Genomic DNA, 110,957 nt, shown 5'->3' on the forward strand with positions numbered 1-110,957 from the left:
CTTTCTGCGGCAACGCCAATCAACCCGGCTACCTGCGCGCTGATCTTCTGGCTCTCGCCCTGTTCGAAACGCTGGCGCACGTAGACCGAGTTGCTGCGGTTGATCAGTTCGATGTTGCGCTGATATTCCTCGACCACCGTGCGCGACATACGGCCGAAGTAACCGTTTTCCAGGTTGATCGGGCCGGGTTGCACAGCGTAGCGGTCGGCAAAGGTTTTCCAGAATGCTTCATCACGGGCGCGGCGGGTGTTATCGGGCATGGGGTTACTCGGTTCAATGACGGGGTGCGGGTTTGCCATGTTTGGCGCGCAAGGGTTCGAGCAACTCGGACAGGCCGTTGTGATCGATTTCCTGCATCAGGGCCAGCAGCCCGCCCAATTCGCCGTTGGGAAAACCTTCCCGGGCGAACCAGTTGAGGTAGGGGCCTGGCAGGTCGGCGATGATGCGGCCCTTGTATTTGCCGAAGGGCATTTGCCGGGTAATCAATAGTTCGAGCTTTTCAGGGTTCATCAATCGGCCGTCTTGAATCAATCAGTCTGGAAAATACAGGCATTCTGCATGCAGGCCAAATGACAGATCATGCAAATAAAACGGATACAGATTTTCGGATAAATTATAAGTTATTGAAAAATAACGAATTACCAATCAATTCCGGGCTGGCATGACCAGTGCAATAGCTATTGCATCTTTCATCAACCCGCGAGGAATTGAAAATGACCGACATGAATAAAGAAGCGATTTCTGTACTCAACGACCTGATCGAAACCTGCAAGGACGGTCAGGAAGGGTTCAAGACTTGCGCTGAAGACATCAAACAACCTGAACTCAAAACCCTGTTCGTGCAACGTTCTGCCGATTGCGCACAAGCTGCCGCTGAACTGCAGAGCCTCGTACGCTCGATGGGTGGCGATCCGGAAACTTCCACCAGTGTCAGCGGTGATCTGCACCGTCGCTGGGTCGACGTGAAGTCGATGTTCACCGGCAAGGACGAAGAGGCTGTATTGAATGAAGCCGAGCGTGGTGAAGACCATGCGAAGAAGGCTTACAAGGAAGCCATCGAAAAAATCAACAAGGACAACCTGGTCAGCATTCGTGATGTGGTTGAGCGTCAGTACCATGGCGTACAGCGCAATCACGATCAGGTGAAAGCCCTGCGTAACCAGGCTCGCGCGCGCTCGTAAGCGTTCGTTAGCTGTCAAAAACGCCAGCCAGCCTGGCGTTTTTTTGTGCCCTGTGAATAACACCGCAAAAACCCTTGTAGGAGCTGCCGAAGGCTGCGATCTTTTGGCGGCTTTGAACCCGCTGAAGAGCAAGATCAAAAGATCGCAGCCTTCGGCAGCTCCTACAGAATCCGCGTTTTATGAGAGGTCGTGGGAGAAGCCGTCTATCGTTAAATCGTCCTCTCGAGAGTCCATTTAGTGCCTATCACCCTGCAGGCTTTGTTCGCGCCTGACCTGCGCGCCGTGCAATTCGCGATCAAGACCCTGATCGGCGGGGGCGTGGCGCTGTGGCTCGCGTTGCGCTGGGGCCTGGAGCAACCGGCCTGGGCGTTGATGACGGCCTTCATCGTGGCCCAGCCGTTGTCCGGGATGGTCCTGCAAAAAGGCCTGGCGCGACTGTTGGGGACATTGGTCGGGACGATCATGTCGGTGGTGTTCATGGGCGTCTTTGCCCAGACTCCCTGGCTGTTCCTGCTGGCCCTGGCGTTGTGGCTCGGGCTGTGTACCGCCAGTTCAACACTGCTGCGCAGCGCCTGGTCCTATTCATTCGTGCTGGCCGGTTACACGGTGGCGATCATTGCCTTGCCGGCCATCAACCATCCGTTGACGGTGTTCGATCAGGCCGTGGCGCGTTGCACGGAAATCAGCCTGGGGATTATCTGCGCCACGGTCAGCAGTGCCTTGATCTGGCCGCTGCGGGTGGAACGCCAATTGGCCGAGCAGGCCCGGGTCGCCTGGCAAAGCGGGATCAATGCCGCGCGGGCGACCCTGGCTGGCGATGGCCAGGCGCGCAAGGGCCTGCTGGAAATCCTCGGAAGAATCGTCGCGGTGGACGCCCAGCGCGAACACGCCTGGTTCGAAGGCGGCCAGGGGCGCCAACGTGCGCGGGCCATCAGCGGTTTGAGCCAGAAGCTGTTGATGCTGTTGCGCATTGCCCGTTCGGTGCGCCGGCAGTGGAAGCAGTTGGAACCGCAGGAGTCCGAGCAGTTGTTGCCGTGGATGAACGAGGTCCAGGAGGCGCTGGGCAGTGCCGATGCCGCGATCCTGCAAGCCTTGCGCCCGCGTTTGCTCGATGCTTCCCATGATCCGCACATCAGTTCCGCGCAGAGCTACTGCCTGGTCCGTTTCACCTTGTTGATGGACACCGCCATGGCGGCGAACGCGGCGTTGAAAGCGGTGGAGGAGGGCCGTGACGCAGTGGTTCCGCCGAGAACCCTGACACCGCACCGCGACCTGTCGTTAGCCCTGGTCTTCGGCGCCCGCAGCGCCCTGGCCTTCCTGGTGGTGTCGTGCTTCTGGCTGGCAACCGCCTGGCCCGCCGCGGCTGGTGCACTGGTGTTGACCTGTGTGGTCTGCAGCCTGTTCGCCAGCCGCGAGAACGGCGCGCAGATCGGCATGAGTTTCATGCGCGGTATTTTCCTGGCCATTCCAGCGGCGTTTGTCGTCGGGCAGATCTTGCTGCCGCAATGGAGCAGTTTCGCCATGCTCTGCCTGGGCATGGGCGTGCCGCTGTTTTTCGGCGCGCTGGGCATGGCCAAGCCGCAGATCGGCGCCACGGCCACTTCGTTCTGCCTGCATTTCATTGTGCTGGTGGCCCCGCTGAACCAGATGCAGTTCGGCGTCGCGACCTTCTTCAACAGTGCCCAGGCCATGGTGATCGGCGTCGGTGCGGCGGTGCTGGCGTTCCATTTGCTGATCCTGCGCAACCCGACCTGGCATGGCCGACGTTTGCTGGTGGCAACCCTGGACGACCTGGTGCGCCTGACCCGGCGCAACCTGGCCGGTGCCGAAAGCTGGTTCGGCGGGCGCATGGCCGACCGTTTGCTGCAACTGGCGCGGCACTATCCGGAACTGCCGGAACCGGCGCGCAGTCGCTGGGACGACGGCTTGCTCGGCTTGGACATCGGCGACGAATTGCTGCACCTGCGCTTGAGCCTGGCGGTGGCGCAGGTACCGGTCACGGCGCCGCAGCGGCGTTATCTCGACGACCTGGAAAATGTCCTGCGCCAGGGCCCTGCCGGCAGTCGCGCCGAGGCCTTGGCCGAACCCAGTGAAGCGTTGCTGCAAACCCTGTACGCCTTGCCTCCCAGCGATGCGCTGAAGCTGGCCCAGGGCGCGGTGCTGCAATTGCAAAACAGCTGGCGCGCCTGGTGCCGCCAGCAGGAGGAAATTCATGGGCTTGCGTGAGTGGTCGGTGGGCGGCGTACTGCTCAGTCCATTCCTGATTTACCTGGTGCTGGCACTGCTGGTCACCGGCGCCTTGCGCCTGTTATTGCGCCTGACCCCGGTGAGCCGCTGGATCTGGCATGAAGCATTATTCGATTGCGCCTTGTACGTCTGTGTATTGACCGTGATCACCGTCGTCCTCGGACCTTTATAAGGAGTTGAACATGCGTACCCCCGTACGTGTAGCCGTCACCCTGTGCCTGGTGGCCGTGGCGATTTTTGCCGGCGTCCATCTGTGGCAGTACTACATGCTGACCCCCTGGACCCGCGACGCGCGCGTCCGTGCCGATGTGGTGGTGATTTCCCCGGATGTGTCGGGCTGGGTGCGCGAGCTCAAGGTCCACGACAACCAGGAAGTGAAGGCCGGCGACCTGTTGCTGAGCATCGACCGCGATCGTTTCGAGGCAGCGCTGGAGAAGGCCCAGGCGGTGGTGCAGACCCGCCAGCAGCAACTCAATCTGCGCGAGCGCGAAGCCAGCCGACGCGCCAGTCTCGGGCCGCAGGCGATCAGTGCCGAGCTGCGGGAAAATGCGCAGATCAACGCCGGCATCGCCCGGGGCGAATTGCGCGAGGCCCAGGCCGAAGCCAAGGCCGCACAAATCAATCTCGACCGCAGCCAGATCCACGCCCCGCGCAACGGGCACATCACCAACCTGCGCCTGGCCCAGGGCAACTATGTGAACGCCGGGCAGTCAGTCATGGCCTTGATCGACGACTCGACCTTTTATGTGCAGGCGTACTTCGAAGAAACCAAGCTGCCGCGGATTCGCGTCGGCGACCCGGTGAAAGTCTGGTTGATGAGCGCCGGGGATGCCTTGCAGGGGACGGTGGAAAGCATCAGCCGGGGGATTACCGACCGCAATACGACGCCGGATGGGCAGTTGCTGGCGGAAGTCGAGCCGACGTTCAACTGGGTTCGGCTGGCGCAACGGATTCCGGTGCGGATCAAGCTGGACAAGTTGCCGGAAGGGCTCAACCTGAGTGCGGGGATGACGGCGAGCGTGCAGGTGCAGGAGCCTTGAAAAATCAAAAGATCGCAGCCTTGTAGGAGCTGTCGAGTGAAACGAGGCTGCGATCTTTTAACGTAATCAACCGATACTGATCGCCGGCAACTCGGTCAAAGTCACGGACTGTTGCTTGCGCGGCGCCAGGATCTCCGCTTCGCCATCCACCACCAGCTCGTCGCGCTGGTTGAACACGCGAGTGGCAATGCGCACACGAAATTTCGGCAGTTTCTCGAGGATTTCCAGGCGCACGGTCAGGGTGTCGCCAATCTTCACCGGCTTCTGGAAGCTCATCTGCTGGCCGATGTAGATGGTGCCCGGCCCAGGCAGCTCGCAGGCGACCGCGGCACTGATCAGCGCACCGCTGAACATGCCGTGGGCGATACGTTCCTTGAACATGGTGGTCGCGGCGTATTCGGCGTCCAGGTGCACCGGGTTGTGGTCGCCGGACATGGCGGCGAACAGCTGGATGTCGCGCTCTTCAACGGTTTTGCTGAAGCTGGCGGTCTGGCCGATTTCGAGGGCTTCGTAAGGGGTGTTGGTAACCTGGGTCATGTGTCTGGATTCCTGTGACGAATTAAAAAATTCACAAAAAACTATTCGGTTCGGTGTGGTCGCGGATTGCTCAACGCCTGGTTGATCCAGGCCAACACGTCGGTCGTCACTTCATCGCGGTTGATGTCGTTGAACAGTTCGTGCCGTGCCTGCGGGTAAACGGTCAGTTGCAGGCTCTGGCTGCCAGCCTCGCGCAGCGCGTTGGCCAGATCATTCAGACGCTTGCCCTCACTCACCGGATCACATTCGCCGCCGATCACCAGCAGCGGCAGGCCCGGATCGATCTGGGCGAGATTGGACGCTTTGCTGATTTGCTGCAAGCCGCCGAGTAAATCGATCCACAGCTGGTTGGTGCAGCGAAAGCCGCACAGCGGATCGCTGGCGTACAGGTCGACCTCGACCGGGTCACGGCTGAGCCAGTCGAAGCGGGTGCGCGCCGGTTTGAATTTCTTGTTGAACGAGCCGAACGACAGCCATTCGATCAGGGCGCTGCGGCCCTTGGGGCCCTGGCGCAGACGTTCGATACGCGCGATCTGGCGGGCCGCCCGATAAAGGGCCACGGGCTGGAAGTTCGAGCCGCTGAGAATGGCCCCGTGCAGGCTGGCGCTGTGATGCAGCAGATAGGCCTGGGCGATGTAGCTGCCCATGCTGTGCCCCAGCAACACAATCGGGGTCCCGGGGTGCTGCTGGCCGAGGTGCTGGTTGAGGCACGCCAGGTCGCCCACTACCTTGGCCCAGCCATCGCTGTCGGCGAAATGGCCGAGCGTCCCGTTTTCGGCAGTTTTGCCATGTCCACGCAGGTCCGGCGCGTAGACGCCGTAGCCCTGTTCGCAGAGTTTTTCCGCCAGGCGCCCGTAGCGACCGCTGTGTTCTGCCATGCCGTGGGCCAGCAGGATCACGGCCCTGGGGCTGCCAGCAGGTAGCCACTGGTTGACGAAGAGGCGGCTGCGGTCACTGGCGGTCAGCCAGAACGTGTCGTGGATCATGGCGATTCCTTTCCATGCATGGGCGCGGGGTGGTTGCATTGTATAGCGCATAACGGCGCTGGCATCAGCCCACGCCACGGCGGGAAGATTCACACGGTCTATGACGCCCTTGCCCATATTTGCCTGATTCGCCATAGCTGCTAGTGTCCGTGAAGCTCCGCGTTCTGTATTTGAGAAATGACAGATCAGCGGCCCCGGATCGGTTCAGGTAAAGAGGACAAGAACAATGCAACCTGATTTCTGGAATGACAAACGCCCGGCCGGCGTCCCCCTGGACATTGATGTCGCTGAATACAAGTCGGTCATCGAGGTGTTCGAGCGTTCCTGCAAGAAGTTCGCAGATCGCCCGGCCTTCACCAACATGGGCGTCACCCTGACCTACGCCGAACTGGAACGCTACAGCGCCGCGTTCGCCGGTTACCTGCAAGCCCATACCGACCTGGTGCCGGGGGATCGCATCGCGGTGCAGATGCCCAACGTCCTGCAATACCCCATCGCCGTGTTCGGCGCCTTGCGCGCCGGGCTGATCGTGGTCAACACCAACCCGCTGTACACCGCGCGGGAGATGCGTCACCAGTTCAAGGATTCCGGCGCCCGGGCACTGGTGTACCTGAACATGTTCGGGCAGAAAGTTCAGGAAGTGCTGCCCGACACCGACATCCAGTACCTGATCGAAGCGAAGATGGGCGACCTGATGCCGGCCGCCAAGGGCTGGCTGGTCAACACGCTGGTGAGCAAGGTGAAGAAAATGGTCCCGGCCTATTCCTTGCCCCAGGCGATTTCCTTCAAGAGTGCGTTGCGCATGGGCCGCGGCCTGGGCATCAAGGGGTTGAAGGCAGGCCTCAACGACATCGCCGTGCTGCAATACACCGGCGGCACCACCGGCCTGGCCAAGGGCGCGATGCTGACCCACGGCAACCTGGTGGCCAACATGCAGCAGGCCCGGGCCTGTCTCGGCCAGTTCGCGGCCGACGGCCGGCCGCTGCTGCGCGAAGGCCAGGAGGTGATGATCGCGCCGCTGCCGCTGTACCACATCTATGCGTTCACGGCCAATTGCATGTGCATGATGGTGACCGGCAATCACAACGTGCTGATCACCAATCCCCGGGACATCGGCGCTTTCATCAAGGAGCTGAAGAACTGGCGGTTCTCGGCATTACTGGGGCTCAACACGCTGTTCGTCGCGCTGATGGACCACCCGGACTTCAAGACCCTGGACTTCTCCAGTCTCAAGCTCACCAACTCCGGCGGCACCGCGCTGGTCAAGGCCACGGCCGAGCGCTGGGAGCAACTGACCGGTTGCCGCATCACCGAAGGCTACGGCCTGACCGAAACTTCGCCGGTGGCCTGCACCAACCCCTATGGCGACCAGTCGCGCATCGGCACGGTCGGCCTGCCGGTGCCGGGCACCACGCTGAAGGTGATCAACGACGAAGGCGTCGAGCAACCATTGGGCGAGCGTGGCGAGCTGTGCATCAAGGGCCCGCAGATCATGAAGGGCTACTGGCAGAAACCCGAGGCGACCAACGAAGTGCTGGATAGCGAGGGCTGGTTCAAATCCGGCGACATCGCGGTGATCGACCCGGACGGCTTCGTGCGCATCGTCGATCGCAAGAAGGACATGATCATCGTCTCGGGTTTCAACGTGTACCCGAACGAAATCGAAGACGTGGTCATGGCTCACCCGAAAGTCGCCAACTGCGCGGTGATCGGTGTGCCGGACGAGCGTTCGGGCGAGGCGGTGAAGTTGTTCGTGGTGGCGCGTGAGGCGGGGGTCAGCCTTGAAGAGCTGAAGGCCTACTGCAAGGAAAACTTCACGGCGTACAAGGTGCCCAAGCACATCGTCCTGCGTGAGTCGTTGCCGATGACGCCGGTGGGCAAGATTCTGCGGCGGGAGTTGCGGGATATCGCGTAACAGGTTGTAGAGCGGGGCGCTCTCCAAAGATCGCAGCCTTCGGCAGCTCCTACAGGAATCACATTCCCCTGTAGGCTGCCGAAGGCTGCGATCTTTTGTTTTGAGCCCCCGATTTTCGGGGGTTTCAAGGCAATATAGGTTTTTTGCTCTAAAATGACCGCTTGTCATTCTTGAGTCACAATTGTGACTGTAGAGGCCGCTTTTGGCTCTAGGCGACCCTTGGCAAAGCTGCTACTCTCGGCGCGTTTTGTGCTTCTCGGCCTGTATGAAAGCCCAGATTCACCAATAACCAAACACCAATAATAATCGCATCAAATGCGGTGCTGAATTCGCGTTGCTGAGGAGTGGGCTTCCATGATCGAAGACTTTTGGAAGGATAAGTACCCAGCTGGAATTGCTGCCGACATCAATCCAGACGAGTACCCGAATATTCAGGCAGTGTTGAAGCAATCCTGCCAACGCTTCGCCAACAAACCGGCATTCAGCAACCTGGGCAGGACTATCACCTACGGTGAGCTGTACGAATTGTCCGGTGCCTTTGCCGCGTACCTGCAACAGCATACCGATTTGCAGCCGGGCGATCGAATCGCCGTGCAGCTGCCGAACGTGCTGCAGTACCCGGTTGCCGTCTTCGGTGCCATCCGCGCCGGGCTGATCGTGGTCAATACCAACCCGCTGTACACCGCGCGGGAAATGGAACACCAGTTCAATGACTCCGGTGCCAAAGCCCTGGTTTGCCTGGCCAACATGGCGCACCTGGCTGAAACCGTGGTGCCGAAAACCGGGGTCAAGCACGTCATCGTCACGGAAGTGGCGGACCTGTTGCCACCGCTCAAGCGTCTGCTGATCAACAGCGTGATCAAGTACGTGAAGAAGATGGTGCCGGCCTATCACTTGCCAAAAGCGGTGAAGTTCAACGACGTGTTGAGCAAGGGCCATGGCCAACCCGTGACTGAAGCCAACCCGGCCAGCAGCGATGTCGCAGTGCTGCAATACACCGGCGGCACCACTGGCGTGGCCAAGGGCGCTATGCTGACCCACCGCAACCTGGTGGCGAACATGCTGCAGTGCAAGGCACTGATGGGCTCCAACCTCAATGAAGGTTGTGAGATCCTGATCACGCCGCTGCCGCTGTACCACATCTATGCGTTCACCTTTCATTGCATGGCGATGATGCTGATCGGCAACCACAACATCCTGATCAGCAACCCGCGCGACCTGCCGGCGATGGTCAAGGAACTGTCGAAGTGGAAGTTCAGCGGTTTCGTCGGCCTCAACACCCTGTTCGTGGCCCTGTGCAACAACGAAGGCTTCCGCAAGCTGGATTTCTCGGCGTTGAAAGTCACCCTGTCCGGCGGCATGGCCCTGCAACTGGCGGCGGCGGAGCGCTGGAAAGCGGTCACCGGTTGCGCCATCTGCGAAGGTTACGGCATGACCGAAACCAGCCCGGTGGCCACGGTCAACCCGATCCAGAAGATCCAGATCGGCACCATTGGCATTCCGGTGCCGTCGACCCTGTGCAAAATCGTCGACGATGCTGGTGTCGAACAGCCAATGGGCGAAATCGGTGAACTCTGTGTGAAAGGGCCGCAGGTGATGAAGGGCTACTGGCAGCGCCAGGAAGCCACCGATGAAATCCTCGATAGCGAAGGCTGGTTGAAGACCGGTGATATCGCGCTGATCCAGCCGGACGGCTACATGCGCATTGTCGATCGCAAGAAAGACATGATCCTGGTCTCCGGATTCAACGTGTACCCGAACGAACTGGAAGACGTGCTGGCCACCCTGCCGGGCGTTCTGCAATGCGCGGCCATTGGCGTGCCGGACGAGAAGTCGGGGGAGGCGATCAAGATTTTCATCGTCGCCAAACCGGGCGTGACCCTGACCAAGGAACAGGTGATGGAGCACATGCGCGCCAATGTCACCGGCTACAAGGTTCCGCGCTCCGTGGAGTTCCGCGATGCGCTGCCAACCACCAACGTCGGCAAGATCCTGCGTCGTGAGTTGCGCGATGAAGAGTTGAAGAAGATCAAGGCGAAGAACGCCGCGTAAAACAAAAAGCCCCGCAGATGCGGGGCTTTTTGTTGAATATCAAAAGATCGCAGCCTTCGGCAGCTCCTACAGGGCTGCGGTCTTTTCGATTATTGGCGGAACGGCGCGAAATTGACGTTGGTGCCCGCCGGGCGCATGTCCTGCAGGAAGGAATCCTTGTCGGCGCTCAGTTCCAGGCTCAACGCCGCCTTGCGCTTGCCTTCGTTGCGCACCACCAGGCCTTCGAGCTTCTCGCGCAGGAACACGGTCGGCACTTTCAGGTGCAACAGTTGGTCGGTGTCCGGGGTGTGCATCAGCAGGTGAATCCACTCGTACTGACCAACGGCCAGGCGCGTCACCGGGATATCGAACCACCAGATGTTGCGGTTGCGGTTCAGTTCGGTGAAATGGCAGTTGTTGACGCCAAGCACAGCACCGCCCAGTTCCAGGTTTCTGCGGGCAATGGCCTGCTTTTTATCGATTTTCATAACATTCCTACAAAATTGGATCTTCAGCGCCAGGGCCTGAATACGTTGCGCATTCTCGGGGGTTGGCCGGTAAACATAAAGCCCAACCTGCGCGGATCGATGAAATGTCGCAGTAAAAATAAATGAAACTCCGTGCAAACGCCTCCGGTCAACCTTCTGTAACCACTTTATTCATCAATATTGTTCGGGAGAAACACCATGAGCAGCACAGGCGATAAAGTAAAAGGCATGGCCAACGAAGCAGCCGGCAACGTCAAGCAAGGCGTTGGCAAGGCCACCGGTAATGACAAGATGCGCGCCGAAGGCGTGGTGCAGGAAAAGAAAGGCGAAGCTCAACAAGCGGTGGGCAAAGCCAAGGACGCTGTTAAAAAAGGCGTCGACAAGGCCTGATTCGGCCTTGATTGGTGACAGCGGCGGCCATCCACGGATGGCCGTTTTTATGTCAGCCTGAACTTGAGCAGGGAAATTGTTTCAAAGTCGCCAGGTAATCTACTTTTGATGTAGAAAACAGCCCCTGAGTCGCCATGACTTCAACCCATCCTGATTGCGGCGAATGGAGACGCTAATGATTTTTCCGGACATGAAAGGTCTGCCCATGCACCGTGTGATGATGCGCACGGTCACTGAATTCGTCGACGACGAAATGTCGACCTATGCCTCGGCGCTGGCGTATCAGATGCTGTTTTCGCTGTTCCCCTTCATTCTGTTCCTGATCGCCCTGATCGGTTTCCTGCACCTGCCTGACTTCTTTTCCTGGCTGCGCCTGCAGTCGGAACTGGTGTTGCCGCCCCAGGCGCTGGAGCAGGTCAACCCGGTGATCGACCAGCTCCAGCAATCCAAGGGTGGCCTGCTGTCGGTGGGTATCGTGATTGCCCTGTGGACCGCGTCGGCCGGCGTGCGGCTGATGATGAGCGCGATGAACGCCGCCTACGATGTGGTCGAAGGCCGTCCGGCGTGGAAGCGTTTTCCCTTGTCGATCATCTACACCGTCGGCATCGCCGGGATGTTGCTGATCGCCGCCGCGCTGATGGTGCTCGGCCCGCAGGTGATGGGCTGGATCGCGGCGCAAGTCGGTCTCGAGTACTTCATCGTTACCCTCTGGACCATTGCACGCTGGCCGGTGATCGTGATCCTGCTGATGGTCGCCGTGGCGCTGATCTATTACGTCATGCCTGACGTCAAGCAGGAGTTTCGTTTCATCACGCCCGGCTCGGTCCTGGCGGTGGTGGTGTGGATCATCGCGTCGCTGGGCTTCGGTCTGTACGTCAAGGAGTTCGCCAACTACAACGCCATGTATGGCAGTATCGGCGCGATCATTGTGCTGTTGCTGTACTTCTACATCTCCGCCGCGGTGTTGCTGCTGGGTGCGGAGATGAATGCGGTGATCGAGCACATGTCGCGAGAGGGCAAGGACCCTGGCGAAAAGGTCCCCGGCGAGCATGGCCCCGTGCATGAGGAAAAACAGCACGTATCGGGACTGGGCCGCGATCACTCACAACCGAAACCGACCATAGACGAAACCTGACCATGATTCGTGAAATTCTGAAAATGGGCGATGAACGCCTGTTGCGCATTGCCCCGCCAGTGCCGGCCGAGATGTTCGACAGCCCCGAGTTGTGGCAACTGATCGACGACATGTTCCAGACCATGGAAAGCGTTGGCGGGGTCGGCCTGGCCGCGCCTCAGATCGGCGTCGACCTGCAACTGGTGATCTTCGGCTTCGAGCACAGCGAACGGTACCCGGACGCCGAAGCGGTTCCGCAGACCATCCTGATCAATCCGCTGATCACGCCGCTGATCCCGACTTTGGAAGAAGGTTTCGAAGGTTGCCTGTCGGTGCCTGGGCTGCGCGGTGCGGTGGATCGCTATCAACATATCCGCTACGAAGGCTTCGACCCCAAGGGTGAGCCGATCGTGCGCATCGCTTCGGGCTTTCATGCGCGGGTGGTGCAGCATGAGTGCGATCACCTGATCGGTCGATTGTACCCGTCGCGCATCAGCGATTTCAGCAAGTTCGGGTTTACCGAGGTGATGTTCCCGGATCTGGATCCCAACGCAGACGACTGATCCGTTACCGCGCAAGGCCCATGGCAATCATCGGCTTGCTGCGCGCGTATCGACTCAGGCGCTCGACCAGGGCGTAAGGCATCGGCGGATCGAAGACGAAGCCACGACGCTGATAGAACTCCCGCAAGTCCGGATGACAGAACAGCCATACCGGGCTTTCAACCTGGTTGATCGCTGCAGCGATCAATGCGCCCGCGACACCCTGTTCGCGACAGGCCGGGTCGACAAACAGTCCGGTCAGCCAAAACCCGCCGGACACCGGCCGCAAACACAGCGCACCGACGATCCCGTCGCGCCGCGCCACCCACAATTGTGCGTCGCGAACCGCCTTCATCGACGATTGGTGGGCGCGATAAAACTTGTTCATCAATGGCCATAACGGCTCGTCGAGCCGGGTGTACAGGGTATCGGGCATGGTCTGGGACTGTCGGTGTGCAAAGCCTGCGATTATAAAAGAACACGCCGGCGGCGATAGGTGTATACCTGATCTCACATCCCCAGTCAGTGGAGTACGCATCATGTCCAAAGGTATGGATTCAAAGAAGGCAGCGAAGAAAAAACCGCTGAAATCGGCGATCGAAAAGCGCACGGAAAAGAAAGCCAAGAAGGTGGGCGTGTTCGGTCATTGATCTGGTGCTGATGACCGCTCCCATGCAAGATGGGGGCGGTACAGCCAATGACCCGAGGGAGAAAGGCCGGCATGGAGCTCAAGACAAACGCGGCGCTGATCATCATCGACCAACAGAAAGGCATCCTGCAGCCGAAACTCGGTCGCCGGAACAATCCCCACGCCGAAGAACGCATGCTGGAACTGCTGGCCCACTGGCGCCACAGTGCCAGGCCGGTGATCCACGTGCAGCATTTGTCCAGGTCAGAGGATTCAGTGTTCTGGCCCGAGCAATCCGGGGTGGAATTTCAGTCGCGGTTTCAGCCAGCGGCCGGCGAACGACACATTCAAAAACAGGTGCCGGATGCGTTTTGTTCGACGGGGCTGGAGGCGTTTTTGCGTGAGGCGGGGATCGAGCAGTTGGTCATCGTTGGCGTAGCGACGCACAACTCGGTGGAGTCCACGGCGCGCACCGCAGGCAATCTGGGGTTTGACACCTGGGTCGCGGAGGATGCCTGCTTTACCTTCGACAAGGCCGACTTTTTCGGCAATGCCCACAGCGCTGAAGAGGTCCATGCGATGTCGCTGGGCAACTTGCATGGCGAGTACGCCACGGTCGTCAGCACCGCACACATTCTGGATAAAGCTCTGTAGGAGCCGCATCGCAGCTCCTACCGATCAGTCAATCAGGCGCCGTGGCACTTCTTGAACTTCTTGCCGTTGCCGCATGGGCAAGGATCGTTGCGGCCAACGTCTTTCAAGGCGTTGCGCACCGGTTCCTGGTGGGCGTGGCCGCAGTTCGGGCCGTGGACATGGCCATGGTCGTGATCATGCTGGTGGTGGTCATGATCGTGGTTGCAGTCTGGGCCATGGACATGGGGTTGCTGGGTCATCGGGGTTACTCCGGAATTAGATCGGCGGGGATTATCACGCCATTACGCGTCAGGTGCACGTAGTGGGCGATGAATAAACCGGTTTCCATCTCACCTTCCAGACGATAGGGAACGGCCTGCTCGGGGTTTTTCAGCTGTTTGACCAGGTCCTTGACCTTGGGCCACAGGTTGGTGCGGATCGGCACCTTGTAGAAACGGCTGCTCCTGGGGTTCACGGTGACCCAGTGCTCATGCTCGCCTTCGGCCAGCAGGATGTCGCCCAAGTGGATGCGATACTCCAGGCCACGCACGGTCAGCTCGCTGTCATTGCGGTTGTCGATGCGAAAATGCAGGACGAACCGTTGCTCCATCAGCTTGGCCCGCACGACTTCGACCCTGACCAGATGGACCTCGGGGTCCGGCTCGTCGGAGCTGAACCAGGATGCACAACCGCTGAGCCCCAGACAAAGAGCCAGCGTGAGCAGAAAGCGTTCGAGTCTCTGGGTGATCATGGTCGTTTCTCCCTTGAACCCTGTAGGAGCTGGCTTGCCAGCGAAGGCGGAGTGGCTGGCACACCGTGTCGTATGCATCGCCAGCAAGCCGGCTCCTACAGACCGCGTCGCCTGCATCGCCAGCAAGCCGGCTCCTGCAGATCGGGTCGATCTCCTGACCTTGTATCAGCTACCGAAATACCCCGAACAGCACTTCTTGAACTTGTGCCCGCTGGCGCAAGGGCAGGCGTCGTTGCGTCCGATGTCCAGTTGCACGGTCGGGTCGATGAAGTACCAGCGCCCCGCATTCTGTACGAAGGACGAGCGTTCACGGTGGCTGTGTTCGCCGCTGCCGTCGTGCCAGCGCGCGGTGAACGTGACGAAGGCATGCTCCGGCTGGCCGCCGAGCACTTCGGAGCTTTCGACTTCAAGGCCCAGCCAGGTGCTCTGGGCGCTCCAGTCGGTGATCGATTGACGGTCGAGTCCGGCCTGCTGGGCGGGCAGGGTGGTCGCCACCAGATAATCGATCAGGCCCAGCACGTAGGCGCTATAACGCGAGCGCATCAGGGCTTCGGCGCAGGGTGCCGGATGTCCGGCATGGTAATGGCCACAGCAGGCGTCGAGCAGGGTGCCGCTGCCGCAGGGGCAAATGGATGTACTCATTGCGTTACCACCAATATTTCCCGAAGTTTTCCGGATTGGCCCAGAACCGCGAGTTGAGCCAGTCGGGTACTTGTTTGTATTCAAGCAGATCATAGGTGAACAGGGTCAGTACCTGCTCGTCACGCTGGAAACGTTCGCTGGCTTGCAGTGCCAGTGAGAAAAAATCCGTTTCCTGCCAGCCGCTCGCCGGCAAGTCGGCCAGTACCGCGATGCGGCTGGCGTTGAGGTTGCGGATGCCGCCAAGCAGGTTCAGGCCATCACGCTTGGGCAAATGTTCGAGGCAATCGACCACCAGCGCCAGGTCAAAGCGCAGCGCCGCCAACTCTGCGGGCAATGGCCCGGGCGCTGCGTGCGCCACGCTGCTGTCCGGATGCGCCAGCTTGAAAGCCTCAAGCGCGGGGAACTCGCTGGCGCCAATCAACAACAGGCGCGCGGGGGCGTAACGGTCGAGCAAAGCGGCCAGCGCCTGCTGCGGCGTGCGCGAAGAAATACCTGCAATCATCGAAGATCCTCAATCAGATTTACCAAGACTAGCCTGCCCGCCAGTTCGATCCTAGAGCGGGTTTGCGGCAAAAGTCACAATCCCCCGCGAACACCAGACAAAACTGCTATGGCCTATTGCTGGCGGAGATTAAAACTCCGGTCTTTACTCCCTGAATCGGTTCTAAGCCGATCCTTCAGGAGAAAACTAGATGAGCATAGTTCGGACAGCATTACCCCTGGTTCTGCTAACCAGTGTGTTGACTGGTTGCGCAGGTTTGCAAAAAACCGACTGGCCGATCTGTGCGGCGGTCGGTGGTGTCGTCGGCGCAGGTCTCGGGGCAATCGAGAGCTCGTCATGGGCCGGCTACGGCGCGCTGATTGCCGGCGGTACGGCGGCAGCCTATTGCTGGGTCCATGGTGATGGTGACGAAGACGGTGATGGTGTACTCGACAGCCGCGACAAGTGCCCGGGCACGCCAAAAGGCGTACGGGTCGATGCCGATGGCTGCCCACCACCAGCACCTGCTCCAGTGGTTGAAGAGGCCGTGGTGGTCAAGGAAGAAACCATCGTCATTCGCGATGTCAACTTCCAGTTCGACTCGGCCAAGCTGACAGCCGCCGATAAAGACAAACTCAACACCATTGCCACTCGCCTGAAACAGGAAGCAGCCAGCGCCCAACTGACCGTGACCGGTCACACCGACAGCGTGGGCAGCGATGCCTACAACCAGAAACTGTCGGACAAACGCGCCCACTCGGTGGTGGAATATCTGATCGAAAGTGGTGTGCCTCGCAGCAGCTTCGTGTCGGTCACCGGGGCCGGTGAAAGCCAGCCGGTTGCCGATAACAAAACCGCTGACGGCCGCGCGATGAACCGTCGCACGGAAATCAAGATCAACCGCTAAACCCCTCGCATCCACGGCTTGTGCAGTCGTGGATGCGGGTCTTTACTCCTGTGTAACCGGCATTGGCCGGTGACACAGGAGCTTTCAAAAATGAGCAATCTCACACGGACCGTCTTGCCGGTTCTGCTGCTGGGCAGCCTGTTGACCGGTTGCGCTACTCACAGCGATGGCACTGCCCCCCTCAATCAACGTACCTGGCCGATCTGCAGCCTCCTTGGCGGACTCGTCGGCGGAGGTCTGGGCGCTATCGGAAGTAGCGGTTGGGCGGCCGGTGGAGCGGCGCTGGGTGTCTTGACCGGTGGTTTGATCTGTTATGCCCAGGACGGCGACGAAGACGACGATGGCGTATTCGACCGTCGCGATCGCTGCCCCGACACGCCCGCCAATACCCCTGTGGAGCATCATGGTTGCCCGCTGCCGCAATACCCGGCCAGCGTGAAACCTGAACCTGTGCAAGCCGAAGTCATCACCCTGAGCGATGCCGACGATGTGCTGTTTGCCTTCAATAGCGCTGACCTGACCCCCTCCATGCAAAGCAAACTCGATTCGATCATGGGCAAACTGCAGGACGCCAGCGTCGCGAGCATCAAGGTGATTGGTCATACCGACAGCGTCGGATCGGATGAGTACAACCTGCAACTGTCGCAGCAACGTGCAAGCAGCGTCGCCGGCTATCTGCTGAGCCAGGGCGTTGCACCGAACAAGGTCACCAGCGAAGGCAAGGGCGAAAGTGAGCCTGTTGCCGATAACGAAACCGAAGAAGGGCGCGCGAAGAATCGTCGCGTGGAATTGCACGTCAATCGCTGAGCCGCGCAATAGAGCCGTCGGGCGATGATTTTCGTCGTTCCGTCGGCCATTTGCCATCTTCCTCGAGAATTTCCGTTTGCCCTCTGGCTTATCCTGCATGGAAGCCGTTACTGTGCGAGCAAATAATAATTCTCATCGGGGGCGCGTATGAAGGTGATATGGGGGCTGGGGAAGCTGTTGACCCTGGTGTTCTGGCTGGTGGTGCTGGTCAATCAGCTCACGCCGTTCGTCTATCCACTGCACCTGCTGGTCGACCTGGCCGGCTGCCTGCTGGCGGGGCTTCATCTGCTGGAGGCGGTGTTCTGCTTTCGCACGCTCAGGGGCCGCGCCCATCCTTGGCTCGATCGCCTGAAGATCCTCTTTTTCGGCGTTTTCCACCTGCAAACCATCCCGGCTCCCACCGTATCTAAGGCTTCCCATGCGTAAACTCTGTCTGCTCGCTGCCCTCATCAGTCCATTGGCTTGCGCCCAGGTGGTGAGCGTTGAAACCAACTCGTTGATGCGCCTGCCCAACACCGCCAGCACCTTGCGACTGGAACGCCTGGAAGTGGCCGACTACGGCACCTTGCTGATTCCCTCGAACGTGACCGAAGTCACCGTCGGCGAACTGCACCTGGGTCGCGATGCGCGAATCACCATCGTCCCCGGCGAACAGGCGCTGGAGCTCAAGGTCAATCGCGCCGAGTTGTCCGAAGGCAGCCAGATCACCGCGCGGGGTGCACCGGGGACTTACCAGAAGGCCGCCCGTTCCGGGCGCAATCTGGACTTGCAGATCAAGGCCCTGAATGCCCCGCAGTTACGGGTGGATGCTCGCGGTGGCGCGGGTGCGCCAGGGTTCGTCGGCCTCGACGGGGCCAACGGTCAGGCACCGGGTTGCGCCTGGGGCCAGGCGGGTCGCGGTGCCGATGGCAGCGATGGCAGTGATGGCCAGGCCGGTGCGCCTGGCGCGGCGGTCAAGCTGGCCGTGCCGCGCGATTACCCGGCAGACAAGATCAAGGTTCAAGTGGCCGGCGGTGCCGGTGGCGTGGCCGGGCCTGGTGGCAAGCCGGGTGCCGGCGGCAAGGCCAAAGGCTGTCTTGTCTACAAGGCCGATGGCGGCAAGAGCGGCAAGCCTGGTGTTGACGGACAGCCAGGAATGGAGGGGGCTGCAGGGTCTGTGACGGTGCAGCGGTTGTAAACCATTTTTTGAATGGTGATTTTCCTGTAGGAGCTGCCGCAGGCTGCGATCTTTTGATCTTGTTTTTAAAAGCAACATCAAAAGATCGCTGCCTGCGGCAGCTCCTACAGGGGGAATTATCTAGAACATCGGTCGTGCCGCCGCAATCGCCACCAACACCAACCCGACAATCAGATTGATCCCCACCAACCGACGAATCCTTCCCAGTACCGCAGCCCCCGCCGGCCAATCCTGGGCCGTCACCGCCGTGCGCAACTCCGGCAACATCAACGCCTGGATCCGGATGAACAGCGCCGTCATCACCACATACAGCCCCATCATCACCTGCACGTAACGCGGTGCGCTTTCAAAACCTGTGTATTGCAGATGAATCATGCCGACGCCGCTGATCGGCAATAGCACCACCGCGACCCAGACCCAGCGAAAGAAACCTTGAAACACTTCCACCCACAGCTTCAGCCGGGCAGGGCCCTCCAGTGCCTTCAAGGCCGCGGGGCGCAAGACCATCCAGGCGAAAAACATGCCGCCGACCCACACCAGTGCGGCGAGGACATGCAGGCTATAAATGAGGCTAAAAGGTGTCATCGGGTTACTCCGTTCTGCGCGGGATTCATTAGCGGGGTATGATAGCGACCGAACCGAACTACTGAAAATTTATCCAGCGTTTTTTGCGCCCGACAATCCATGATCAGCACCGAACTCAAAACCACGATCCAGGGCGCCTATTCGCGTTTTCTCGAAGCCAAGAGCCTCAAGCCGCGCTACGGCCAACGCCTGATGATCGCCGAAATCGCCAAGGTCCTCGGTGACATCGACACCGACGACGAAGGCAGGCGCAGTGGCGACCCCGCGATTGTCGCGGTGGAAGCCGGCACCGGTACCGGCAAGACCGTAGCCTACAGCCTGGCGGCCATCCCCACTGCCAAGGCGGCGGGCAAGCGCCTGGTGATCGCCACGGCCACCGTCGCCCTGCAGGAGCAGATCGTCTACAAGGATCTGCCCGACCTCATGCGCAACAGCGGGCTGAATTTCAGTTTTGCGCTGGCCAAGGGGCGTGGACGCTACATGTGTCTGTCCAAGCTCGACATGTTGCTCCAGGAAGGTCACGCACAAACCGCCACGGCCCAGCTGTTCGAAGAAGAAGGCTTCAAGATCGAGGTCGATGAGGCCAGCCAGAAGCTGTTCACCAGCATGATCGAGAAACTTGCCGGCAATAAGTGGGACGGTGACCGCGACAGCTGGTCCACCGCCCTGGAGGACGCCGACTGGGCGCGCCTGACCACCGATCACAGCCAGTGCACCAACCGCCATTGCCCGAACTTCGGCCAGTGCGCCTTCTACAAGGCCCGCGAAGGCATGGGCAAGGTCGATGTGATCGTCACCAACCACGACATGGTCCTGGCCGACCTGGCGCTGGGCGGCGGTGCCGTGTTGCCCGATCCGCGCGACACCATCTACGTGTTCGACGAAGGCCATCACCTGCCGGACAAGGCCATCGGCCACTTTGCCCATTACACGCGCCTGCGCTCCACCGCCGACTGGCTGGAAACCACCGCGAAGAACCTCACCAAGCTGCTGGCCCAACACCCGTTGCCCGGTGATCTGGGCAAGCTGATCGAGCAGGTGCCGGAGCTGGCGCGGGAGATCAAGACCCAGCAACAGTTCATGTTCACCGCCTGTGAGCAGATCGCCGATTTCAAGCCCGGCGAAGATGTCGAGGGCCGCGAACGCCCACGCCACCGTTTCGTGGGCGGGGTGATTCCCGAGCACATGCGCGAAATGGGCGTCGAGCTGAAGAAGGGCTACGCGCGCCTGACCGACCTGTTTACCCGCCTCACTGAATTGCTCAAGGAAGGTATGGACGGCGAGGTCAATATCGGCATCGCCAGCAACCAGGCCGAGGAGTGGTATCCGTTGTTCGGCAGCCTGTTGTCGCGCTCATCCGGCAACTGGGAATTGTGGGTCGCGTTCACGGCTGAAGACCCGGAAGACAACCCGCCCATGGCCCGCTGGCTGACCCTGGCGGAAAGCGGCTCGCTTTTCGATATCGAAGTCAACGCAAGCCCGATCCTGGCGGCGGAAATGCTCCGGCGAAACCTGTGGAACGTGGCCTATGGCGCGCTGGTGACGTCGGCCACCTTGACCGCCCTGGGCACCTTCGACCGCTTCCGCATGCGCGCCGGCCTGCCGAAAAAGGCCGTGACCGCCGTGGTGCCGAGCCCGTTCCATCACGCCGACGCCGGTGTATTGCGGGTGCCGAACCTGAACGCCGATCCGCGGGATGCGGCGGCCCATACCGCCGCGATCATCCGTGACCTGCCAGACCTGGTCGAAGGGTCTCGGGGCACGCTGGTGCTGTTTTCCTCGCGCAAGCAGATGCAGGACGTGTTCGACGGCCTGGACCGCGACTGGCGCAAGCAGGTGTTCATTCAAGGCAACCTCTCGAAACAGGAAACCCTGAACAAGCACAAGGCGCGGGTCGATGGCGGTGATTCCAGCGTTCTGTTCGGCCTGGCGAGTTTTGCCGAAGGGGTCGACTTGCCCGGTGCCTACTGCGAGCACGTAGTGATCGCCAAGATTCCGTTCTCGGTGCCGGATGATCCGGTCGAAGCGGCGCTGGCTGAATGGATCGAGGCCCGTGGCGGCAATCCGTTCATGGAGATTTCCGTGCCGGACGCCTCGCTGAAACTGGTCCAGGCCTGCGGGCGCCTGCTGCGCACCGAAGAAGACCGCGGCACCATCACCTTGCTCGATCGGCGCCTGGTCACCCAGCGTTATGGCAAGGCGATCCTCAATGCGTTGCCTCCCTTCCGCCGTGAAATTTCCTGATAAACCGGTGGGCAGTTTTGCCCGCCGCGTTGTCTATCTCTCTACCATCGCTTTTCCATTGGCCCGCCCGGGTCGCTAGGGAGAATTCCGTTCTCATGATTCGCTGTTCGCTACCTGCCGTTCTTGCCCTGATGTTCGCCACGCCCTTGCTGGCGGCGCCCGCCGGGCAGCAGACGCTGTTCAATTTTGTGCGCCCCGCCGACGTGGTCCAGGTGGCGACCCAGGACGCCAGCCTGCCGCAGTCCAACGCCGAACAGACGCCCGAAGGCGAAGTGCTGCGCCGGGTCACCTTCAACCCTGTTGCGCGGCCAACGCTGCGCCTGTCGCCGCAGACCGGTGCCTGGGACTGGTCGCAGTCGGGCGTCATGAGCTTGCGGATCCAGAGCGCCATGAATTGGGCCGTGACCCTGTACGTGACCATTCAGAGCAACGACGGCAAGACGTTGGTCAGTCGCGTCGATCTTCCAGCCGGCCCGGCGCAGTCCCTGTTGGTGCCATTGCAGCCGACTTCGCCGCTGAGCCAGGGCCTGAAGGCGGGTCCGCCGATGCCGATGACGGTCGACGGCCAGCGCATTTTGCTGGCCAGCAGTGCCGGTGAACTGGACCGCAGCCAGGTGGTGTCGGTCAGCTTGTCCATGGATCAGCCGAAAGTCGCCCAGAGCATCCTGCTGGAGCGCTTTGGCGTGCAGGATGGCGAAGGTGTGACCCAAGCGGTCTATGGCGGGCTGGTGGACGCTTATGGCCAATCGACCCGGGCCAAATGGCCAGAAAAGGTCAGTAGCGACGAACAACTGAAAAGCGCCGCCGCCAAGGAACAACAGCAGCTGAAAACCTGGCTGGGTGAGCGCGAAAAGTCCTCCCTGGACACGTTCGGCGGCTGGACCAACGGGCCGACGTTCAAGGCCAGCGGTTTTTTCCGCACCGAGAAACGCGATGGACGCTGGTACCTGGTGACGCCGCAGGGGCATCCGTTCTATTCGCTGGGGGTCAACACCGTTGCGGCGGACGTCAACCAGACGTATGTCGCCGGTCGGGAATGGATGTTCGAATCCCTGCCCAAGGCGGATGAACCGCTGGCCAATCACTTCGGGGAAGGCGACAACCGCGGTGGTAATGGTGTCGATAAGGGGCGGGGTTTCAGTTCTGGAAAATGGTATGACTTCTATGGCGCCAATCTGCAGCGTCTGTACGGCGACCCTTGTGCACTGGGCAGCAATACCAAGGCCGGCGTTGCTGAAGCGGCCAAGGCCGATGCGGTAGAAGCAACGGCCGAGAAGGCTGCCGAGCCTGCCGTCGCACCCTCAACGGCCGAATCCGGAGTCGCCGAAGCGGCCAAGGCCGGCGCCGCCGATGCGACGGTGGCAAAAGCGGCTGAGCCACCACCTGCCGAACCCTGCAAAACGACCTTTGATGAGCAGCGCTGGACCGGCCACACCCTGGAGCGCCTGCAAGCCTGGGGGTTCAATACCCTCGGCAACTGGAGCGCACCGGCACTGGGTGACGCGCAGCGCATGCCGTATACCTTGCCATTGTCGATCGTCGGCGATTACGCGAGTATCAGCACTGGCAACGACTGGTGGGGCGGGATGCCCGACCCATTCGACCCGCGTTTCGCCATGGCGACCGAGCGCGCGGTGGCCATTGCTGCCCGCGACCACCGCGACGATCCATGGCTGATCGGTTACTTCGCCGACAACGAACTGGCCTGGGCCGGTCCCGGCGATGACCCGAAAGCCCGTTATGCGCTGGCCTATGGCACCTTGAAAATGACCACCGACGTGCCGGCCAAGCGCGCGTTCCTCAAGCAGTTGCGTGACAAATACCGCAACCAGGCGGGCTTGTCGAAAGCCTGGGGTATCGATCTGCCAGCCTGGGAACTGATGGAGGACCCGGGCTTCGTGCCGCCGCTGCCAAGCGCCGAGCACCCGGAAATCGAGGCCGACTTCAAATACTTCCAGAAGGTCTTCGCCGACACCTACTTCAAGACCATTTCCGATTCGCTGGAGTGGCACGCGCCGAACCAGCTCCTGCTTGGTGGCCGGTTTGCCATCAGCACCCCGGAAGCCGTTGAGGCCTGTGCGCAGTACTGCGACGTATTGAGTTTCAACATGTACACCTTGCAACCCCAGGACGGTTACGACTTCGCCAGGCTGCGCAGTCTGGACAAACCGGTATTGGTCACCGAGTTCAACTTCGGCTCGACCGACCGCGGCCCGTTCTGGGGCGGCGTGACGCAACTGGCGAAGGAAGAAGACCGTGGCCCGGCCTACGCGAATTTCCTGAAACAGGCGCTGGGCGAGCCGTCGATTGTCGGCGTGCACTGGTTCCAGTACCTCGACCAACCCGTGACCGGGCGCCTGCTGGATGGCGAAAATGGTCACTTTGGCCTGGTGGGGATAACCGATCTGCCGTTCCAGGGCTTTGTCGACAGCGTGCGCAAGAGCAATCTGGCGACGGTCGATCAATTGGCTAAAGAGGCCCAGAAGGCCGCCGCCGAGGTCGACAAGGCGAACCACGACGCCGAGGGCGGGCGCAAGGCCGAAGCCGGCAAAGGCCCGGGGAAGGGCGCTGGTGGGCATTCCGGCCAAGGTCATTGAACGCCAGGATCGCAACCCTGTAGGAGCTGCCGAAGGCTGCGATCTTTTGATTTTAACCTGGGGGTTGAATTGACCGCCCAGCCCGCCCCTGTTCCCAAAACCCTCAAGGGCTGGAACAATGCGGCCCACTTTATAGAACGTTTCCGGGGAGTTGCGGGTGCAGATTCAGGGTCATTACGAGCTTAAGTTCGAGGCAGTGCGTGAAGCGTTCGCGGCGCTGTTCGACGATCCTCAGGAACGTGGCGCCGCGTTGTGCATCCGGGTCGGCGGCGAAACCGTCGTCGACTTGTGGTGCGGCACCTCCGACAAGGACGGGGCCGAAGCCTGGCACAGCGACACCATCGCCAACCTGTTCTCCTGCACCAAGACCTTCACCGCCGTCACCGCCCTGCAACTGGTGGCTGAAGGCAAGCTGCAACTGGACGCCCCGGTGGCCCGCTACTGGCCTGAATTCGCCGCCGCCGGCAAAGAATCGGTGACCCTGCGCCAACTGCTTTGCCATCAGGCCGGTCTGCCGGCGTTGCGCGAGTTACTGGCCCCTGAAGCGCTTTACGACTGGCAAACCATGGTCGACGCCCTGGCCGCCGAAGCGCCATGGTGGACGCCGGGTGAGGGCCACGGTTATGCGGCCATCACCTATGGCTGGCTGGTCGGCGAGCTGCTGCGCCGTGCTGACGGTCGTGGCCCCGGTGAATCCATCGTGGCGCGGGTTGCCAAGCCTTTGGGCCTGGATTTTCACGTCGGCCTGGCCGATGAAGAGTTTCATCGCGTGGCGCACATTGCCCGTGGCAAGGGCAATGTCGGCGATGCCGCGGCCCAGCGCCTGCTGCAAGTGACCCTGCGCGAGCCAACGGCCATGACCACCCGTGCTTTTACCAATCCACCTTCGGTGCTGACCAGTACCAACAAACCTGAGTGGCGGCGCATGCAGCAGCCGGCGGCCAATGGCCACGGCAATGCCCGCAGCCTGGCCGGGTTTTACGCCGGTTTGCTCGATGGCAGCCTGCTGGAAGGCGAATTGCTCGACGAGCTGACCCGCGAGCACAGCCTCGGCGAAGACAAGACACTGTTGACCCGAACCCGTTTCGGCCTGGGCTGCATGCTCGACCAACCGGATGTGCCCAATGCGACCTTCGGCCTGGGCGCGCGAGCCTTCGGGCATCCGGGTGCGGGTGGCTCTGTTGGTTTCGCTGACCCGGAACATGATGTGGCATTCGGTTTTGTGACAAATACCCTGGGGCCGTACGTCTTGATGGATCCGCGCGCACAAAAGCTTGTGCGGGTACTGGCCACTTGTCTGTAAATCACGCTCAAGGGTTCCGGAGCTGGAACCCGACGGCCTTTTCAGTTTCCAAGCGTCTGTTTATGCGGGCTGACCCGGCCTGATTTTATTACTTCATTTTTGTGGATATCCAATGTCAACCAAACCCACCCTCGCCTTGGCACTGTGCTTCGCTATTACCGGTTGCGCGCAGACTCCTAAGAATGATGCAGACGGCGGCAGTTGGTGGCCGTTCGGGTCTTCCGACAAAGTCGCGGCCAAAGAGCCGGCCAAAGAACCGGCCCCAGCTCCCTTGAAGCCCACCGCAGCCGCTGCGGTGACCAAGACTGACAGTTCCAGCCCTTGGTACTGGCCGTTCGGCTCCGAGGAAGTGCTCGATAAGAAACCAGAGGTAAAACCTGAGGCCAAGCCGGTCGAAGTCGCCAAGGCCGAGGCCGAGGCGGGCGGCAAGTGGTGGTGGCCGTTCGGCGGCAAGGATCAAAGCACTGCCAAAGCCGTGCCGATGCCTGATCCGAAAGTCACCCAAGCCTGGCTTGACGACTACGAGCCGCGTCTGCGTACAGCGATCAAGGACAGCAACCTGCAACTCGAACGCCGTGAAAACGTCCTGGTGGTCACCGCGCCGGTAGAAGGCTCGTTCAACCCGGACCGCCCGGCCATGCTGCTGCCGGTAACTCTCGGCCCGTTCACTCGCGTTGCGAAAATCCTTGAAGCCGATCCGAAGACTGCGGTGCTGGTACTCGGCCACAGTGACACCTCGGGCGCAGCGCCGGCTAACGTGAAGCTGAGCCAGGAACGTGCGCAGTCGGTGGCTGCGATCTTCCGCCTCAGCGGTCTGCAGCGCGATCGCCTGATGCTGCGTGGCATGGGTGGTGAAGCCCCGCGTGCCGCCAACGACAGCAATGAAGGCCGTGCCTTGAATCGCCGCGTGGAACTGTTGGTAACGCCGCAAAACACCATGGTCGCCTTGCTGAGCAAGTACAACATGCCGGCCCCGGCGCCTGTGCGCATGGTCGCGGCCCAGGACATCAAGCCGGTTGCCAAGCCTGTGACGCCAGCACCTGCCGATGCGAAGAAAGCGGCTGCACCGGTGGCGAAGAAAGCGCCGGCCAAGAAAGCCGCCGCGAAGAAGACCCCGGCTAAAACGGCAACGCCCGCGAAGAAGACGGCACCGGCCAAAGCCGCAGCCGACACTAAAAAAGTCGCCGCCGCCGATACTACAAAGAAGTAATTCGTCAACCATAAGGAATGCGTCATGACCAAGGCCCTGGCTGATATGCGCCGCGACTACACCCGTGATGGCCTGACCGAGGCGCAAGCCCCGGCCGAGCCGTTCGCGCTGTTCCACCAATGGTTTGCCGACGCGGTGAAAACCGAGCAGGCACCGGTGGAGGCCAATGCCATGACCTTGGCCACTGTCGACCAGGAGGGGCGGCCGCATTGCCGCATCCTTCTGCTCAAGGGCCTGGACGCCCAGGGCTTCACCTTCTTCACCAACTACGACAGCGCCAAAGGCCAGCAACTGGTGGCGAATCCATTCGCGGCCATGACGTTTTTCTGGCCGACCCTGGAGCGTCAGGTGCGGATTGAAGGTCGGGTGGTGAAAGTCACGCCAGAAGAATCCGATGCGTACTATCAGGTGCGCCCGCTGGGCAGTCGCCTCGGTGCCTGGGCTTCGCCGCAGAGCCGGGTGATTGCCGATCGGGGTGAGCTGGAGTCGCTGCTCAAGGATACCGAGCAACGTTTCAGCGATAGCCAACCCCACTGCCCTGAACACTGGGGCGGTTATCGCCTGCTGCCAGAACGCATCGAGTTCTGGCAGGGCCGTCCGAGCCGTCTCCACGACCGGCTCAACTATCGCCTGCAGGGTGCCAGCTGGATTCTTGAACGCCTGGCGCCTTAAGCAGTCTACCGTTCGGGATAAGCTGCCGCTGCGGCCTCAAGCCACTGCGGCAGGTCTCGACGCCTGATTTTCTGAGCCCGGGCGCTCGCCAACCGTTCGAGCATGAACGCTTTTTTCTGCTCGTCCTTGCCGGCCAGCGCCAACGCCAGGTCCCGGTCCATCCAGCGTCTGATGCGCACGTACAGCCACCCATGGAAGTACAGCCCGGCGACGGTAGTGACGACAATGATAAAGTAATCCATCTGGATCCCTGCTCAGTGGCGCTGTTCTGCGATCAGGCCGCGACTGTGTGGTGAGTGCGTGGACAGGCCTGTACGAAGCCTGAATCGAAACATTTTTATCCGGGCAAGGCCGTGACAGGCGTCTGGCTGCGGAGTTTAATGGTTACTTGTCCTTTGGAGTTGATGCTATGCGTAAGTCTGTTCTGCTGGTTGCTTCCTTTTCCACCATGGCGATGTTGCTCACTGGCTGCCAATCGAGCTTGACCGGTGACTCCTATTCCCGTGACGAAGCGCGTCGCGTGCAGACGATTCGCATGGGTACCATCGAAGCCCTGCGACCGGTGAAAATCGAAGGTACCAAGACGCCAATCGGCGGCGCGGCGGGTGCAGTGGTGGGCGGTGTCGGTGGTAGCGCCATCGGTGGTGGCCGTGGCAGCATTGTCGCAGCGGTCATCGGTGCCGTCGCAGGCGGCCTGGTAGGCTCGGCAGCCGAAGAAGGCCTGACCCGCACCCAGGGCGTGGAAATCACCGTGCGCGAAGACGACGGCAGCATGCGCGCCTACGTGCAACAGGTTCAGGAAAACGAAGTGTTCCGCGTTGGCGAGCGCGTGCGCATTGCCACGGTTGATGGCACCAGCCGCGTTTCCCACTAAGCGGGAATACGGGTAAAAGAAAACCCCGACCAGGTGACTGGATCGGGGTTTTTCTTTAGCACATGAATAGTTCCCTACGCGGTTTGCAGCACTGGCTTGCGACTCGCCGCCGCTGTCACGGCATAGCCAATCAATGCCGCCAGGATCGAACCGGTCAGGATCCCCATGCGGTCCAGGCCTGCGTAGTCACTGACGCCCGGCTCAAAGGCCAGCGAACCGACGAACAGGCTCATGGTGAAGCCGATGCCGCAGAGAATCGCCACGCCCAGCACCTGGCCCCAATTGGCACCCTGGGGCAGGGCGGCGATGCCGGTTTTCACCGCCAGCCAGGTCAGGCCGTACACGCCGACGGTCTTGCCCAGCAGCAGGCCGATCGCGATGCCCATTGGCACGGCGTGGGTGAAGCTTTCGGCGGTCACGCCACTGAGGGACAGGCCGGCGTTGGCGAAGGCGAACAGCGGCAGGATGCCGTAGGCCACCCATGGGTGCAGCGCGTGCTCCAGTGAAAGCAGGGGAGAGGGTTCGGCGTTTTTCGTGCGCAAGGGGATGCAGAATGCCAGGGTCACGCCGGCCAGCGTGGCATGCACTCCGCTCTTGAGCACGCAGACCCAGAGGATCAGGCCAATGATCATGTAGGGGCCGAGCTTGACCACGCCGAGCCGGTTCATCCCGATCAGCGCCGCGATGCAGGCGGCGGCCAGTGCCAGGGACAGGGTCGACAGTTCGCCGGAATAGAAAATCGCGATGATGACGATCGCGCCGAGGTCGTCGATGATCGCCAGGGTCATCAGGAACAACTTCAGCGACACCGGCACGCGTTTGCCCAGCAGCGCCAGTACGCCCAGCGCGAAGGCGATGTCGGTGGCGGTCGGGATCGCCCAGCCGTCCAGGGCCGGTGGATTGTCACGGTTGAGGAACCAGTAGATCAGCGCCGGGACCACCATGCCGCCAATGGCGGCCGCGCCGGGCAGGACGATCTGCGACGGTTTGGACAGCTGCCCGTCGAGGACCTCGCGCTTGACCTCCAGCCCGATCAGCAGGAAGAACAGCGCCATGAGCCCGTCGTTGATCCACAGCAGCAGCGGCTTGGCGATTTTCAGCGCGCCGACCTGGGCGACAACGGGGGTTTCCAGCAGGCCGTTGTAGAGCCACGACAATGGGGAGTTGTTGATGATCAGCGCGAGGATAGCTGCTGCGATCAATAACAGACCGCTGGCAGCTTCCAGCTGAAAGAAACGCGTGAACGTGCTACGCAGAGGCAAAGTCGCTCTCCATCGATAAAGTTAAAAGGTGGCACACCCTAACCCGTACCGTTAGTTGTTAAAACAAAAGTTATATTCTTTTTTGTTATATGTCGTTACAACGCGATTCTTCGGGCAAGGACCTGAGCCTAGCAGTTGCCGGATGTATTGGAACTCAGCTGTACCTGTGTTTGATGTAGGATTTTTCCTAAGCTTGCAGGTTGAGGCTTGTGACGGGGCCGCCTATTGCCTGATCCATCGAGATAACCACCATGAGCGACAACCGACAGTGGTCCCGCGAAGCCATCCGGATCATCGAAGCCGACTTCCAGCGCAGCGCCGACACTCACCTGATCCCCTTGTCGCTGCCAGGTTTTGCCGGCATCGAGTTGTACTTCAAGGATGAGTCGAGCCATCCCACCGGCAGCCTGAAACACCGCCTGGCGCGGTCGCTGTTCCTGTATGCGCTGTGCAATGGCTGGCTCAAGCCCGGTGCGCCGGTGATCGAGGCGTCCAGCGGCTCGACGGCGATTTCCGAGGCATACTTCGCGCGTTTGCTGGGGGTGCCGTTCATTGCCGTGGTGCCGGCCAGTACGTCGAGGGAAAAGATCGCACAAATCGCGTTCTATGGCGGGCAGACGCATCTGGTCGCGGATCCGACGCAGATCTACGCCGAGTCCGAACGCCTGGCGCGCGAGCACGACGGCCACTTCATCGACCAGTTCACCTACGCCGAGCGTGCGACCGACTGGCGTGCGAACAACAACATCGCCGAATCGATTTTCCAGCAGATGCGTTTCGAAAAGCACCCGGAGCCGAGCTGGCTGGTGTCCAGCCCCGGGACTGGGGGGACGACGGCGACCCTGGGGCGTTACGTACGTTATCGGCAGCACGCCACCCGCGTGTTGTGTGCCGATGCCGAGCGCTCGGTGTTTTTCGATTACTACCAGACCGGCGATGCCAGCCTGCGCCTGGATCACGGTTCGCGGGTCGAAGGCATTGGTCGGCCCCGGGTGGAAGCGTCATTCCTGCCCAAGGTCATCGATGCGATGGTCAAGGTGCCGGACGCATTGTCACTGGCAGCCATGCATTACCTGGCTGAACGTCTGGGGCGGCATGTCGGTGGATCGAGCGGGACCAACCTGATTGGCGCGTTGATGGCGGCGCAGCAGATGGCGGCGGCGGGGGAGCAGGGGTCGATCGTGGCGATTTTGTGCGACAGCGGCGAGCGCTATGCCACGACCTATTACGATCAGGCGTGGCTCAAGGCCGAAGGGTTTGAATTGAGCGGGTTGATCGATGCGGTGGCCGCGACGGTCGAGCGCGGGGAGCCGCTGCCGGCGAGCGTGCTGCGCGCCAATATCTGACCCCCCTGCACCTGTAGGAGCTGGCTTGCCAGCGAATGCGGTTCGTCATTCAACAGAAACGTTGGCTGATCCACCGCCTTCGCGAGCAAGCCCGCTCCCACTGGGGGTTGGCGTCAGGCTTCGAGGCCGAGGATATCCCGAGCCACCGCTTCTGCGATGCGAATACCATCGACCCCCGCCGACAGAATCCCACCCGCATAACCCGCGCCTTCACCCGCCGGGAACAAGCCTTTCACGTTCAGGCTCTGCATCGACTCGTTACGCGTAATGCGCAGCGGCGACGAAGTACGGGTCTCGATCCCGGTCAACACCGCGTCATGCAGCGAGTAACCGCGAATCTGTTTCTCGAACGCCGGCAAGGCTTCACGAATCGCTTCGATGGCGAAGGCCGGCAAGGCCAGCGCCAGGTCGCCCAGGGCAACGCCCGGTTTGTAGGAGGGTTCGACGCTGCCCAGCGCGGTGGACGGCTTGCCGGCGATGAAGTCGCCGACCAATTGCGCCGGTGCTTCGTAGTTGCTGCCACCGAGCACAAAGGCGTGGGATTCCAGGCGTTCCTGCAGCTCGATACCGGCCAGCGGGCCGCCCGGATAATCGACTTCCGGGGTAATCCCGACAACGATCCCGGAGTTGGCGTTGCGCTCGTTGCGCGAGTACTGGCTCATGCCGTTGGTGACCACGCGGTTCGGCTCGGAGGTCGCCGCCACCACCGTACCGCCCGGGCACATGCAGAAGCTGTAGACCGAACGGCCGTTCTTGGCGTGGTGCACCAGTTTGTAGTCGGCGGCGCCGAGTTTCGGGTGGCCGGCGTACTTGCCCAGGCGCGCGCGGTCGATCAGCGACTGCGGGTGCTCGATACGGAAACCGACCGAGAACGGCTTGGCTTCCATGTACACGCCGCGACCGTGGAGCATGCGGAAGGTGTCCCGGGCACTGTGGCCCAGGGCCAGGATCACGTGTTTGGAGTGGATCTGCTCGCCGCCATCGAGTTCGACGCCGACCAGTTGGCCGTCTTCGATCAGCACGTCGGTCACCCGTTGCTGGAAGCGCACTTCGCCGCCCATGGCGCGAATCTGCTCACGCATGTTTTCCACAACGCCCGTCAGACGGAACGTACCGATGTGCGGTTTGCTGACGTAGAGGATTTCTTCCGGGGCGCCGGCCTTGACGAATTCATTGAGGACTTTACGGCCGATGAACTTCGGGTCCTTGATCTGGCTGTAGAGCTTGCCGTCGGAGAAGGTCCCCGCGCCGCCCTCGCCGAATTGCACGTTGGACTCGGGGTTGAGCACGCTTTTACGCCACAGGCCCCAGGTGTCCTTGGTGCGCTGGCGCACTTCGGTGCCGCGTTCGAGGATGATCGGCTTGAAGCCCATCTGCGCCAGCAGCAGCCCGGCGAAGATCCCGCACGGTCCGAAGCCGACGACGACAGGGCGCACGCTCAGGTCGGCCGGCGCCTGGCCAACCATTTTGTAGCTGACATCCGGTGCCACGTTGACGTTACGGTCATCGGCGAACTTGTTCAGTACCGAGGCCTCATCGCGAACATCGAGGTCGATGGTGTAGATGAAGCACAGCTCGGAGGACTTTTTGCGCGCATCGTAGCTGCGCTTGAACAAGGTGAAATCGACCAGGTCATCGCTGGAGATGCCCAGGCGCTGCAGGATGGCAGGGCGCAGGTCTTCATCGGGATGGTCGATCGGCAGCTTGAGTTCGGTGATTCGTAACATGGCAGGATCCGGTTCGCGGGGCGCACAACTGCGCCAGGGCGTTTGAAACCGGCGATTATAAGCCCCAAAGGCGCAGGCCCGTGAGGCTAAAACGATCAGTCGTCGCGCGAACCGCCGAAATACCCGCAACCGCGCTGTACCTTGCCATCGATGCGCAGTTCGGCAGTCATGTGCTGCAGACTGCCTGTGCTGTTGTCGATGCAGCGTTGTGGCGCGACCCACAGTTCGATGTGCTGGTTGTTGGCTTCGGTGCTGAGGTTGAAGCGGCCTTCGCCCAATTGCTCTTCGACGTAGGGCACGGCCAACGGCGGCTGGCCGGCGCGTTCCACGACCATGCCTTTGCCGGTGACGCTCACGCTCCACTCGGGGGCATGGCCGGCGGCGCGCAGGATCAGCGGCTTGAAATTTGGATCGGCGCAGGCGGTGGCGGAGCGCTCGACGCGGTACAGCGTTTCCACGTCGAGCTGATCTTCGCCGTTACCGGGAACGATGCGCCCACGCACGTCGGCAAACAGCTTGCCCTGGGCATCGGCGAGGCTCGCGGCCTGTTGCAGGACGCTGGTGCTGCCCGTGTCATTGACCAGGTAACGGCGTTGCTCGCCGCACGGCTGGAACAGCAGTTTGCCGTCGGCGGCGCTCAACTGGCCCTGCAGGCGGGTCTGCCCGACGTGGGAGGCACTTTCACGCTGGCCGTCGAACAACTGGCAGGCCGCGAACAGGGGGAGCAGGGCAACAAGGACTAAGGAACGGGCAGCACGCATCTTGGGGTCTCCTGACAAGTGCCGCCACGTTACTCAGCCTGACCGTTCATCACAACCCTGCATTACGCCGGGCTTTTTGTAGGAGCTGGCGCAGCCTGCGATCTTTTGATGTTGTTTGAGGCGATTGAAAATCAAAAGCCAGATCAAAAGATCGCAGCCTGCGGCAGCTCCTACCCCACGTGAAAGGACTGGCCCGTCTGCAAGCCTTCGACGCTTTTGGCGTAGGCCAATGCCACATCCTCGGCAGGAACCGGCTTGTAGCCACGGAAATACGGGGCATAGCTGCCCATGGCTTCGACGAGGACGGTCGGGCTGATCGAGTTCACGCGTAAGCCGCGTGGCAACTCGATGGCGGCAGCGCGGACGAAACTGTCCAGCGCACCGTTGACCAGCGCAGCGGATGCGCCGCTGCGGATCGGGTCGTGGCTGAGTACGCCAGTGGTGAGTGTGAACGATGCACCTTCATTGGCGAACTCACGGCCGATCAGCACCAGGTTGACCTGACCCATCAGCTTGTCCTTGAGGCCCAGGGCAAAACTCTCTTCGCTCATTTCGGCCAGCGGTGCGAAGGTCACGTTACCGGCGGCGCACACCAGTGCATCGAATTTGCCGGTCTGTTCGAACAGTCGACGAATCGACGTGCTGTCACTGATGTCCACCTGAAAATCACCGCTGCTGCGGCCAATGCGGACGATCTCGTGGCGCTGGGACAGCTCCTTGTCGACGGCCGAACCGATGGTGCCGCTGGCGCCAATCAAAAGAATTTTCATGCTGGCTGATCCTCGTTGGATTGAGTGAGGCTTCAGTTTAGAGTGGTTTTTTCCGGCGATAAGCGCACTAATGGGCAACCTTTGGTTTTCAAATGGAAACAATCCATGAGCGAAATGGATGACCTGGCCGCCTTCGCGGTATTGATCGAAGCGGGCAGTTTTACCCTGGCGGCGCAGCAATTGGGTTGCAGCAAGGGCCAGTTGTCCAAGCGCATCAGCCAGTTGGAAGCGCAGTTTTGCGTGGTCCTGCTGCAGCGCACCACGCGGCGCTTGAGCCTGACGGCGGCGGGCGCGGCGTTGTTGCCCCAGGCCCAGGCGCTGGTGGTGCAAGTCGAGCGTGCGCGCCAGGCCCTGGCACGCCTGAAGGACGACATGGCGGGCCCGGTGCGGATGACGGTTCCGGTGTCGCTTGGGGAAACTTTCTTCGATGGCTTGTTGCTGGAGTTCTCCGCCCAGTATCCCGAGGTGCAGATCGAACTGGAGCTCAACAACAATTACCGTGACCTGTCCCGGGACGGCTTCGATCTGGCGATCCGCTCCGATGTGGCGATCGATCAGCGCCTGGTGGCGCGGCCGTTATTGGCGTGGCGGGAATTGACCTGCGCCAGCCCGGCCTATCTGGAGCAATACGGTGAACCGCAGACGCCTCAGGCGCTGGCCGAGCACCGCTGCCTGCTCAATAGCCACTACAGTGGCCGGGAGGAGTGGCTGTATCACCAGCAACACGAGCTGTTGCGGGTACGGGTTTCCGGGCCGTTTGCCAGCAACCATTACAACTTGTTGAAAAAAGCCGCCCTGGCTGGCGCCGGCATTGCCCGTTTACCGTCCTACGCCTTACCGGAGGAATTGGCTGACGGGCGTTTGCGCTGGCTCCTGCGTGATTATCAGACCCGGAGCATGCCGATGTACCTGGTGCACCCGTATCAGGGTGGGTTGCCCAGGCGCACGCAGGTCCTGGCGGATTATTTGATCGGCTGGTTCAAGCGCAGCGGCGAAGCGCTGGACAGGCTTTGAATCTTCACACGGACCCTGTAGGAGCTGGCTTGCCAGCGAAAGGGCATAACATTCAACGACGATGTTGACTGATACACCGCTATCGCTGGCAAGCCAGCTCCTACAGGGTTCTGTGTTGTTGGCGGGATTGTGGCGGGCATAAAAAAACGGCCCGCGAGGGCCGTTTTTCTGGTTACCCCGAAGGCTTAGCCGCCGAGGTACGCATCACGCACTTTCGGATCGGTCAGCAGCGCTTCACCGGTGCCTGTCATCACTACCCGGCCGTTCTCCAGAACGTAGGCGCGGTCAGCGATTTTCAGGGCCTGGTTGGCGTTCTGCTCGACCAGGAACACCGTCACACCGTCTTTGCGCAGCTGTTCGATGATGTCGAAGATCTGCTGGATGATGATCGGGGCCAGGCCTAGCGAAGGCTCGTCGAGCAGCAGCAGCTTGGGCTTGCTCATCAGCGCGCGGCCGATGGCGAGCATTTGCTGTTCGCCGCCGGACATGGTGCCGCCACGCTGGCTGAAACGCTCTTTCAGGCGTGGGAAAAGTCCGAGGACCTTGTCCATCTGTTCCTGATAGTCGCCCTTGGCGGTGAAGAAACCACCCATGGAGAGGTTTTCTTCCACGGTCAGGCGGGAAAACACCCGACGACCTTCCGGCACCACGGCAATGCTCTTGCGCATGATCTGCGAAGAATCCTGGCCGACCAGTTCCTCACCCATGTAGCGGATGCTGCCGCTGTGGGCCCGAGGCGAACCGCACAGGGTCATCAGGAGTGTGGACTTGCCGGCACCGTTGGCGCCAATCAGGGTCACGATCTCGCCCTGGCGGACTTCGACGTTGACGCTGTGCAGGGCCTGGATCTTGCCGTAGAAGGTGGAAACGTTTTCGAACTGCAGCATTTACGCTTCCCCCAGGTAGGCTTTGATCACTTCAGGATTGTCGCGGATCTGTTCCGGCGTACCGTTGGCCAGGGGGGTGCCCTGGTTGATCACGACGATGTGGTCGGAAATGCTCATGACCAGTTTCATGTCGTGTTCGATCAGCAGCACAGTGACGTTGTGCTCCTCACGCAACATGCCTATCAGCGCCTTCAGGTCTTCGGTTTCCTTCGGGTTCAGGCCGGCGGCCGGTTCGTCGAGCATGAGGATCCGCGGACGGGTCATCATGCAGCGGGCGATTTCCAGGCGCCGTTGCTGACCGTAGGCCAGGGTACCGGCCGGACGGTTGGCGAACTCCTTGAGGTTGACCTTTTCCAGCCAGTACTCGGCGAACTCCATGGCCTCGCGTTCGCTCTTGCGGAACCCCGGGGTCTTGAACAAGCCGGACAGGAAGTTGGTATTCAGGTGACGATGCTGGGCGATCAAGAGGTTCTCGACCGCGGTCATGTCCTTGAACAACCGCACGTTCTGGAAGGTACGCACCACGCCCTTGAGGGCGATCTTGTGGCCCGGCAGGCCCTCGATCGGCTCGCCATCGAGCAGGATGCTGCCGCCGCTCGGCTTGTAGAAGCCGGTCAGGCAGTTGAACACGGTGGTCTTGCCGGCGCCGTTGGGGCCGATCAAGGCAACCACTTGTTTCTCTTTCACGCTCAAGGCAACGCCGTTGACCGCCAGCAAGCCGCCGAAGCGCATGCTCAGGTTTTCTACTTTAAGGATCTCGCGGCTCATTTGCGCAGCTCCATGTGAGGACGTTGCATGGGCAGCAGGCCCTGAGGGCGCCAGATCATCATCAGTACCATCAAGGCACCGAACATCAACATGCGGTACTCACTGAACTCACGCATCATTTCCGGCAGCAGGATCATCACCACCGCCGCCAGGATCACACCCAGCTGCGAGCCCATGCCACCCAGCACCACGATGGCGAGGATGATCGCCGACTCGATGAAGGTGAACGACTCCGGTGTCACCAGGCCTTGGCGGGCAGCGAAGAAGCTACCGGCGAAACCGGCGAAGCTGGCACCCAGGGTGAACGCCGAGAGCTTGATGATGGTCGGGTTCAGACCCAGTGCACGGCAGGCGATTTCGTCTTCACGCAATGCTTCCCACGCGCGGCCAAGCGGCATGCGCAGCAAGCGGTTGATGACGAACAGCGCACCCAGGGCCAGCAACAGCGCAACCAGGTAGAGGAAGATCACCTTGTTGATCGAGTTGTATGCCAGGCCGAAATACTCGTGGAAGGTTTGCATGCCTTCCGCGGCTTTACGTTCGAAGGTCAGGCCGAAGAACGTCGGTTTCTCGATGTTGCTGATGCCGTTCGGACCGCCCGTGAGGCCGGTCAGGTTACGCAGGAACAGACGGATGATTTCACCGAAGCCCAGGGTCACGATCGCCAGGTAGTCACCGCGCAGACGCAGTACCGGGAAGCCGAGCAGGAAGCCGAAGGTGGCGGCCATCAGGCCGGCAATGGGCAGGCAGATCCAGAAGCTCAGGCCGTAGTAGTGCGACAGCAGCGCATAGCTGTAGGCGCCCACGGCGTAGAAGCCGACGTAACCGAGGTCGAGCAGGCCAGCCAGGCCAACCACGATGTTCAGGCCCAGGCCCAGCATCACGTAGATCAGTACCAGCGTCGCGATATCCACCGCGCCGCGAGAACCGAAGAACGGCCAGACCAGGGCGCCGGCGATCAAGGCAATGATGATCCAGCGCTGGGTGGTCGGCAGGGTCAGGAAGTTACTGGCCTTGGCCGGGATCAGCGGCATGCTTGGCGAGGAGCGCCAGGCCGAGCTGATCTGCTGGTCGAACAGCACGCGCAGGAACATCAGCACCGAACACACGGCGATGGTGATCAGGGTGGCGTCGCTGGTGCCATGAACTTCGAGGTTGATGCCGACGATGGTCAGCTTCAGGCCGAGTACCGGGTAGGCCACGGCCCATACCAGCAAGGCACTGAACAGTGCCTGTTTAAGATTCCTAGTCATACCTTCTCAACCTCCGGACGGCCCAGCAGGCCGGTTGGCCGGAACAACAACACCAAAACCAAGAGACCGAAAGCCACGACGTCCTTGTACTGGTCGCCGAAGACATCGGCGCCGAAGGCTTCCGCCACACCCAGTACCAGCCCGCCGAGCATGGCGCCCGGAATGCTGCCGATACCGCCCAGTACCGCCGCGGTGAACGCCTTGAGGCCGACCAGGAAACCGGCGTTGGGGTTGATCACGCCGTATTGCATGCTCAGCAGCACGGCCGCGATGGCCGCCAGCGCAGCACCGATGACGAAGGTCAGGGCGATGATGTTGTTGGTGTTGATACCCAGCAGGTTGGCCATCTTGATGTCTTCGGCGCAGGCACGGCAGGCGCGACCCAGGCGAGAGCGGGAGATGAACAGCGTCAGGCCGAGCATGGCGACCAGGGTCACCACGAACACCACGATTTGCATGTAGGAAATCAGCACTTCATGTGCACCACCTGGCCCGAAGGTGAAGTTGCCCGGAATCAGGTTGGGGATGGATTTGTCCTTGGAGTCTTGCGCCAGCAGAACCGTGTTCTGCAGGAAGATCGACATGCCGATGGCGGAAATCAGCGGGATCAGACGGTTGCTGCCGCGCAACGGGCGGTAGGCGATCCGTTCGATGCTGTAGCCGTAGGCACTGGTGACGACGATGGTCGCCAGGAAAGCGGCGGTCATCAACAGCGGAACACTGTCGAGTCCCAGCATGGCCAGCCCGGCGATGGCGATGAACGCCACGTAGGAGCCGATCATGTACACCTCGCCGTGGGCGAAGTTGATCATTCCAATGATGCCGTAAACCATCGTATAGCCGATGGCGATCAGGGCATACGTGCTGCCAATGGTCAGGCCATTAACCAGCTGTTGGAAGAAGTGATAGATGTCAGGCATTACAGCGCTCCTAAAAACCTGATACGCATTTCACTGGTGGAGTCATTTTCCCGCCCGGGCCCCGTGGATCTGCATCCACTTCGAATCCGGGGTTTGCCAGCGAACCGCTGATGACGGTTTTGAGATTTTCAGGTGGGGAGACTGGCGGATCACGCCAGCGCGGCCCAGGTACGTTCGTAAAACAAAGCCCACGGCACGCCGTGGGCTTTATTGGCAGTCAGTCAGGCAAGACCTTACTGAGGCTTGGCTTCAGTTTTTGGTTTGCCGAAGTGCCACTCGTAGACCACGAATTTGAAGTCTTTCAGGTCGCCTTTCTCGTCGAAGGCCAGGTCGCCAGTTGGAGTCTTGAAGGTACCCGCGTGGATGGCTTCCGCCACTTTGGTCGCGTCTTCGGACTTGGCGGCCTTGATGCCGTCGGCGATCACGGTCACAGCCGAGTAGGCCGGGAACACGAACGGACCGCTCGGGTCTTCTTTCTTGGCCTTGAACGCATCAGCCAGGGCAACGTTGGCCGGATCCTGGTCGAAGGATTTCGGCAGGGTCACCAGCAGGCCTTCGGAAGCGTCCTTGGCGATCTGCGAGATGGAGTCGTTACCCACGCCTTCCGGACCCATGAACTTGGCTTTCAGGCCTTTTTCCTGGGCTTGACGCAGGATCAGGCCCAGCTCCGGGTGGTAGCCGCCGTAGTAGACGAAGTCGACGTTGGCTTGCTTGAGCTTGGCGATGATCGAGGAGAAGTCCTTGTCGCCGGCGTTGACGCCTTCGAACACGGCAACCTTGGTGCCTTTCTTCTCGAGGGTCTGTTTAACGGCGGTGGCGATGCCTTCACCGTATTGCTGTTTGTCGTGCAGGACGGCAACGATTTTCGGTTTGACGAAATCGGCGATGTAGTTACCGGCGGCAGGGCCTTGGGCGCTGTCCAGGCCGATGGTGCGGAACACCATTTTGTAACCACGAGCGGTGATGTCCGGGCTGGTGGCCGCCGGGGTGATCATGATCACGCCTTCGTCTTCGTAGATGTCCGAAGCCGGTTGGGTGGAGCTGGAGCACAGGTGACCGACCACGAACTTGACACCGTCGTTGACGACTTTGTTCGCGACCGCTACCGCTTGTTTTGGATCACAGGCGTCATCGTATTCGACGGCTTCGAGTTTCTTGCCGTCTACGCCGCCTTTGGCGTTGATCTGTTCAATGGCCATTTTGGCGCCGCTGAACTGCATGTCGCCGTATTGGGCTACAGGACCGGTCTTGGGGCCGGCGATGCCGATCTTGATGGTGTCAGCTGCGAACGAATGGCTGGCAACCCCGGCCAGAACCATAGCGGCAAACAGTTTGGAAATCTGCTTAGTAGCCTTAGTCATAGTGCTCCACTCTTACTGTTGTAATTTTTATAGTCCTGGCGCCGTTGGCAGCAGAACCGGGTCAGATATCTACGACATCCCCCGGAAAAGCCCCCCGGCAACTGTACCGGTACAGTGTAGAGCGCCGATTGTCAGCCTGGGAAGCTGGCGCCAGGGGGCAAAACTTGGGGGTGTCGCTTTTTTGAAAGAAAAAGTCAGAATTGCGGCGGGGTTTTGACGGGCTTATAGCCAGATTCCGTGCATTCCTTGGCTTTCCTGCGCTTTTCATTCGGTCACTCAAATTGCATCTGGGTTTTTCTGCCTGACCACCGACGTTATCATTGCGTCGATTTCTTTTCCGGACCGGACCCATGACTGAAGAACCTAGCACCCTCTATGCCAAACTGCTCGGAGAAACCGCATCTATTTCCTGGAAGGAACTGGAGCCGTTCTTCGCCAAGGGTGCCCTATTGTGGGTCGACCCGAGCCTCGATTTGATCGCCGCAGCCGAAGCTGTAGCCACTGATGAAGGCGAGAAAGTGGCTGCCTGGCTGGCCGAAGACAAGGTCGCCAAGCTGTCTGAAACGCGGGCGCTGGATCTTTTCGAACGGGATCCGCAGCTGTGGGCTGTGGTGGTTTCGCCGTGGATCCTGATCCAGGAAAGAGCGCAGGCCTGAGTGCGTGCACCATGGTGGTGCCATCGCTGAGCCAAGGAAAGTGTGTAGCCGAGTAGCGTGATGGCAGGTTGCCGTAGAGAAAGGCCACGCTTCACGGTGACGTAAACGTAACGGGAACAGTTAGTAAGACAGCTGAACGGCTGACCAATTGTTTCTGGATGTTGAAAGGCCGTTGAATTCGAGATCGTTTTCGCTGACAAGCCAGCTCCTGCAGGAATTGATGTCGAACACCTATTTCGTGAACGACACCGAATCTGTAGGAGCTGGCTTGCCAGCGATCGGAGCGACTCGGTATCACGCCTCGATCAGTAACTCTTGCCTGTGTGGTTATTCAACGAAATCACCTTGGTCTTGCCAATCCGGTGACGATAGATCTCACGCAGGTACTTGATCGCTTTCTTCACGCAATCGCGTGACAGCCGTATGTCGTTGATCGAGACGAACTTGTCCTTGTCGTTGATCAGCTCGCGATACTTCTTCTCGTACATCGGCTTGATTGCGTACCAGTTGGTATCGAGGATTTTCGCCGGGTTCTCGAACTCGTTGAGCAGGTCGTCGATCAGGTCTTCATCGAAGTGCTCGTTGATGATGAAGTCCAGGACCGAGTTGTCCAGGGTGTCGTCGAAGCGGTACGGCGTACGGGCAAAGCAGCGCTTGATGAACGCCACGATCAAGGTCAGGAAATCGTCCGACAGGCACGGGCTCTTGGCGATCAGGGTGGTCAGCGACAGGTTGGCCGAGGCGCCGATCACCAACGCATAGCGCTTGAGCGTGGTGTTGGGGAACAGACTGTTGAGGTGGGTCTTCAAGCGGTTCAGGTCCATGTAGGACAGCTTGTAGTCCTTGGGCAGGGAAACGATCGACACCACCGATGAGCAGTTCTTGAAGAAGTGCAGATCGTGCAGGGCGGCCGCGTCATACCCCGAATTCTTGTACTGCTCCAGCGCCGCGCGATAGCGCTTGGACTCGATGGGCAGCAGGCTGATGCCTTCGATGGCCTGGGTGACCTTGTTGAAGTGCGGCAGGTCGATGGAGCGGAAGAACAGGTCGTCGATGTTCAGGCGCTGCGGTTCTTTGTCGAAGACCTTGAACTTGTCGCTGCTCGGCGGCGGGGTTTCCGGCACCACGGATTCGGCATAGGCAATGGCCACCGGGCCGGCGAGACTCATGAACAGGTCGTTGGCGTCCAGGCGAATGGTTTCGCCGATGTCGATGCCGGCACGGCGGAAATAGTTCTGGTCGTAGTCGGTGGTGACCGCCTGAGCCGTCAGAATGTTGAAGATCTGCTGCGAGATGTACTGGTTGGCATGCTTTTCCATCGCGTTGACGTCGATGTTCTGGATGTTGCCGTCATCGCTTTCTTCGGCATAACGCATGATGTCGTTGGAGATCAGCATCATCGCGTTCCATGGGCGGATACGACCCATGACGCTGGCTTCACTGCTGTCTTCGTTGGCGAAGTTGTAGGAGAAGTCCCATTCTTCCGACAGGTACTTGCACAGCAGGCGGCCGGCGTTGATGTGCAGCGCCTCGGAAATTTCACTGCGGTGATCGGATATGTTTGGCAGTACGCAGATGCCGCTGGTGAAGATCGGTTCGAAGACGAAGGAATGACCGCTTTTGCTGTCGTGCTCGTCCATCGGCCGGGTGTCGAACGTCTTGTTCATGTACGAGTGTTGCTGGGCCAGGCCGAATTCCGAAGCCATGCCCGAACCGGTACCGCCACCGGCACTGAAGATCGAGAAATACAGGCGCGACTGGTTGGCCTTGATGCCACAGCTGTCGATCAGGTACGAGTGGATCATCTTCCAGTCGGGGCTGGAGAAACGCTGGGTGTCCTTGTTCAGGATGATCTTGGCCAGGTACTGGCCGAGAATCGGCGCGTTACCGGCACCACCGGCATGGACTTCCGACAGGTCCATGATTTTCATTTTGCTGTAGTCGCGCAGGAAACCGCTCTTTTCGCCTTTGCGCGAGAAGCGGATACGCCCGGCGATGTCCTTGTCCAGGTCGCCCAGCATCACCAGCGGTTCGACCAGGAACACCGGTTTGGTGGCCTTGTTCGACCCCAGGCGCAAATTGTTGCGAATCCACTGTGCCGGGCTATAGCCTTTTTCCGCATAGCGCTTGTCTGGCGACAGGCGATCTTCGTTGTTGAATTCGTTGAGGTAGAACTTGCGGGCGTTGTAGACCAGTTCCGCGACATCCAGCGCGATGTTCGAACCGCAGCGGCCCAGGCCAATCAGGCACACCGAAGGGAATTCCTGATCGTTGTGCTGTTCGTTGTCACCTTCCAGATGCGCTGGGCGCGGGAACACCATGTCGCGCAGGCCGTCGAGGTTGTCGAGGATGCGATCGGTGTTGGTTTCGGTGAAGTACAGGTATTGCTGGGTCGCCAGCGGGCGCGACGGCGTCAATGGCTTCGACGGTGCGGGGCTGTTCGCCGCCGGGCTCAGCGTCAGGTCGGAAAGCGCAGGGGCTGGATTGTTTTTAGAAGTCATTGTTCGCCATGTACCTGGGCTGGTGGGTCGGGCAACCTGTTGTCATCGACCATCACGGAATGAGAACTCGCGTCTTTTATCAGCGCGAATTGTCCCGGGCGGCGCAGCCAATTGGCGCGTCGCCCGGCGGAATCCTTTCCTGAGTCTTGATAAATCGGCCAGTATTCGCTGTTCTTTAATCAAAAGGAGGCAAAATGATGTCAACGCTACCGTCCCTGGGTTTTGCCGGAATTGGCCTGATGGGCTTGCCGATGTGCCAGCGTTTGCTCGCCGCGGGTTACCCGCTGACGGTGTGGAACCGCAATCCGGCCAAGTGCGCAGCGCTGGTCGAGGCCGGGGCACGCCAGGTCGCCACACCTGCCGAGTTGTGCCAGCACGCCGAGGTGGTGATGTTGTGCCTGGCGGATACCTCAGTGGTCCGCGAGGTGGTTTTCGGCGAGTCGGGCATTGCCGAGGGGGCGAAAAAGGGTCAGCTGCTGGTGGATTTTTCCAGCCTTGAACCCACGGCGACCCGGGAAATGGCGACAGAACTCGGCAAGACCGGCATGGGGTGGCTGGATGCGCCGGTGTCCGGTGGGGTGGTGGGGGCCGAAGCCGGCAGCCTGGCGATCATGGTCGGCGGCAGCGCGGCAGACCTTGAGCGGGTCAAACCGGTTTTGCAGAGGCTCGGCCAGCGGGTGACGCACATGGGCGCGGTGGGAGCAGGGCAGGTGACCAAGGCCTGCAACCAGATGATCGTTGCCTGCAATGCGCTGGTCATCGCCGAAGTGGTGGCCCTGGCGGAGCGCTCCGGGGTCGATGCCAGCCTGATCGCCGAGGCACTGGCCGGTGGGTTTGCCGATTCGAGGCCCTTGCAGTTCCTTGCACCGCAAATGGCCCAGAGCCGTTTCGAACCGGTCAAATGGCACGTGCGGACCTTGCTCAAGGATCTGGATTCAGCGGTGAAGTTTTCCCGCGAACAAGGTTCGGCGACGCCGATCAGCGGCCTGGCCGCGCAATTGATGCGCCTGCATGGGGCCCAGGGTTTCCTCGAGAAAGACCCCTCTACATTAGTGCAGATGTACCGTGCACAAGACTCAGGGGCGTGACGCTGTACGATTGCTTGCGCTGGTTGATTTCGTTCAGCACGGGCCGCAGTTCCGCCAGCGGTACCGGGCGACTGAGCAGGTAACCCTGGACGAAGTCGCAGCCGTGGCGCTCGAGAAACTGGTACTGCTCGAAGGTTTCGACGCCTTCGGTGACCACCTCCAGATGCAGGGTGTGGGCCATGACGATAATGGCCTGGACGATCTCCATGTCCTGGGTGGCGATTGGAATGTCCTGGATGAATGATCGGTCGATCTTCAGCGTGTTCAGCGGCAAGCGCTTGAGGTAAGCCAGGGATGAGTAACCGGTGCCGAAGTCATCGATCGACAGCGACACGCCGAGGGCGCGTACCTGGCGCAGAGACACCAGCGTATCGGCGATGCTGCCCATCAGCGCATTCTCGGTGACCTCCAGCTCCAGTCGGTGGGGCTCGACCCCGGCGTTGCGCAACGCGAGTGAGATTTCGTCGCTCAGTTCTTCGCGCGCCAGGGTCAGGGGCGAGCAATTGATGGCGATCTTCAGGTTCGCGCAACCCTGGTGCGACAGCTCGCCCAAGTCCTCGCAGGCCTTGCGCAGCACCCAGTTGTCCAGTTCGGTGATCAGGCCATTGGCCTCTGCGATGCCAATGAAGCGGTCCGGCGCAAGAAATCCATGGACCGGGTGCTGCCAGCGGATCAAGGCTTCGAGTTTGCTGACCTGGCCGGTTTTCAGGTCATAGATCGGTTGGTAATAGAGCATCAGGCCGGTGTCTTCGCGCAGGGCGTGGCGCAGTTCTTCTTCCAGTTGCAGTTCCAGCATGGCGCGCGCCTTGAGGTTGGCACTGAAGAAATTCAGCCCATTGCGGCCACTGTCCTTGGATTGATACAGCGCCAGGTCGGCGTTTTTCAGCAGTTCTTCGCAGGTCTTGCCGTCCTCGGGGAACACGCTGATGCCGATGCTGGTGGTCATGACCATGCGCCGCCCGGACAGCTCGATGGGTTCCTTCAGTTTCTGCATGATGCGCTGGGCCATCTGGCGCGCTTCATCACGGTCATGCAGGTCGATGAGGATGCAGAATTCGTCGCCACCAAAGCGTGCCACCACATCTTCATGGGTGCGCACCGAGCTCTTGATGTGCCGGGCGAGCACCTTGAGCAGTTCATCGCCGGCATCGTGGCCGAGGCTGTCGTTGATGCGCTTGAAATGATCGATGTCGAGGAACAGGACGGCGAGCATGCCGCCTGCCTGGGTGCGCTCCAGGAGCTTCTCGGCGAACAGCTGGTTGAACCCGCGACGGTTGACCAGGTTGGTCAGGGCGTCGTAGTGCGCCACCTGTTGCAGGGACATGCGCGCCTGGTCCAGTTGGCTGAGCAGCGAGTTGACCCGCAGCAGGTCGCGGTCCTTGTGCTGCAGCTTCTTGTCCGCCAGCGCCGCGCTGATGCAACTGCCGATGATCAGCAGGGTCATGACGGCGACCGTCAGGCCCAGTTGCAGATGGTTGTTTTCACCCGGCTGGGGCAGCAGGCTGCCGTTTGGCAGTACCAGGGAGAAGGCGGCCATGCCGGTGAAATGCAGGGTGAAGATGCCTGCTCCCAGCACCAGGCTGCCGCCGCATTTGAGCAACTGATTGAACAATCCCTCACCCGTGCGCAGATAGCTGGCCAGCAGCAACGCCGCCAGACTGGCGCCGATGGCGATCATGATCGAAAGGATGAACAGCCCAGGATGGTAATAAGCCGTCGCTTGCGTACGCATGGCGGCCATGCCCACGTAATGCATGGTGGCGATGCCCAGGCCGATGATGATCGACGCCTTGCAGCATTGGCGGAAATTCAGGGCGGGCAGGCTGAGGGTGTGCATCGCCAGCCACGACGCACACAGGGCGATCAACAGGGACACAAGGGTGATGGGCAAATGGTATTGCACGTCGATCGGCACCTGGAACGCCAGCATGCCAATGAAATGCATGGCCCAGATTCCGCCGGCCAGGCATCCGGCGCCGATCCAGCGCCAAAGGCGTTGGGACGCTGGTTTTTGCGCCTGGGCAACCCGTTCGGCCATATCCAGTGTGGCAAAACTGCCAGCGCAGGCGACCAGAAAAGCCAGCAGCACCAGGAAAGGGTCATGTGCGCAATGGAGTATGACCTGTCCGCTGTCTGCCAGCTCTGTGGTGAAATGCAGACCAAGCCACTCCATAGCGTGCCCCGTGGTTGTCTCCCTGCCGGCAATCAACGCTGGCGAATGTGTTGGAGTATAGAAGCCGTGCATCGAACGCAAGGAATAGTGGCACATTGTCTCCCAATGATTTTGGAATGGGCTTTAGTGCGTTTGGAAATAAAATGTCGCATGGGCCGCGTCGGTGCCCATGGGCGGGTATCAGCTTTACGAATAATTACAGACAGTGCCGGCCAGCCTGACTAGATTGCAGGTTCCGGGTGGCAGGCAAGCCCCCATAACAATAAAAAAGAGACGGACCCATGCAGAACTCGACCCAAGCGGCGAATGCCTGGCGCATTCTGTTCCTGCTGTTCCTGGCCAACCTGTTCAACTTCTTCGACCGCACCATCCCCGCCATCATCATCGAACCGATCCGCATGGAGTGGCACCTCAGCGACTTTCAACTGGGGATCATCGGTACGGCATTCACCATCGTCTACGCGATCGCCGGCCTGCCGCTGGGGCGAATGGCCGATACCGGCTCGCGCAGCAAGTTGATGGGCTGGGGCCTGGCGGCATGGAGCGGCCTGACCGCAGTCAACGGCATGGTCGGCAGCTTCTGGAGTTTCCTGATCGTGCGCATGGGCGTCGGCATCGGCGAAGCCAGTTACGCGCCAGCCGCCAATTCGTTGATCGGCGACCTGTTTCCGGCGCATCGCCGGGCGCGGGCCATGGGCATCTTCATGCTCGGGCTGCCGTTGGGTCTGCTATTGGCGTTCTTCACTATCGGCGCGATGGTCAAGGCCTTCGACAGCTGGCGCGCCCCGTTCTTCATTGCCGCGGTACCGGGGCTGATCCTGGCGATCTTCATGTTTTTCATCAAGGAGCCCAAGCGCGGTGCGGCTGAAAGCGTGCAGGTGTCCCAGGAGAAGATCGACCGGCCGATCCGCCGGGTGCTGGCAGTGCCGACCTTCCTGTGGCTGGTGATGGCGGGACTCTGTTTCAACTTCGCCACCTATGCCTGTAACTCGTTCCTGGTGCCGATGCTGCAACGTTATTTCCTGATGCCGTTGCAGGAGGCCGCAGTGGCGACGGGGGTGATCGTCGGCGTCACCGGGTTGTTCGGCCTGACGTTGGGCGGCTGGGTAGCGGACAAGATCCATCAGCGGGTTGCCAACGGTCGTCTGCTGTTCGCCGCGTTCAGCCTGATCATTTCAACCCTGTGCACGGCGTGGGCGCTGCATTCGGGGCGGATCGAGATCGGCGTTTTCGTGGCCGTCTTCAGCCTGGGCTGGTTGTTTGCCTATAACTTCTATACCTGCGTTTACACGGCGATCCAGGACGTGGTCGAGCCGCGCCTGCGGGCCACCGCCATGGCCTTGTTCTTCGCCGGGCTGTACCTGTTGGGCGGTGGGTTGGGGCCAGTGGTGGTCGGCGCCTTGTCCGATCACTTTGCCCACACGGCGATGCTCGCGGCGGGTGCCGGGCAGATGACCGAGGCGTTCAAGGCGGTGGGCCTGCATGACGCGATGTACCTGATCCCGGTGGCGCTGTTCTTCACCATGGTGTTCCTGGTGTTGGCGTCGCGGTGTTTTGTGCGCGATGCCAAGCGGATGAAGGATGGGTTGGGTAGCGTAGTCGAGCCTGAGGGGGCCGCGGCGACTGCTTAATCGCTTTCGCGAGCAAGCCCGCTCCCACAGGGGGATTGCATTCCAGATGTGGGAGCGGGCTTGCTCGCGAAGAGGTAATAAGTAGCACTACAAAACTCAAGCAAACAAAAAAGGCCCGCATCGCTGCGGGCCTTCTTTTTTTACAGGTGGAGCGGGGGACTTAACCCGCCACCAACACCCGGATCGCTTCCAGTCGCAGCGCAGCCTTGTCGAGCATGGCCAGGCCTTGTTCGCGTTGCTTGCGCAGGGCAACCAGTTCGCTGTCACGTACGGTCGGGTTGACCGCTTGCAACGCGGTCAGGCGTGCCAGTTCTTCGTCGGTGTCGGCGGCCAGGCGACGTTGCGCCTCTGCCACGCGTTCGGCGTGACGTGGGTAGATCTTGTCTTCGCCGGCGTTGATCCGTGGCGTCAGCTGATCGCGCTGGGCCTGGATGAACTTGTTGGCGCTGGCGCGCGGTACGCTTTCGAGTTGATCGTTCAAGGTCTCGAACGACACCCGGGCCGACAGGTCATTGCCATTGGTGTCGAGCAGGCAGCGCAGGGCGGCCGGCGGCAGGTAGCGGCCCAGTTGCAGCGAACGGGGGGCAACCACTTCGCTGACGTAGAGCAGTTCCAGCAACACGGTGCCGGGTTTCAGCGCCTTGTTCTTGATCAGCGCCACGGCGGTGTTGCCCATGGAACCGGACAACACCAGGTCCATGCCGCCCTGGACCATCGGGTGTTCCCAGGTGATGAACTGCATGTCTTCGCGAGACAGCGCCTGGTTGCGGTCGTAGGTGATGGTCACGCCTTCGTCGTCGCCCAGCGGGAAGCTGGCGTCGAGCATTTTTTCGCTCGGCTTGAGGATCAGGGCGTTTTCCGAATGGTCTTCGCTGTCGATGCCGAATGCATCGAACAGGGTTTCCATGTAGATCGGCAGGGCAAACTGGTCGTCCTGCTCGAGAATGGCCTCGACCAGCGCTTCACCTTCGCCGGCACCGCCGGAATTGAGCTCCAGCAAGCGGTCGCGGCCGGTGTGCAGCTCGGCTTCGAGGCGCTCGCGCTCGGTGCGGGCTTCGTCGATCAGCGCTTGCCATTCGCCATCGTCGGCTTCTTCGAGCAACGGCAGCAGGCGCGGGCCGAACTGATGTTGCAGGGCGTTGCCGGTCGGGCAGGTGTTGAGGAAAGCATTCAGGGCTTCGTGGTACCACTGGAACAGGCGCTCTTGCGGGCTGGTTTCCAGGTACGGCACGTGCAGTTCGATGGTGTGCTTCTGGCCGATCCGGTCCAGACGACCGATACGTTGTTCCAGCAGGTCCGGGTGGGACGGCAGATCGAACAGCACCAGGTGGTGGGAGAACTGGAAGTTGCGGCCTTCACTGCCGATTTCCGAACAGATCAGCACTTGCGCGCCAAACTCTTCGTCGGCGAAGTAGGCGGCGGCGCGGTCACGCTCGAGGATGTTCATGCCCTCGTGGAACACCGTGGCCGGAATGCCGGAACGCACGCGCAGGGCGTCTTCCAGGTCCATGGCGGTTTCGGCGTGGGCGCAGATCACCAGCACCTTGGTGCGCTTGAGCATTTTAAGCTGGTCGATCAGCCACTCGACGCGCGGGTCGAATTTCCACCAGCGCTCTTCTTCATTGGCGTCCGGCTGGGCCTGGAAGCTGACTTCCGGGTACAGCTCGGCGTGATCGCCCAGCGGCAGTTCGAGGTATTCGTCCGGGCACGGTAGCGGGTAAGGATGCAGTTTGCGCTCCGGGAACCCCTGGACCGCGGCCCGGGTATTACGGAACAGCACGCGGCCGGTGCCGTGGCGGTCCAACAGTTCGCGCACCAGGCGGGCGCTGGCTTCGGTGTCGCCATCGTTGACGGCGGTCAGCAGGGCTTCGCCTTCGTTGCCGAGGAAGCCGTGAATGGTTTCATGGGCTTGCGGCGACAGGCGACCTTTTTCCAGCAGCTCCTGAACGGCCTCGGCCACCGGGCGATAGTTTTCGCTCTCGGCGCGGAAGGCAGCCAGGTCATGGAAGCGGTTCGGGTCGAGCAGGCGCAGACGCGCGAAGTGACTGTCCTGGCCCAGCTGTTCCGGGGTGGCGGTCAACAGCAGGACGCCGGGGATCGTTTCAGCGAGTTGTTCGACCAGCGAGTATTCCGGGCTGACCTGGTCTTCGTGCCACACCAGGTGGTGGGCTTCGTCGACCACCAGCAGGTCCCAGCCGGCCGCGAACAGCGCGTCCTGGGCTTTCTCGTCATCCACCAGCCATTCCAGGGCCACCAGCGCGAGCTGGGTGTCTTCGAACGGGTTGGAGGCATCGCTTTCGATGAAGCGTTCTTCGTCGAACAGCGCGACCTGCAGGTTGAAGCGTCGGCGCATTTCTACCAGCCACTGGTGCTGGAGGTTTTCCGGCACCAGGATCAGCACGCGATTGGCGCGGCCCGAAAGCAGTTGGCGATGGATCACCAGACCGGCTTCGATGGTTTTGCCCAGGCCCACTTCGTCGGCCAGCAGAACCCGAGGCGCGATGCGGTCGGCCACTTCGCGGGCGATGTGCAGCTGGTGCGCGATCGGTTGCGCACGCACGCCACCCAGGCCCCACAGCGACGACTGCAGTTGGCGGCTGGTGTGTTCGAGGGTGTGATAACGCAGGGCGAACCAGGCCAGGGGGTCGATCTGCCCGGCGAACAGACGGTCGCTGGCGAGACGGAACTGGATGAAGTTCGACAGTTGGGTTTCCGGCAGGGTGACCACTTCGTTCTGCGCGTCGAGGCCGTGATAGACCAGCAGGCCATCGACGTCGTCGACTTCGCGTACGGTCAGTTTCCAGCCTTCGAAGTGAGTGATGGTGTCACCCGGCGAAAACCGCACACGGGTGAGGGGCGCATTCCGTAGCGCGTACTGGCGAGTGTCGCCAGTGGCCGGGTAGAGCACGGTCAGCAAGCGGCCGTCCTGTGCCAGAACGGTGCCCAAACCCAGCTCCGCTTCGCTGTCACTGATCCAGCGTTGCCCCGGTTGATACTGCTGCGCCATGCTGCCTGACTCCCACCTTGAAAAAGCGGGCTATCTTAACGGAATCAGGTCTCCAGACCAAAGGATTACCTGTGTGGGAACTGCCTTGGGCTGCGATCTTTTGATCTTGCCAGGCTGAAGAAATCGTAGCCTGCGAACGTTCCCACCGTGCCAATCGACTCACAGTTTGCGACCGATGGCTCAAGTCGCCGTCACAGCGGCCGACAGCCTGCTGACAGGAGACTGATAAATATGCTGCCACCGATGCTCCCCTTGAGTGCCGTGCCGATCACTTCCCAGCACGACCCGGTTCGCCCGCGCCCGGACATCGCGCCCGTCGTGCCGGTGCAGGAAAGCGCCAGCGACAGCACCATCGACCTGCAAAAGCGCGATCCGGAAGAGGCCGCGCTGGTGCTGCGCGAAGAACAGCGGCGCAAGCAGGAGCAGCAACGCCGCCGCCGTGAAGCCGACGAGGACCCCGAAGCGCACCTGGCGATCCCGGGTGACGAACTCAATGCCGACAACACCGTGCCTGTGGCTCCGTTGATGGAAGACCAGCCTCGTCAGGGCCTGTGGGTCGATATCGAGATTTGAGCCCGTGACTGGTCAGCGCCGTCGCCAGACCGCATTATTGGCACATTCCTGCCAAGCGATGCACTGACACCATGAGCCAAGACGACAAGCTGATCGACCTGAATGCCGAACGCGCCAAGCGTGTCCATGACCTTAACGACAAGCGCCTGAACGAAGTGCGCCAGGCGTTCGAGCAGGCCATGCCATTGGGCAAGGCGAAGAAAAAGCCGAAGAACAAACCGAAAAAGCGTTGAGTCTTCCTGCATCGATTGATGCAGGTCAGTTTTCCCCCGCCTTCCAGGCCCGGTCCCGGGCAACATTGATCCCGGTCAATATTTTCTCCTGCCCGATTGGTTACCTTGGCCCCATCGCAACAGGGCAACTGCAGGAGACGCGTCATGTTTTTCGATAACGTGGTGATCGCCGGAGTGCTGACCGTCAGCCTCATGGTTGTATTTTTTGCAGGGTTCGGATTTTTTATCTGGAAAGACTCGCACAAGCGCAAAGAGCCGTAGGTCTTTCTGGATGCAATGAGCACGCAAGGCATTTTGGGCAACTTCGGTTGCCCTTTTTTTTGCCCTGAACAATCTACTGGCATGCACCAATCCCCTGTAGGAGCGAGCTTGCTCGCGATGGAGTGTCAGTCGACACCTTCGTAGCTGACACACCTTCGCGAGCAAGCTCGCTCCTACAGTGATGTGCGGTGTTGCTAAAATTCGGTAATAAAAAAGGCGCGGTCCTCACGGAGCGCGCCTTTTTTCGTTCGGTTGCCTGTCAGCTGCCGAGTGCCTTCGACGCCAGCCAGAACAAGCCGGCCGACAGCGCCACGGTGGCTGGCAGGGTCAGGACCCAGGCCAGCAGGATGGTCTTGACGGTGCCGCCTTGCAGGCCGCTTTTGTTGGCGACCATGGTACCGGCAACGCCCGAGGACAGGACGTGGGTGGTGGACACCGGCAGGCTGAAGATGTTGGCCATGCCGATCAGGCTCGCGGTGGTGATCTGCGCCGACATGCCCTGGGAATAGGTCATGCCTTGCTTGCCGATCTTCTCGCCGATGGTCAGTACCACGCGTTTCCAGCCGACCATGGTACCCAGGCCCAGGGCCAGGGCGACCGCCAGGATCACCCAGAACGGAGCGTATTCAGTGGTCGTGGTCAGGTCCTTGCGCAGCTTGTCCAGGTCAGCCTTTTCCCGCGGGGCTAGGGTTGGCAGTTTGCTGACTTTCTTCGCCGTGTCGTCCAGGCAGAGCAGGTAGCGACGCACTTCGATGCGGCTTTCCGGCGGCAGCGAGTGGTAGTCGGCTACACCCTTGAGGGTGCCAAGCAGGGCATTGATGGTCGGTTCGGTCTGTTGCGGGTTGCAGCGGAATTTCTCCGGCAGATCGCCTTCGACGCTTTTGCCCAGGGCCAGGAATTCGCCCAGGGTTTCGGCGTTGCGCTGGTAGAACTGGTTCAGGTGCAAGGTGGCGTCGCGGGTACGTTCGATCTGGTAGGTGGTGCTGTTCAGATCAAGTACGAACTGCGCCGGCACGATGCCGATCAGCACCAGCATGATCAGGCCGATACCTTTCTGACCATCGTTGGAACCGTGCACGAAGCTCACGGCCATGGCCGAGATCACCAGCACCAGGCGGTTCCAGAATGGCGGGTGTTTCTTGTCGTCGATCTTGCGACGCTGCTCCGGCGTCTTGTGCATCTTCGACAGCGGGCGCCACCATTTCAGACCGATCAGAATCAGCGCAGCGATCAGGAAGCCTGCCATTGGCGAGAACACCAGCGACATACCGATATCAATCGCCTTCTGCCAGTTCACGCCATCGGCCAACGGAATATCGTTGATCAGGGCGTTGGCCAGGCCTACGCCGAGGATCGAACCGATCAGCGTATGGGAGCTGGAGGCAGGGATACCGAAGTACCAGGTGCCCAGGTTCCAGGCGATGGCTGCGGCGAGCAACGAGAACACCATGGCCAGTCCGTGACCGGTGTTCACATTGATCAGCAGCTCCACCGGCAGCAGGTGGACAATGGCATACGCCACGCCAACGCCGCCCAGCAAAACGCCGAGGAAGTTGAACACACCGGAAAAGAACACCGCCAGATGAGGCGGCATGGCTTTGGTGTAGATAACAGTGGCTACCGCGTTAGCGGTGTCATGAAATCCGTTGATGAACTCGAAGGCGAGGACAAAAGTCAGGGCGAGCAGGAGGCTCACAAGCACCCAAGCATCCAGTCCGCTGAATAAATCGATCATGAAGGTTTTCTGACCCGGTCATAAGGGGGCGCGATTATGCCAGAAAAGACTGGAAATCGATGCACTTGCTGCTCATCGGTAACATTCTTCAACGAATTATTTTGCTTTGGGACCTGAATTTCCTGCGCTTTTGCGGGTCTTGCAAGTACTTGAATTTCTTTGGAAAGCCCGCAGGCACAGGGGTTCGCCACGCCTGGAGGGACCTTGCGCGCGCTTGTATGAAATTTCTGAAAATAGTGTCAGATACGAGCCTTCAGCCTCATCAGGTCGGCAAGGCGGCCGCTGCCCGCTCGTGGCGGGCGCAAAAAGGCAACATCAGTACATCCCGCTTTTAACGGATGCAATGCAGACCCCGGCAGGTATTAAAAGCCCAGGACGTCACGGCTCCTCGGCTTTCAGTTCCTTTTCCATTTTTTCCAGTTCCTGCTTGAATACCTGATCCTGAACGGTGGCGCGTTTGCGCCATGGCTTGCGTTCCGGTTCGGGCTGGGCGGCGTAGGTGGTGACTTCCCCGCCGTAAACTTCCTTGTAACGTTGTTCCTGGCGCTCAAGTTCCGCGCGCAGTTCGTCTTTTGTCACGGTGCTACCTGATTGAGTTGAGGTGAATTCTGGTGAAACGCGCTGCACTCGATGTATTGACCGCACTCGTCAAAAGCAAAAAGCCCTTACAGGCATCATTTTTGCGACAGTGTGCTCATTACTTCCATGTTGCAGGCGGCCACGGCACCAGAGATATATAGCTGACGTAGCATCAGTTCCTGTTTCAGCGAGCGCGTTGGCGCGATGCGGATGCAGTCGGCGTCATGGGCTTGCTGAGGAGAGCGGCGATGGAACATCGCGCCACCGGTAGCGGGATCGGCTAATAAAAAACCGATTGGCTACTGAATTACATTATAGCGAGCGATTGACAGAACACTATCACGATAGAGTTAAAAGTGGATCTTGATGTGTGATTGTTTTCTACCCATAACCCGTTAGTGGCAACTTGGGCACTGGATGATGCCATTGTACGGCGATGCCTTTTTGGCGCCATTAAGTCGCACAACTTAAGACCATTACATTGCGCCTTGAAGTCGGCAGATGCGCCGCGCAAAAAAACATGGATTGCGATTATCGATCGATGGTTCGATAATCGCCCAATCTTGTCGGGCCGGGCTTGTGTACCCTACAGCCAGTCGCCTGTAATGGATCGACGATCCGTCTGGGAAAAGGACCTAGTATGAACGATCAACTGCGCAACTCCTTCGCTTCGGTGGCACCGCCGATCGTTGCTTCCCCCGCCAAGCGGATCCAGGCCCTGACCGGCGACCCGGACTTCATGACCTCGCTGGCGCGTGGACTGGCCGTGGTGCAGGCGTTCCAGGAGCGCAAGCGGCACCTGACCATTGCCCAGATCAGCCACCGGACGGAAATTCCCCGCGCCGCCGTGCGCCGTTGCCTGCATACGTTGATCAAGCTCGGTTACGCCACCACCGATGGCCGCACCTATTCGCTGCTGCCCAAAGTGCTGACCCTGGGCCACGCCTATGTGTCCTCGACGCCGCTGGCGGTTTCTGCACAGCCGTACCTGGACCGCATGAGCGAGCAACTCCACGAGGCCTGCAACATGGCCACGCTTGAAGGCGATGACATCTTGTACATCGCCCGCTCGGCAACCACCCAACGCCTGATATCGGTCGACCTGTCGGTGGGTGGGCGCTTGCCGGCCTATTGCACGTCGATGGGCAGGATCCTGCTCGCCGCCCTCGATGACACGTCATTGCACGAGTATCTCGACCACGCCGACCTGCAAGCCAAGACCAGTCGAACCCTCCATACCCCCGAGGCATTGCTCGAATGCCTGCAGGAGGTGCGACAACAAGGGTGGTGCATCGTCGACCAGGAACTGGAGCAGGGGCTGCGTTCGATCGCGGTGCCGGTGTACGACGCTTCCGGCCAGGTGGTCGCGGCGCTCAACGTCAGTACCCACGCCGGGCGGGTCAGCCGCAGCGAGCTTGAACAACGTTTCCTGCCCGGCTTGTTGAGCGCCAGCCGCGACCTCAGCACCCAGCTGTTTACCTAAGCTGTTCGATAATCGCACAGACTCGCGTCTGGCGAATTGACGCTCTTTCCCTTGGCTCATTAATGTCGCGGCAGCGTCATCCGGCGCTGTCGATCTCGATCCGGGACCGGACGACGACCCCATAATAATGAGAAGAGGCACCCCATGCGCACATTCCCCGACTGTCGCCGTTCTCCCCGGTTTTTGTGCCGGAACCCGATCGCCTGATCCTGACCCCCCCTTTACCGTGACAGCCCTGTTAAAGGCTGGCACCTGTTCGACTGCGTTTTGCGTGGAAAAAAATAATGAACCAGCCCCAGTCTGCTGTAGGTAACTGCCTCGACGTGCAGTCCTTCATCAATGCCCAACCCATTTCGCGCTATCAGTGGCGCGTGGTGATCCTGTGTTTCCTGATTGTCTTCCTCGATGGCCTCGATACCGCGGCCATGGGCTTCATCGCGCCCGCGCTGTCCCAGGATTGGGGCATCGACCGGGCCAGCCTCGGCCCGGTGATGAGTGCGGCGCTGATCGGCATGGTCTTCGGCGCACTGGGTTCCGGTCCGCTGGCTGACCGCTTTGGGCGCAAGGTCGTTCTGGTCGGGGCGGTGCTGCTGTTCGGTGCCTTCAGCCTGGCTTCGGCCTACAGTACCAACGTCGACCAGTTGCTGGTGTTGCGTTTCCTGACCGGTCTCGGCTTGGGCGCGGGCATGCCGAACGCAACCACGCTGCTGTCGGAATACACCCCGGAGCGCAAGAAGTCCCTGCTGGTGACCAGCATGTTCTGCGGCTTCAACCTGGGCATGGCCGGCGGTGGATTCATTTCGGCGAAGCTGATTCCGGCCTTCGGCTGGCACAGTCTGCTGCTGATCGGCGGGATCCTGCCGTTGATCCTCGCTGTCGTATTGCTGGTCTGGCTGCCGGAGTCGGCGCGTTTCCTCGTGGTGCGTAATCGCGGCACCGACAAGGTACGCAAGACCCTGGCACCCATCGACCCGACGGTGGTGGGCCAGGCCTCGAGCTTCAGCGTGCCGGAGCAGAAAACCGTGAAGGCGCGCAACGTGTTTGCGGTGATCTTCTCCGGCACCTACAGCGTCGGCACCTTGCTGTTGTGGCTGACCTACTTCATGGGTCTGGTGATCGTCTACCTGCTGACCAGTTGGCTGCCGACCCTGATGCGTGACAGTGGCGCGAGCATGGAGCAGGCCGCGTTCATCGGCGCGTTGTTCCAGTTCGGCGGGGTGTTGAGCGCGGTGGGCGTAGGCTGGGCGATGGACCGCTTCAATCCGCACAAGGTCATCGGCATTTTCTACCTGCTGGCCGGGGTATTTGCCTACGCGGTAGGGCAGAGCCTGGGCAACATCACAATCCTGGCGACCCTGGTGCTGGTGGCCGGTATGTGTGTCAACGGCGCGCAATCGGCAATGCCGTCGCTGGCCGCGCGGTTTTATCCGACTCAAGGGCGAGCCACCGGGGTTTCGTGGATGCTCGGGATTGGCCGCTTCGGCGCGATCCTCGGTGCATGGATGGGCGCGACGCTGCTGGGGCTGGGCTGGAATTTCGAGCAGGTGCTGACGGCATTGGTGATTCCGGCGGCATTGGCAACGGCGGCGGTGCTGATCAAGGGGTTGGTCAGTCATGCAGATGCCACCTGATCATGCCTTTGTAGGAGCTGCCGCAGGCTGCGATCTTTTGCAGGCGACAAAACGATAGCCAGACAACAATGTGTTCGATAAACGAACGCTCAGTCGATTATCGAATTGTTTGGCCTGTGCCATGGGCTTAATCTTTAACCATTGCGGCGCTGCGCATCGGCGCCTTTTTTACTACGTCGAAATAACAAACGGGAGCTCGCTCTGCGTGATCTCGAAGCCCGGAGAAGCATGATGCGTGAAGTTTATATCTGCGACGCGATTCGCACCCCCATCGGCCGTTTCGGCGGCGGCCTGTCGGCAGTTCGCGCCGACGACCTGGCCGCGGTGCCGATCAAGGCGCTGATGGAGCGCAACCCTTCGGTGGACTGGACGGCGGTGGACGAAGTGTTCCTCGGCTGCGCCAACCAGGCCGGTGAGGACAACCGCAACGTGGCGCGTATGGCGCTGCTGCTGGCGGGGCTGCCGGAAACCATTCCGGGCGTGACCCTCAATCGCCTGTGCGCTTCGGGCATGGACGCCATCGGCACCGCGTTCCGCGCCATCGCCAGTGGCGAAATGGAGCTGGCGATTGCCGGTGGCGTCGAGTCGATGTCCCGCGCGCCATTCGTGATGGGCAAGGCTGATGCCGCGTTCTCGCGCAACATGAAGCTGGAAGACACCACCATCGGCTGGCGCTTCATCAACCCGTTGATGAAAGCCCAGTACGGTGTGGATGCGATGCCGCAAACCGCCGACAACGTCGCCGACGATTACCAGGTGTCCCGCGCCGATCAGGACGCGTTCGCCTTGCGCAGCCAGCAACGCACCGCCGCCGCGCAAGCCGCGGGCTTCTTCGCCGAAGAAATCGTCGAAGTGCGCATTGCCCACAAGAAGGGTGAAACCGTGGTCAGCCAGGACGAACATCCGCGCGCCGACACCACCCTCGAAGCCCTGACCAAACTCAAGCCGGTCAACGGGCCGGACAAAACCGTCACCGCCGGCAACGCTTCGGGCGTCAACGACGGTGCCGCCGCCTTGATCCTGGCTTCGGCCGAAGCGGTGAAAAAACACGGCCTGACCGCCCGCGCCAAAGTGCTGGGCATGGCCAGCGCCGGTGTTGCGCCACGGGTGATGGGCATCGGCCCGGTGCCCGCCGTGCGTAAACTGATTGAACGCCTGGGTGTGGCCGTCAGCGATTTCGACGTGATCGAACTCAACGAAGCCTTCGCCAGCCAGGGCCTGGCGGTACTGCGTGAACTGGGAATCGCCGACGACGCGGCCCAGGTCAACCCCAATGGTGGTGCCATTGCCTTGGGCCATCCGCTGGGCATGAGCGGTGCGCGCCTGGTACTGACCGCATTGCATCAGCTGGAAAAAACCGGTGGCAAGAAAGGCCTGGCGACCATGTGCGTCGGTGTCGGCCAGGGTCTGGCCCTGGCGATCGAGCGCGTCTGACGCGCTCTGCCACTAACAAGAAATCGAGGAAAGCTTCATGACTGACAAGCCTGGTTACCGTCGCCCGCAGGAAGGCACTCAGCCTGAGTACCTGCATCCGACCTACCAATCCACCAACCTGCGCTCGCCGTCCAAGCCATTGGTGTTTTTGCCGCATTCGTTGTCGGAAATCACCGGTCCGACCATTGGTGCCGAGCGCGTCAATGAGAAGGATAACGACCTGACCGCCCAGCATGAAGGCGAACCACAGGGCGAACGCATCATCATTCACGGCCGTGTGCTGGATGAGAACGGCCTGCCGGTGCCGGGGATCCTGGTGGAGATCTGGCAGGCCAACGCCGCCGGTCGCTACAACCATGCCCGTGACCTGCACGACGCGCCGTTGGACCCGAACTTCACCGGCACCGGCCGCACCGTGACCGACGCCGATGGCTGGTACCAGTTCCAGACCATCAAGCCCGGCGCGTATCCGTGGGGTAACCACCACAACGCCTGGCGCCCGGCGCACATCCATTTCTCGCTGTTCGGACCGAGCATCCTGACGCGCCTGGTCACCCAGATGTATTTCCCGGGCGACCCGCTGCTGGCGTACGACCCGATCTACAACTGCGTGCCCGATACCCGCGCCAAAGAGCGTTTGATCGCCTCGTTCGATCTGGAAAAAACCATCCCTTCCTATGCCCTCGGTTATCGCTGGGACATCGTCTTGCGCGGCCGCGACGCCACGCCGATGGAGAAATAAGATGACGCTGAATGCGACCACGTCCCACACCGTCGGGCCGTACTACCACATCGGACTGACCTGGCTGAACCGCGAAGACCTGACCGTCGAGCAAACCCTGGGCGAGCGCGTGGCGATCACCGGGCAGGTGGTCGATGGCAACGGCGATGTCGTCAACGACGCGATGCTGGAAGTCTGGCAGGCCAACGCCGCCGGCAAATACGACCACCCCGAAGACGACCAGGACAAACCCCTGGACCCGAACTTCGAGGGCTTTGGCCGGGTGCCGGTGGATGCCGAAGGGCGTTTCCGGTTCACCACCATCAAGCCGGGTACGGTCGAAGGCCTCAAGGGCACGACCCAGGCACCGCATCTGGTGGTGCTGGTGTTTGCCCGTGGCCTGGTGAAGCACTTGCTGACGCGGATCTACTTCGATGGCGAGCCGGCTAACGTCGCCGATCCGTTGCTCGAATGCGTGCCGGCAGAACGTCGCGGCACCTTGCTGGCGAAGCAGGATGCGTCGGGTGTGTACCAGTGGAACGTTGTTCTGCAGGGCACCGACGCCGAGACGGTGTTCTTCGATTATTAAGTGAACACCGCATCCCCTGTAGGAGCTGGCTTGCCAGCGATGGTCGTTAACGATGACGCGTATCCATTGGTTTACCGTGTCGCTCTTGCGTCCATCGCTGGCAAGCCAGCTCCTACAGGGGGTTGATGCATTTGTGGAACGGGACTGTTGCAAAGTATGTCTAGACTCTCACAGTCCCCATTGAGTAAAAAACAATGACATCGATCACCGCTACAGAACCTCTGTACACCGGCGAAGAACGCAACAAGCGGATCTTCGCCATTGTCGGCGCTTCGTCCGGCAACCTCGTCGAATGGTTCGACTTCTACGTCTATGCCTTCTGTGCGATCTACTTCGCGCCTGCCTTTTTCCCCTCCGACAACCCCACCGTGCAGTTGGTCAACACCGCGGGCGTATTTGCCGCCGGGTTCCTGATGCGCCCGATTGGCGGCTGGATCTTCGGCCGTGTCGCGGACAAACACGGCCGCAAGAATTCGATGCTGATATCGATTCTGATGATGTGCTTCGGATCGTTGCTCATCGCCTGCCTGCCGACCTACAAGGACATCGGCGTCTGGGCGCCGATCATGCTGTTGTTCGCGCGCTTGCTCCAGGGCCTGTCGGTGGGTGGCGAATATGGCACCACCGCCACCTACATGAGCGAAGTCGCCCTCAAGGGCCAGCGCGGTTTTTTCGCCTCGTTCCAGTACGTCACGCTGATCGGCGGGCAGTTGCTGGCGGTGTCGCTGGTGGTGGTCCTGCAGCAGTTCCTCAGTGAGGACGAATTGCGCGCCTACGGCTGGCGGATTCCGTTCGTGGTCGGTGCGATGGCGGCGCTGGTTTCGCTTTATCTGCGCCGTTCGCTGAAAGAAACCACCAGCAAGGAAATGCGCGAAAACAAGGACGCCGGCAGCATCCGCGCGCTGTTCCGCGACCATAAAGCCGCGTTCATCACGGTGCTCGGCTACACCGCCGGTGGCTCGCTGATTTTCTACACCTTCACCACGTACATGCAGAAATACCTGGTGAACACCGCCGGCATGCACGCCAAGACCGCCAGTTACATCATGACCGGCGCACTGTTCCTTTATATGTGCATGCAGCCGTTCTTCGGCATGCTCGCCGACAAGATCGGCCGACGTAACTCGATGCTGTGGTTCGGCGCCTTGGGTACTTTGTGCACCGTGCCGATCCTGCTGAGCCTGAAAAGCGTCAGCAGTCCGTTCCTGGCCTTTGTGCTGATTACCGTGGCACTGGCAATCGTCAGTTTCTACACCTCGATCAGCGGCCTGGTAAAAGCCGAAATGTTCCCGCCCGAAGTGCGCGCACTGGGCGTCGGCCTGGCGTACGCGGTGGCGAATGCGATCTTCGGCGGTTCGGCGGAGTATGTTGCCTTGAGCCTTAAAGCGGTCGGGATGGAAAACTCCTTCTACTGGTACGTGACGGTGATGATGGCAATCGCGTTCCTGTTCAGCCTGCGCCTGCCCAAGCAAGCCAAGTATCTGCATCACGACCTTTGATCCATACCCGCGGGCCCGAGCGGCCCGCGCCTGCAGGGATTGTTTATGAACGAGCGACCGGGCAATCAATTGTTCGATGCCTATTTCACTGCCCGCGACATGCGTGAAGTGTTCTGCGATCAGGGCCGGGTCCAGGCCATGCTCGATTTCGAAGCGGCCCTGGCCCGTGCCGAAGCGCGGGTTGGCCTGATTCCGCACACGGCGGTGGCGCCGATCGAAGCGGCCTGCCAGGCCGGGCATTACGATTTTGCGGCCCTGGGCGAGGCGATTGCCACGGCGGGTAATTCTGCGATTCCGTTGGTCAAGGCGCTGGGCAAGCAGATCGCGGCGAGCGATGCCGAGGCCGAGCGCTACGTGCATCTGGGCGCCACCAGTCAGGATGTGATGGACAGCGGCCTGGTGCTGCAATTGCGCCGGGCGCTGGAATTGATCGACAGCGATCTGGCGCAACTGGGCCAGACTCTCGCTACCCAGGCCCAACGTCATGTGGCCACGCCACTAGCCGGGCGCACCTGGTTGCAGCACGCGACGCCGGTGACCCTGGGCATGAAAATCGCCGGTTGGCTGGGGGCGGTGACCCGCAGTCGTCAGCGTCTGCTGGAACTCAAGCCACGTCTGCTGGTGCTGCAATTCGGCGGCGCTTCCGGGACCCTCGCGGCCCTCGGCGAGCAGGCGATGCCGATTGCCCAGGCGTTGGCCGAAGAGCTGCAACTGACGCTGCCCGACCAGCCCTGGCACACCCAGCGCGATCGCCTGGTGGAGTTTGGCTCGGTACTCGGACTGATCGCCGGCAGCCTGGGTAAACTCGGTCGCGACATCAGTCTGTTGATGCAGACCGAAGCCGCCGAGGTGTTCGAGCCTTCGGCGCCGGGCAAGGGCGGGTCCTCGACCATGCCGCACAAACGCAATCCCGTCGGCGCGGCGGTGCTGATTGGCGCGGCGACGCGCGTACCAGGCCTGCTGTCGACCTTGTTCAGCGCGATGCCCCAGGAGCACGAGCGCAGCCTGGGGCTGTGGCACGCCGAGTGGGAAACCCTGCCGGAGATTTGCTGCCTGGTGTCCGGCAGCCTCAAGCAGGCGCTGCTGGTGACCGGCGGGCTGGAAGTGGACGCCGCCCGCATGGCGCGCAACCTAGACCTGACCCAGGGCCTGGTACTCGCCGAAGCGGTGAGCATCGTCCTTGCGCAACGGGTCGGCCGCGACACTGCGCATCACCTGTTGGAGCAATGCTGCAAACGTGCCGTGGCCGAGCAACGTCATCTGCGCGCGGTACTCGGCGACGAACCGCAAGTGACCGCCGAGTTGTCGGCGGCTGAACTCGATCATCTGCTGGACCCCGCCCACTACCTCGGTCAGGCCCGTACCTGGGTCGAGCGAGCGGTGGCTGAACATTCTGCGTTGACTGCCTGAAGGAGACTGCTGTGGCTTTCGTTCAACTCGCCGATGGCGAACTGCATTACAAACTCGACGGACCGGTCGATGCGCCGGTGCTGGTGCTGTCCAACTCGCTGGGTACTGACCTGCACATGTGGGACGCGCAAATTGCCGCGTTCAGCGAGCATTTTCGCGTGCTGCGTTTCGACACCCGCGGCCATGGCAAGTCCTTGGTGACGCCGGGACCGTACAGCATCGAGCAACTGGGCCGCGACGTACTGGCGCTGCTGGATGCGCTGCACATCGAGCGCGCGCATTTCTGTGGACTGTCCATGGGCGGGCTGATCGGCCAGTGGCTGGGCATCAATGCCGGCGAACGCCTGAACAAGCTGGTGGTGTGTAACACCGCGGCGAAAATCGGCGATCCGTCGGTGTGGAACCCACGCATCGAAACCGTGCTGCGCGATGGCCAGGCGGCGATGGTCGCCCTGCGCGATGCGTCGATTGCGCGCTGGTTCACCCCGGACTTCTCAGCGGCCAACCCGGCCGCGGCCAAGCAGATCACCGACATGCTGGCGGCCACTTCGCCTGAAGGTTACGCGGCCAACTGCGCAGCGGTGCGTGATGCCGACTTCCGCGATCAATTGTCTTCGATCAAGGCACCGCTGTTGGTGGTTGCCGGGACTGAAGATGCAGTGACGCCGCCCTCCGGTGGACACTTCATCCAGGAGCACGTGCAGGGCGCCGAGTACGCCGAGTTCTACGCCGCGCACTTGTCCAACGTCCAGGCCGGCGCTGCGTTCAGCGAGCGGGTACTGGCGTTCTTGTTGGCTCATTGAAGGGGATTGTTGTGGACGAGAAGCAACGTTACGACGAGGGCATGAATGTCCGTCGCGCGGTACTGGGCGACGCCCATGTCGACCGCAGCCTGACCACCCTGACCGAGTTCAACTCGGAGTTCCAGGAAATGATCACCCGCCACGCCTGGGGTGACATCTGGACCCGTCCGGGCCTGCCGCGTCACACCCGCAGCCTGATCACCATCGCCATGCTGATCGGCATGAACCGCGAGGGTGAACTCAAACTGCACCTGCGCGCCGCCGCCAACAACGGCGTGAGCCGTGGCGAGATCAAGGAAGTGATCATGCAGAGCGCGATCTACTGCGGCATTCCCGCCGCCAACGCGACGTTCCACCTGGCCGAGTCGGTGTGGGATGAGTTGGGGACTGAATCGCGGGATTAAATGTGTCGCAGGTCTTGAAGATACCGAAGATCTAGTGTGGGAGCGGGCTTGCTCGCGAATGCGGTGTTTCAGTCGACATCATTGCTGGCTGACCGTCCGCTTTCGCGAGCAAGCCCGCTCCCACATTTGTTTTGTGTTTACAACAGGCTGATCGGATAGCTGACGATCACGCGGTTTTCATCGAACTCATTGTTGCTGTAGTCGCGACGCATGGTCGAGTTGCGCCATTTCACGTTCAGGTCTTTCAGCGCACCGCTTTGCACGGTGTAGCCCAGTTCACTTTCACGCCCCCATTCCTTGCCATCGGTGATCGTCCCCGTGTGCACGTTGTCGCCGCTGATGTAGCGGTTCATCAGGGTCAACCCCGGCACGCCAAGGGCGACGAAGTTGTAGTCGTGGCGCACCTGCCAGGATTTTTCCCGGGCGTTGTCGTAGCTGGAGTTGTAGCTGTCGTTGGCCAGGGTTCCGCCGCTGGTGCCGTTGACGCGCATCCACGGGCTGTCGCCGGTGAGTTTCTGCAGGCCGACGTAAAAGGTGTTGCCACCGTACTTGGCCGATAGCAGCCCGTACATCGTCTTGTTGTCCAACTCGCCGGCCCGGGCGCTGCCGTCATCCTTGCCGTAGAAGAAGCCGAGATTGGCACCCAGGGTCCAGGCGCCGAGCGGTTGGCTGTGGGTCAGGTTGATGAATTGCTGGCTGTAGATGTCCTTGAGTTCGGCGTTCCACACAGCGATCTGGGTGCGTTTGTCGTTGAACAGGTACTCGCCGCCCTGGAAGTTGAAGCGGTCGGAGGTGAATGCGGCTTTGCCGGTCATCGACATGTCGCTCATGCTGCTGTCGTCGCGCGGGCTGTTCTGGCGGAACTGGCCGCCGTACAGCGTCAGGCCGTCGAATTCCTTCGAGGTGATCTGACCGCCACGGAAGGTCTGCGGCAGCGAGCGGCCGTCGTCCGAACGCAGGATCGGCAGCACCGGCATCCATTCGCCCACCTTCGCTTCGGTCTGCGACAGCTTGGCCTTGAACGCCACGTTGGTGCGCCCGAAGTTGTCGGCCGGGCGGCCGTCACTGTCCAGCGGCAGCAACTGCGTGCCACCGGTGCCTTTGCCGCCATCGAGTTTCACCGAGTACAGGCCCAGCACATCCATGCCGAAGCCGACGATGCCCTGGGTATACCCGGACTTGGCGTCAAGAATGAAGCTTTGTGTCCACTCTTCGGCCTTGCCCTGGGTCTTGGTCGGGTTGGTGAAGTTGCGGTTGATGTAGAAGTTGCGCAGGTTCAGGTTGACCTTGGCTCCTTCGACAAACCCCGACTCTTCGGCCTGGGCGGGCAGGGCTGCGCTCGCCAGGGCGACGGCGATCAGGCTGGGAACGAAGTAATGCGCGGGAGAAGGCATGGGCTCGGGTCTCTCTAATTCTTGGGGATGAAACAGGGTGATGCCGCAACCTGGGGTTGCAGACGTGCATGCGAGATCGGGACAAGCGGGGCGGATCAGCCGGAGAGGGTAGGGCGCGGGGGCATCGTATCGAACCTGTTGTTATTGGTTTTGTGGATCGAATGGTGATGTGAATGTACTAGGTGGTTCAATCTGTGAAAGCAGGTTTTGGGCGATTATCGAACGTAAGATTGGCGGTGAGATTTGTGTTGTTCTTGCGGGCCTCATCGCTGGCAAGCCAGCTCCTACAGGGAACCGAGTTTCGCCGAAGGAAAGCGGTCGAATGTGGGAGCCAGCCTGCTGGCGATGGGGCCATGACATACAAACCCCCAACAAAAAGCCCACCAAAAGGTGGGCTTCATGTTTTTTCACAGCACCATCAGAACAACTTCAACTTCGGCGCTTCTTCCTTCAACGGCTCGTTCTTCGCCGTCTGTTCGTTCCAGCCACCACCCAGGGCCTTGTACAGGTTGACCTGGCTGACCAACTGCGCCAGGCGGTCGGTGATCAGTGCCTGTTGGGCACTGAACAGCTGACGCTGGGCATCGAGGAAGGTCAGGTTGCTGTCGACACCGATGCGGTAACGACGCTCGGCAAGACGGTAGTAGTCCTGGTTGGCATTGACGAAGTCCTGCTGTGCCTGCAACTGCTGCACGTAGGTCTGGCGCGCGGCCAGGCCATCGGCGACTTCCTGGAAGGCCGTCTGGATGGACTTCTCGTAGTTCGCCACGCCAATGTCTTTCTGGATTTTCGAGTAATCCAGGCTGGCGCGCAGGCTGCCGGCGTTGAAGATCGGCAGGTTGATCTGCGGCTGGAACAGCCAGGTGCCCGAGCCACCCTTGAACAGGCCGGACAGGTCCGGGCTCAGGGTGCCGGCGTTGGCCGTCAGGCTGATGCTCGGGAAGAACGCCGCCCGCGCCGCGCCAATGTTGGCGTTGGCGGCCTTGAGGTTGTACTCGGCCTGCAGGATGTCCGGACGACGCTGCAGCAGGTCCGACGGCAGGCCAGGCGGTACTTCGGCCAACAGATCGTCCGCCAGTGGTTTGGCCGCCTGCAGGTTGGCCGGGATGCCGGTGCCGAGCAGCAGCACCAGGCTGTTTTCATCCTGGGCGACCTGACGGGTGTACTTGGCCAGTTGCGCCCGGGCGTTTTCCACCGAGGTGCGCGACTGCGCCAGGTCCAGTGCCGAAGCGACCCCCACTTCGTTGCTGCGGGCGGTGAGCTTGTAGCTCTCCTCGAACGCCGCCAGGGTGTCCTGGGTCAGCTTGAGCAGTTCCTTGTCGGCCTGCCAGGTCAGGTAGGCGTTGGCCACACTGGCCACCAGGCTGATCTGGGTGCTGCGGCGGCCTTCTTCGGTGGCGAAGTACTGCTGCAGCGCTTCTTCGTTCAGGCTGCGGATCCGCCCGAACATGTCGAGCTCGTAGGCACTGATGCCGACCGTGGCCGAGTAGGAACTGCTGATGCCCGCTTCACCGGTCTGAGAAGCGTCAGCCGGCAGGCGCTGACGGCTGCCGCTACCGTTGGCCGAAACGGCCGGGAACAGATCGGCGCGCGAGATGCGGTATTGAGCCGCAAAGGCATCGATGTTCAGGGCCGCGACACGCAGGTCGCGGTTGTTTTCCAGGGATACCTGAATCAGCTGCTGCAGCGCCGGGTCATGGAAAAACTGCCTCCAGCCCTGCTCGGCAGCGGCCTGCGCCGGTGCCTGGGCCGGCGAGTATGCCGGGCCCTGCGGGTATTGACCTGCCACCGGAGCGTCCGGCCGCTGATAGTCAGGTATCAGCGAGCAGCCACTTAGCACGAAGGCGGCGACTGCCAGGGAGAGTAGCGACTTGCTCATTGGCCAGCCTCTTTAGGAGTTTCAGTAGCGTCTTCCTGGTCGACGTTTTTACGCTGACCCATGGCCGACACGGTGACGAAGAACAGTGGGACCCAGAAGATCGCCAGAACGGTTGCCGTGATCATACCGCCAATCACGCCGGTGCCGATGGCATGCTGGCTACCGGAACCTGCGCCCGTGGAGATCGCCAGGGGTACCACACCGAGCACGAAGGCGAGGGAGGTCATGATGATCGGTCGCAGACGCATGCGGCAGGCTTCGATGGCCGCCTCACGCAGGCTGCGCCCTTGTTCGTGCAGTTCCTTGGCGAATTCGACGATCAGGATGGCGTTTTTCGCCGCCAGGCCGATGGTCGTCAACAGGCCCACCTGGAAGTACACGTCGTTGGACAAACCACGCAGGCTGGTGGCCATCAGCGCACCGATGATCCCCAGCGGAACGACCAGCATCACCGCGATCGGAATCGACCAGCTCTCATACAGCGCCGCCAGGCACAGGAACACCATCAGCAACGACAGGGCGTACAGCGCCGGCGCTTGCGAGCCGGACAGCCGTTCCTCGTAGGACAGCCCGGTCCAGGAAATACCAACACCCTTCGGCAGTTTGGCGGCAAGGGCTTCGACTTCGGCCATGGCTTCACCGGTGGAATAACCCGGAGCCGGGGCGCCGAGGATTTCCATCGCTTCTACGCCGTTGTAGCGGGCCAGTTTCGGCGAGCCGTAGATCCACTCGCCCTTGGCGAACGCCGAGAACGGAACCATGGTGCCGACGCTGTTGCGCACGTACCACTTGTTCAGGTCTTCAGGGCTCATGCGTGAACCCGGCTGGCCTTGCACGTAAACCTTCTTCACCCGACCACGGTCGATGAAGTCGTTGACGTAGCTACTGCCCAGGGCGATCGACAGGGTGTTGTTGATGTCGGCGATGGTAATGCCCAGGGCACTGGCCTTCTCGTCGTCGATTTCCAGTTGGAATTGCGGTTCGTCGTTCAGGCCGTTAGGACGCACCTGGGTCAGGATCTTGCTTTGCGCCGCCATGCCGAGGAACTGGTTACGGGCTTCCATCAACTTGTCGTGACCGATACCGGCGCGGTCCTGCAGAAACACGTCGAAACCGGTGGCGTTACCCAATTCCAGTACCGCAGGCGGGGCGAAGGCAAACACCATGGCGTCACGGAAGGTGAAGAAGTGCTGTTGGGCACGGGCCGCGACCTTGAACACGCTGTTGTCAGCGTTTCGATCTTCCCATGGGCGCAGCATGATGAACGCCATGCCCGAGCTCTGGCCGCGGCCGGCGAAGTTGAAGCCGGTCACGGTAAACACCGAGTTAACCGCATCGCCTTCACCGCCATCCTTGCCCGGACGCAGCAGGAATTCACGCATTTCGTCCACGACCACCTGGGTGCGCTGGGCGGTCGAACCGGCTGGGGTCTGTACCTGGGCGAACAGTACGCCCTGGTCCTCTTCCGGCAGGAACGCCGTTGGAATGCGGGTGAACAGCCAGATCATGCCGACGACGATGATCAGGTAGGCCAGCAGGTATGGCGCCTTGTGCGTGAGCATGTTGCCCACGCCACGCTCGTAGCTACTGACACCACGGTCGAAGTTGCGGTTGAACCAGCCGAAGAAGCCGCGTTTCGGGGTGTGATGCTCGCCTTTCGAAATCGGCTTGAGCATGGTGGCGCAGAGCGCCGGGGTGAAGATCAGGGCAACCAGTACCGACAGGGCCATGGCCGAGACGATGGTGATCGAGAACTGCTTGTAGATCACACCGGTGGAACCGCTGAAGAACGCCATCGGCAGCAATACCGCCGACAGCACCAGGGCGATACCGACCAATGCTCCCTGGATCTGCCCCATGGACTTCTTGGTCGCTTCCTTGGGCGACAGGCCTTCTTCGCTCATCACCCGTTCGACGTTTTCCACCACGACGATGGCGTCGTCCACCAGCAAGCCGATGGCCAGCACCATGCCGAACATGGTCAGGGTGTTGATGCTGAAACCGGCCGCCGCGAGGATGCCGAATGTCCCGAGCAATACCACCGGAACCGTCATCGTGGTGATGATGGTGGCACGGAAGTTCTGCAGGAACAGGAACATCACCAGGAACACCAGCGCAACCGCTTCGACCAGGGTGTGTACCACGCCCTTGATCGATTCGGTCACCACCGGCGTGGTGTCGTACGGGAACACCACTTCCATCCCTTCAGGGAAGAACGGCTTGAGGCTGTCGATGGTCGTGCGCAGGGCCTTGGCGGTATCCAGGGCGTTGGCACCGGTGGCCAGCTTCACGGCCAGACCGGACGCCGGGGCGCCGTTGAACTGGGCGTTGATGCTGTAGTTCTCGCCACCCAGGCCGACTTCGGCGACATCTTTCAGGCGAACCTGGGAACCGTCCTTGTTGACCTTGAGCAGGATCTTGTTGAATTGCTCGGCGGTCTGCAGGCGCGTCTTGCCGATGATCGTCGCGTTCAGCTGGGTGCCGGGCAGGGCGGGCAGGCCGCCGAGCTGGCCGGAGGACACCTGGACGTTCTGCGCGGCGATGGCGGTCTTGACGTCAACCGGGGTCAGATTGAAGTTGTTCAACTTGGCCGGGTCGAGCCAGATACGCATGGCGTACTGCGAACCGAACACCTGGAAGTCGCCGACGCCGGCGGTCCGCGAGATCGGGTCCTGCATGTTCGACACGATGTAGTTGGACAGGTCGTCCTTGGTCATGCTGCCGTCACGGGACACCACGCCGATTACCAGCAGGAAGTTCTTCACTGCCTTGGTCACGCGGATACCTTGTTGCTGCACTTCCTGCGGCAACAGCGGGGTGGCCAGGTTCAGCTTGTTCTGGACCTGGACCTGCGCGGTATCGGAGTTGGTGCCTTGCTCGAAGGTCGCGGTAATGGTCATGGTGCCGTCGGAGTTACTTTCCGAAGACACATAACGCAGGTTGTCGATACCGTTGAGCTGTTGCTCGATCACCTGGACCACGGTGTCCTGCACGGTTTGCGCGGAAGCGCCCGGGTAGGTCACGGAAATGGCGATGGCCGGCGGTGCAATGCTCGGGTACTGGTTGATCGGCAGCTTGAGGATCGACAGTGCCCCGACCAGCATGATCACCAGGGCTATTACCCAGGCGAAAATCGGACGGTCGATGAAAAATCTGGACATGAGTTACTCCCCTTTGCCGCTGGCAGCCTGCTCAGCTGGCTTGGCGGGGGCCGGGTTCTTGGCGCCTACGTTAGTGGCGTCAGTGGCCTTGACTTCGATGCCTGGCTTGACGAATTGCAGGCCTTCGGTGATCAGGCGATCGCCGGCTTTCAGGCCGTCTTCGATCAACCATTGGTTACCGACGGTGCGGCTGGCCTTGAGCTGACGCAGTTCAACCTTGTTGTCAGGGCCGACGACCAGTGCGGTCGGACTGCCCTTGAGGTCGCGGGTCACGCCTTGTTGCGGGGCCAGGATCGCCGCGCTGTTCACACCAGCCTGCAACTGTGCGTGCACGAACATGCCCGGCAGCAGGGTGTGATCAGGGTTCGGGAACACGGCACGCAGGGTCACGGAACCGGTGGTCTGGTCGACCGAGACTTCGGAGAACTCCAGTTTACCGTCCAGTTTGTACTCGCTGCCGTCCTCGAGGGTCAGCTTGACCTTGGCGGCGTTGTCACCGGCCTTCTGCAGGCGACCGCTTTCCAGTTCGCGCCGAAGTTGCAGCAGTTCGACCGAGGATTGCGTCACATCGACGTAGATCGGGTCAAGTTGCTGGATCACCGCCATCGCTTCGGTCTGCGCGTTGCTGACCAGCGCGCCCTCGGTCACCGTGGAACGACCGATGCGGCCGGTCAGCGGCGCGTAAACCTTGGTGTAGCGCACGTTGATCTGTGCCGATTGCAACGAAGCTTCCGATTGCAGGCGGTTGGCCACGGCCGTGTCGTATTCCTGGCGGCTTACGGCCTGTTCGTTGACCAGTTGCTGGTAGCGATCGGAAATCGACTTGGTCGAACGCAGGTTGGCTTCGGCGCTTTTCAGGGTCGCCTCATAGACCGATGGATCGATCTGATAGAGCTGCTGGCCGGCCTTGACGTCACTGCCTTCCTTGAACAGGCGCTTGAGAATGATGCCGTTGACCTGTGGACGAACCTCGGCAATGCGGAACGCGCTGGTGCGCCCCGGCAATTCCGAGGTGAGCGTAAACGTTTGCGCTTGCAGGGTAACGACGCCGACCTGAGGCGGTGGTGCGGCCGGTGGAGCTTCTTCCTTTTTGCATCCGCTGAGCAGCGATGCCAGGGCGACGGCGGCGACCAGAGCGGTAACAGCTGGCTTGAATTGCATGAAAATCCTCGGGTCAGGCGCGAAAAAAAACGCACAAGAAAAGATGGAAGGTTAAAAAGTGGGGTCCGGGTGGATAAGTAGCATGCTAAGGAATATACTTACATTCACGGCTGTTTGTAAAGGCCCTGGCCGTGTATCCAGGTCGTTACAAACGTCCTGGAAAGGTTCAAATCGTAAGCCCGGGGACGATACCCAAGAGCTCTCGCCCCGCTTTTATTCAGCTGATATCCAGACATCGCTGAAGCATCCTGATTGAGGTTGTACTGCCATGGTCCGTCGTACCAAAGAGGAAGCCCAAGAAACCCGCAGCCAGATACTCGAAGCGGCCGAGAAAGCCTTTTTCGAGCGGGGTGTGGCGCGAACGACCCTGGCGGACATCGCGACCCTGGCCGGCGTCACCCGCGGGGCGATCTACTGGCATTTCAGCAACAAGGCGGACCTGGTACAGGCCATGCTCGACACCCTGCATGAGCCTCTGGATGAAATGGCCAAGGCCAGCGAAAGCCCGGACGAACCCGACCCCCTGGGCTGCATGCGCAAGCTGTTGATTCATTTGTTTCATCAAATTGCACTGGACCCGAAAACCCGACGCATCAACGAAATTCTGTTTCATAAGTGCGAGTTCACCGATGAAATGTGCGACTTGCGCCAGCAGCGTGTGGCGGCCAGCCTGGACTGCAATGTACGGATCGGCCTGGCCCTGAGTAACGCCGTGAATCGCGGGCAACTGCCGGAAAACCTCGACACGGCTCGCGCGGCCATCAGCCTGCATGCCTACATCGATGGCATCCTGTACCAGTGGCTGCTGGCCCCCGACAGCTTTCAATTGCACAGCGAGGCTGAGCGTTGGGTCGATACCGGGCTGGACCTGTTGCGCTTCAGCCCCAGCTTGCGCAAATGAAGCAAGATGCGTAATTGACTGCAGCCGTGTCAATCGATGCAGCGCCAGATGAACCTTTCTTCACGCGACTTGCGGTATGGGGTGCTTTTATATACGGATGCTCGACCGGTTCACAGTCAATGAACTACGTATTTTGTAGGAAATTTGTGTTGTCGCCGGGAGGGAGCTTGATTCGCAGGCTGATCGATGGAAAGCGGGAACTGCGTCAACGAAGTACAGGGCAAGCGCCTGCTATCAAGCGCTTGCGTGTTCTGTTCAGGTGCTGTTAACCCACCCTGATCACGACGATGTAGCTATAAGGGCTCTTTGGTATTCTTCTGGTGATGCTGGAGGTGCACTTCAATTTTTCCTTACCAATAGATCGAACAGTATGTTTAAGGTGGGGAGTGAGTCCAGTAGTGGAAAGGCTCACACTCAGCGATGTCGTGAATTGGAATGCAAGTTTGCCACTTTCATAAGAGAAGTCATGATTGACTTTGATTTCACGAAATTTTCTGGTACCTATTCTAGGTGGCTCACTGCGCAGTATGAATGACAAGTAGTCCCAGGGTTCAAGGTCATATTTCTCGTTGGGGTGAATGCCGTTATCCCAGCTTGATGTGGTGAGGCTGAACGTTTTTGCGGTGGCATTGAAGATGTAGAAGATAACGCTGTTGGGAGACTGAACGTTACTGATGGAGCGCCAGGCCTGTTCCTCGTCACGCTTACCTTCGCGGATGAATTCGTCGAATTCCTCCACGGTTTTCTGTTTGTCTATGGCGTTATCTATGTCTGCTCTATCTTCGGCAAAACTGACCAGGTGCTGCAAATAGGCGGGCAGCATGGCGCGGGTCATGTCTTTAAGGAAGTTCTGTTCAAAGGTTACATCTTTAATGTCTTCGTTGCTGTTTTCTTGATTGTTTTCTTTATCGTCCATGATATTACCTATTTTCGGTGGTTGGTATTTATAGATAATAACAGGGGTGCGATTAAGGTGTATTTTATTGGTGTAATGGATTGTTGCTGGTGGCGAAAATCAAATGCCTAAAGCTGTTAACCCAGCCTGATCACGACGCTGTAGCTGTAAGGTTCCTTTGACAGGCTTCTGGTGATACTGGAGGTGCACTTCAATTGTTCCTTACCAATAGATCGCACAGTATGTTGAATGTGGGGAGTGAATGTAACCTTGAGGACAAAAGGACCATCACCTTTCAAACTCAGCGATGTATTGAATTGGAATGCAAATTTGCCACTTTCAAAAGAGAGGTCATGATTGACTTTGATGTTAGGGTTTTTTTTAGTAGGTGGCTCGCTGCGCAGTATGATTGACGCGCAGTCCCAGGGTTCGAGGACACAAGCCTCACTGGGGGGAGCGCCGTTATACGAGCTTGTTGTGGTGAGGCTGAACGTTTTTGCGGTGGCATTGAAGATGTAGACAATCACGCTGTTGGGAGACTCATCGTTACTGATGGAGCGCCAGGCCTGTTCCTCGTCCCGCTTACCTTTGCGGATGAATTCGTCGAATTCCTCCACGGTTTTCCGTTTGTCTATGGCGTTATCTATGTCTGCTCTATCTTCGGCAAAACTGACCAGGTGCTGCAAATAGGCGGGCAGCATGGCGCGGGTCATGTCTTTAAGAAAGTTCTGTTCAAAGGTTACATCTTTAATGTCTTCGTTGCTGTTTTCTTGAATGTTTTCTTTGTCGTCCATGATATTACCCCTTTTTGGTAGTTGGTAGTTGTAAATAATAGCAGGGGTGCGATTAAGCTGTTTGGTATTGGTGTAATGGTTTATTGCCGGTGGCGATAATCAAATGCCTAAACAAAAAAAACCTCGGCTCTTTCAAGTCGAGGCTATTGCGTGTTAACGGTAACGCTTACAGTGTTGGGTAGTCGATGTAGCCGACCGGGCCCTTGGCATAGAACAGCTCAGGACGCGCGTCATTCAGTGGCGCATCCGCTTTCAAGCGCGCCGGCAGGTCCGGGTTGGCAATGAACGGTACGCCGAAGGCGACGGCATCGGCTTTGCCGCTGGCCAACCATTGGTTGGCACTGTCCTTGGTGAAGCGTTCGTTGATGATGTACGGGCCGCCAAAGGCTTCCTTGATCTGCGGGCCGAGGCTGTCGGCGCCTTCTTTCTCGCGCGAGCAGATGAATGCGATGCCACGCTTGCCCAGTTCGCGAGCGACGTAGGTGAAGGTTTCTGCCAGGTTGTCATCGCCCATGTCATGGGAGTCGGCGCGCGGTGCCAGGTGCACACCGACACGGCCGGCGCCCCAGACTTCGATCGCGGCGTCGGTCACTTCCAGCAACAGGCGAGCACGGTTTTCCACGGAACCACCATAGTTGTCGGTACGCTGGTTGGTGCTGCTTTGCAGGAACTGGTCGAGCAGGTAACCGTTGGCGCCGTGGATTTCCACGCCGTCGAAACCGGCGGCCTTGGCGTTCTCGGCACCGGTGCGGTAGGCGTCGACGATGTCGGCGATTTCCTCGGTTTCCAGGGCGCGCGGGGTCGGGTAGTCGGCCAGTGGACGAACCAGGCTGACATGACCCTTGGGCTGGATGGCGCTCGGAGCGACCGGTGCTTCACCACCCAGGTACGATGGGTGCGATACACGACCCACGTGCCACAGTTGCAGGAATATCTTGCCGCCCGCGCCGTGGATCGCCTTGGTCACGTTGGCCCAGCCACGCACCTGGTCGTTGGACCAGATACCCGGGGTGTCCGGGTAGCCGACGCCCATCGGCGTGACCGAAGTGGCCTCGCTGAGGATCAGGCCGGCGGAGGCGCGTTGTACGTAGTACTCGGCCATCAGGGCATTCGGTACGCGGCCTTCATCGGCGCGGCAACGGGTCAGCGGGGCCATGATGATGCGGTTGGCCAACTCGAGGTCGCCCAGTTTGATCGGATCGAAAATAGTAGTCATTTATTGCATCCCTCGTGAGGTATCAGTTGGTAGCGGGGGCCAGTTCGGGATTACCGCTCTGACGGAAAGTGATCAGGGTGACCAGCAGGGCGAGCACCGCCAGTACGGCTGCCGCGAGGGGCACGCTGGTCAGGCCGAACCCGTGAGCGATGACGCTGCCGCCGACCCAGGCGCCGAGGGCGTTGCCGACGTTGAAGGCGCCGATGTTCAGGGTCGAGACCAGGTTCGGCGCGGCCTTGCCGTAGGTCACCACGTTGACTTGCAGGGCGGGCACGGCGGCAAAACACGCGGTGGCCCAGAGGAACAGGGTGATTTCGGTGGGGATCAGCGCGACGCTGGTCCAGGTCAGCACGGTGGAGACCACGGCCATGGCGACGAAGACGCCGATCAGCGTCGCGGCCAGGCCTTTGTCCGCCAGCTTGCCGCCAATGATGTTGCCCACCGTCAGGCCCAGGCCGATCAGCATCAGGGTCCAGGTCACGCCACGGGGCGAGACGCCGGTGACTTCGCCCAATAGCGGGGCGACGTAGGTAAACAGGGTGAACACCGACGCGGCGAACAGTGCGGTCATGCTCAGGGACAGCCAGATGCCGGCGCCTTTGAGAGCGCGCAATTCGGCGCGCATGTCGAGTTTCTCTTCATCGCGCTTGGCCGGCAGGAAGCGGATCAGGCCAATCAGTGCGATAACACCGATCACGGTCACTGCCCAGAAGGTCGAACGCCAGCCGGCCTGCTGACCGAGCGCGGTGCCCAGCGGCACGCCCAGTACGTTGGCCAGGGTCAGGCCGGTGAACATCAAGGCCACGGCCGATGCGCGCTTGTTGGCCGGCACCAGTCCCGCCGCCACGACCGAGCCGATACCGAAGAACGCACCGTGGCACAGCGCGGTGACCACGCGGGCAAACATCAGCACGTTGTAGTCGCTGGCCACTGCGCAGAGCAGGTTGCCGATAATGAAGATGCCCATCAACGCGACCAGGGCGGCCTTGCGCGGCAGCCGGGCGGTGGCCAGTGCCATGAACGGCGCACCGATGGCCACGCCCAGGGCGTACCCGGTCACCAGCCAGCCGGCGCCGGGGATCGACACACCGAGGTCGGCAGCCACGTCGGGCAGCAAGCCCATGATGACGAACTCGGTGGTGCCGATGGCGAAGGCGCTCAAGGCCAATATGAGTAGCGAGAGGGGCATTGGATAATTCCTTTTCGGCTGGCTGACGTAAAGGGTCAGAGCTCTTTGCTGAAGACTTTGAGGAACTCCTGAATGGTTTCCTCATTGCGTTTAAAGAAATGCCACTGGCCGACTTTGCGGCTGCTGATCAGGCCGGCGCGTTGCAGGGTGGCCAGGTGCGCGGACACCGTGGACTGCGACAAACCGCAACGTTGATCGATCTGCCCGGCGCAAACGCCGTGCTCGTTGCTGTGGGACTGGTCTGGAAATTCGACGTCCGGATTTTTGAGCCAGTGCAGGATTTCTCGCCGTACCGGGTGCGCCAGGGCTTTTATTATTTCGTCGAGTTCAAGGTTCATGGTTGGGGGCTCGTGATGTGTAAAACGCTATATCGCGATGAAGCGAACTTTAAATCGTTATTTCGCGATATACCAATATGATTTTGGTCTGACGACCGAATAAATCGGTATATCGGGTTATAACGATATGTTGGGTGTAGAGACACAGGCGCAATGTTAAGCTGCGCCCATGAACTATCTCGCACATCTTCACCTCGGTGGCCAGCGTCCTGGTCAATTGCTCGGCAGCCTGTATGGCGATTTCGTCAAAGGGCGGCTGCAAGGGCAGTTCGACCCGGAGATCGAAGCGGCCATCCAGCTGCATCGCAGCATCGACGTTTTCACCGATCGCCATCCGCTGGTGGATACCGCGTTGTCGCGGTTTTCCCTGACGCGTCGGCGCTATGCCGGCATCGTGCTCGACGTGTTTTTCGACCATTGCCTGGCCCGGGACTGGGCGCTGTATGCCGACCGGCCGCTGGAGTTGTTCACTTCGGACGTGTACCGGGTGCTGTCCACACAAGCGCAACTACCGGAACGCCTGGCGAAAATCGCTCCGCACATGGTGGCCAACGACTGGTTGGGCTCGTATCAGGAATTTGAAGTGTTGGAGCAGGTGTTGCGGGGGATTTCGCGGCGCCTGACCCGGCCGGAAGAGCTGGCGGCTGCGATGCAGGAACTGCGGGTGCTGTATGAGCCGTTGAGCGAGGATTTCCGGTTGTTCTATCCGCACCTTCAGGATTTCGTCCAGGCAACGCAGATCTAGGGTGGGAGCGGGCTTGCTCGCGAATGCGGTATGTCAGTCAACATCAATGGTGAAGGAGAATCCGCATTCGCGAGCAAGCCCGCTCCCACAGGGGAAATGGGTCAGGCCGCGATAGCGGGGCGTATTGGGGCTTGCTGTTTCTCCGGTATGGCCCCAAACAACGCCTTCTGCACCGCCTGCTGGGCTTCGAACGCCAATGCCGCACGCTCGCGACCTTCGCAGGCAATCGGCTTGAGCAGGTGAATTTCCACACCGCCCCGGTCATTGGCAAACAGGCGCATCAAGTGCGACAACAGATCATCGTCGCCAATGAACGGCGCCAGGGTGTCGGGCTCGCCGTTGCGCACATAACGAATCGCCACCGGTTGCAGCGCCACTTCGGAGTCGATGGCGGCTGACAGCAAGCGACCGTGGAAGGTGCGCAGCGAGCGACCGTCCGTGGTGGTGCCCTCGGGGAACATCAGCAGCGGGTGGGCGTGCGCCAGGTGGCGGGTCATCTGTTTGCGGATCAACTGGCTGTCGCCCGAACCACGGCGGATGAACAGGCTGCCGGCCTTGGCTGCCAGCCAGCCGGCGACGGGCCAGGTGCGCACTTCGGCCTTGGACAGGAACGACAGCGGCGTGAGCATGCCCAGCAGCGGTATATCGGTCCAGGACACGTGATTGCTGACCCACAGCATCGGCACTTGCGGCAGCTTGCCGTGAACCGTCACATCGAAGGGCAGGGCGTTGCCCAGGCGCGCCATGAAAAACCGCGACCAGCGCTGGCGGCGTTCCATCGAATGGGCCAGCCCAAGCCGCTCGAACACGCCGAACACGCTGGCCATGCTCAAGCCGAGCCCGACCACCAGTAACACCCGTGCGATTCGCGCGTACACGCGCAAGCGACTCATTACACGGCCGCCTTGAAGTGTTTGGCGTAACGCGGGCAGAGTTCGTCGCGCTTGAGCAGGATGAACACATCGGCCACCTGGAAATCTTCATCCCAGCACGGCTCTCCGCAGATCTTCGCGCCCAGGCGCATGTAGGCCTTGAGCAGCGGCGGCATTTCGGCGATCACGTTGGAGGGAATATCCAGGGTCGGCAGCGGCTTTTTCGGTTCGGCGCGCAGGTGTTCGGTGCACAGGTAGCGTTCGCGCAGGCGCTGCATGATCGCATGGGCCTGGATCCCGCCGTCCTGCATCGGGATGCTCGCGCACCCCATCAGGTAGCTGTAGCCGCCCTGGTTCAGTACTTCGGCCAGCTCACCCCAGAGCACGGCGATGGTGCCGCCGTTGCGGTAGGCCGGGTCGACGCAGGTGCGGCCGATTTCCAGGATCGGGCCTTGCAGATGGACCAGGCCGTGCAGGCTGAATTCTTCCTCGCTGTAGAACTTGCCCAGGCTGCTGGCGGCGGTGTGGTCGAGCAGGCGGGTGGTCGCCACCAGGCGCCCGGTGTTCAGGTCGCGCACGCCGATGTGGGTGCAGTGAACATCGTAGTCATCCATGTCCAGACCCAGTTCCGCGCCTTTGAGCTTGGCGTTGAATTCGCCGCTGAACACGTTGAAGCGCAGGGCCTGGGCTTGCTGCAAAGCCTCTTCGCCCACCAGGCGTTCGGCTTGCAGGCGGCGTTCGTTGCCGGTGTCGCTGATGCGGGCGATCTGAGTCATGACGAATCTCCGTGCGGGCTGCTCACCCGTCTTTGGGTTACAGCGAATCGACTTTCTTTATCCAGCCGTGTTGTGCAAAGTCAGGCTATGTAGCCCCGGTGTCATCGCCATTAAGCTTTGGTGATGCTTGTATGACAGCCCACAAGGAGCCTCTTATGCCCTGGCAAACCCTGTTGAACCGCCACGCTCGCCTGCCCGCCAACCCGGATCTGGGCGAAGGGTTCGCCACGTTGTTGCAGCAGCTGGGCCACGTCACTCCGTTTGAACTGGCCGTGGTCGGCGCACGCATGATGGCGACGCCGGGGCTGGCGTTCCTGGTGGGTTATCAGGCGGCGTTGCGCATGCTCTGGCCAAGCGCGCCGCCGAGCCTTGGCGCGTTGTGCGCCACCGAGCAACGCAGCCTGCGGGTGGCTGACATGCAGACCCGCCTGCACGATTTGCGCTTGAGCGGGCGCAAGGATTTCGTCACCGCAGGCGATGCCGCCGACTGGCTGCTGATTGCCGCGCGCAGCGAACAGCCCGGCGAAACGCCGCGCCTGAGCCTGGCGGTGGCCTACCCCGATGAGCCGGGCGTGCGGGTGGAGAAACTGCCGCCGATCCCGTTGATGCCGGACATCAGCCATGGCCGCCTGATTCTCGATAACGCACTGTGCGAACTGCTGGCGGGGGATGGCTGGGATGCCTACGTCAAGCCGTTCCGAACCCTGGAAGACATCTATGTATTGAGTGCCATGACCGCCTGGCTGTACGGCGTCGGTCAGGACTGTGACTGGCCGCAGGCCTTGCAATTGCGCTTGATGGCGCTACTGGCCGGGTGTGCGGAGGTCAGTCGACATCCCCCCGTCAGTCCGGCGGGGCATGTATTGCTCGGTGGGTTGTTTGCGCAGTTCGAGGGGCTCAAGGGTGAGATCAATGAAGCGCTGGCCGAGGGGCCGCCGGAGTGGGCGGCCATGTGGCAGCGGGATCAGGGGGTGATGGAACTGGCGGCTGAAGCGCGGGGCAAGCGATTGGCTAAGGCACTCGTGAATTTTCAGTGAATTGACCGGCCCTTCGCGAGCAAGCCCGCTCCCACATTTTGAAATGCGTTCCCCTGTGGGAGCGGGCTTGCTCGCGAAGGCGGCCGCATTAACAACACCAATCCCGGAACTGTCATCAACCTCTACTAGGCTCAGCAGTTCATCCCCACGAGCCCATGCCATGTTCAAAGGCTTGTCCCTGATCTTCATGCTGCTGCTCAGCCTCACGGCCCGCGCTGAAAACTGGCCCGCCGAACAATGGTCGCCCGGCCCGACTGTCACCGGCCCAGCACTCCAGGCCCTGGAAAACTACGCCTTCCCACCCCGCAACGACTCCACCCATCAAGGCATCCGCACCGACGCCTTGCTCGTCATCCGCGACGGCCAGGTGATCTACGAGCGCTACGCCGGCCCGACCACTGCCCAGACACCGCATCTCACCTGGTCCATCAGCAAAAGCCTGATGGCCACCGTCCTCGGCGTGGCGTATGGCGAAGGCCGGTTCAAGCTGCAGGACAAGGTGGCCAAATTCTATCCGCCACTGCAAAAACACCCGGACCTGACCCTGGCCGACCTGCTGCACTGGGCCTCGGGTCTCGACTGGCAGGAAGATTACGAATACGCACCGCTCAACTCCTCAGTGGTGGCCATGCTCTACACCCGCGGTCACCGGGACATGGCTGCCTTCACCGCCGATCACGGCAGCTACGCCGCACCGGGGCAGGCGTTTCGTTATTCCAGTGGCGACACCAACCTGCTGTCCGCCGCGCTGAAAACCATCGTCGGTGCGCAGCGCTACGCGGACTATCCGTGGACCGCGCTGTTCGAACCGCTGGGCATTCGCCGAGCGATCTGGGAAACCGACGCCGCGGGCACCTTCGTCGCCTCGTCCTATGCCTACCTCACCGCTCGGGACCTGGCCCGCATCGGACTGTTGATGGCGCGGGACGGTCGCTGGGGCGATAAACAACTGCTGCCCAAAGACTGGGTGGCCTTCAACCGCGAACCCTTCGCGGGCTATCGCGCCAACCAGGATGATGCAGTGCCCGGCGGCCACTGGTGGCTCAATCGAGCAGTAGGCGGGGGCGCCAGACCCTGGCCCGATGCCCCCGCCGATACCTTCGCCGCCCTGGGCCATTGGGGCCAGGCGCTGTACATGATTCCCGGGGAAAACCTGGTGATCGTGCGTTATGGCGATGACCGCGATGGCCTCTACCAGCACAACGAATTGCTCAAGCTCGCGCTGAAGGCCTTTGCCGGGACGGTGAAACCATGAGCGGTTTCATGAGGCGCAGACCGATCAGTTCATTGTTGTTGATCCTGCTGCTCGCCTTGCTTGGCTGGGTCTGGCAGGAGCGGGTGGCGCTATGGGCCTTCCCGGACATCATCAGCGCCTACACCGCCAAGGAATACTGTTCGTGCCGCTACGTGATGAACAACGACGCCGGGTATTGCCGTGGCTACGTCAAGCAATGGCTGCCATTCAGCGGCTTTACCGATGACGCGGCCAGCAAGCGCATCACTGTCAGCGGGATGGGGCGCAGCAATATGGCCATGTGGATCGGCGAGCACCAGGGCTGTCGCCTGAACCCCTGACCTGCAGGTTCCATCTGGTGGAACCACATTCGATTGTCCTCGCGCGCGACTCGCGGTTATCTGGCGGTGAGCGCGACCTGCCTTTTTAAACGTCGCGAAATCATAACGAACAAAAAGAACGGGAATACACCCGGCCCGAGGAAATCGTCATGACCCGACATCAACACATTCTTGCCTGGCTCAACGACGTCGCCAGCGACCTGCACGCCACCCGCCAGGACATCCACGCCCACCCGGAACTCGGCTTCGAGGAAAACCGCACCTCGGCGCTGGTGGCCAGATCCCTTTCGGAATGGGGCTACGAGGTGCACACGGGCATCGGCAAGACCGGGGTCGTCGGTGTGCTGCGCAATGGCGACAGCCCGCGCAAACTTGGCTTGCGCGCGGACATGGACGCGCTGCCGATCATCGAGAATACCGGCGCCGCTTACAGCAGCCGGCATCAGGGCTGCATGCACGCCTGCGGGCACGATGGCCACACAACGATGTTGTTGGGCGCGGCCCGTTACCTGGCGGCGACTCGCCAGTTCGACGGCACCCTGACCCTGATTTTCCAGCCGGCCGAAGAAGGCCAGGGCGGCGCCGAAGCGATGCTCGCCGATGGCTTGCTTGAACGTTTTCCCTGCGACGCACTGTTCGGCATGCACAACATGCCGGGCCTGCCGGCGGGGCACCTGGGCTTTCGCGAAGGGCCGATGATGGCTTCCCAGGATTTACTCAACGTCACGATTGAAGGTGTCGGCGGTCACGGCTCGATGCCGCACCTGGCGGTCGATCCGCTGGTGGCGGCTGCCAGCGTGGTGTTGGCCCTGCAAACCGTAGTCGCGCGCAACATCGATGCGCAGCAGGCGGCGGTGGTGACGGTCGGTGCATTGCAGGCCGGGGAGGCCGCCAACGTCATCCCCCAGCAAGCGATCCTGCGCCTGAGCCTGCGTGCATTGAATGCCCAGGTGCGTGAGCAGACCCTCGAGCGGGTGCGCGCGATCATCGAATCCCAGGCCCAAAGTTTTGGTTGCAGTTCGACCATCGAACACCGTCCGGCTTACCCGGTGCTGGTCAACCACGCCGCCGAAACCGAGTTCGCCCGGCAAGTCGGCGTCGAGCTGATCGGTGCCGACGCGGTGGACGGCAACACGCCCAAGCTGATGGGCAGCGAAGACTTCGCCTGGATGCTGCAACGCTGCCCCGGCGCCTACCTGTTCATCGGCAACGGTGTGTCGCGGCCGATGGTGCACAACCCCGCCTACGACTTCAACGACGACATCCTGCTGACCGGCGCGGCGTATTGGGGCGCGCTGGCCGAGAGCTGGCTCAAGCCGGCCTGAGCCTTTCACTTTCTACTGCCGCTGGACCGGGCGCGTCATGTCGCGCCCGGCATCACCCAACAGGTTTCTGGAGAGTTCCCCATGCACACTTCGAGCACCGGTGTTTCGCGCACCCGGCAAGTGGTCGCGGCCGTTATCGGCAATGCGCTGGAATGGTATGACTTCATTGTCTACGGCTTTCTGGCGAGCATCATCGCCCGGCAATTTTTCCCTTCCGAAGACGAGTACGCCTCACTGCTGATGGCCCTGGCGACCTTCGGCGTCGGTTTCTTCATGCGCCCGGTGGGCGGCATCCTGCTGGGCATGTATTCGGACCGCAAAGGCCGTAAGGCGGCGATGCAGATGATCATCCGCCTGATGACCGTTTCGATCGCACTGATCGCCTTCGCGCCGAACTACGCCGCCATCGGCATGGGTGCGCCGCTGTTGATCGTGGTCGCGCGGATGCTCCAGGGCTTCGCCACCGGTGGTGAATACGCCAGCGCCACGGCGTTCCTGGTGGAAAGCGCGCCGGCGCACCGTAAGGGTCTGTACGGCTCGTGGCAATTGGTCGGGCAATGCCTGGCGGTGTTTTCCGGGGCGGGCATGGTGGCGCTGTTCACCCATCTGTTGACTCCCGAGGCCCTGGACAGCTGGGGCTGGCGGATTCCCTTCATGATCGGCCTGTTGATCGGCCCGGTCGGCCTGTGGATTCGCAAGCACATGGAGGAACCGGAAGAATTCCTCGAAGCGCGCAAGCAGGCCAAGGGCGAAAGCCCGGGTTTGCTGCAAGTGATCCGCGAACATCGCCGCGCCATTCTGGTGTCGATGGGCCTGGCCTGTGGTGCGACGGTGTCGTTCTACGTGGTGCTGGTGAACATGCCGACTTTCGCCCACAAGAACCTCGGCCTGCCGCTGGACCAGGTGCTGCTGGTGCAGATGCTCGCGGTGGCGGTGATGACCGTGGTGATCCCGCTGTCCGGCGCCTTGTCGGATCGCCTCGGCCGTCGCCCGGTGCTGATGGCCTTCACCCTGGCGTTTTTCCTGATGGTCTATCCGCTGTACGTGTGGGTCGCGGCGGCGCCCTCGGTGGAGCGCTTGCTGGTGATGCAACTGTTGCTGTGCACGGCGATCGGCGGCTTTTTCGGGCCGGCACCGACGGCGCTTGCCGAACAGTTTCCGATTGAAGTGCGCTCCACCGGGGTGTCGGTGGCCTATAACGTCGCGGTCATGGTGTTCGGCGGTTTTGCCCCGCTGATCGTGACCTGGCTGAGCAAGGTCCTGGCCACGCCGGTGGCGCCATCCTTCTACGTGTTGTTCGCTTGCGTGCTGACGCTATTGGGCACTTACTGCATGCAGGAAGCACCACGGGCGAAGAAATCCGTAGCACTTAACCTTGGGGTGAAACCTTGAGCATGAATCCGATTGTTGAAATGGACGCCGATGCATTGTCCCGGGCGATTCACGGGCGGCAGGTGTCCTGCCGTGAAGTGATGCAGGCGTATCTGGCGCAGATCGAACGTTTCAATCCGCAGGTCAATGCGCTGGTGTCGCTGCGACCGGCCGAGGAGCTGCTGGCAGAGGCCGACACCTGCGACCGGCAACTGGACCAGGGCCAGTCCCGGGGCTGGATGCACGGCATGCCGCAAGCGGTCAAGGACCTGGCGGCCACCGCCGGTTTGCGCACGACCATGGGCTCGCCGCTGTTCGCCGAGCAAGTGCCGCAGCATGACGCCATCAGCGTGGCGCGGGTGCGTGACTGCGGCGCGATCATCATCGGCAAGAGCAACGTGCCGGAATTCGGCCTCGGCTCGCAGACCTACAACAGCGTGTTCGGCACCACCACCAATGCCTACGATCCGGCACTGGTCGCCGGCGGCAGCAGCGGCGGGGCGGCGGTGGCGCTGGCGTTACGCATGCTGCCGGTGGCCGACGGCAGTGACATGATGGGCTCGCTGCGCAACCCGGCGGCGTTCAACAACGTGTTCGGCTTTCGCCCGTCCCAGGGCCGCGTGCCCCATGGCCCGCAACCCGAGGTGTTTGTCCAGCAACTGGCCACCGAAGGGCCGATGGGCCGCACCGTCACCGATGTTGCGCGGTTACTTGGCACCCAGGCCGGGTACGATTCGCGCGCGCCGTTGTCGCTGACCCAGGATCCGGAGATTTTCCATCAGTCGCTGGCCCAGGATTTCAGCGAGGTGCGCGTAGGTTGGCTGGGCGACTACAACGGCTACCTGCCGATGGACCCGGGCGTGATGAGCCTGTGCGAGGCGGCGCTGCAGGACTTCACGGCCCTGGGTTGCAAGGTCGAAGCCTGCCAGCCGGATTTTTCCATGGAGCGCCTGTGGCAGGCCTGGCTGGTGCACCGTCACTGGCTGGTGCAGGGCGGCCTCGGTAGCCTGTATGCCGATCCGCACAAACGCGAGCAGCTCAAACCCGAAGCCCAATGGGAAATCGAGGGTGGCCTGCGCCTGACGGCGGCGGATGTCTATCAGGCCTCGGTCAGTCGCAGCGAGTGGTATTGCGCCTTGAACGATTTGTTCGAACGTTACGATTTCCTGCTGCTGCCCACTGCCCAAGTGTTCCCTTTTGATGCACAAACCCCTTGGCCACGTGTCGTCGGCGGGCAAAGCATGGACACTTATCACCGCTGGATGGAAGTGGTGATCGGACCGACCCTGGCCGGATTGCCGAGCATGAACGTGCCGGTGGGTTTCAATCCGGCCGGGCTGCCGATGGGCCTGCAAATCATTGGCCCGGCCCAGGCCGATCGTGCGGTGCTGCAACTGGCTTATGCCCACGAGCAACTGACCCAGTGGGTCAAACGCCGGCCGCCCGGCTGTCTGCAAAGTGCGTAAAACTTGTGGGCAGGCCCACATCTTGCTGCAAGAATCGATCATCCATTAGCGCCCAAGGAGATCGGACACATGGACAGCAAGGCTGAAACCGGCAGCGTACGTTCGGTCGAGCGCGCCCTGGCGATCGTCGAGTTGCTGGGTGAGCATCAGGCGTTGGGCCTGGAGGAGTTGCACTACCTCACCTGTCTGCCCAAAGCCACGGTGTCGCGCATGTTGCTGACCTTGCAGGAGCAGGGCTGGATCTATCGCGGCTTGAGCGACCGGCGTTACCGCCTGTGCGCCAAGCGCCTGTTTGGTGACAGCCGGCAGCGCTTCAAGCGGCGCCTGGTGGAAAACGCCGCGCCGCTGCTGCTGGAGTTGAGCGAGCGCACCGGGCTGGTGGCGGACCTGTCGTGCTTCGATGGCGAACGGGTGGAGGTGATGGAAAGTGCGATCCCGCAGGTGTTGCGCAAGCGCTATCCGAACAACTGCCAGATCGTCGGCCAGCACGCCAGCCTGTTCCATTCGGCCATGGGTCGCGCCTGCCTGGGTGAGCTGCAAAGCCATGAAGTGGAACGCCTGGCCGAGCGTGAGCGGCTTTGCGACGAATCGCTGTTCAGCGCCACCGAACAGGCGTTGCATCAAGGTTTCGGCCAACGCACCGAAGGCTACTGGGAATACCCGGTGCGGCTGCCCTTCCTGATCCGTGCGGTGGCCTTGCCGATTCACACCGATGGCCGGCTGGTCGGCAGCATGGCGTTGCATTGGCCGATGGATCAGGCGCCGGTGGAACGGGTGCTGAGCCTGCACCTGAACAGCCTCGCCGCGACCATTGGCAATGTGCAGCAGGCGATGGCGTAAGGCCCAAAAAAGATCGCAGCCTGCGGCAGCTCCTACAGGATCCGGGTGCGAATGCGATCCTGTAGGAGCTGCCGCAGGCTGCGATCTTTTGATCGTGGGTTTGCAATAGCGGCGGGGCCAGTTAAGGTTCAGCACAGGTTTATCTGCCCCCGAGTGTTTATGTTCCAGCGGTCTGTCTGCAAAACCCTCGCCTGCCTGTTGTTGGCCGGCGCTTCGTTGTCGGCCCAGGCCAATTGGTACCTGGACGGCGAATCCTCGCGGCTGTCGTTCGTCAGCACCAAAAACGCCAATGTGTCCGAAGTGCAGCGCTTTCTGGTGTTGCACGGCAAAGTCGATCCCGGCGGAAAAGCCGAAGTGGAGGTCGAGCTGGAATCGGTCAACAGCGGCATTCCCTTGCGCGATGAACGCATGCGCAAGGAGCTGTTCGAGATCGAGAAATTTCCCGAAGCCCTGATCACCACGCAAATCGACCTGCGCCCGATCAACGACCTCGCGCCAGGCGCACAACTGGAATTGCGCCTGCCGCTGACCGTCGACCTGCACGGCAAGCAACACACCTACAACGCCGAACTGCTGGCCACCCGTCTCGATGACCGGCGTTTCCAGGTGGTGACTCTGGAGCCGGTGGTGGTCAATGCCGAAGATTTCGACCTGGCGCCGGGCCTGGACGCGTTGCGCAAGGTCGCCGGCCTGTCGGCCATCAGTCTGTCGGTGCCGGTGGGTGCGGTGCTGATCTTCACGGCGCGTTGACATGGCCGGCCCGATCTTTCCCTGGCGTGAAGGCAATAGTTTCCAGTTGCTGGTCGACGGCCCGCAATTCTTCCCGCGCATGCTGGTGGCGATCGCCCGTGCCGAAGAACAGGTCGAGCTGGAACTGTATCTGGTGGAGGCGGGCGCCTGCGCCGAGGCCATGGTCCAGGCGCTGGTCCAGGCCGCCGAGCGCGGTGTGCGGGTGCGTTGCCTGTTCGATGATTACGGCAGCCTCGCCTTTACCCTGACCCTGCGCCAGCGACTCACGGCCGCCGGCGTCGAGTTGCGCTTCTACAATCGCCTGAGCTGGCGACGCTGGGTCGGCAATTTCTACCGCGATCACCGCAAGTTGCTGCTGGTGGACCAGAGCCTGGCCGTGGTCGGTGGCACCGGCGTGACCGATGAATTCTGGACGCCAAACGAAGACGTCAGCGAGTGGCACGAAGTAATGGTGGAAATCACCGGTCCGCTGGTGCTCGACTGGCAATTGCTGTTCGACCGCCAATGGATCGCCAACCGCCATCGCCGAGCCTGGCGCCCGGCTTCGCACTTCGGCCTGCCGCGCCTGCCCCGCGTGCCGTCCACGGGTGAGGGCATGGGCCGCGTCGCCTATGCCGACGCCCGCCAGCACCGGGACATCCTGCAATCGCTGATTCGTGCATTGAACAGCGGCCAGAAACGCATCTGGCTGGCCACGCCGTATTTCCTGCCGACCTGGAAAGTCCGTCGCTCACTGCGCCGCGCAGCCTCCCGCGGCGTCGATGTGCGGCTGCTGTTGACCGGGCCGCGCACCGATCACCCGTCGGTGCGTTACGCCGGGCATCGCTACTACCCGCGACTGCTCAAGTCAGAGGTGAAGATTTTCGAATACCAGCCGTGTTTCCTGCACCTGAAAATGGTCCTGATCGATGACTGGGTGAGCATTGGTTCGTGCAATTTCGACCACTGGAATTTGCGTTTCAATCTGGAGGCCAACCTTGAAGCATTGGACGCTGGATTGACCCGTGACGTGGTGGCGAGTTTCGAAAAGGACTTCTCTCTGAGCCAGGAAGTCAGCCTGGAGGCATGGCAGCGCCGCCCGCTGTGGAAGCGGGTCAAGCAGCGAGTGTGGGGGTGGGTGGATCGGTTGGTGGTCAATCTGCTGGATCGACGGGGCTAGTCGCTACACCAAAGACCCCTGTAGGAGCTGGCTTGCCAGCGAAGGCGGTATAACATCCAACCAAGATGTTGAATGTTATGGCCTCTTCGCTGGCAAGCCAGCTCCTACAGAGGATCGCGGAGTTACAGCAGTTCAAAGCTCTGCTGCGTCACATCCTGGGAATCCAGGCCGATCTGCACGTTGAACTTGCCCGGCTCCGCCACGTACTTGAGCTGGGTGTTGTAGAACTTCAGGTCGTCTTCGGTGATGGTGAAGTGCACGACTTTCTGTTCGCCGGCCTTGAGCATGATCTTCTGGAAGTTCTTCAGCTCCTTGATCGGGCGGATCATCGAGCCGGTCTCGTCCTGGATGTACAACTGCACCACGGTCTCGCCGTCGCGCTTGCCGGTGTTTTTCACCGTGATGCTGGCGTCGAGCTTGCCGGTCTTGTTCAGTGTGGTCGACGACAGCGCCATGTCGCCCAGGCTGAAATCGGTGTAGCTCAGGCCATAACCAAACGGGTACAGCGGGCCTGTGGTGTCATCGAAGTACTGCGAGGTGTAGTTGCCCGGTTTGCCCGGGGTGAACGGCCGGCCGATGGTCAGGTGGTTGTAGTAGGTCGGAATCTGGCCCACCGAGCGCGGGATGGTGATCGGCAGTTTGCCCGACGGGTTGTAGTCGCCGAACAGCACGTCGGCAATGGCGTTGCCGCCTTCGGTGCCGCTGAACCAGGTTTCCAGGATCGCGTCGGCCTGTTCCTTCTCCTCGAGAATCGACAACGGACGGCCGTTCATCAGCACCAGTACCAACGGTTTGCCGGTGGCTTTAAGGGCACGGATCAGCTCGCGCTGGTTTTCCGGGATGTTCAGGTCGGTACGGCTGGACGATTCGTGGGACATACCGCGGGACTCGCCCACGGCGGCCACCACCACGTCGGCATCCTTGGCCGCTTTCACCGCTTCGTCGATCAGCACGTTCGCCGGACGCGGGTCATCCACCACTTCCGGGGCGTCGAAGTTGAGGAAGTTCAGGTAACCGAGGATCTTCGGGTCGCTGGTGATGTTGGCGCCACGGGCGTAGATCAGCGTCGACTGTGCGCCCAGAGCGTTGGTCATGCCATCGAACAGGGTCACCGATTGCGCCGGGCGACCGGCGGCGGCCCAGCTGCCCATCATGTCGATTGGCGCTTTGGCCAGCGGGCCAACCAGGGCGATTTTCGCGGTTTTCTTCAGCGGCAGGGTTTCGCCCTGGTTTTTCAGCAACACCAGGCTGCGGCGCGCCACATCGCGGGCCTCGGCACGGTGCAGGCGGCTGTCGGCGTAGGTGTCGACCGGGTCATCCTCGGCCTTGCCGATGCGCAGGTACGGGTCCTTGAACAGGCCCATGTCGTACTTGGCGTCCAGTACCGCACGCACGGCGTTGTCGATGTCGCTCTGCTGGATCTCGCCGGCTTTGAGCAGCCCTGGCAGTTCCTTGCCGTACAGGGTGTCGTTCATGCTCATGTGGATGCCGGCCTTGATCGCCAGCTTCGCCGCTTCTCGGCCATCGCGGGCGACACCGTGCTTGATCAGCTCGAAAATCGCTCCGTGGTCACTGACCGCCAGGCCCTTGAAGCCCCATTCCTTGCGCAACAGGTCGTTCATCAGCCAGGTGTTGGCCGTGGCCGGCACGCCGTTGATCGAGTTCAGCGCGACCATCACCCCGCCCGCGCCGGCATCAATCGCGGCGCGGTACGGCGGCAGGTAGTCCTGGTACATCTTGACCGGGCTCATGTCGACCACGTTGTAGTCGCGACCGCCCTCGACCGCGCCATACAGGGCGAAATGCTTGACGCTGGCCATGATGCTGTCGGCGGCGTTGGCGCCAGTACCCTGGAACGCCTTGACCATTACGCCGGCAATGCGTGACACCAGGTAGGTGTCTTCGCCAAAGCCTTCGGACGTACGGCCCCAGCGCGGATCGCGGGAGATGTCGACCATGGGCGCGAAGGTGATATCGAGGCTGTCAGCCGCGGCTTCCTTGGCGGCAATGCGCCCGGACAGGCCGATGGCGTCCATGTCCCAGCTCGACGCCAGGGCCAGAGGGATCGGGAAAATGGTGCGGTGGCCGTGGATCACGTCGTAGGCGAAGAACATCGGGATCTTCAGGCGGCTGCGCATGGCCGCGTCCTGCATCGGACGGTTTTCCGGGCGGGTGATCGAGTTGAACGTACCGCCGATGTTGCCCGCCGCGATTTCCTTGCGGATCATTTCGCGCGGCATTTCCGGGCCGATGCTGATCAGGCGCAACTGGCCGATTTTTTCATCGAGGGTCATTTGCTTCATCAGGTTGCTGACGAAGGCGTCCTTGTTCTCCAGGGGTGCGGGCGTCGTGGCGGCCAGTACGTTTTGACTGGCCAGGCTGACGAACAGGCCCAGCAAACACAGCTTCTTCATGAATAGTTTTCTCAAGGGCCCAAGCGGCGATGTACACGCCGGCCAGCCAAAATTTAGGGAGCGACTATTGTTGTTCGGGTGCTGACTCAAAAAGCGACGGCCGAAAACGGCAGTCGAACACCGGAAGCGGTTTTTCTGCAGGGCATCTTTTAGCCCATTTGCCCCGACGCAATCCAGTGCCGCGCCGATTATGCCCGAAGAGCCGGCCGAGAGGGTCGCCGGTTGTTTTTTCCATGAAATGTGAACGGAGCATCACCGCGATGAATGTACGACAGTCCTACCGGTCGAGCCTGCAAGTGGCCACGTTGCTCGTGTTGGCCACGTTGCTGACGGCCTGCGGCATCAACAACATCCCGACCCTCGATGAACAGGCCAAGGCTGCCTGGGGCCAGGTGCAGAACCAGTATCAGCGCCGTGCCGACCTGATTCCCAACCTGGTGGAAACCGTCAAGGGCTATGCCGCGCATGAAAAGGACACCCTGACGGCCGTGATCGAAGCCAGGGCCAAGGCCACCTCGATCCAGGTCGACGCCTCCACGCTCGACAACCCGGAAAAGCTCAAGCAGTACCAGCAGGCCCAGGATCAGCTCAGCGGTGCCTTGAGCCGCCTGATGGTGGTGTCCGAGCGTTATCCGGACCTCAAGGCCAACCAGAACTTCCTGGCCCTGCAATCGCAGCTTGAAGGCACCGAGAATCGGATCAGCGTGGCCCGACGCGACTTCATCCTGGCGGTGCAGAAATATAACACCGAGATCCGCACCTTCCCCGGTCGCCTGTGGCACAGCGTGATGTACAGCAATCTGCCGGAACGCGCGACCTTCGAGGCCACGCCGGGGTCGGAGAAACCACCCGAGGTCAAATTCTGAATCCTGATGGCGGGTAGATACCCTGTAGGAGCTGCCGAAGGCTGCGATCTTTTGACTTTGTTTTTCAGCGGTTTCGAAAAGATCAAGATCAAAAGATCGCAGCCTTCGGCAGCTCCTGCAAGGACGTGCGAGGTTGCCAATGCGAGCGTTGAAGATCGGTCTGGTGTTGTTGCTGTGGCTGTTTGCCCTGGCGGTCCAGGCCCAATTGAAGTTCCCGGAGCTGACCGGGCGGGTGGTGGATAACGCCCAGATGATCGAGCCAGCGGTGCGCGAGCAGCTGGTTCAACAGTTGCAGGCCCATGAAAAGACCACCGGCGAGCAGTTGGTGGTGGTCACGCTGGCAAACTTGCAGGGCACCGATATCGCCGATTTCGGCTATCAACTGGGCCGCTACTGGGGCATTGGCCAGAAAGACAAGAACAACGGCGCGCTGCTGATTGTTGCCCGTGATGAGCGCAAACTGCGCATCGAAGTCGGCTACGGCCTGGAAGATCGCCTGACCGACGCCCAGAGCTCGGTGATCATCAACCAGGTCATCACCCCGGCGTTCAAGGCGGGCAATTTCAGCAAGGGCATCAGCGACGGAGTGGCGGCGATGCTGGTGGTGCTGGGTGGCAATCCCCTGGACGAGCCCTCGACGGTCTATGAGTCCAGCGGCGATCCGGGTGACGATTTCGTCTCGCGGCATCCGGGGTTGTTCGTGTTTCTGGTGTTGTTGTTCATCCTGACAGTATTCGTTTGCCAGATGCTCGGTATCCTTCCTGCCGGTCGTGGCGGCTCCGGTGGTTCCGGTGGCGGTTTTGGTGGCGGTGGTTTCGGCGGTGGCGGTGGGGGCGGGTTCAGCGGCGGAGGGGGCAGTTTCGGTGGCGGCGGTTCGTCGGGCGGCTGGTGATGACACGGAAATAAATACATTAGCGAGCAGGCATTCAACAGATGGCATTACTGACTGAACACGAACAACGCAAGGTCGCCGAGGCGATTGCCCGGGTCGAGCGCGACACCGACGCGGAGCTGGTCACCGTGCTCGCGGCCCGCGCCGACGACTATGTGTACATCCCGCTGCTCTGGGCCAGTCTGCTGGCACTGGTGCTGCCGGGGATCGTGCATTACCTGACGGGCTGGCTGACCTTGCACAGCCTGCTGATGGTGCAATGGAGCACCTTCATCGTGCTGTGCCTGGTATTGCGAATTCCGAAAATCACCACGCACCTGATTCCGCGGTCGGTGCGCCATTGGCGTGCCTCGAACCTGGCGCGCCGGCAATTCCTCGAACAGAACCTGCACCATACGGTCGGCAGCACCGGCATCCTGATTTTCGTCTCTGAAGCCGAGCGCTATGTGGAAATCCTGGTGGACGAGGGTATCTCCAGTCGGCTGGACAACAGCCATTGGGACGCGATTGTCGCGCAGTTCACCCAGCAGGTGCGCCAGGGCCAGACGTTGCAGGGCTTTATCGCCTGCGTCGAGGCCTGCGGTGAGTTGCTCAAGGTGCACGTTCCAGTGACCCATGTGCGCAACGAGCTGCCAAACCGCCTGGTCGTGCTCGGCTAGGCTGGCCGTCGCACACTTTTGTAACGCTTGGCGGTACAACTGCGGCCGGTTGTCTGGCTCCTGCCCGGTCTTCAACATCTCCCTCCAATAGCGAACGCTCTGTGACGGGCGTCCTGACGTAGAGGGAGTACTTATGTCAACGCATCTACCGCTCGACTCTTTTGCCGGTGCAGCGCCTGACGGCGGGAGAAATGAAACGCCGATCCATCTGACAACTAAAGAAACACAAGCCTTGATCTGGTGCTACAAAGGCAAGACTTCCTGGGAAATCGCCAGGATTCAGAATTGCTCGCCCACCACGATCAACTTCCACTTTGCCAGTATTCGCCGCAAGTTTGCTGTCAGGTCCCGGCATGCCGCCTTGCTCAAAGCCATTGAGTCGGGCGCCATTGTCATCGACGAGGTCGATGAGCGAGGTGTCCATGAACCTGACTGACTCGGCCTATAACAGTATCAGTGGGCTACTGCTGGGATTGGGCATCGCGACATTGCCGGCGATAGATGGCGAAGCGCTGTTCGGTGCATCGCTGGGGGCGTGGCTGGTTATCACGACGCGCGTTGAATTCAAAGCCTGGCAGCGGATCGGCTCGTGGTTGCTGTCGGCGGGCGTCGGCTATCTTTTTACCCCTGTCGCACTGCCGTTGGCGCCTTTCCTGACTGCAGGGGTAACGGCATTTCTTTGCGCGCTGATCATTATTCCCATCAGCGTCAAGATCATGCAGTGGGTCGACGGCGCTGGCCTTGGGGAAATCATTGAGCGCCTCAAAGGGCGACGCTGACGGGTATCAACTCGTCATGATCAAGTAAACCGATTGCGAACTACATATGTACTCATGTTTCGTTCGCCTGTTGAAGTGTCGACAGAATAGACGCCATCTCTGAAAGTTTGAGTTCCATTTCACGCAGGCGGCGTTTTTCCTCCAGGGCATTTTGTATGGCGCAGCGATCTTCTTCACCGAGCAATCGCCACATCGCGAGAATTGTATTTTCCCGATTGGCTGTTTCCTGGTGGTGTTCGAGTTCATTGGCCGCAGCGCTGTGACGCAGGATTGGACCTTCGCCCAGCAACAACCAGTCGAGTGAAATGCCGCGCGACTGTGCAATTTCTACGCATAATGAGTATGGCGTACTGTCGCGACCCTTCCAGCTACTAAGGGTCTGCGGGCTGACTTGTAACGCCGAAGACAAAGAGGCATCGCTTTTTGTGCCGGTAATTTGCTTCAGTCGCGCTAAAACAGCCTGAGATTTTTTGCTACGCAATTTGAGCCTCTTCCTTTTGACACACGCTTTTTGAGTGCTTAATGTATGCGCAATGAGTAACTTTTTTATTGTGAGGAATCAATCTTCAACTATGAATCAGATGAATATGATGTCGAAACTTCCTAATGGTAGCAGGGTGATTTCCTACATGTTTGGTTCCTGCCCATTACGCCGTTATTCCTTGCACTTTCTTCTTTCGGGTGGGCGTTATTTGCAATGCCGGGTTGCAGCGATCATCTCATCAAGCAGTATTGCGTTTGATTATGTTGATTACCACCCGACGAACAGCGGGATCCAGGTATGAGTACTTACAAAATGGTGTGCCCGCACTGCTTGAGCCGGATGCGCATCCGCACCAGCGAGGGTCGTCATATTTTCCTGCGGGTGGCGTACTTGCAATGCACGTCGGAAGCCTGCGGCTGGTCGGTGCGGGCCGAGTTCGAAATGACCCACGAACTTTCACCCAGTGGCATGCCCAACCCCGCCGTGCGTTTGCCTTGCGCCGGGCCCGATTTGCGGCACGCCGCGCGTCCGCTTGCACCGACGGCGCCTGAGTCGACGGAGTCATGAACATGTCCGCCATTGTTGAAAACGAGGATTTGAACGAGCAATTTTTGGCCATCGCCCAGGCATTTCTGGCCCGTCACGAAAGTGATGCGGTAATTGATGACCAGGTGCTGTTCTGTCGTGCCGTGAAGCACCTGCAAGGGATTGATGTGCCGATGCACCTGGCGGAGCGACTGGTCAGCCACGCCTACGGGGAGCTCAAGTCCTGCAACGATCGACGACGCCTGGACATCGGCGCCAGCTCCGAAACCGTCGCTGTCATCACGGACCCCGCCAATGGCCTGACGTGGGCCGTACCGGTGGGATTGATCGTCAGGTATGTGATCAATTCACCGATCAATCGCAAACTTCGGCTGGTGGAGCCCTGACGGCACGCCGGATACTCGCAGGTCCGAGGGGCATTTGCGTGCCTGCGAAAAATAACCCCGTGCCCAAAACCCGCATCCCCCCTAAAATATCGGCCATTCTCCGATTTGCATTGCCCGAGGCCGTTTTTCCATGTCCGTCACCGCTACTCCCGCCAGCCTCGCGCCGGACCACCACGCCCAGTTCATCGGCCTGCTGCAATCGAGCCTCGACCAGAATGCCTTCATCAAGCTGGTGCTGGCCAAGTACGCCGGCGAGGAAGCGGACCTGCAGCGGATCATCATCAAGCCGGTGACGGTCAAGGCGCAGGCTTGCCTGTCCTTCGTCTATCGGTACAAGACCCGCGACATCACCAAGAACCTGCCATTGGCCGAAGGTGTGGCAGTCATCGCCGGTTTGTTGCCGGCGTCGTTCAAGAATGCGCATTTGTTGTCGTTGACTGATGAAGCCCAGCTCGAATACAGCAAAAAGGGCAAGTCTTCGCTGTTCAAGAGCAAACCCCAGCAATTGCGCGAAGTGCCGTCCGCCGGGCACAACCGCGAGAAAAACCGCTTTCTCGATCTGGAGCGGCCGTTTCTCGCCGACCTGGGCGTCACCAACAAGCAGCATGAACTGATCCCGGCGATGTCGCGCAAGTGGAAACAGATCAACAAGTTCATCGAGGTCTTCAGCCATGCGCTGACCTCGTCGCCCCTGGCGCTGGACAGCCCGGTGCGGGTGGCGGACTTCGGATCCGGCAAGGGTTACCTGACCTTCGCGATCCATGACTATCTGCGCAATACCTTGAAGGCCGAAGCGCAGGTAACCGGCGTCGAGCTGCGCGAAGACATGGTCACCCTGTGCAACACCGCCGCGGCCAAGCTTGAGCATCCAGGGCTGGTCTTCAAGTGCGGGGATGTGCGCAGCGTGGCACCGAGCGAGCTGGATGTGATGATCGCGCTGCATGCCTGCGACATCGCCACGGACTATGCGATCCATACCGGCATTCGTTCCGGCGCCTCGATCATCATGTGCTCGCCGTGCTGTCACAAACAGATTCGCCTGCAAATCCAGAGCCCGGCATTGCTCAAGCCGATGCTGCAATACGGCTTGCACCTGGGACAGCAGGCGGAAATGGTCACCGACAGCTTGCGTGCACTGTTCCTCGAAGCCTGCGGCTACGAGACCAAGGTGTTCGAGTTCATCTCGCTGGACCACACCAACAAGAACAAGATGATCCTGGCGGTCAAGCGCGCCGAGTCGGGTGATCCGGCCCAGCTGCTGGCGAAGATCGAGGAACTCAAGGCGTTCTACCACATCACCGAGCATTGCCTGGAAACCCTGTTGCGGGCTGACGGTTACCTCTGATCCCGTAGGTATTACGCGGTGGCAATGCGTGCGGGCTTGACCGCCGTCTTGCGGCCCAACACGACGGTCACGATCACCCCGCCGGCGAACAGCCAGGTGATCGGCTCGACCTGTTCGCCAAAGAACAGTGCGGAAAAGCCGATGGTGAAGAAAATCTGCAACAGCTGGATCTGGCTGACCCGGGCAATGCCACCGATGGCCAGCCCGGCATACCAGGCAAAGAAGCCGATGAATTGCGAAAACAGCGAGACGTAGCCGAAGGCCCACCAGGTTTTGGCGGAAATCTCGCCCTGATGTTGCAACGCAAGGTACAGCACCGGCCCGATCAACAGCGGCGTCGACAGTACCAGCGCCCAGCAGATCACTTGCCAGCCGCCCATTTCCTTGGCCAACCGGCCACCCTCGGCGTAGCCCAGGCCGCCCACCGCAATCGCGCCCAGCATCAACAAGTCACCGGCCTGGATGCTGCCGGCCCCGCTGATCAGCGCATAACCGAGCACCAGGGCACTGCCCAGCGCGGCGCAGGCCCAGAAGGCTTTCGATGGGCGTTCGTGGGACAGCCACGCGGCGTACAGTGCCACGCACAGTGGCTGCAAGCCATTGACCAGGGCGCCATGGGACGCCGGCAAGGTTTGCATGGCCCAGGCCGAAAGCACCGGGAACCCGAGGATCACCCCGGCAATGACCAGCGTCAGGCCCTTGACCTGCTGCCAGGTTGGCCATTTCTCACGCCGCCACAGCAACAGCAACGCCGCGGGAATCGCCGCGAACAGGGCCCGGCCCAGGCCATTGAGCAGTGGATGCAGTTCCTGCACGACGATGCGTGTGAAGGGCAGGGTGAGGCTGAAGATCACAACGCCGAGCAGGCCCAGGGCCATGCCGGTGTTTTCGCGCGAGGTCATGATGGCAACCAGAATCGTGGGTGATGGGAAGTGCCTTCATCTAGCCATAAACCGTGGCGTCTGCGCTGTTACAGCTAAGTGCAGAGTTATCCGTACAGTTGGGAGCGAAGCTCCCAACGTAGGAGCTGCCGCAGGCTGCGATCTTTTGATCTTGCTTTCAAGATCAAGATCAAGATCAAAAGATCGCAGCCTCCGGCAGCTCCTGCACAAGGAGATCGCGTAGTAGCAGGTTATTACCCACCCCAGCGGATAAGGACTACCTTGAACACTCCTACGCATTTCCCAGAGGAGTACTCCCCATGGCGGCGAAAAAAATTCTGATGCTGGTCGGCGATTACGTCGAAGACTACGAAGTGATGGTGCCATTCCAGGCCCTGCTGATGGTCGGTCACACGGTGCATGCCGTTTGCCCGGACAAGACCGCCGGCCAGACCGTGCGCACAGCCATCCATGACTTCGAAGGCGACCAGACCTACAGCGAAAAGCCCGGTCACCTGTTTGCCCTGAACTTCGATTTTGCCAAGGTCAAGGCGGCGGATTACGATGCGGTGCTGATCCCGGGCGGTCGTGCGCCGGAGTACTTGCGCCTGAATGAAAAAGTCCTGGAACTGGTGCGCGACTTCGACAAGGCCGGCAAGCCGATCGCCGCCGTGTGCCACGGTGCACAGTTGCTCGCCGCCGCGGGAATTCTCGAAGGGCGTGAATGCAGTGCTTACCCGGCCTGTGCGCCGGAAGTACGCCTGGCGGGCGGTACGTTTATCGATATCCCGGTGACGGACGGCCATGTTCAAGGCAATCTGGCCACGGCGCCAGCCTGGCCTGCCCACCCTAGCTGGCTGGCCGGATTCCTCGGTTTGCTGGGCACCAAAATCACGCTGTAACGGGGGACCCGTCCATGTGCGAGCTGTACGTCAAAGCCGATCCGATCCTCTACGAATCGCGCTCGCGCTCGCTGCGCATCTGCGGGGTGGTTACCACCCTGCGGCTGGAGAATCAGTTCTGGGACATCCTCAGCGAAATCGCCGAGACCGACGGCATGACTACCAACCAGTTGATTGCCAAGCTGTATGAAGAGGTCATGGACTACCGCGGCGAAGTGGTCAATTTCGCTTCGTTCCTGCGGGTGAGTTGTACGCGGTATCTGAGTCAGCGGCGGGTAGCTGCTCCGGAGTTGTCGGTGGTGAAGCGTTCAGTCAATTAGGTTTGCAGCTTACTTACGGGCCCCATCGCCAGCAGGCTGGCTCCCACAGTGGATTGGTGTGCATCAGTCCAATGTGGGAGCCAGCCTGCTGGCGATAGGGCCCACACAGGCGACAGAAACAGCAGGCTGGTCTTTACTCTGAAGCGCGCAACCTTCCAATCGCCAAGGAGAAAGAGCATGTCCGGATGGTACGAAGTGAGCAAGAGCAGCAGCGGTCAGTTCAGGTTTGTGCTGAAGGCGGCGAATGCCGAAACCATTCTGACCAGCGAGTTGTACACCACCCGCGCCGCGGCCGACAAAGGCATAACGTCAGTCCAGGCCAACAGCCCGCTCGATGAGCGCTACGAGAAAAAAACCACCAAGGATGGCCATCCTTATTTCAACCTCAAGGCGGGTAACCACGAGATTATCGGCAGCAGTGAATCCTATTCCTCCGATGCCGCCATGGAGAAAGGCATCGCCAGTGTGAAGGCCAATGGGCCGAGCAAGGTGATCAAGGACAAAACCCTGCCCGTACTCTGAAAACACCACGCGACGCCCCCTGTAGGAGCCGGCTTGCTGGCGATGGTGTGTCAGTCGACACTTGCGTCGCTGACCCACCATCGCCAGCAAGCCGGCTCCTACAGGAGGGTGTGATTTGGAGATCAGCGCAGGGCTTTCAGCAGCCCTTGCAGCTGACTGACACCGGCCTCATCCAACGGAAACACCGGCAACCGCGGATCACCCACCTCCAGCCCTGTCGCTCGTAAACCAGCCTTGATCGTCGCCGGCAACCCCCCCTTGAGAATGAAATCCAGCAATGGCAATTGGCGATAGAACAGTTCACGTGCCTTGTTCAGGTCGTTGGCCAGCACGGCGTCGTACAGGTCGAGATTGAGCTGCGGGATCAGGTTCGGCGCCGCGGTGCACCAGCCTTTTGCCCCGGCCGCGAAGGCTTCCAGCGCCAGCGGGTTGCAACCGTTGTAGAAGGGCACCTGACCTTCGCCCAGGCGTTGCAGTTGATGCATGCGCTGGATGTCGCCGGTGCTCTCCTTGACCATGGTCACGTTCTCCACGCTTTTGACGATGCGCAGAATCAGGTCCACCGACATGTCGGTGCCGCTGGTGGCCGGGTTGTTGTAGAGCATGATCGGCACGCCGATGCTGTCGCCGATGGCGCGGTAGTGCGCGAGGATCTGCGCTTCGCTGAGTTTCCAGTACGACGTCGGCAGCACCATCACCACGTCGGCGCCATGGGCTTCGGCGAAACGGGCGCGACGCACCGCTTTGGCGGTGGTCAGGTCGGACACGCTGACGATGGTCGGCACTCGCCTGGCCACGTGCTTGATACTGAATTCGGCGACCTGGTCCCACTCCGCGTCGCTCAGGTAAGCGCCTTCGCCCGTGCTGCCCAGGGGTGCGATGGAATGCACACCGCCGTCGATCAAACGGTCGATCGAGCGCCCGAGCGCGTCCAGGTCAACGCCCTCGCCATTGGCGGTAAAAGGGGTGATGGTGTAGCCGATGATGCCGTGAATGTTTGCAGTGGACATGGGGTCTCTCCGTACAAAAAAGGTCTGGGGTTCAGTTCAGGCAATCGGCGTGTCGACGCAGGTTCTGCCGGGCGTAGTAATTGAAAGCGGCGGCATGACGCTTGGGCCGGGCGATCCAGTCATGGGCTTCTCGGCCCAGCTCGGCAATGATCGGCTTGATGGTTCCGGCGCTCATCGCCAGCAGCTGCAACCTGGCGGCGCGTTCGATCAGTTGGGCAATCACGCAGGCCTCCTCGATGGTGGTGCCGGTGGACAACTGGCCATGGTGGGAAAGCAGGATTGCCCGCTTGTCGCCCAGGGCACCGGCAATCAATTCGCCTTCTTCATTACCCACCGGTACGCCGGGCCAGCCTTCGAGAAACGCGCAGTCGTCATAGAGCGGGCAGAGGTCCATGTGGGAAATCTGCAACGGCACTTCCAGCATCGACAACGCCGCGACGTGGGTCGGGTGGGTGTGGATGATGCAATTCACATCCGGGCGGGCGCGGTACACCCAGCTGTGGAAGCGGTTGGCCGGGTTGGGCATGCCGTGGCCTTCGAGCACTTCCAGGTCTTCGTTGACCAGCAGCAGGTTACCCGCGGTGATTTCGTCGAAACCCAGGCCCAGTTGTTGAGTGTAATAGGTGCCAGGCTGCGGGCCACGGGCGGTGATTTGCCCGGCCAGGCCGGAGTCATGGCCATTCTCGAACAGAATGCGGCAGGTCAGGGCCAGCTTTTGCCGGTCGGTCCACGTATTATCCGCGAGGGTGTTTTGCATCTGGTTCAGCGCTTGCTTGACCAGTTGATCTTTGGGCAGTGCTAATGTCGTGGCCATATCGATGTCCTCTTTGGCTGGGTCATGCAGATGACACGAAAGATGCTATATGACACCTTGTGTCATGAGCAAGGACAATTCGTCACCTCCTTGATGGATTAATCGTTCTACATGTCTATCCGTTTGAAATTATTGAGAAAAAAACTTGGCGTAACCCTTGAGGCATTGGCGGAAAAATCCGGCATGACCAAGAGTTATCTGTCGAAAGTCGAACGCGGCCTGAACACGCCGTCGATTGCGACCGCGTTGAAACTGGCCAAGGCACTGAACGTGAAGGTCGAGGAGCTGTTTTCCGAAGACAAGGTCAGCCTCGACAGCTACAGCCTGGTGCGCAGCCATGAGCGCCAGCCACTGGGTGCCAGCGGCGACAATCCGGGCTACGCGGTGCTGGCCCATCAGGTCAGCGAACGCAGCCTGCTGCCGTTCATCATTTACCCACCGACAGAATTTACCGACAAAGCCTTCAAGGAACACCTGGGCGAAGAATTTCTATTCGTCCACGAGGGGCAGGTGGAAGTGGATTTCGTCAACGAGCGGGTGCTGCTCAGCCGGGGCGATGCGCTGCACTTCAACTCACAGAAACCGCACCGGATACGCTCGGTGGGCGAGGTGCAGGCGCAATTGCTGGTGGTGGTGCATAGCAGCGAGGAATGAGTCAGCTTTAAAAGCTTCGCGAGCAAGCCCGCTCCCACAGGGAATTTGTGCACGCCGCAGATCAACTGTGGGAGCGGGCTTGCTCGCGAAAGCGTCAGATCGGGCAAGACTAAACTTCGACTGGTACCGATAGCTTCGGGCTACCCAGCCCATGTGTCTTCGAATCAAAAAACCGCAACTCCACCCCGGTCCCTTCGAACACCTTCGCGTAATGCCGCTTCTGATGCTGGATGAACGCCTTGCTGCGCGGGTAGATCGAGATCGCCACCACCTTCGGTTTCGCCAGGCGCAAGGCGTGCACGATGTGGCTGTCCTGCTCACCCAGTGCATGCCCAAAGATGCACAAGCCATCGCCATGGCCGAGCAACTGGTCATAGCAGAACGACAGGTAATCGGAGCTGCGGATGGTCTTGAGCTTGTCCGCGCTCGGCCCTTCGTTGATGAACAAGGGCACGTCATCGAGGGTCTTGATCGTGTTGTTGATGGCGAAGTTGCCCAGCAACGTGCCCTCGGTCGACATCAGTTTGCGCGCCGTGCCGTCCTGGTTGCGCACCAGGTGCAGACCGCCGTGCAGGTACAGCAGGCGGGTCTTGTCGGTGGCGGTAACGCTCAGGTCGAAGGCCGGTTCTGACCCCTGGAACAGATCGGTGACCGCCTCCGGTTGCTGCTGGATCGCCCAGTAATTGAGCAAATCGTAGTTGGTGGTGAACACCGTGCGATAGCGGCCCAGTTCCTGGCTGATGGTCGCCAGGCTCGACGCCTCGACCAACCGCCACGGAATGTGCACCGCGTGCACGGTGTTGATCAGCGCTTCCTTGATCGCGTAGTAACGATTGCGCGGCGCGGCGGAGCTGACCGCCAGGGCCTTGTTGACCCGGCTGGTGGTTTTCAAGGCGCTGAGCACCTGCTCGAAACTGCGCGTCTGCAGCGCCTCGAACACGCTCAGCTCGGACGGGCTGAGGGGTTTTTCCTCGACGGTGCGGGCGTTTTCGAACAGCGAGTCGTAGCCGAAGTCGTCCCACACCGCACGGCTGGCCCCATTACCCACCAGCAGACCGTCGAACGCAGCGCTGGCGCGCAGGGCGTTCCAGTCTTCAAGTTGGGCATCGACATCGTGGAAATCGGTCATTGCGGTGGTCGTCTCGAAGCAAAAGGTCTGATGGGCGGCGACTTTATCATGCTCGGGCGGTTCAACCACGGCACGTCGCGGGCGAAGGGCGCTATGCTGCGACTTTCGCCCGAGCCACCTTAGCCGAGTGTCCGATGCTGCAAAAAAGCCTGATCCGCCGTCTCGACCTGATCACCCTGCAACTGTTTGTCGCGGTCCACGAGGAGGGCACGCTCACCCGTGCTGCCGCGCGTGAGGCGATTGCGGTGTCGGCGGCGAGCAAGCGCTTGATGGAGCTGGAGGAGGCGCTGGGTATCAGCCTGTTCGTGCGCCAGGCCAAGGGCATGACGCTGACGCCGGCGGGTGAAACCTTGCTGCACCATGCCCGGCAGATGTTGTTCAACGTCGAGAAAATGGGCCTGGAACTGGGGGAGCACAGCCACGGTGTGCGCGGTTATGTACGGATGCTCGCCAACCTGTCGGCGATCATTCAATTCCTGCCGGAAGACTTGCGGGATTTTTCCGAGCGTCATCCGCAGGTCAAGACCGATCTCGAGGAACGGCCCAGTGCCGGGGTGATCCAGGGTGTCCTGGACGGTGTGGCGGATCTCGGCATCTGCTCCATCGACAGCGACACCAAGGGCCTGCACAGCGTGCTGTATCGCCAGGACAAACTGGTGGTGTTGATGCCGCCGCATCATCCGTTGGCGAGCCGGTCGAGCCTGGCGTTTGCCGACACGCTGGACAGCGATTACGTCGGGTTGCACGCCGCCAGTTCCATCAACATGCGCACCCATAAGGCGGCGCGTGAGGCGGGCAGGGTGCTGCGGGTGCGGATCCATGTGCCGGGCTTCGACGCCATGTGCCGCATGGTCCAGGCCAACATGGGGATTGGCGTTCTCCCGCAGCGGGCCTATGAATTGTTTGGTCGGGCCCTTGGGCTGACGGCCGTGCCATTGACCGATGAGTGGTCGGATCGCGCCTTGATCGTGGTGGTGCGTGATGAGGCACTGCTGTCGCCGGTGAGCCGGATGTTGTTTGAGCATTTGCGGGGGCAACTCTGAGTTGTTCATTGGCCGGGCCGGCGTCTTCGCGAGCAAGCCCGCTCCCACAGGGAAATGCATTCCAAATGTGGGAGCGGGCTTGCTCGCGAAGGCGGCCCTGAGGTCACGACAATCTCCCAAAGCATTCGCGTTTCGCGAACGCCCGTTGCCAACTGAAGGTTGGATTCCCAAGCTCCCTGTCCTCTAGCCTTGGCGCATATTCCAAGAACAAGAGGTACCCCGCGATGACTGCCCCCTTGAGTGCGATCAAAGTGATTGAGATCGGCACGCTGATCGCCGCGCCGTTCGCCGCGCGCATACTCGCCGAGTTCGGCGCCGAAGTGATCAAGATCGAAGCCATGGGCCAGGGTGATCCCCTGCGTAAATGGCGCAAGCTGCACGAAGGCACCTCGCTGTGGTGGTACCTGCAATCGCGCAACAAGAAGTCCCTGGCACTGAACCTCAAATCCCCTGAAGGCATCGAACTGGTCAAGCAACTGGCGACCAGCGCCGACGTACTGATCGAAAACCTGCGTCCCGGCGCCCTGGAAAAACTCGGCCTCGGTTGGGACGTGCTGCACGCCCTCAACCCCAACCTGACCCTGGTGCGGATTTCCGGTTACGGCCAGACCGGTCCGTACCGCGATCGTCCGGGTTTCGGTGCCATAGGCGAGGCCATGGGCGGCATCCGCTACACCACCGGCACCCCCGGTTCGCCACCGGCGCGGGTGGGCGTCAGCCTCGGCGATTCCCTGGCCTCGCTGCACGCCGTGATCGGCGCGTTGATGTCGCTGCTGCGGGTCAAGACCGGGCAGGGCGGTGGACAGATCGTCGATGTGTCGCTGGCCGAAAGCGTGTTCAACGTCATGGAAAGCCTGGTGCCGGAATACGACATGCTCGGCCATGTGCGTGAGCGCAGCGGCGGTGCCTTGCCGGGCATCGCACCCTCCAACACTTACCTCACGGCCGATGGTGCCTACGTGGTGATCGCCGGCAACAGCGACCCGATCTACAAGCGCCTGATGTTGACCATCCGCCGCCCGGATCTGGCCGACGCCCCCGAATTCGCCCATAACGACGGACGTGCGGCCAAGAGCAACCTGCTCGATGCGGCGATCACCCACTGGACCAGCAGCCTGCCGATCAACGACGTACTGGCAGCGCTGGAAGCCGCCGAAGTGCCGGCCGGACGTATCTATTCGGTGGCCGACATCGTCGCCGATCCGCATTATCAGGCGCGGGACATGCTGCTCAATGCCGAACTGCCGGGCGGCGCCACGGTGAAGATGCCGGGCATCGTACCGAAATTGTCGGAGACCCCCGGTGGCGTCAACTGGTCGGGCCCGGGACTGGGCCAGCACACCGACGGCATCCTTGCTCAACTGGGCCTCACCGTGGCGGACATCGAACGCCTGAAAGTCGAAGGAGTGGTGCAATGATCACCGATTATTCCGAGCGCCTGATCGTTCAGGAAGTCTCCCCGCGCGACGGCTTGCAGATCGAGCCGACCTGGGTGGAAACCGTCGATAAGATCGCGTTGATCGATCAACTGTCGCTGGCCGGGTTCAGCCGTATCGAGGCCGGCTCGTTCGTGTCGCCCAAGGCCATTCCGGCGTTGCGCGACGGAGAGTTGGTGTTCAAGGGCATCAGCCGCCAACCGGGGGTGATCTATGTCGCGCTGATCCCCAATCTCAAGGGTGCGCAACGGGCACTGGCCTGTAGTGCCGATGAATTGAACCTGGTGATGTCCGCCAGCCAGACCCACAACCTGGCGAACATGCGCATGCGCTGCGAAGACTCGTTGGCGGCGTTTGGCGAGATCGTCCAGTTTGCGCAGGGCACGCCTGTGCGCCTCAACGCGAGTATCGCCACGACCTTTGGTTGCCCGTTCGAAGGCAAGATCGATGAGGACCGGGTGTTGCAGATCGTCGAGGCCTATCAGGAGCTCGGCATCCAGGGCATCACCCTGGCCGATACCACCGGCATGGCCAATCCGCGGCAGGTCGACCGCCTGGTGCGACGGGTGTTGCAGCGGGTATCGCCAGCGGACCTGACCCTGCACTTCCACAACACCCGCGGCCTGGGCCTGTGCAACGTGCTGGCCGCCTACGAGGCCGGTGCCCGACGTTTCGACGCGGCGCTGGGTGGTCTTGGCGGCTGCCCGTTTGCGCCGGGCGCTTCGGGGAATATCTGTACTGAAGACCTGGTGAACCTGTGCGATGAAATCGGCATAACGACCGGCATCGACCTGCCGCTGTTGCTCAAGCTGTCCCGAGGATTGCCGGCGCTGCTCGGCCACGAAGTGCCGGGCCAGCTGGCCAAGGCCGGACGCAATTGCGACCTGCACCCCGTGCCCTCCTGACCACCGCGAACCTGTAGGAGCTGGCTTGCCAGCGATGAGGCCCGTCCAGTCAAAATCAATGTCGACTGACCCACCACATCGCCAGCAAGCCGGCTCCTACAGAAGAACATCGTCACCAACCAGACAACAAAAACAATCGGACACCCCAAGGGCAGTCCGCCTGGAGAACCGCAATGAGCCTCAATGCACTGGAGGCCGGGGCGAGCCCGGCCGTTAGCCACGATGAAGAAAAAGCCCTGGTCAGCAAGGTCGCCTGGCGCTTGATGCCGCTGATCATGGTCTGCTACCTGTTCGCGTTTTTCGACCGCATCAACATCAGCTTCGCCAAGTTTCAGTTGCAGGCCGACCTGAGCCTGAGCGACACCGCCTACGGCCTCGGCGCCGGGTTGTTCGTGGTCGGTTATGTGATTTTCGAAGTGCCGAGCAACATGATGCTGTACAAGGTCGGCGCCCGGCGCTGGATTGCCCGGATCATGATGTCCTGGGGCCTGGCCACCGCGCTCATGGTCTTCGTCAACAGCGAATGGCAGTTCTACACCCTGCGTTTCGTGATCGGCGCGATGGAGGCGGGTTTTGCCCCGGGCGTGTTGTATTACCTGACGCTGTGGTTCCCGCAGCACTATCGCGGGCGCATCACCTCGATGCTGTTCCTGTCCTCGGCCTTCGCCGGCCTGGTTGGCGCACCGTTCTCCGGACTGGTGCTGCAACACCTCGATGGCTTCCTGGACATGCGTGGCTGGCACTGGTTGTTCCTGCTCGGTGGCGTGCCGTGCATCGGCCTCGGCCTGCTGGTGCTGACCTTGCTCAAGGACCGCATCGAAGACGCCCATTGGCTGACCCCGTCGGAGAAGACCCTGCTGGCCAGTCGCATCGCCCACCATGAACCGCACAAGAGTGGCGGCTCGCTGCTCGCCGCGCTGCGGATTCCGGGCTTCCTGACCCTCGGCCTGATCTACTTCCTGATCCAGGTGGCGTCCTACGGCCTGAACTTCTGGGCGCCGCAACTGATCCGCAGCGCGGGGACCGAGAGCCCGGTGATGATCGGCCTGCTGACGGCCATCCCGTACATCTGCGGCGCCATCAGCATGGTGGTGATCGGGCGCCTGTCCGATGCCTCTGGCGAGCGACGCAAGTTTGTCGCCGGTCTGGTCGCCGTCGGCGCAATTGGGTTCTTCTGTGCCGGGATCTTCGCCAACCACACGACCTTCCTGATCGTCGCCCTGGGCTTGCTCGGTGCCGGCATCATCGCCTCCATCCCGAGCTTCTGGACCCTGCCGCCGAAACTGCTGGCCGGTGCCGGCGCAGGTGCGGCGGGCGGGATCGCGGTGATCAACACCCTGGGGCAGTTCGGTGGCATCGTCAGCCCGGTCATGGTCGGACGGATCAAGGACCTGACCGGCAGCACCACACCGGCACTGTACGTCATCGGTGTCTGCGCGCTGATCGCCGTGGCGCTGTTGCTCTGGGGCCTGCCGCAGAAGCTGCGCACCCTCGACAAGTTTTAACGATTCGCAGGCTACGGCAGCACCCACAAGGACCACGCATCCTTGTAGCTGCCGCAGGCTGCGATCTTTTGATCCTCAAGACGTCGCAGTCATCGCTTTTCCAGCCGAATCACCAAACTGAATCAACACCACACCGCCGATCAACAACACCGCCCCCAACAGCTTGGGCAATGTCACCTGCCGCTCCACCAACCCAAACCACCCGAAGTGATCCAGCAGCAGCGACGCCACCACTTGCCCCGCCAGCGCCAACGCCATGAACCCTGAAGCGCCTAGCCTGGGCAGCAACACCAGCGCCAACGAAATAAAACACACCCCAAACGCCCCGCCAGCCCACATCCACATCGGCGCCCTGGCGATGAACGCCAGCGATGGCAACGGCTAGCGCATTGCCAGCATGATCGGCAGCAACACCAAAATGCTCACCACCAATGAAGCGAGGGTCGCCCACAACGGATGACCCAGGCCGCGCCCGAGATTGACGTTGATCGCACTCTGAAACGGCACTACCGCACCGGCGAACGCGGCAAGCAGCAACAGGCCCGCCCAATGCAACGTACTCATGGTCATTCTCCAACAGGTTTTGCTGGACTCTAGAGTATTCGTCGCGCAGATTTAAATTCCGTTTTACTATCCAGAACATGCATCAGATGAATGATCTGCGCCGCATCGATCTCAACCTGCTGGTGATCCTCGACGCCTTGCTCAACGAGCAACATGTGACCCGTGCGGCCGAGCGCCTGCACCTGAGCCAGCCTGCCGTCAGCCATGCATTGGCGCGGCTGCGTGATCTGCTCGACGATCCGCTGCTGGTGCGCGCCGGCGCCAGCCTGGTGCCGACGCCAAGAGCGCTGGAGTTGACGGCGCCGCTGGCCGAGGCCCTGGCCCAGGTGCAATCGCTGCTGGCTCCGAACACCTTCGATCCGGCCACGGCCAAACGAACCTTTCGCCTGGCGATGTCCGATTACGGCGCCGCCATCGTCCTGCCAGGGTTGATCCGTACGCTGCGTCGCGAAGCGCCTGGCATCGACCTGCAAATCAGTCATGGCAGCCGTGAAGGCATGCTCGATGGAGTCCTCAACGGCGATATCGATGTCGCCGCCGGGGTGTTTCCGGAAATGCCCAACGAGCTGCGCAGCACGATGCTGTTCGAGGAACACTACGCCTGCCTGGTGGACCGCCACAGCCTGCCCGCCGACGCTGTCCTCGACCTGCCGAGCTATCTGGCGCGGCCCCATGTGCTGCTGGAAATGCGCGGCAGCGGCACCCCGGAAATCGAACGAGCCCTGACCGCCTTGCGCGAGCGCCGTCGCGTCGCGATCAGCCTGCCGCACTGGAGCGTCGCGCCGCAATTCATCAGCGGCACCGACCTGATCCTCACCGTCGCTTCCCGGGGTTTGCGCGACATCGACGAGTCGTCGTTGATCGTCGTCCCGCCGCCGTTTCACATTCCGTCGTTCACCTTTGTCCTGGTGTGGCACAAGCGGCGAGGCGGGGATCAGGCCCTGAACTGGTTGAATGCACAAATCGAGCGCGCCGCAGGTGATATAGACTGGCGCCCATTCAGCAAAACAACTCATAAGGACTCCCCATGACCCCCTCACTGCTAATGGCCGTTCTCGCCTCGGGCTTTATCTATGGCATCACGCCAGGGCCGGGCGTATTGGCGGTGTTCGGTATCGGCGCGGCGCACGGGCGGCGGGCGGGAGCGGGATTTCTCTGCGGGCATTTGTTGGGCGACGTGGTCTGGTGCAGCACCGCGCTGATAGCGATCGTCGGTGCGCGGGAAATCGGCAGCACCGCGTTCGATGTGCTGGGCGTGCTTAGCGGGCTCTACCTGTTCTGGCTCGGCTGGCGCGCGGTGCGCGCGCGTCAACGGGGTGTCGAGGCGCCGCAGGGGCCGGCGCGGCAGCCGTTCTGGCACGGCATTCTGTTCGGCCTGACCAATCCGAAAGCCTACCCGGTGGCCGTCGCCACTTTCACGGCGCTATTGTCCAGCCGGGCAGAGTTGCTGACCTGGTCGATGTTGCCGTGGCTGATCGTGTTGAGCTTCGTCGGCGGCCTGATGGCCTACGCTATCCTCATCGGCATCGTTGGCGCGCGCCAGGTTCGCACCTTGTATCAACGCCATGAGTTGGCTATCACCCGCTTGTGCGGGG

General features: G+C 61.0%; 110 protein-coding genes and 1 pseudogene (2 of these 111 cut by a window edge). 66 read left to right on the forward strand and 45 right to left on the reverse strand.

Features of this window, described 5'->3' with window-relative positions:
* Positions 1–260, reverse strand: the 5' portion of a protein-coding gene (locus tag ACM6I6_RS09845) for an aminotransferase class V-fold PLP-dependent enzyme (RefSeq protein ID WP_414919822.1). 922 nt of this gene lie to the left of the window's left edge; the window shows 260 of its 1,182 coding nt (coding positions 1–260); it begins with the start codon at positions 258–260; the stop codon falls past the left edge of the window.
* A gap of 13 nt (positions 261–273) precedes the next feature.
* Positions 274–510 carry a DUF3820 family protein gene (locus tag ACM6I6_RS09850; protein ID WP_046816624.1) on the reverse strand — a complete coding sequence of 79 codons (237 nt, stop codon included), beginning with the start codon at positions 508–510 and terminating at the stop codon, positions 274–276.
* 203 nt (positions 511–713) lie between these two features.
* Between ACM6I6_RS09850 and ACM6I6_RS09855 the strand changes: the two genes are divergently transcribed.
* The 4 genes from ACM6I6_RS09855 (at position 714) to ACM6I6_RS09870 (ending at position 4,468) form a co-directional block, all read left to right on the forward strand.
* Entirely contained in the window at positions 714–1,181 is a 468-nt protein-coding gene (locus tag ACM6I6_RS09855; protein WP_323607237.1) for a PA2169 family four-helix-bundle protein, read from the forward strand.
* Between the two features lie 237 nt (positions 1,182–1,418).
* Positions 1,419–3,407 (forward strand): FUSC family protein, encoded by a 1,989-nt coding sequence (locus tag ACM6I6_RS09860; RefSeq protein ID WP_414919823.1) that lies wholly within the window; start codon positions 1,419–1,421, stop codon positions 3,405–3,407.
* Positions 3,394–3,600: a DUF1656 domain-containing protein gene (locus ACM6I6_RS09865; protein ID WP_046816627.1), complete on the forward strand. Its 207-nt coding sequence runs from the start codon at positions 3,394–3,396 to the stop codon at positions 3,598–3,600. Before ACM6I6_RS09860 ends, ACM6I6_RS09865 begins: the two co-directional genes overlap by 14 nt.
* Before the next feature lie 10 nt (positions 3,601–3,610).
* A complete protein-coding gene (locus ACM6I6_RS09870; protein ID WP_406591730.1) occupies positions 3,611–4,468 on the forward strand; it encodes an efflux RND transporter periplasmic adaptor subunit in 858 nt (285 codons plus the stop codon).
* 66 nt (positions 4,469–4,534) lie between these two features.
* Here the strand turns inward: ACM6I6_RS09870 and ACM6I6_RS09875 are convergent, their stop codons facing one another.
* The gene (locus ACM6I6_RS09875) at positions 4,535–5,005 is read right to left on the reverse strand and encodes a MaoC family dehydratase (protein WP_274073393.1); all 471 of its coding nucleotides are present in this window, start codon (positions 5,003–5,005) and stop codon (positions 4,535–4,537) included.
* Positions 5,006–5,046: 41 nt separating this feature from the next.
* On the reverse strand, positions 5,047–5,991 hold the full coding sequence (locus ACM6I6_RS09880; RefSeq protein WP_274073394.1) for an alpha/beta hydrolase: 945 nt from the start codon (positions 5,989–5,991) through the stop codon (positions 5,047–5,049).
* Positions 5,992–6,217: 226 nt separating this feature from the next.
* Between ACM6I6_RS09880 and fadD2 the strand changes: the two genes are divergently transcribed.
* The gene (gene fadD2 / locus ACM6I6_RS09885; protein WP_323607235.1) at positions 6,218–7,906 is read left to right on the forward strand and encodes a long-chain-fatty-acid--CoA ligase FadD2; all 1,689 of its coding nucleotides are present in this window, start codon (positions 6,218–6,220) and stop codon (positions 7,904–7,906) included.
* 354 nt (positions 7,907–8,260) lie between these two features.
* Positions 8,261–9,958, forward strand: a complete 1,698-nt coding sequence (gene fadD1, locus ACM6I6_RS09890) for a long-chain-fatty-acid--CoA ligase FadD1 (RefSeq protein ID WP_274073396.1) — start codon at positions 8,261–8,263, stop codon at positions 9,956–9,958.
* A gap of 89 nt (positions 9,959–10,047) precedes the next feature.
* Here fadD1 and ACM6I6_RS09895 read toward each other — a convergent pair whose 3' ends face one another.
* Positions 10,048–10,425 (reverse strand): hypothetical protein, encoded by a 378-nt coding sequence (locus ACM6I6_RS09895; RefSeq protein WP_274073397.1) that lies wholly within the window; start codon positions 10,423–10,425, stop codon positions 10,048–10,050.
* Positions 10,426–10,623: 198 nt separating this feature from the next.
* On the opposite strand from ACM6I6_RS09895, the gene ACM6I6_RS09900 reads away from it, so the two are divergent.
* From ACM6I6_RS09900 to def, 3 genes are all read left to right on the forward strand, one after another.
* A complete protein-coding gene (locus ACM6I6_RS09900) occupies positions 10,624–10,815 on the forward strand; it encodes a CsbD family protein (protein WP_020798093.1) in 192 nt (63 codons plus the stop codon).
* Positions 10,816–10,990: 175 nt separating this feature from the next.
* Positions 10,991–11,950, forward strand: a complete 960-nt coding sequence (locus tag ACM6I6_RS09905) for a YihY/virulence factor BrkB family protein (RefSeq protein WP_274073398.1) — start codon at positions 10,991–10,993, stop codon at positions 11,948–11,950.
* Positions 11,951–11,952: 2 nt separating this feature from the next.
* Positions 11,953–12,492, forward strand: coding sequence for a peptide deformylase (gene def / locus ACM6I6_RS09910; RefSeq protein ID WP_414919824.1), 540 nt, complete (start codon positions 11,953–11,955; stop codon positions 12,490–12,492).
* Positions 12,493–12,496: 4 nt separating this feature from the next.
* Here def and ACM6I6_RS09915 read toward each other — a convergent pair whose 3' ends face one another.
* Positions 12,497–12,907 (reverse strand): GNAT family N-acetyltransferase, encoded by a 411-nt coding sequence (locus ACM6I6_RS09915; RefSeq protein ID WP_414919825.1) that lies wholly within the window; start codon positions 12,905–12,907, stop codon positions 12,497–12,499.
* A 285-nt stretch (positions 12,908–13,192) separates the two neighbouring features.
* Here ACM6I6_RS09915 and ACM6I6_RS09920 point away from each other — a divergent pair, with 285 nt between their 5' ends.
* On the forward strand, positions 13,193–13,753 hold the full coding sequence (locus ACM6I6_RS09920; RefSeq protein ID WP_323607233.1) for a cysteine hydrolase family protein: 561 nt from the start codon (positions 13,193–13,195) through the stop codon (positions 13,751–13,753).
* A gap of 32 nt (positions 13,754–13,785) precedes the next feature.
* On the opposite strand, the gene ACM6I6_RS09925 is transcribed toward ACM6I6_RS09920, so the two are convergent.
* The 4 genes from ACM6I6_RS09925 to ACM6I6_RS09940 all read right to left on the reverse strand — a co-directional run bounded on the left by ACM6I6_RS09925 (position 13,786) and on the right by ACM6I6_RS09940 (position 15,627).
* Positions 13,786–13,992, reverse strand: a complete 207-nt coding sequence (locus ACM6I6_RS09925; RefSeq protein WP_008056806.1) for an SEC-C metal-binding domain-containing protein — start codon at positions 13,990–13,992, stop codon at positions 13,786–13,788.
* Positions 13,993–13,997: 5 nt separating this feature from the next.
* Positions 13,998–14,483: an LEA type 2 family protein gene (locus tag ACM6I6_RS09930; protein ID WP_414919826.1), complete on the reverse strand. Its 486-nt coding sequence runs from the start codon at positions 14,481–14,483 to the stop codon at positions 13,998–14,000.
* 165 nt (positions 14,484–14,648) lie between these two features.
* Positions 14,649–15,125, reverse strand: a complete 477-nt coding sequence (locus ACM6I6_RS09935; RefSeq protein WP_046816639.1) for a YchJ family protein — start codon at positions 15,123–15,125, stop codon at positions 14,649–14,651.
* A gap of 4 nt (positions 15,126–15,129) precedes the next feature.
* Positions 15,130–15,627: a DUF6231 family protein gene (locus ACM6I6_RS09940; RefSeq protein WP_274073402.1), complete on the reverse strand. Its 498-nt coding sequence runs from the start codon at positions 15,625–15,627 to the stop codon at positions 15,130–15,132.
* A 190-nt stretch (positions 15,628–15,817) separates the two neighbouring features.
* Between ACM6I6_RS09940 and ACM6I6_RS09945 the strand changes: the two genes are divergently transcribed.
* The 4 genes from ACM6I6_RS09945 to ACM6I6_RS09960 all read left to right on the forward strand — a co-directional run bounded on the left by ACM6I6_RS09945 (position 15,818) and on the right by ACM6I6_RS09960 (position 18,497).
* On the forward strand, positions 15,818–16,513 hold the full coding sequence (locus ACM6I6_RS09945; RefSeq protein ID WP_274073403.1) for an OmpA family protein: 696 nt from the start codon (positions 15,818–15,820) through the stop codon (positions 16,511–16,513).
* 90 nt (positions 16,514–16,603) lie between these two features.
* On the forward strand, positions 16,604–17,320 hold the full coding sequence (locus ACM6I6_RS09950; protein WP_274073404.1) for an OmpA family protein: 717 nt from the start codon (positions 16,604–16,606) through the stop codon (positions 17,318–17,320).
* A 147-nt stretch (positions 17,321–17,467) separates the two neighbouring features.
* The gene (locus tag ACM6I6_RS09955; protein WP_323607232.1) at positions 17,468–17,746 is read left to right on the forward strand and encodes a DUF1145 domain-containing protein; all 279 of its coding nucleotides are present in this window, start codon (positions 17,468–17,470) and stop codon (positions 17,744–17,746) included.
* A complete protein-coding gene (locus tag ACM6I6_RS09960) occupies positions 17,739–18,497 on the forward strand; it encodes a collagen-like protein (protein WP_323607231.1) in 759 nt (252 codons plus the stop codon). The genes ACM6I6_RS09955 and ACM6I6_RS09960 overlap by 8 nt, the downstream gene beginning before the upstream one ends.
* A gap of 120 nt (positions 18,498–18,617) precedes the next feature.
* On the opposite strand, the gene ACM6I6_RS09965 is transcribed toward ACM6I6_RS09960, so the two are convergent.
* Positions 18,618–19,082, reverse strand: a complete 465-nt coding sequence (locus ACM6I6_RS09965) for a CopD family protein (protein WP_274073407.1) — start codon at positions 19,080–19,082, stop codon at positions 18,618–18,620.
* A gap of 99 nt (positions 19,083–19,181) precedes the next feature.
* Between ACM6I6_RS09965 and dinG the strand changes: the two genes are divergently transcribed.
* The 5 genes from dinG to pdxH all read left to right on the forward strand — a co-directional run bounded on the left by dinG (position 19,182) and on the right by pdxH (position 27,108).
* A complete protein-coding gene (gene dinG, locus ACM6I6_RS09970) occupies positions 19,182–21,326 on the forward strand; it encodes an ATP-dependent DNA helicase DinG (protein ID WP_274073408.1) in 2,145 nt (714 codons plus the stop codon).
* 95 nt (positions 21,327–21,421) lie between these two features.
* Positions 21,422–23,923 (forward strand): beta-agarase, encoded by a 2,502-nt coding sequence (locus tag ACM6I6_RS09975; RefSeq protein ID WP_414919827.1) that lies wholly within the window; start codon positions 21,422–21,424, stop codon positions 23,921–23,923.
* A gap of 157 nt (positions 23,924–24,080) precedes the next feature.
* Positions 24,081–25,226, forward strand: a complete 1,146-nt coding sequence (locus ACM6I6_RS09980) for a serine hydrolase domain-containing protein (RefSeq protein ID WP_414919828.1) — start codon at positions 24,081–24,083, stop codon at positions 25,224–25,226.
* 112 nt (positions 25,227–25,338) lie between these two features.
* Positions 25,339–26,436 carry an OmpA family protein gene (locus ACM6I6_RS09985; protein WP_414919829.1) on the forward strand — a complete coding sequence of 366 codons (1,098 nt, stop codon included), beginning with the start codon at positions 25,339–25,341 and terminating at the stop codon, positions 26,434–26,436.
* A gap of 24 nt (positions 26,437–26,460) precedes the next feature.
* Positions 26,461–27,108, forward strand: a complete 648-nt coding sequence (gene pdxH / locus ACM6I6_RS09990) for a pyridoxamine 5'-phosphate oxidase (RefSeq protein ID WP_323628746.1) — start codon at positions 26,461–26,463, stop codon at positions 27,106–27,108.
* 5 nt (positions 27,109–27,113) lie between these two features.
* Here the strand turns inward: pdxH and ACM6I6_RS09995 are convergent, their stop codons facing one another.
* Positions 27,114–27,350 carry a hypothetical protein gene (locus tag ACM6I6_RS09995; protein ID WP_274073413.1) on the reverse strand — a complete coding sequence of 79 codons (237 nt, stop codon included), beginning with the start codon at positions 27,348–27,350 and terminating at the stop codon, positions 27,114–27,116.
* Positions 27,351–27,517: 167 nt separating this feature from the next.
* Between ACM6I6_RS09995 and ACM6I6_RS10000 the strand changes: the two genes are divergently transcribed.
* Positions 27,518–27,982, forward strand: coding sequence for a glycine zipper 2TM domain-containing protein (locus ACM6I6_RS10000; protein WP_274073414.1), 465 nt, complete (start codon positions 27,518–27,520; stop codon positions 27,980–27,982).
* A gap of 74 nt (positions 27,983–28,056) precedes the next feature.
* On the opposite strand, the gene nhaA is transcribed toward ACM6I6_RS10000, so the two are convergent.
* Positions 28,057–29,244: a Na+/H+ antiporter NhaA gene (gene nhaA / locus ACM6I6_RS10005; RefSeq protein WP_414919830.1), complete on the reverse strand. Its 1,188-nt coding sequence runs from the start codon at positions 29,242–29,244 to the stop codon at positions 28,057–28,059.
* Positions 29,245–29,495: 251 nt separating this feature from the next.
* Between nhaA and ACM6I6_RS10010 the strand changes: the two genes are divergently transcribed.
* Complete coding sequence (locus ACM6I6_RS10010) at positions 29,496–30,590, forward strand: PLP-dependent cysteine synthase family protein (protein ID WP_323628747.1); 1,095 nt, start codon at positions 29,496–29,498, stop codon at positions 30,588–30,590.
* Between the two features lie 113 nt (positions 30,591–30,703).
* Here ACM6I6_RS10010 and ACM6I6_RS10015 read toward each other — a convergent pair whose 3' ends face one another.
* The 3 genes from ACM6I6_RS10015 to ACM6I6_RS10025 form a co-directional block, all read right to left on the reverse strand.
* A complete protein-coding gene (locus tag ACM6I6_RS10015; protein WP_274073417.1) occupies positions 30,704–32,317 on the reverse strand; it encodes an NAD(P)/FAD-dependent oxidoreductase in 1,614 nt (537 codons plus the stop codon).
* 95 nt (positions 32,318–32,412) lie between these two features.
* On the reverse strand, positions 32,413–33,078 hold the full coding sequence (locus tag ACM6I6_RS10020) for a COG3650 family protein (protein ID WP_274073418.1): 666 nt from the start codon (positions 33,076–33,078) through the stop codon (positions 32,413–32,415).
* A gap of 170 nt (positions 33,079–33,248) precedes the next feature.
* The gene (locus ACM6I6_RS10025) at positions 33,249–33,848 is read right to left on the reverse strand and encodes a short chain dehydrogenase (RefSeq protein WP_414919831.1); all 600 of its coding nucleotides are present in this window, start codon (positions 33,846–33,848) and stop codon (positions 33,249–33,251) included.
* Between the two features lie 105 nt (positions 33,849–33,953).
* Between ACM6I6_RS10025 and ACM6I6_RS10030 the strand changes: the two genes are divergently transcribed.
* The gene (locus ACM6I6_RS10030) at positions 33,954–34,862 is read left to right on the forward strand and encodes a LysR family transcriptional regulator (RefSeq protein ID WP_406591720.1); all 909 of its coding nucleotides are present in this window, start codon (positions 33,954–33,956) and stop codon (positions 34,860–34,862) included.
* Between the two features lie 185 nt (positions 34,863–35,047).
* On the opposite strand, the gene ACM6I6_RS10035 is transcribed toward ACM6I6_RS10030, so the two are convergent.
* The 5 genes from ACM6I6_RS10035 to ACM6I6_RS10055 all read right to left on the reverse strand — a co-directional run bounded on the left by ACM6I6_RS10035 (position 35,048) and on the right by ACM6I6_RS10055 (position 40,051).
* On the reverse strand, positions 35,048–35,749 hold the full coding sequence (locus ACM6I6_RS10035; RefSeq protein ID WP_020798122.1) for an ABC transporter ATP-binding protein: 702 nt from the start codon (positions 35,747–35,749) through the stop codon (positions 35,048–35,050).
* Positions 35,750–36,517 (reverse strand): high-affinity branched-chain amino acid ABC transporter ATP-binding protein LivG, encoded by a 768-nt coding sequence (gene livG / locus ACM6I6_RS10040; protein ID WP_274073421.1) that lies wholly within the window; start codon positions 36,515–36,517, stop codon positions 35,750–35,752.
* Positions 36,514–37,770, reverse strand: a complete 1,257-nt coding sequence (locus ACM6I6_RS10045; RefSeq protein WP_274073422.1) for a high-affinity branched-chain amino acid ABC transporter permease LivM — start codon at positions 37,768–37,770, stop codon at positions 36,514–36,516. The genes livG and ACM6I6_RS10045 overlap by 4 nt, the downstream gene beginning before the upstream one ends.
* Complete coding sequence (livH, locus tag ACM6I6_RS10050) at positions 37,767–38,690, reverse strand: high-affinity branched-chain amino acid ABC transporter permease LivH (protein WP_274073423.1); 924 nt, start codon at positions 38,688–38,690, stop codon at positions 37,767–37,769. The genes ACM6I6_RS10045 and livH overlap by 4 nt, the downstream gene beginning before the upstream one ends.
* A gap of 233 nt (positions 38,691–38,923) precedes the next feature.
* Positions 38,924–40,051, reverse strand: a complete 1,128-nt coding sequence (locus ACM6I6_RS10055; RefSeq protein WP_274073424.1) for a branched-chain amino acid ABC transporter substrate-binding protein — start codon at positions 40,049–40,051, stop codon at positions 38,924–38,926.
* Positions 40,052–40,401: 350 nt separating this feature from the next.
* Between ACM6I6_RS10055 and ACM6I6_RS10060 the strand changes: the two genes are divergently transcribed.
* Positions 40,402–40,707, forward strand: coding sequence for a DUF2288 domain-containing protein (locus ACM6I6_RS10060; RefSeq protein ID WP_274073425.1), 306 nt, complete (start codon positions 40,402–40,404; stop codon positions 40,705–40,707).
* 305 nt (positions 40,708–41,012) lie between these two features.
* Here the strand turns inward: ACM6I6_RS10060 and ACM6I6_RS10065 are convergent, their stop codons facing one another.
* Positions 41,013–43,208, reverse strand: coding sequence for a hypothetical protein (locus ACM6I6_RS10065; protein ID WP_414919832.1), 2,196 nt, complete (start codon positions 43,206–43,208; stop codon positions 41,013–41,015).
* 194 nt (positions 43,209–43,402) lie between these two features.
* On the opposite strand from ACM6I6_RS10065, the gene ACM6I6_RS10070 reads away from it, so the two are divergent.
* Positions 43,403–44,296 (forward strand): NAD(P)-dependent oxidoreductase, encoded by an 894-nt coding sequence (locus tag ACM6I6_RS10070; protein ID WP_406591718.1) that lies wholly within the window; start codon positions 43,403–43,405, stop codon positions 44,294–44,296.
* On the opposite strand, the gene ACM6I6_RS10075 is transcribed toward ACM6I6_RS10070, so the two are convergent.
* On the reverse strand, positions 44,253–46,469 hold the full coding sequence (locus ACM6I6_RS10075) for a putative bifunctional diguanylate cyclase/phosphodiesterase (RefSeq protein ID WP_414919833.1): 2,217 nt from the start codon (positions 46,467–46,469) through the stop codon (positions 44,253–44,255). The genes ACM6I6_RS10070 and ACM6I6_RS10075 overlap by 44 nt on opposite strands.
* Before the next feature lie 281 nt (positions 46,470–46,750).
* Between ACM6I6_RS10075 and ACM6I6_RS10080 the strand changes: the two genes are divergently transcribed.
* A complete protein-coding gene (locus ACM6I6_RS10080) occupies positions 46,751–48,100 on the forward strand; it encodes an MFS transporter (protein ID WP_323608792.1) in 1,350 nt (449 codons plus the stop codon).
* 160 nt (positions 48,101–48,260) lie between these two features.
* Here ACM6I6_RS10080 and rapA read toward each other — a convergent pair whose 3' ends face one another.
* On the reverse strand, positions 48,261–51,107 hold the full coding sequence (gene rapA / locus ACM6I6_RS10085) for an RNA polymerase-associated protein RapA (RefSeq protein WP_274073430.1): 2,847 nt from the start codon (positions 51,105–51,107) through the stop codon (positions 48,261–48,263).
* Between the two features lie 231 nt (positions 51,108–51,338).
* Between rapA and ACM6I6_RS10090 the strand changes: the two genes are divergently transcribed.
* The 3 genes from ACM6I6_RS10090 (at position 51,339) to ccoM (ending at position 52,174) form a co-directional block, all read left to right on the forward strand.
* The gene (locus tag ACM6I6_RS10090) at positions 51,339–51,680 is read left to right on the forward strand and encodes an aspartate-semialdehyde dehydrogenase (protein WP_414919834.1); all 342 of its coding nucleotides are present in this window, start codon (positions 51,339–51,341) and stop codon (positions 51,678–51,680) included.
* Positions 51,681–51,751: 71 nt separating this feature from the next.
* Positions 51,752–51,913: a hypothetical protein gene (locus ACM6I6_RS10095; protein ID WP_008016476.1), complete on the forward strand. Its 162-nt coding sequence runs from the start codon at positions 51,752–51,754 to the stop codon at positions 51,911–51,913.
* 144 nt (positions 51,914–52,057) lie between these two features.
* Positions 52,058–52,174 carry a cytochrome c oxidase subunit CcoM gene (gene ccoM, locus ACM6I6_RS10100; protein ID WP_323608795.1) on the forward strand — a complete coding sequence of 39 codons (117 nt, stop codon included), beginning with the start codon at positions 52,058–52,060 and terminating at the stop codon, positions 52,172–52,174.
* Positions 52,175–52,433: 259 nt separating this feature from the next.
* On the opposite strand, the gene ACM6I6_RS10105 is transcribed toward ccoM, so the two are convergent.
* The 3 genes from ACM6I6_RS10105 to ACM6I6_RS10115 all read right to left on the reverse strand — a co-directional run bounded on the left by ACM6I6_RS10105 (position 52,434) and on the right by ACM6I6_RS10115 (position 54,745).
* The gene (locus tag ACM6I6_RS10105; protein WP_414919835.1) at positions 52,434–53,909 is read right to left on the reverse strand and encodes an inorganic phosphate transporter; all 1,476 of its coding nucleotides are present in this window, start codon (positions 53,907–53,909) and stop codon (positions 52,434–52,436) included.
* A gap of 378 nt (positions 53,910–54,287) precedes the next feature.
* On the reverse strand, positions 54,288–54,488 hold the full coding sequence (locus ACM6I6_RS10110) for a hypothetical protein (RefSeq protein ID WP_008056863.1): 201 nt from the start codon (positions 54,486–54,488) through the stop codon (positions 54,288–54,290).
* A gap of 95 nt (positions 54,489–54,583) precedes the next feature.
* On the reverse strand, positions 54,584–54,745 hold the full coding sequence (locus ACM6I6_RS10115) for a hypothetical protein (protein ID WP_323626632.1): 162 nt from the start codon (positions 54,743–54,745) through the stop codon (positions 54,584–54,586).
* A 383-nt stretch (positions 54,746–55,128) separates the two neighbouring features.
* Between ACM6I6_RS10115 and pcaR the strand changes: the two genes are divergently transcribed.
* The 9 genes from pcaR to pcaC all read left to right on the forward strand — a co-directional run bounded on the left by pcaR (position 55,129) and on the right by pcaC (position 64,462).
* Positions 55,129–55,971, forward strand: a complete 843-nt coding sequence (pcaR, locus tag ACM6I6_RS10120) for a pca regulon transcriptional regulator PcaR (RefSeq protein WP_274073433.1) — start codon at positions 55,129–55,131, stop codon at positions 55,969–55,971.
* A 284-nt stretch (positions 55,972–56,255) separates the two neighbouring features.
* Positions 56,256–57,602 (forward strand): MFS transporter, encoded by a 1,347-nt coding sequence (locus ACM6I6_RS10125; RefSeq protein WP_274073434.1) that lies wholly within the window; start codon positions 56,256–56,258, stop codon positions 57,600–57,602.
* Positions 57,603–57,830: 228 nt separating this feature from the next.
* The gene (gene pcaF / locus ACM6I6_RS10130; protein WP_406592763.1) at positions 57,831–59,036 is read left to right on the forward strand and encodes a 3-oxoadipyl-CoA thiolase; all 1,206 of its coding nucleotides are present in this window, start codon (positions 57,831–57,833) and stop codon (positions 59,034–59,036) included.
* Positions 59,037–59,073: 37 nt separating this feature from the next.
* Positions 59,074–59,778, forward strand: coding sequence for a protocatechuate 3,4-dioxygenase subunit beta (gene pcaH / locus ACM6I6_RS10135; protein ID WP_274073436.1), 705 nt, complete (start codon positions 59,074–59,076; stop codon positions 59,776–59,778).
* 1 nt (position 59,779) lies between these two features.
* Entirely contained in the window at positions 59,780–60,346 is a 567-nt protein-coding gene (pcaG, locus tag ACM6I6_RS10140; protein WP_323608799.1) for a protocatechuate 3,4-dioxygenase subunit alpha, read from the forward strand.
* 194 nt (positions 60,347–60,540) lie between these two features.
* Positions 60,541–61,845 carry an MFS family transporter gene (locus ACM6I6_RS10145; protein ID WP_323608801.1) on the forward strand — a complete coding sequence of 435 codons (1,305 nt, stop codon included), beginning with the start codon at positions 60,541–60,543 and terminating at the stop codon, positions 61,843–61,845.
* Positions 61,846–61,890: 45 nt separating this feature from the next.
* Positions 61,891–63,255, forward strand: coding sequence for a 3-carboxy-cis,cis-muconate cycloisomerase (locus ACM6I6_RS10150; RefSeq protein ID WP_414919836.1), 1,365 nt, complete (start codon positions 61,891–61,893; stop codon positions 63,253–63,255).
* Positions 63,256–63,266: 11 nt separating this feature from the next.
* On the forward strand, positions 63,267–64,058 hold the full coding sequence (gene pcaD, locus ACM6I6_RS10155) for a 3-oxoadipate enol-lactonase (protein ID WP_414919837.1): 792 nt from the start codon (positions 63,267–63,269) through the stop codon (positions 64,056–64,058).
* Between the two features lie 11 nt (positions 64,059–64,069).
* Positions 64,070–64,462 (forward strand): 4-carboxymuconolactone decarboxylase, encoded by a 393-nt coding sequence (gene pcaC, locus ACM6I6_RS10160; RefSeq protein WP_323608805.1) that lies wholly within the window; start codon positions 64,070–64,072, stop codon positions 64,460–64,462.
* Positions 64,463–64,599: 137 nt separating this feature from the next.
* Here pcaC and ACM6I6_RS10165 read toward each other — a convergent pair whose 3' ends face one another.
* The 4 genes from ACM6I6_RS10165 to emhA all read right to left on the reverse strand — a co-directional run bounded on the left by ACM6I6_RS10165 (position 64,600) and on the right by emhA (position 72,057).
* Complete coding sequence (locus ACM6I6_RS10165; RefSeq protein WP_323608806.1) at positions 64,600–65,856, reverse strand: OprD family porin; 1,257 nt, start codon at positions 65,854–65,856, stop codon at positions 64,600–64,602.
* Between the two features lie 418 nt (positions 65,857–66,274).
* Positions 66,275–67,735 carry an efflux RND transporter outer membrane subunit EmhC gene (gene emhC / locus ACM6I6_RS10170; RefSeq protein ID WP_274073443.1) on the reverse strand — a complete coding sequence of 487 codons (1,461 nt, stop codon included), beginning with the start codon at positions 67,733–67,735 and terminating at the stop codon, positions 66,275–66,277.
* Positions 67,732–70,896: an efflux RND transporter permease subunit EmhB gene (gene emhB, locus ACM6I6_RS10175; RefSeq protein ID WP_274073444.1), complete on the reverse strand. Its 3,165-nt coding sequence runs from the start codon at positions 70,894–70,896 to the stop codon at positions 67,732–67,734. The genes emhC and emhB overlap by 4 nt, the downstream gene beginning before the upstream one ends.
* Positions 70,897–70,899: 3 nt before the next feature.
* Entirely contained in the window at positions 70,900–72,057 is a 1,158-nt protein-coding gene (gene emhA, locus ACM6I6_RS10180; protein ID WP_274073445.1) for an efflux RND transporter periplasmic adaptor subunit EmhA, read from the reverse strand.
* 268 nt (positions 72,058–72,325) lie between these two features.
* Here emhA and emhR point away from each other — a divergent pair, with 268 nt between their 5' ends.
* Positions 72,326–72,958, forward strand: coding sequence for an efflux system transcriptional repressor EmhR (gene emhR, locus ACM6I6_RS10185; protein ID WP_274073446.1), 633 nt, complete (start codon positions 72,326–72,328; stop codon positions 72,956–72,958).
* A 265-nt stretch (positions 72,959–73,223) separates the two neighbouring features.
* On the opposite strand, the gene ACM6I6_RS10190 is transcribed toward emhR, so the two are convergent.
* The 5 genes from ACM6I6_RS10190 to ACM6I6_RS10210 form a co-directional block, all read right to left on the reverse strand.
* A complete protein-coding gene (locus ACM6I6_RS10190; protein ID WP_274073447.1) occupies positions 73,224–73,874 on the reverse strand; it encodes a hypothetical protein in 651 nt (216 codons plus the stop codon).
* Positions 73,875–73,990: 116 nt separating this feature from the next.
* Positions 73,991–74,647, reverse strand: a complete 657-nt coding sequence (locus tag ACM6I6_RS10195) for a hypothetical protein (protein WP_414919838.1) — start codon at positions 74,645–74,647, stop codon at positions 73,991–73,993.
* 166 nt (positions 74,648–74,813) lie between these two features.
* A complete protein-coding gene (locus ACM6I6_RS10200) occupies positions 74,814–75,863 on the reverse strand; it encodes an alkene reductase (protein WP_323606655.1) in 1,050 nt (349 codons plus the stop codon).
* 22 nt (positions 75,864–75,885) lie between these two features.
* Positions 75,886–77,052 (reverse strand): MFS transporter, encoded by a 1,167-nt coding sequence (locus tag ACM6I6_RS10205; protein ID WP_323606656.1) that lies wholly within the window; start codon positions 77,050–77,052, stop codon positions 75,886–75,888.
* A gap of 35 nt (positions 77,053–77,087) precedes the next feature.
* Positions 77,088–77,390, reverse strand: coding sequence for an ArsR/SmtB family transcription factor (locus ACM6I6_RS10210; RefSeq protein WP_046816689.1), 303 nt, complete (start codon positions 77,388–77,390; stop codon positions 77,088–77,090).
* 169 nt (positions 77,391–77,559) lie between these two features.
* Between ACM6I6_RS10210 and ACM6I6_RS10215 the strand changes: the two genes are divergently transcribed.
* Positions 77,560–78,135: an ACP phosphodiesterase gene (locus tag ACM6I6_RS10215; protein WP_323606657.1), complete on the forward strand. Its 576-nt coding sequence runs from the start codon at positions 77,560–77,562 to the stop codon at positions 78,133–78,135.
* A gap of 101 nt (positions 78,136–78,236) precedes the next feature.
* On the opposite strand, the gene ACM6I6_RS10220 is transcribed toward ACM6I6_RS10215, so the two are convergent.
* Both ACM6I6_RS10220 and olsB read right to left on the reverse strand, forming a co-directional pair.
* On the reverse strand, positions 78,237–79,028 hold the full coding sequence (locus ACM6I6_RS10220; RefSeq protein ID WP_274073452.1) for a lysophospholipid acyltransferase family protein: 792 nt from the start codon (positions 79,026–79,028) through the stop codon (positions 78,237–78,239).
* Positions 79,028–79,783, reverse strand: coding sequence for an L-ornithine N(alpha)-acyltransferase (gene olsB, locus ACM6I6_RS10225; RefSeq protein ID WP_274073453.1), 756 nt, complete (start codon positions 79,781–79,783; stop codon positions 79,028–79,030). Before olsB ends, ACM6I6_RS10220 begins: the two co-directional genes overlap by 1 nt.
* 155 nt (positions 79,784–79,938) lie before the next feature.
* Between olsB and ACM6I6_RS10230 the strand changes: the two genes are divergently transcribed.
* From ACM6I6_RS10230 to ACM6I6_RS10270, 9 genes are all read left to right on the forward strand, one after another.
* Positions 79,939–80,820 (forward strand): acyl-CoA dehydrogenase, encoded by an 882-nt coding sequence (locus tag ACM6I6_RS10230; protein WP_414919839.1) that lies wholly within the window; start codon positions 79,939–79,941, stop codon positions 80,818–80,820.
* 160 nt (positions 80,821–80,980) lie between these two features.
* Entirely contained in the window at positions 80,981–82,075 is a 1,095-nt protein-coding gene (locus tag ACM6I6_RS10235) for a serine hydrolase domain-containing protein (protein ID WP_414919840.1), read from the forward strand.
* Positions 82,072–82,395, forward strand: coding sequence for an amidase (locus tag ACM6I6_RS10240; RefSeq protein WP_406593006.1), 324 nt, complete (start codon positions 82,072–82,074; stop codon positions 82,393–82,395). The genes ACM6I6_RS10235 and ACM6I6_RS10240 overlap by 4 nt, the downstream gene beginning before the upstream one ends.
* Before the next feature lie 149 nt (positions 82,396–82,544).
* The gene (locus ACM6I6_RS10245; protein ID WP_406593007.1) at positions 82,545–83,720 is read left to right on the forward strand and encodes a M20 aminoacylase family protein; all 1,176 of its coding nucleotides are present in this window, start codon (positions 82,545–82,547) and stop codon (positions 83,718–83,720) included.
* Between the two features lie 81 nt (positions 83,721–83,801).
* Positions 83,802–85,112, forward strand: coding sequence for a citrate-proton symporter (locus ACM6I6_RS10250; RefSeq protein WP_274073458.1), 1,311 nt, complete (start codon positions 83,802–83,804; stop codon positions 85,110–85,112).
* A gap of 2 nt (positions 85,113–85,114) precedes the next feature.
* Positions 85,115–86,557, forward strand: a complete 1,443-nt coding sequence (locus tag ACM6I6_RS10255; RefSeq protein ID WP_414919841.1) for an amidase — start codon at positions 85,115–85,117, stop codon at positions 86,555–86,557.
* Positions 86,558–86,626: 69 nt separating this feature from the next.
* Positions 86,627–87,397, forward strand: coding sequence for an IclR family transcriptional regulator (locus tag ACM6I6_RS10260; protein WP_274073460.1), 771 nt, complete (start codon positions 86,627–86,629; stop codon positions 87,395–87,397).
* 159 nt (positions 87,398–87,556) lie between these two features.
* Positions 87,557–88,147: a YceI family protein gene (locus ACM6I6_RS10265; RefSeq protein WP_323606660.1), complete on the forward strand. Its 591-nt coding sequence runs from the start codon at positions 87,557–87,559 to the stop codon at positions 88,145–88,147.
* Between the two features lies 1 nt (position 88,148).
* Complete coding sequence (locus ACM6I6_RS10270; protein WP_323626653.1) at positions 88,149–89,306, forward strand: phosphatidylserine/phosphatidylglycerophosphate/cardiolipin synthase family protein; 1,158 nt, start codon at positions 88,149–88,151, stop codon at positions 89,304–89,306.
* A gap of 122 nt (positions 89,307–89,428) precedes the next feature.
* On the opposite strand, the gene bglX is transcribed toward ACM6I6_RS10270, so the two are convergent.
* Positions 89,429–91,720: a beta-glucosidase BglX gene (bglX, locus tag ACM6I6_RS10275; protein ID WP_323606661.1), complete on the reverse strand. Its 2,292-nt coding sequence runs from the start codon at positions 91,718–91,720 to the stop codon at positions 89,429–89,431.
* A gap of 260 nt (positions 91,721–91,980) precedes the next feature.
* Between bglX and ACM6I6_RS10280 the strand changes: the two genes are divergently transcribed.
* From ACM6I6_RS10280 to ACM6I6_RS10300, 5 genes are all read left to right on the forward strand, one after another.
* The gene (locus ACM6I6_RS10280; RefSeq protein ID WP_274073464.1) at positions 91,981–92,586 is read left to right on the forward strand and encodes a LemA family protein; all 606 of its coding nucleotides are present in this window, start codon (positions 91,981–91,983) and stop codon (positions 92,584–92,586) included.
* A 139-nt stretch (positions 92,587–92,725) separates the two neighbouring features.
* The gene (locus ACM6I6_RS10285) at positions 92,726–93,478 is read left to right on the forward strand and encodes a TPM domain-containing protein (RefSeq protein WP_274073465.1); all 753 of its coding nucleotides are present in this window, start codon (positions 92,726–92,728) and stop codon (positions 93,476–93,478) included.
* A 41-nt stretch (positions 93,479–93,519) separates the two neighbouring features.
* On the forward strand, positions 93,520–94,137 hold the full coding sequence (locus ACM6I6_RS10290) for a TPM domain-containing protein (protein ID WP_274073466.1): 618 nt from the start codon (positions 93,520–93,522) through the stop codon (positions 94,135–94,137).
* Positions 94,138–94,270: 133 nt separating this feature from the next.
* Complete coding sequence (locus ACM6I6_RS10295) at positions 94,271–94,573, forward strand: helix-turn-helix domain-containing protein (RefSeq protein ID WP_414919842.1); 303 nt, start codon at positions 94,271–94,273, stop codon at positions 94,571–94,573.
* On the forward strand, positions 94,560–94,916 hold the full coding sequence (locus tag ACM6I6_RS10300) for a putative holin (protein ID WP_274073468.1): 357 nt from the start codon (positions 94,560–94,562) through the stop codon (positions 94,914–94,916). Before ACM6I6_RS10295 ends, ACM6I6_RS10300 begins: the two co-directional genes overlap by 14 nt.
* A 52-nt stretch (positions 94,917–94,968) precedes the next feature.
* Here the strand turns inward: ACM6I6_RS10300 and ACM6I6_RS10305 are convergent, their stop codons facing one another.
* Complete coding sequence (locus ACM6I6_RS10305; RefSeq protein WP_274073469.1) at positions 94,969–95,397, reverse strand: helix-turn-helix domain-containing protein; 429 nt, start codon at positions 95,395–95,397, stop codon at positions 94,969–94,971.
* A 300-nt stretch (positions 95,398–95,697) separates the two neighbouring features.
* Between ACM6I6_RS10305 and ACM6I6_RS10310 the strand changes: the two genes are divergently transcribed.
* The 3 genes from ACM6I6_RS10310 to ACM6I6_RS10320 all read left to right on the forward strand — a co-directional run bounded on the left by ACM6I6_RS10310 (position 95,698) and on the right by ACM6I6_RS10320 (position 97,677).
* Positions 95,698–95,967, forward strand: coding sequence for an ogr/Delta-like zinc finger family protein (locus ACM6I6_RS10310; protein ID WP_274073470.1), 270 nt, complete (start codon positions 95,698–95,700; stop codon positions 95,965–95,967).
* A 2-nt stretch (positions 95,968–95,969) separates the two neighbouring features.
* Positions 95,970–96,332 carry a hypothetical protein gene (locus ACM6I6_RS10315; RefSeq protein WP_414919843.1) on the forward strand — a complete coding sequence of 121 codons (363 nt, stop codon included), beginning with the start codon at positions 95,970–95,972 and terminating at the stop codon, positions 96,330–96,332.
* A 130-nt stretch (positions 96,333–96,462) separates the two neighbouring features.
* Positions 96,463–97,677 carry a class I SAM-dependent methyltransferase gene (locus ACM6I6_RS10320; protein WP_414919844.1) on the forward strand — a complete coding sequence of 405 codons (1,215 nt, stop codon included), beginning with the start codon at positions 96,463–96,465 and terminating at the stop codon, positions 97,675–97,677.
* 11 nt (positions 97,678–97,688) lie between these two features.
* Here ACM6I6_RS10320 and ACM6I6_RS10325 read toward each other — a convergent pair whose 3' ends face one another.
* Positions 97,689–98,579, reverse strand: a complete 891-nt coding sequence (locus ACM6I6_RS10325) for a DMT family transporter (RefSeq protein WP_274073473.1) — start codon at positions 98,577–98,579, stop codon at positions 97,689–97,691.
* Between the two features lie 299 nt (positions 98,580–98,878).
* On the opposite strand from ACM6I6_RS10325, the gene ACM6I6_RS10330 reads away from it, so the two are divergent.
* The 3 genes from ACM6I6_RS10330 to ACM6I6_RS10340 all read left to right on the forward strand — a co-directional run bounded on the left by ACM6I6_RS10330 (position 98,879) and on the right by ACM6I6_RS10340 (position 100,302).
* The gene (locus tag ACM6I6_RS10330) at positions 98,879–99,460 is read left to right on the forward strand and encodes a DJ-1/PfpI family protein (protein WP_274073474.1); all 582 of its coding nucleotides are present in this window, start codon (positions 98,879–98,881) and stop codon (positions 99,458–99,460) included.
* A 14-nt stretch (positions 99,461–99,474) separates the two neighbouring features.
* Positions 99,475–99,780, forward strand: coding sequence for a ribbon-helix-helix domain-containing protein (locus tag ACM6I6_RS10335; RefSeq protein ID WP_274073475.1), 306 nt, complete (start codon positions 99,475–99,477; stop codon positions 99,778–99,780).
* Between the two features lie 177 nt (positions 99,781–99,957).
* Complete coding sequence (locus ACM6I6_RS10340) at positions 99,958–100,302, forward strand: YegP family protein (protein ID WP_323606666.1); 345 nt, start codon at positions 99,958–99,960, stop codon at positions 100,300–100,302.
* A 122-nt stretch (positions 100,303–100,424) separates the two neighbouring features.
* Here ACM6I6_RS10340 and ACM6I6_RS10345 read toward each other — a convergent pair whose 3' ends face one another.
* Positions 100,425–101,312 (reverse strand): dihydrodipicolinate synthase family protein, encoded by an 888-nt coding sequence (locus tag ACM6I6_RS10345; protein ID WP_323606667.1) that lies wholly within the window; start codon positions 101,310–101,312, stop codon positions 100,425–100,427.
* A 31-nt stretch (positions 101,313–101,343) separates the two neighbouring features.
* Positions 101,344–102,126: an aldolase gene (locus ACM6I6_RS10350; protein ID WP_323606668.1), complete on the reverse strand. Its 783-nt coding sequence runs from the start codon at positions 102,124–102,126 to the stop codon at positions 101,344–101,346.
* Positions 102,127–102,237: 111 nt separating this feature from the next.
* Here ACM6I6_RS10350 and ACM6I6_RS10355 point away from each other — a divergent pair, with 111 nt between their 5' ends.
* Entirely contained in the window at positions 102,238–102,780 is a 543-nt protein-coding gene (locus ACM6I6_RS10355; protein ID WP_274073479.1) for a helix-turn-helix domain-containing protein, read from the forward strand.
* Between the two features lie 109 nt (positions 102,781–102,889).
* Here the strand turns inward: ACM6I6_RS10355 and ACM6I6_RS10360 are convergent, their stop codons facing one another.
* Entirely contained in the window at positions 102,890–103,909 is a 1,020-nt protein-coding gene (locus tag ACM6I6_RS10360; protein WP_323606669.1) for a DUF4917 family protein, read from the reverse strand.
* Positions 103,910–104,043: 134 nt separating this feature from the next.
* Between ACM6I6_RS10360 and ACM6I6_RS10365 the strand changes: the two genes are divergently transcribed.
* The 4 genes from ACM6I6_RS10365 to ACM6I6_RS10380 all read left to right on the forward strand — a co-directional run bounded on the left by ACM6I6_RS10365 (position 104,044) and on the right by ACM6I6_RS10380 (position 108,798).
* On the forward strand, positions 104,044–104,952 hold the full coding sequence (locus ACM6I6_RS10365) for a LysR family transcriptional regulator (protein WP_323606670.1): 909 nt from the start codon (positions 104,044–104,046) through the stop codon (positions 104,950–104,952).
* Positions 104,953–105,176: 224 nt separating this feature from the next.
* Positions 105,177–106,370: a CaiB/BaiF CoA transferase family protein gene (locus ACM6I6_RS10370; RefSeq protein WP_414919845.1), complete on the forward strand. Its 1,194-nt coding sequence runs from the start codon at positions 105,177–105,179 to the stop codon at positions 106,368–106,370.
* Entirely contained in the window at positions 106,367–107,293 is a 927-nt protein-coding gene (locus ACM6I6_RS10375) for a hydroxymethylglutaryl-CoA lyase (RefSeq protein ID WP_323606672.1), read from the forward strand. The genes ACM6I6_RS10370 and ACM6I6_RS10375 overlap by 4 nt, the downstream gene beginning before the upstream one ends.
* A gap of 173 nt (positions 107,294–107,466) precedes the next feature.
* Positions 107,467–108,798 carry an MFS transporter gene (locus ACM6I6_RS10380; protein WP_274073484.1) on the forward strand — a complete coding sequence of 444 codons (1,332 nt, stop codon included), beginning with the start codon at positions 107,467–107,469 and terminating at the stop codon, positions 108,796–108,798.
* Positions 108,799–108,873: 75 nt separating this feature from the next.
* On the opposite strand, the pseudogene ACM6I6_RS10385 reads toward ACM6I6_RS10380, so the two are convergent.
* Positions 108,874–109,362, reverse strand: a pseudogene (locus ACM6I6_RS10385) (DMT family transporter).
* 77 nt (positions 109,363–109,439) lie between these two features.
* Between ACM6I6_RS10385 and ACM6I6_RS10390 the strand changes: the two are divergent.
* Positions 109,440–110,393, forward strand: coding sequence for a LysR substrate-binding domain-containing protein (locus tag ACM6I6_RS10390; protein WP_323606675.1), 954 nt, complete (start codon positions 109,440–109,442; stop codon positions 110,391–110,393).
* Positions 110,390–110,957, forward strand: the 5' portion of a protein-coding gene (locus tag ACM6I6_RS10395; protein WP_323606676.1) for a LysE family translocator. The gene runs 71 nt beyond the window's last position; only the first 568 of its 639 coding nucleotides appear in the window; the start codon lies at positions 110,390–110,392; its stop codon lies beyond the right edge, outside the window. Before ACM6I6_RS10390 ends, ACM6I6_RS10395 begins: the two co-directional genes overlap by 4 nt.

It is taken from the genome of Pseudomonas sp. IT-P218 (assembly GCF_949767605.1).
Classification (GTDB): Bacteria; Pseudomonadota; Gammaproteobacteria; order Pseudomonadales; family Pseudomonadaceae; genus Aquipseudomonas; species Aquipseudomonas putida_AE.

Bases quoted from the DNA above. Each gene is read 5' to 3' on its own strand.
- ACM6I6_RS09850 (WP_046816624.1), bottom strand. From the start codon at position 510: ATGAACCCTGAAAAGCTCGAACTATTGATTACCCGGCAAATGCCCTTC.
- ACM6I6_RS09855 (WP_323607237.1), top strand. From the start codon at position 714: ATGACCGACATGAATAAAGAAGCGATTTCTGTACTCAACGACCTGATC.
- ACM6I6_RS09865 (WP_046816627.1), top strand. From the start codon at position 3,394: ATGGGCTTGCGTGAGTGGTCGGTGGGCGGCGTACTGCTCAGTCCATTC.
- ACM6I6_RS09870 (WP_406591730.1), top strand. From the start codon at position 3,611: ATGCGTACCCCCGTACGTGTAGCCGTCACCCTGTGCCTGGTGGCCGTG.
- ACM6I6_RS09875 (WP_274073393.1), bottom strand. From the start codon at position 5,005: ATGACCCAGGTTACCAACACCCCTTACGAAGCCCTCGAAATCGGCCAG.
- ACM6I6_RS09880 (WP_274073394.1), bottom strand. From the start codon at position 5,991: ATGATCCACGACACGTTCTGGCTGACCGCCAGTGACCGCAGCCGCCTC.
- fadD2 (WP_323607235.1), top strand. From the start codon at position 6,218: ATGCAACCTGATTTCTGGAATGACAAACGCCCGGCCGGCGTCCCCCTG.
- fadD1 (WP_274073396.1), top strand. From the start codon at position 8,261: ATGATCGAAGACTTTTGGAAGGATAAGTACCCAGCTGGAATTGCTGCC.
- ACM6I6_RS09895 (WP_274073397.1), bottom strand. From the start codon at position 10,425: ATGAAAATCGATAAAAAGCAGGCCATTGCCCGCAGAAACCTGGAACTG.
- ACM6I6_RS09900 (WP_020798093.1), top strand. From the start codon at position 10,624: ATGAGCAGCACAGGCGATAAAGTAAAAGGCATGGCCAACGAAGCAGCC.
- ACM6I6_RS09905 (WP_274073398.1), top strand. From the start codon at position 10,991: ATGATTTTTCCGGACATGAAAGGTCTGCCCATGCACCGTGTGATGATG.
- def (WP_414919824.1), top strand. From the start codon at position 11,953: ATGATTCGTGAAATTCTGAAAATGGGCGATGAACGCCTGTTGCGCATT.
- ACM6I6_RS09915 (WP_414919825.1), bottom strand. From the start codon at position 12,907: ATGCCCGATACCCTGTACACCCGGCTCGACGAGCCGTTATGGCCATTG.
- ACM6I6_RS09920 (WP_323607233.1), top strand. From the start codon at position 13,193: ATGGAGCTCAAGACAAACGCGGCGCTGATCATCATCGACCAACAGAAA.
- ACM6I6_RS09925 (WP_008056806.1), bottom strand. From the start codon at position 13,992: ATGACCCAGCAACCCCATGTCCATGGCCCAGACTGCAACCACGATCAT.
- ACM6I6_RS09930 (WP_414919826.1), bottom strand. From the start codon at position 14,483: ATGATCACCCAGAGACTCGAACGCTTTCTGCTCACGCTGGCTCTTTGT.
- ACM6I6_RS09935 (WP_046816639.1), bottom strand. From the start codon at position 15,125: ATGAGTACATCCATTTGCCCCTGCGGCAGCGGCACCCTGCTCGACGCC.
- ACM6I6_RS09940 (WP_274073402.1), bottom strand. From the start codon at position 15,627: ATGATTGCAGGTATTTCTTCGCGCACGCCGCAGCAGGCGCTGGCCGCT.
- ACM6I6_RS09945 (WP_274073403.1), top strand. From the start codon at position 15,818: ATGAGCATAGTTCGGACAGCATTACCCCTGGTTCTGCTAACCAGTGTG.
- ACM6I6_RS09950 (WP_274073404.1), top strand. From the start codon at position 16,604: ATGAGCAATCTCACACGGACCGTCTTGCCGGTTCTGCTGCTGGGCAGC.
- ACM6I6_RS09955 (WP_323607232.1), top strand. From the start codon at position 17,468: ATGAAGGTGATATGGGGGCTGGGGAAGCTGTTGACCCTGGTGTTCTGG.
- ACM6I6_RS09960 (WP_323607231.1), top strand. From the start codon at position 17,739: ATGCGTAAACTCTGTCTGCTCGCTGCCCTCATCAGTCCATTGGCTTGC.
- ACM6I6_RS09965 (WP_274073407.1), bottom strand. From the start codon at position 19,082: ATGACACCTTTTAGCCTCATTTATAGCCTGCATGTCCTCGCCGCACTG.
- dinG (WP_274073408.1), top strand. From the start codon at position 19,182: ATGATCAGCACCGAACTCAAAACCACGATCCAGGGCGCCTATTCGCGT.
- ACM6I6_RS09975 (WP_414919827.1), top strand. From the start codon at position 21,422: ATGATTCGCTGTTCGCTACCTGCCGTTCTTGCCCTGATGTTCGCCACG.
- ACM6I6_RS09985 (WP_414919829.1), top strand. From the start codon at position 25,339: ATGTCAACCAAACCCACCCTCGCCTTGGCACTGTGCTTCGCTATTACC.
- pdxH (WP_323628746.1), top strand. From the start codon at position 26,461: ATGACCAAGGCCCTGGCTGATATGCGCCGCGACTACACCCGTGATGGC.
- ACM6I6_RS09995 (WP_274073413.1), bottom strand. From the start codon at position 27,350: ATGGATTACTTTATCATTGTCGTCACTACCGTCGCCGGGCTGTACTTC.
- ACM6I6_RS10000 (WP_274073414.1), top strand. From the start codon at position 27,518: ATGCGTAAGTCTGTTCTGCTGGTTGCTTCCTTTTCCACCATGGCGATG.
- ACM6I6_RS10010 (WP_323628747.1), top strand. From the start codon at position 29,496: ATGAGCGACAACCGACAGTGGTCCCGCGAAGCCATCCGGATCATCGAA.
- ACM6I6_RS10015 (WP_274073417.1), bottom strand. From the start codon at position 32,317: ATGTTACGAATCACCGAACTCAAGCTGCCGATCGACCATCCCGATGAA.
- ACM6I6_RS10020 (WP_274073418.1), bottom strand. From the start codon at position 33,078: ATGCGTGCTGCCCGTTCCTTAGTCCTTGTTGCCCTGCTCCCCCTGTTC.
- ACM6I6_RS10025 (WP_414919831.1), bottom strand. From the start codon at position 33,848: ATGAAAATTCTTTTGATTGGCGCCAGCGGCACCATCGGTTCGGCCGTC.
- ACM6I6_RS10030 (WP_406591720.1), top strand. From the start codon at position 33,954: ATGAGCGAAATGGATGACCTGGCCGCCTTCGCGGTATTGATCGAAGCG.
- ACM6I6_RS10035 (WP_020798122.1), bottom strand. From the start codon at position 35,749: ATGCTGCAGTTCGAAAACGTTTCCACCTTCTACGGCAAGATCCAGGCC.
- livG (WP_274073421.1), bottom strand. From the start codon at position 36,517: ATGAGCCGCGAGATCCTTAAAGTAGAAAACCTGAGCATGCGCTTCGGC.
- ACM6I6_RS10045 (WP_274073422.1), bottom strand. From the start codon at position 37,770: ATGACTAGGAATCTTAAACAGGCACTGTTCAGTGCCTTGCTGGTATGG.
- livH (WP_274073423.1), bottom strand. From the start codon at position 38,690: ATGCCTGACATCTATCACTTCTTCCAACAGCTGGTTAATGGCCTGACC.
- ACM6I6_RS10055 (WP_274073424.1), bottom strand. From the start codon at position 40,051: ATGACTAAGGCTACTAAGCAGATTTCCAAACTGTTTGCCGCTATGGTT.
- ACM6I6_RS10060 (WP_274073425.1), top strand. From the start codon at position 40,402: ATGACTGAAGAACCTAGCACCCTCTATGCCAAACTGCTCGGAGAAACC.
- ACM6I6_RS10065 (WP_414919832.1), bottom strand. From the start codon at position 43,208: ATGACTTCTAAAAACAATCCAGCCCCTGCGCTTTCCGACCTGACGCTG.
- ACM6I6_RS10070 (WP_406591718.1), top strand. From the start codon at position 43,403: ATGATGTCAACGCTACCGTCCCTGGGTTTTGCCGGAATTGGCCTGATG.
- ACM6I6_RS10075 (WP_414919833.1), bottom strand. From the start codon at position 46,469: ATGGAGTGGCTTGGTCTGCATTTCACCACAGAGCTGGCAGACAGCGGA.
- ACM6I6_RS10080 (WP_323608792.1), top strand. From the start codon at position 46,751: ATGCAGAACTCGACCCAAGCGGCGAATGCCTGGCGCATTCTGTTCCTG.
- rapA (WP_274073430.1), bottom strand. From the start codon at position 51,107: ATGGCGCAGCAGTATCAACCGGGGCAACGCTGGATCAGTGACAGCGAA.
- ACM6I6_RS10090 (WP_414919834.1), top strand. From the start codon at position 51,339: ATGCTGCCACCGATGCTCCCCTTGAGTGCCGTGCCGATCACTTCCCAG.
- ACM6I6_RS10095 (WP_008016476.1), top strand. From the start codon at position 51,752: ATGAGCCAAGACGACAAGCTGATCGACCTGAATGCCGAACGCGCCAAG.
- ccoM (WP_323608795.1), top strand. From the start codon at position 52,058: ATGTTTTTCGATAACGTGGTGATCGCCGGAGTGCTGACCGTCAGCCTC.
- ACM6I6_RS10105 (WP_414919835.1), bottom strand. From the start codon at position 53,909: ATGATCGATTTATTCAGCGGACTGGATGCTTGGGTGCTTGTGAGCCTC.
- ACM6I6_RS10115 (WP_323626632.1), bottom strand. From the start codon at position 54,745: ATGTTCCATCGCCGCTCTCCTCAGCAAGCCCATGACGCCGACTGCATC.
- pcaR (WP_274073433.1), top strand. From the start codon at position 55,129: ATGAACGATCAACTGCGCAACTCCTTCGCTTCGGTGGCACCGCCGATC.
- ACM6I6_RS10125 (WP_274073434.1), top strand. From the start codon at position 56,256: ATGAACCAGCCCCAGTCTGCTGTAGGTAACTGCCTCGACGTGCAGTCC.
- pcaF (WP_406592763.1), top strand. From the start codon at position 57,831: ATGATGCGTGAAGTTTATATCTGCGACGCGATTCGCACCCCCATCGGC.
- pcaH (WP_274073436.1), top strand. From the start codon at position 59,074: ATGACTGACAAGCCTGGTTACCGTCGCCCGCAGGAAGGCACTCAGCCT.
- pcaG (WP_323608799.1), top strand. From the start codon at position 59,780: ATGACGCTGAATGCGACCACGTCCCACACCGTCGGGCCGTACTACCAC.
- ACM6I6_RS10145 (WP_323608801.1), top strand. From the start codon at position 60,541: ATGACATCGATCACCGCTACAGAACCTCTGTACACCGGCGAAGAACGC.
- ACM6I6_RS10150 (WP_414919836.1), top strand. From the start codon at position 61,891: ATGAACGAGCGACCGGGCAATCAATTGTTCGATGCCTATTTCACTGCC.
- ACM6I6_RS10165 (WP_323608806.1), bottom strand. From the start codon at position 65,856: ATGCCTTCTCCCGCGCATTACTTCGTTCCCAGCCTGATCGCCGTCGCC.
- emhC (WP_274073443.1), bottom strand. From the start codon at position 67,735: ATGAGCAAGTCGCTACTCTCCCTGGCAGTCGCCGCCTTCGTGCTAAGT.
- emhB (WP_274073444.1), bottom strand. From the start codon at position 70,896: ATGTCCAGATTTTTCATCGACCGTCCGATTTTCGCCTGGGTAATAGCC.
- emhA (WP_274073445.1), bottom strand. From the start codon at position 72,057: ATGCAATTCAAGCCAGCTGTTACCGCTCTGGTCGCCGCCGTCGCCCTG.
- emhR (WP_274073446.1), top strand. From the start codon at position 72,326: ATGGTCCGTCGTACCAAAGAGGAAGCCCAAGAAACCCGCAGCCAGATA.
- ACM6I6_RS10190 (WP_274073447.1), bottom strand. From the start codon at position 73,874: ATGGACGATAAAGAAAACAATCAAGAAAACAGCAACGAAGACATTAAA.
- ACM6I6_RS10195 (WP_414919838.1), bottom strand. From the start codon at position 74,647: ATGGACGACAAAGAAAACATTCAAGAAAACAGCAACGAAGACATTAAA.
- ACM6I6_RS10200 (WP_323606655.1), bottom strand. From the start codon at position 75,863: ATGACTACTATTTTCGATCCGATCAAACTGGGCGACCTCGAGTTGGCC.
- ACM6I6_RS10205 (WP_323606656.1), bottom strand. From the start codon at position 77,052: ATGCCCCTCTCGCTACTCATATTGGCCTTGAGCGCCTTCGCCATCGGC.
- ACM6I6_RS10210 (WP_046816689.1), bottom strand. From the start codon at position 77,390: ATGAACCTTGAACTCGACGAAATAATAAAAGCCCTGGCGCACCCGGTA.
- ACM6I6_RS10215 (WP_323606657.1), top strand. From the start codon at position 77,560: ATGAACTATCTCGCACATCTTCACCTCGGTGGCCAGCGTCCTGGTCAA.
- ACM6I6_RS10220 (WP_274073452.1), bottom strand. From the start codon at position 79,028: ATGAGTCGCTTGCGCGTGTACGCGCGAATCGCACGGGTGTTACTGGTG.
- olsB (WP_274073453.1), bottom strand. From the start codon at position 79,783: ATGACTCAGATCGCCCGCATCAGCGACACCGGCAACGAACGCCGCCTG.
- ACM6I6_RS10230 (WP_414919839.1), top strand. From the start codon at position 79,939: ATGCCCTGGCAAACCCTGTTGAACCGCCACGCTCGCCTGCCCGCCAAC.
- ACM6I6_RS10235 (WP_414919840.1), top strand. From the start codon at position 80,981: ATGTTCAAAGGCTTGTCCCTGATCTTCATGCTGCTGCTCAGCCTCACG.
- ACM6I6_RS10240 (WP_406593006.1), top strand. From the start codon at position 82,072: ATGAGCGGTTTCATGAGGCGCAGACCGATCAGTTCATTGTTGTTGATC.
- ACM6I6_RS10245 (WP_406593007.1), top strand. From the start codon at position 82,545: ATGACCCGACATCAACACATTCTTGCCTGGCTCAACGACGTCGCCAGC.
- ACM6I6_RS10250 (WP_274073458.1), top strand. From the start codon at position 83,802: ATGCACACTTCGAGCACCGGTGTTTCGCGCACCCGGCAAGTGGTCGCG.
- ACM6I6_RS10255 (WP_414919841.1), top strand. From the start codon at position 85,115: ATGAATCCGATTGTTGAAATGGACGCCGATGCATTGTCCCGGGCGATT.
- ACM6I6_RS10260 (WP_274073460.1), top strand. From the start codon at position 86,627: ATGGACAGCAAGGCTGAAACCGGCAGCGTACGTTCGGTCGAGCGCGCC.
- ACM6I6_RS10265 (WP_323606660.1), top strand. From the start codon at position 87,557: ATGTTCCAGCGGTCTGTCTGCAAAACCCTCGCCTGCCTGTTGTTGGCC.
- ACM6I6_RS10270 (WP_323626653.1), top strand. From the start codon at position 88,149: ATGGCCGGCCCGATCTTTCCCTGGCGTGAAGGCAATAGTTTCCAGTTG.
- bglX (WP_323606661.1), bottom strand. From the start codon at position 91,720: ATGAAGAAGCTGTGTTTGCTGGGCCTGTTCGTCAGCCTGGCCAGTCAA.
- ACM6I6_RS10280 (WP_274073464.1), top strand. From the start codon at position 91,981: ATGAATGTACGACAGTCCTACCGGTCGAGCCTGCAAGTGGCCACGTTG.
- ACM6I6_RS10285 (WP_274073465.1), top strand. From the start codon at position 92,726: ATGCGAGCGTTGAAGATCGGTCTGGTGTTGTTGCTGTGGCTGTTTGCC.
- ACM6I6_RS10290 (WP_274073466.1), top strand. From the start codon at position 93,520: ATGGCATTACTGACTGAACACGAACAACGCAAGGTCGCCGAGGCGATT.
- ACM6I6_RS10295 (WP_414919842.1), top strand. From the start codon at position 94,271: ATGTCAACGCATCTACCGCTCGACTCTTTTGCCGGTGCAGCGCCTGAC.
- ACM6I6_RS10300 (WP_274073468.1), top strand. From the start codon at position 94,560: ATGAACCTGACTGACTCGGCCTATAACAGTATCAGTGGGCTACTGCTG.
- ACM6I6_RS10310 (WP_274073470.1), top strand. From the start codon at position 95,698: ATGAGTACTTACAAAATGGTGTGCCCGCACTGCTTGAGCCGGATGCGC.
- ACM6I6_RS10315 (WP_414919843.1), top strand. From the start codon at position 95,970: ATGTCCGCCATTGTTGAAAACGAGGATTTGAACGAGCAATTTTTGGCC.
- ACM6I6_RS10320 (WP_414919844.1), top strand. From the start codon at position 96,463: ATGTCCGTCACCGCTACTCCCGCCAGCCTCGCGCCGGACCACCACGCC.
- ACM6I6_RS10325 (WP_274073473.1), bottom strand. From the start codon at position 98,579: ATGACCTCGCGCGAAAACACCGGCATGGCCCTGGGCCTGCTCGGCGTT.
- ACM6I6_RS10330 (WP_274073474.1), top strand. From the start codon at position 98,879: ATGGCGGCGAAAAAAATTCTGATGCTGGTCGGCGATTACGTCGAAGAC.
- ACM6I6_RS10335 (WP_274073475.1), top strand. From the start codon at position 99,475: ATGTGCGAGCTGTACGTCAAAGCCGATCCGATCCTCTACGAATCGCGC.
- ACM6I6_RS10340 (WP_323606666.1), top strand. From the start codon at position 99,958: ATGTCCGGATGGTACGAAGTGAGCAAGAGCAGCAGCGGTCAGTTCAGG.
- ACM6I6_RS10345 (WP_323606667.1), bottom strand. From the start codon at position 101,312: ATGTCCACTGCAAACATTCACGGCATCATCGGCTACACCATCACCCCT.
- ACM6I6_RS10350 (WP_323606668.1), bottom strand. From the start codon at position 102,126: ATGGCCACGACATTAGCACTGCCCAAAGATCAACTGGTCAAGCAAGCG.
- ACM6I6_RS10355 (WP_274073479.1), top strand. From the start codon at position 102,238: ATGTCTATCCGTTTGAAATTATTGAGAAAAAAACTTGGCGTAACCCTT.
- ACM6I6_RS10360 (WP_323606669.1), bottom strand. From the start codon at position 103,909: ATGACCGATTTCCACGATGTCGATGCCCAACTTGAAGACTGGAACGCC.
- ACM6I6_RS10365 (WP_323606670.1), top strand. From the start codon at position 104,044: ATGCTGCAAAAAAGCCTGATCCGCCGTCTCGACCTGATCACCCTGCAA.
- ACM6I6_RS10370 (WP_414919845.1), top strand. From the start codon at position 105,177: ATGACTGCCCCCTTGAGTGCGATCAAAGTGATTGAGATCGGCACGCTG.
- ACM6I6_RS10375 (WP_323606672.1), top strand. From the start codon at position 106,367: ATGATCACCGATTATTCCGAGCGCCTGATCGTTCAGGAAGTCTCCCCG.
- ACM6I6_RS10380 (WP_274073484.1), top strand. From the start codon at position 107,467: ATGAGCCTCAATGCACTGGAGGCCGGGGCGAGCCCGGCCGTTAGCCAC.
- ACM6I6_RS10390 (WP_323606675.1), top strand. From the start codon at position 109,440: ATGCATCAGATGAATGATCTGCGCCGCATCGATCTCAACCTGCTGGTG.